This is a genomic window from Anaerorhabdus furcosa (assembly GCF_900167375.1).
Lineage (GTDB): Bacteria > Bacillota_I > Bacilli_A > Erysipelotrichales > Erysipelotrichaceae > Anaerorhabdus > Anaerorhabdus furcosa.
Genome location: NZ_FUWY01000008.1, coordinates 1 through 95663 on the forward strand (window position 1 = coordinate 1; position 95663 = coordinate 95663).

Sequence of the window (95663 nt, forward strand, 5' to 3'; positions counted from 1 at the left end):
CTTAAAGAAAATGGAATCCAACAATCGATGTCTAGAAGAGGTAATTGTTGGGATAATGCACCACAAGAATCATTCTTTGCGATATTAAAAACAGAAATGGATTTAAAGAAGTATAGGACTTATGAGGAAATGGCTTTTGCGATAACTGATTATATCAATTACTATAATTACGATCGACCACAGAAACGACTTCATAAGAAGACTCCTTATGAAGTTGATCAGTATCTGACAGATAAAACATTGGTGAAATATCTGCCTGTGATTGTTCCTCAATCAATCATTTATTTATAGTAAAAGCAGATGATTTTTATTCACCTGCTTCATATCTTTTATTCTTGTGTCCTTTACAAGGGGTATAGTTTACTTATCATCTTTTTTTATTTCTTGTAGAATCGCATCAATTTTACGACTCTTAGTTAGTGTTTCATCAAGTTTAAATAGTAGTTCAGGAACTTTGCGAATTGTAAGTTTCTTTGCAAGTTCAGAGCGTATAAAACCTTTACCATGATTTAATGCTTTAATTCCTGCTTCATTTCTTTCTTGTTTACCAAGGAACGAAACATAGATTGTTGCATAAGAGTAATCATTTGTAACTTGAACATCCGTGATTGTAACAAATCCAATATTTGGATCTTTAAGAGAGAACTGAATAATTTCAGAGACTTCCTTAAAAATAATTTGGTTTAAGCGTTCTTGTTTAATACTCATTAGACTTGTTTAACTTCTTGGTCTTGATATGCTTCTACAATATCTCCTTCTTTAATATCATTAAAGTTTTCGATTGTAATACCACATTCGTATCCACTTGATACTTCTTTCGCATCATTTTGGAAACGTTTCAATGAACCAAGTACTCCTGTATAAACAACAATACCATCACGAATTAAACGAACACCACAGTCACGAACAATCTTACCATCGTTTACCATACATCCGGCAATCGTTCCTACTTTAGAAACTTTGAATGTTTGACGTACAACAGCTTGACCAACAATAACTTCTTCAAATACTGGAGCAAGCATACCCTTCATTGCAAGTTCCATTTCTTCTACTGCTTTGTAAATAATATTATGAAGACGGATTTGAACACCTTCATCTTCCGCTTTCTTTCTTACATTAGCATCTGGTCTAACATTGAATCCATAAATTACTGCTTTTGATGCACTCGCAAGCATAACATCAGATTCAGAAATAGCACCTGCTTGAGATCGAATTACGTTTACACGTATTCCAGATACTTCGATTTTTTCTAACGATGCTTTTACAGCTTCGGCAGTACCTTGAACATCTGATTTAACAATAACAGGAATTTCTTGAACATCTCCAGCTTCAATTTGAGCAGCCAAATCATCAAGTGACATTGCTGAAGATGATTTACGTTCTTGTTCAATTTTAACTTGAGAACGACGTTCTGCCACAGCACGTGCACCTTTTTCAGTCGCAAATGCTTTAAACATATCTCCTGCAACTGGTACATCATTCAAACCAATAATTTCAACTGGAGTTGATGGAGCAGCTTCTTTAATTTCACGTCCACGATCATCAGTCATTTTACGTACACGTCCAAAACATGCACCTACAACAATTGGATCTCCTGCTTTAAGTGTACCGTTTTGTACTAGTAGTGTTGTAACTGGACCTCTACCTTTATCAAGTTTAGCTTCAATTACTGTACCTGTAGCTAAACGCTTTGGATTTGCTTTAAAATCTCTTACTTCAGAGACAACCAAGATTGTTTCTAAAATATCCTTAATACCTTCTCCTGCTTTAGCGCTACACTTAACAAAAATTGTTTCGCCACCCCATTCTTCAGGCATTAATCCAAGTTCTGACATTTCATTCATTACTCGATCTGGATTAGCATCTGGCTTATCCATTTTATTTACTGCAACAATGATTGGTACATCCGCAGCTTTCGCATGGTCTACTGCTTCTCTAGTTTGAGGCATTACACCATCATCTGCAGCCACAACAATAATACATAAATCAGTTACTTTTGCTCCACGAGCTCTCATCGCAGTGAAAGCTTCATGTCCTGGAGTATCCAAGAATGTTAATTTCTTATTGTGTACAACAACTTGATAAGCACCAATATGTTGTGTTATTCCACCAAACTCACCTTCAACAACACGTGTTTTACGGATTGAATCAAGTAATGTTGTTTTACCATGGTCAACATGTCCCATAATCGTAATGATTGGTGGTCTTTCTTCAAGAAGTTTTGGATCATCAACTTCATTATCTTCAAGACTATCTTCATCAACGATTTCTTCTTTCGTACATTCTATTCCAAATTCTATACAGATTAATTGTACAGTTTCATCATCTAGAGAAGAATTAATTGTTACCATCTTTGAAAGCATAAATAATAATTTAATAAGTTCACTTGCTGATTTATTAATTTTTTGTGCTAATTCTCCAACAGTAATTCCTTCTGTATATGAAATTTCTGTAATAACCACATCATTCTTCGGAATAAATGTTTTTGGTTGTTTGTTGTTATTTGTATTTCTTCTTTTATTTCTAGTTACTTGTTTAGCCATCATTCCACCTCATTTCAAACAATTCAGTATTGCTTTAGCAAATCCATCATCACAAATGGCAACAAATGAAATCTCTGCTCTACCAATTGCGTAGGCTAGATCTATGCTACGCATACTTCTAACTACCTCAACTTGATAAAAATTACATTTATCAAGGACTTTCTTTTGTGTATTCAATGAACAATCATCAGCTAACAAGACCAATTTTGCATCTTTCTTTTGAATTGCTTTAATCGCAGAATCACCTATGACTACTTTTCTTGCTCGATTAGCAAGACCCAAGTAACCTGCAATTTTACTATCCACGTACTACCTCCATGATTTTTTCATAGACTTCATCTGGAATCGTGCATTCAAGTGCTTTAGCAAGTGAACCCTTTTTCTTGGCTAACTCAACAGCAGCTTCATCTTTTTTAAGATATGCGCCTCTTCCATTTAATTTACCAGTAGTATCGACCTCAATCGTTCCCTCTGGCGTACGTACGATTCTCAACAATTCTTTTTTAGGACATTGTTCTTGCGTTGCTACACATTTTCTCATTGGAATCTTTTTCATAACTCACCAAATGATATTAATCTTCATCGTAGTATTCTTCAAATTCATCGTAATCAATTTCGTTATTGTAAGCTTCAAGTGCTTCTTTTTCCTCACGCATACGAATTTCTTCCAATTCCTCTTCTGAATATACTGGTTTAATATCATAATCTTTATCTTTCTTAATATCAATTGAACGTAATTTACGTTCTTCTTCATCTTTTTTCTTACGTTTCTTAAAGTCAGGTTTTTCAACTTTAGGTTTTGAAGTATCAGCAAGTTTTTCAAATACGCTGACATAATCTGTTCTAACCTTAGGTTCTTTCTTAACTTTTTTCACTACTTTTTCAACTGGTGCTTCTGGTTTTGGTTCAACCTTCTTCACTTCTTGTACAGGCTCAACGGTTTCTGTAACAACTACTGTTTCCACAACTGCCTCTTCAATTTCTTCAGTTGTTTCAACAATAACTTCAGTTTCTTCTTCATGTAATTCTTCTTTTTCTTCAATTGCTTCAATTTCGAATTCTTCTTCCATTTCAGCAATCGCTTTAGAAGCTAGTTCACGTTTAATCTTTTCTTGTTCAACTTCATAATCAAACATTAACTTATCAAAATCAACACCTTGTTCAATTAATTCTTCTTTTGTCTTGATATCAATTTTCATATTTGTCAGTTTAACAGCAAGTCTTGCATTCTTACCTTTTTTACCAATAGCCAATGATAATTGACTATTATCTACGATTACCATTAATGAACGTTTTTCATCAGTAGGTACCACTGCAATAACTTCTGCTGGAGCAAGTGCATTCTTTACAAGTTCCGTTGTATTTTCACTCCATTCAAAGATATCAATTTTTTCTCCATTTAGTTCATCACTAATTTCTTGAACACGTTGTCCACGAGGTCCAATACATGCTCCACGAGGATCAACATCTGGATTCTTAGAATAAACAGCCATCTTCGTTCTTTCACCAGCTTCTCTGGCAATACCACGAATTTCAACAATTCCTTGATAAATTTCAGGTACTTCTTTCTCAAACAAACGTTTTACAAGTTTTGCATCAGCACGTGATACTAAGACTTGTGAACCTTTTGTATCTTTATTGCATTCTGTAATAACTACACGAATCTTTTGTCCCTCTTGGTAACGTTCACCAGGGATTTGAGCACCTTTAGGCATTAACGCAATTGTTTTACCTAAATTTACAAGAATAAACTTTTCTTCAACTGATTCAATGATACCCAATACCATTTCATCTAATAGATCAATATATTCATCATACACTGCTTGTTTTTCAGCTTCTCTAATTTTTTGTTTCATTACGTTCTTTGCAAGTAATGCAGCAGCACGTCCTAACTCATTAATTGATACTTCTTTTTCAATAAACCCACCTAATTCAATTTCAGGATTAAGTTCTTTTGCATCAACTAATGAAATTTCTAATTCTTCATCTTCTACATCTGTTACAACTAGGTATTGTTGATAAACTGTGATTTTTCCTGTTGCATCACTAATATCAACACGTACTAAGATATCTGGGATATCCACATGTTTACGATACGCTTTAGCTAAAGCTTCTTTTAAAGCATCTTTAACTACTTCTTTTGAGATTTTACGATCATCTTCAATTAATTGCATCGCTTTTAATAAATCCTTAAAATTCATTTTTTCTTTCTCCTTACTTGAATTTTATAATTTAACCGCTAAGCGGCAGAATTCTATTTCATCTTGTTCAAAAGTTACTTCGCGAGTTAGTGCTTTATCACGATAATTCATCGTAATAATGCCCTCATCGACCTTCAATAAATCACCTGTAATTTCCAACATTTTCTTTACTGGATGTTTTACACGCACATAAATGTGCTGTCCAATTAAGCTACTTAATTCACTTAAATCTTTAACTTCTCTTTCTGCTCCTGGTGAGCATACTTCCAAGAAGTATTCATCCATGTTAGGAAATGCTTCATCCATCACGCTTGATAGTTTTTCAGAAACATTGGCACAAGTATCAATGTCCATTGTTCCATCACTCTTCATAATCGCAATTTGTAAAATACGCATTTTCTTTTCATTAAGCCATTTCACATCATACAATTTGACATCAAATAAACTTAATTCTGGTAAAATTAGTTCTTTAATTTTGTCGATTTGATCCATAAATTCTCCTTTAAACAACAATGAAGGAGTGGTTCTTCACCACTCCTCTAGTTCTTTTACGTATTTATCATACCATTTTTCAATCAAATTGCAAGGAATTTCCTTCCATTATACCGTTAAAACAAAGACATTTGATTCTTATCTTGCAATCCATCTATCGCACCAAGTACTTCAAGTTTACGAAGAAGTGTTGTCGATAACTGTGTTCTAGAGATTAAATCTTCTTTCGAAATAAATTCTCCTTTTTGTCTTGCTAAAACAATAGATTTCGCCACGTTTTCACCAAGTCCATCAATCGTGGTAAATGGTGGAAGTATCGTTTTAACATCACCAGGCTCAACCGTAAATTCAGTCGCAAGCGATTTGTATAAATCAATCTTACCAATCTTATACCCTCTTGCATAAAGTTCTAAACAAACTTCTAATGTATTGTAGATGTCGTTTTCTTTTTTCGTTACTAATTTTGCAGTTTCATAGTCATTACGACGATTTCTGATTTCTTCAAGTCGAGACTTAATTGCCGCAATACCCTTTGTCATTGTTTCAATTTCATACGCATCGCAACGCAATGAGAAATAAGAAATATAGTACCAATGTGGATAATGAACCTTAAACCATGCAATACGAACAGCCATAATAACATAGGCTACAGCATGCGCTTTAGGGAACATATATTTAATTTTTTTACAACTATCAATGTACCAAGCTGGTACATCGTGCTCTTCCATAGCTTTAACCCATTCATCGGTTAATCCTTTACCTTTACGAACACTTTCCATAATTGTAAATGCTGTCTTAGGTTCGAGTTTCTTATGCAACAAATATGTCATAATATCATCACGACATCCAATAACTTCTTGCAAAGTAATTCCTGAATCAACTAAATCAGCAGCATTGTTTAACCAAACATCAGTACCATGAGATAGTCCTGAAATAATAATCAAGTCACTGAAGTTCTTTGGTTTCGTTGCTTCCAACATACCACGAACAAAACTAGTGCCAAACTCAGGTAACCCCATTGCTCCTGTTTTTTCACTGAATTCTCTTATATCCGCTTTAAGTGCATCTGCACTTGAGAATAAACTCATTGTTTCTGGATCATTCATTGGGATTGTTCTTGGATCGATTCCCGAAATATTTTGAAGTAGTCGCATCGCTGTTGGATCAACATGTCCCAATATATCAAATTTTAATACATTATCATGAATATCATGGAAATCGAAGTGTGTTGTCTTCCATGTTGAGTTTGGATCATTTGCAGGAAATTGTACTGGTGTAAAATCAGTGACATCCATATCGTGAGGAATAACAATAATTCCTCCCGGGTGCTGTCCGGTAGTACGCTTAACACCTGTACACCCTATCGCAAGTCTTTCCTTTTGAACCTTGCGCATATTTTCAATACCCATTTCTTCACTATATCCTGTAACATAACCAAACGCTGTTTTATCAGCTACTGTACCAATCGTCCCTGCACGGAATACATGATCTTCTCCAAATACTTCTTTAGTAAATAAGTGCGCCTTTTCTTGATATTCTCCTGAGAAGTTTAAATCAATATCGGGAACTTTATCTCCTTCAAAGCCAAGGAAAGTTTCAAAAGGTATGTTTTGTCCATTGCCTCGCATCATCTCACCACAATGTGGACATGGTTTATCTGGTAAGTCAAATCCACTTGCAACACTATCATCTTCTACAAATTCAGAATACTGACATTTTGTACATATATAATGGGGAGCTAATGGATTAACCTCTGTTATTCCACTCATCGTTGCAACAAATGATGAACCTACTGATCCTCGAGATCCAACTAAATAACCATCATCATTACTTCTTTTTACGAGTAAATGTGAAATGTAATAAATCACACCGAAACCATTACCTATGATACTGTCTAACTCTCGTTCTAATCGCTTCTCAACAATCTCTGGTAACACTTCTCCATACATTTTGTGCGCAGTATCAAAACAAATTTCTCTTAATTTAGTATCACTACCTTCAATTGTAGGTGTAAATAAACCATCTGGAACAGGTTGTGTTTTTTCAATCATATCCGCAATTCTATTTGTATTCTCAACAACAATTTCACTTACCAAACTTGGATTCTCTAACCATTCAAAAGATTCCAGCATTTCCGAAGTCGTTCTAAAATGTTGTTCTGGATTAATGGTATTACGACGAATTTTTTCATTGTAAATAAACAATGGATGTCGAACACCACCAATACCTTGCGTTTGAATATAAATATCACGATAAATCTTTTCTTCAGGATCACAATAATGCACATCTCCTGTAACAACAACGAGTTTATTTAATTTCTTCGCTGTTTCAATAATTCTTTTTACAATCTCTTTCAAGCGATTCATATTTGGAACTGAGTGCATCGCAAGTAAATGAGAATAGTTAGCTAAAGGTTGTATTTCAATGTAATCATAAAAAGAAATTGCTTTCTCTAAATCTTCTTGACTCTTATTGCTAGCACATTCAAAAACCTCTCCATTAAGACAAGCTGAACCAATTAAAATATTCTCTCTTAATTCATTGATTCTATTTCTAAAAATACGTGGTTCTGCTAAGAATTCACTACCATTAGATTTACTATTTGCATTACCAAACACTGCAATTGTTTCCGTATTCGATATCGTAACCAATTGATAAATTGTTTTAATTCCTTTTTGATTCTTCGCAAGCACACAAATATGACTATTTCTTACTTTTGCAAATGATTGTGGACTTTGTAACGCTTGTAATCCAGCAACTGTTGTAGCGCCTAATTCTTTAGCTTGATGCATCATTGCTAAAAATACATCTGCTAAAACATTAGCATCATAATCTGCACGGTGTGCTACTTCTTCATCATAAGATATACGATAAGCTCTAGCAATATTACCTAAACGATAAGTTCTTCTTTCACTTAATATTGCACGAGCAAAATCCAACGTATCAATGATTGGATTGGTAAGCGGTTCCCTACCTATACGTTTTAATTCTTCATTCATAAATCCAATATCAAAGGTTGCATTATGGGCAACTAAAACACGATCTTTAATCCAATCCAATATCTCATCAACCGCTTCTTCAAATGTCTTTGCATCTTTAACCATTTCATCCGTAATATTTGTTTTCTCTTGAATAAATGGTGGTATGGATACAGGCGGCTTGATAAACAACTGTTTATGTTCCACCACAGTTTGGTTTTTAATTAATACACCCCCAAACTCAATGACATGATCAAAAAACGAAGATAGTCCCGTTGTTTCTAAGTCAAAACATATGTATTCACTTTGCAATAAATCTATGTCTTGTGGATTCTTTACAATCTTTAGTTCAGGTTCTACAAGATTCATTTCAACACCATAGATCATCTTGAACTTTGCATCTGGATTCTTTTTTAATATTTTCGAAACAGCTGCTTGCGCTTTCGGGAACGCTTGTACAGCCATGTGATCTGTGATTGCAATTGCATTATGTCCCCATTTGTATGCTTGATTTACATACTCTGCAATCTCACATACACCATCCATTTCAGACATGATGGTATGCGTATGCAATTCAACACGTTTCTCTGTTGCATTATCACTACGTGAAGGTTTCTCAATCTTTTCAATTTCATTGGGTTTACATACTAATTCTTTTTCATATGAATCATAAATAATTGACCCATATACTCTTACTGTATCCCATTCATTAATTTCTTTCATTTTTTCAAGCGGTAATCGATTGTTCTCGAATCGTTTGATTACAATTGCATCAGTTTCATCACTTAGATAAATGGTTTGAATTGTATTGCCAGTTCGTGTTGTTTGATACACAACTTTAAACACAGTTGCATCAAATTGAATGTTGTCACATTCGTTAACAGCATCTTTCAATTTGATCACAATATAATTCTCTTTTTTAACACGCTTTGTTGCATATTTTTGTGGTTCACTTTTCTTTTGAATTTCATTTGTAGGTGATGCATTGCTTAAAGGAACAACAACATCTTCAATCTTAACAACCAATTCTCTTGATGATAATGTAATCAACTCTTCTTTAAAACCTACCGTATTTAAGAAATTAACTAAGTTCACTTCTTGTAAGGTTGCTTTTTCTACATCATCTTCTGTTGCAAAAAGTATTTGTATACCATCATCAGTATAAGATGGCATCCCTTCTTTAAAGATTGCATTGGCTTGTGAAAATGTAGCAAAATACCAAACATATTTTTGAAGTTCCTGAATATTTTGTTCATATGTTGTGACTTCTACATGAATCGTGCATTTTTTGCACATCGTAGCACAAAAATATTGATTCAATGCTTTATATAAATCAAAAGGTAAAATATGATTCAATTGAATTGTAATGAATAAATGCTCAGTTTTACGATAAAATTTAACATTCAAAACCACAGCTTCTTCAAAATAAGATTTTAGCTTTGGATTTATATCAATATTATGGATTAGTTCGCATAATTGTATTTGTTTCATGACTCCACTCCTAACTGGTATATCATACCATTTTTTTAACTATTTTATAAGCCAAAGAAGAACAATATTTCAGAGCATTTTAAGCACAATAAAACCTAGTTGTAACTAGGTTTATTATAAATCTCTTCCAAACAAGTAACTTCCACCACCTGCTTTTTTTACTTTATACATTGCTTGATCTGCTTTTAATAATAATTCTTCTGCCGTTTTTCCATCAGTAGGATAGCAAGCAATTCCTACACTTACATTGCATTTTGCTTCAACAGTTTTTAGTTTCCACGGTTTATCAAATTTCTCATGAATTTTACCAATCATTACGCATAACTCATCTTCAGAGATATTTCCATCAATAATTGCAACAAACTCATCACCGCCATTACGATAGATTGCATTTTTAAGTACGTCTATACTTTTGAAAAAATCCCCTAAGCTGATTAAGAATTCATCTCCAATATCATGACCATAGGTATCATTAATCATTTTGAACCCATCAATATCAAAGAAAAGTAGATAGCCTGTTATAGCAGTATTTACTTGATTAATTCTTCGGTCACACTCGGTAACAAGCATCCTACGGTTAGGAAGTCCTGTAAGAGAGTCATAGTTTGCAAGATATTCAATGAGTGCTTCATTTTTCTTATTATCCGTAATATCTGCACTACTTACAACATGGGCAAGTCGTCCATCAATCCAACGAAACGCTGCACTAAAGACTCTAAACCATGATCCATCTAATTCTCTTTGATAATCCCAAGTATATACTTTTGTCGGATCACCATTTTCATCAATTAGATTCTTTTGTGGGCAAAATTCACATTGGCCACTTTTACTTGGAAATAGTACTTCCCAACATTTTCTATTCTCAAATTTATCTTGACCACCATAAGGTTTAGCCATTGATTGATTCACGTACAAAATTTCATGTGTATAGAAATCATTCACATAGATATCAATACCTGTGTTATCAATTATACTTTCCAGTGCTTTTCTAGAATTTATTAATTGATTGTCATACATTCTTGGCATGATATATTTTAATAACATCGATCCACAAAGACCAAGAATTTGTCTATCCTCTACAGGTTCATCCCCTTCAACAAATAGCACTAGTTCTCCAATTCGTTTATCGATGATATGAGGCACAAAAAACAATTTTGATGTTTTAAATATTCCAAGTAATTCATCTTGATTTTCATCATCTAATTTACTAACGGTATAGATTATTGATGATTCATGATGAATTTTTTCTTCAAACAAGTGAAGTGATAGTTTCTTTTCTACATTATCCCATGGCGAAATAAATTCTTTTAATTCCAAGAACCCATACCGGTTTGTTTCATAGACATACGCTTGCTTAAACGCAAAGGTTTTAGCAATTAAATCCAAAGCATTCTGGACTGTTGTTGTCGCTGCGTTAGTATCAACTAATAAGTTTGATAATAACATGACTAAATTATAGTTATCAACATTCATCACAATCTTCTCCCCAACAATTAAATTTAATGAATTTAAAATCAAAGCTCAATTCTATTATTTAACAAAGTTACCAAATATTCCTCTTACAAATGTTCTAACCACTTCTCCACCTACAACATTTATTGTAGTATCTTTTACACGATCTGCAGTACTTTTCTTTCTTGAATAAGATGATCGAGGTAATGCTGCTTTCGCTATTCGAACCAATCCACTTTCTAGTTCGCGTTCAAGTTTTGTATTCGTTTTCTTTGACGATTTACTTTCTTTTGTTGATTCTTTTGATTCCAACTGTTTTTTCAATTTCTCATTTTCTTCTTTTAAAGCTTCTGCTTCATTTTCTTTTGCTAACGCCTCTGCTTTACCAACAAGAACTTCATATGCTGACTCACGATCTATCATCGTTTCATACTTTGCATTCATTTCACACTTTGCAAGTACAGCTTGCCACTCCTCATCACTTGCAGCTCCCATAAAACTTTGAGGAGGTAAGATAAATGTTCTCTCTACAGGTGTTGGTCTACCTGCCTCATCCAAGAATGAGACAAGTGCTTCTCCTGTTCCAAGTTCAAGTAGTGCACTTTTTGTATCCACCTCTGGATTAGCACAAAAACTATCTGCAACAGCTTTAATAGCTTTTTGTTCTTTCGGTGTATACGCATGCAAGCCATGTTGAATTCGATTTCCCAATTGTGCTAATACATCTTCACTAATGTCTGTTGGTTTTTGTGTAACAAAAAATACACCAACACCCTTAGATCGAATCAAGCGCACAATTTGCTCTACTTTTTGTAATAATTCTTTTGAGGCATTATCAAACAAAAGATGTGCTTCATCAAAATAGAAAATCATCTTTGGCTTATCAACATCTCCAATTTCCGGCAATATTTCATATAATTCAGACAATAGCCAAAGTAAAAATGTTGTATATAAAGCAGGGTTTTGAAATAGTTTAACACTATTTAAGATATTAATATACCCTTTTCCTGTTTTATCTATTCGCATCCAGTCTTTTAAATCAAGGGCAGGTTCTCCAAAAAATAAATCTCCTCCTTGTTGTTCAAGTTGGATAACACCACGAGTAATAGCCCCAACAGTCGATGATGCAATATTACCATATTCAGTTCTTAATTCAGATGCATGTTCAGCCACATAATTAAGTATTGCTTTTAAGTCTTTCAAATCAAGTAATAATAACTTTTCATCATCTGCTACTTTAAAGATGACTTCCAATACTCCAGTTTGCGTATCATTCAAATTCATGGCATGTGCCAACAAAAGAGGTCCCATCTCTGAAACCGTAGTACGTACAGGTGTGCCTTTTTCTCCATAGATATCCCAAAAAGTTGTTGGATAACCAGCATAAGAATAATTCGTATTATTTAACCCAAATTTTTTGATTCTCTTTTGCATTGATTCGCTATCAACACCTGGAATACACATTCCCGTCAAATCACCTTTTACATCAGCCATGAAGACAGGAACACCCATATCACTAAATGATTCCGCCATAACTTTTAAAGTAATTGTTTTTCCTGTACCTGTTGCTCCCGCAATCAGACCATGACGATTTGCCATTATAGGTAGCAAATACTGTCTATTCTGATTCATCGACATCCAAATTTTTTCCTCAAAATACATATTATCTCTCCCTTTATGCTACTAATTACCCCTATTATACCCTCAAAACAAGATAAAAAGAACATGATTTCTCATGTTCTAGCCTAATAATTCTTTACAAATGCTCTCTGCCGCTTTTTTACCTGCACCCATAGCTAAAATAACGGTTGCTGCACCACTTACAGCATCTCCACCTGCATAAACCGATTGTACGGATGTCATTTGATCTTCATTAACAACAAAGCAACCTCTACGATTTACTTCTAACGACTTCTCAGCGTCCTTTAAAAGTGGATTACTTGATGTTCCTATTGCCATAATCACATAATCACAATCAAGATTAAATTCACTTCCCTCAATTACACTGACTCCACGTCTTCCCTTATCATCAGGTTCACCCAGTTCCATCTGAACACATGTCATTCCACTAACTTGACCTAAGTCATCCTTTATCATAGCGATTGGATTTGTTAAGAGTTTAAATTCAATTCCCTCTTCCATGGCATGTTCAATTTCTTCATGTCTTGCTGGCATTTCTTCTAAACTACGACGATAAACAAGTGTTACTCGATCACCCAAGCGACGTGCACAGCGTGCAGCGTCCATTGCTACATTTCCACCACCAACAACAACTGTATGTTTTGGTTTTGCAATTGGTGTATCATATTTTTCATCATACGCTTTCATTAAGTTACAACGAGTTAAATATTCATTAGCACTTACTACACCTACTGCATTTTCATTTGGAATATTCATAAAATTCGGCAAACCTGCACCAGTTCCAATAAACAGTGCTTTGAAGCCTTCATTCCACAAATCATCAAATGTAATCGTTCTACCCACTATCATATTTGTTTCAATTTTCACACGATAATCTTTGAGAGATTCAATTTCTTTTTGAACTATTGACTTAGGTAATCTAAATTCTGGAATACCATATGACAACACACCACCTGTTTGATGAAGTGCTTCAAATATTGTGACATCAAATCCAGCTTTAGCACAATCATTAGCACAAGATAATCCAGCTGGACCACTTCCAATAACGCCTACTTTGATTCCATTGGACTTAACCTCTTCTTTTGCTACTTTACCTTGTTCTGCAACATAGCGTTCTAGACGACCAATCGCAACTGCTTCTCCTTTTATACCACGTACACATTTTGCTTCACATTGACTCTCTTGTGGGCAAACACGTCCGCAAATACTTGGAAAATTATTTGTAATTTTAATTTCTCTTAATGCTTCATCTACTTGATCATTAACTAAGTATTGAATAAACTCTGGAATATGTACTCCCACAGGGCAACCTTCCATACATGGTTTATGTTTACAATTCAAACATCTTTGTGCTTCGTTAATTGCCATTTCATGGGTATAACCTAAAGCTACTTCTTCAAAGTTTTTGCTACGAAGGGTTGGATCTTGAAAAGGCATAGGTGTCTTTTCATTTTGCATATTTGCCATACTATTTCCCCTCCTTGCTTAAGCGACATTGATGTCCCTCTTCTTCTTTATACATACGATTTCTTTCTACTAAATTATTAAAATCGACAAGATGTCCATCAAAGTCTGGACCATCTACACAAGCAAATTTTGTTTTTCCATCAACCGTTACTCGACATCCACCACACATACCAGTACCATCTATCATGATTGGATTCAAGCTTACAATTGTTTTGATTTGCTTAGGACGAGTACACTCACAAATAGCTCTCATCATTGGAATTGGACCAATTGCGATAACAAGATCATATTTATTTTCTTCCATCATTTTATTTAAAGCGTCCGTTACAAATCCCTTGTTACCATTTGAACCATCATCTGTCATAATCATGCAATGATTTGCGATGACTTTCATCTCATTTTCTAAAATAATCATGTCTGTATTTCTAAAACCCGCAATCATATCTACTTTTACATGATTTTGTGATAAAAACTTTGCACTTGGATAAGCAATTGCTGTTCCAACACCACCACCTACAACACAAACATGTTTTGCATCTTCAAATTCAGTCGCTTTTCCCAAAGGTCCTACAATATCTTGAATGAAGTCACCTTCATTTAAATGACTAAGTTTAATTGTGCTAGCACCGATGGCTTGAACAATAATGGTTACACTTCCTTTATCTGCATTATAGTCAGCAATTGTCAAAGGAAGACGTTCACCAAATTCATCTACTCTTAAAATAATAAATTGTCCTGGTTGAACTTTTTTACTAATAGCCTTTGCTTCAATTTCATATAAATATACATCTGGATTCAATTGTTTTTTTGTTAATATTTTATACATAATTATACCCTCGCATTTCATAATTATACATGAAAGCGTTCTACTATCCAAGTAGCAATCTTGTTTTCTATATTACATTGTATAATATTAAGAAATAGTTCAATACCTCTCATTTTAAGTAGGAATGAACTCTTTTTCATGATAAAATAAGTTAGGTGATGAAATTGAAAGTACTTTGTGAAAAATGTAATAAAGATATGAATAAAGCGGTTGCTGAAGCTTTTGAAACTTACCAAGTAGGAAAAGTGAAATGCAAGACTTGTTCAAAAAGAAACACACGCTATATTAGTGAAAGTGATTTACTCATTTATTTTGCCTGCAGTTGCATACTCTATACTTTAGCTGTAATTGCGATTTACTTCTTATTTAACTTAATGACAACAATCTCTCCATTTATAGTTTATGGCATCATCATTCTTCTTTTTATTGGTATGTATTTTCTAACAAAAATGATATGTTACTACATCTATGAGAAAGCTCCTTTTAAATCTCAATGGAAAACCTTTGAATTCAAAGAAGATGTTGAAGGAATTAAGAAACGTCTTAAATGGCAATTTATTCTATTTCTTCTAGTTGCTCTAATGTTTGGTTCACAACCTGATTTAATTAATTACGCATTTTTATTGCTTATTACATTTACAATTTTAATTATAATAAAAGTTTATCTAAGTCTTAGAAATGAACGAAACACAGTTGAATCCAAGAAAAAAATATCTGCAGAGTAGATATTTTTTTATACTTCCATTTCTTTTTTTAAACTGTTTCTTGCCCAAAGAAAACTCAAGCAACACAAAATAATGAGCATACCCATTGTAAAGAAGATATCTTGTAAAACAATTTCTTGATGAAGCATGACAGAGCGAACTAAGTCAATGCTGTGTGTAAATGGATTCCATTGAACAATTACTCCAAGGATCCCTTTGATTTTATCAACTGGAAATAACGCTGAGCTTAAAAAGAAAATAGGCAAAACAATTGCATTCATCATTGTTTGATAAACCATGTCGTTGGGTAATTTTAAACTTAAGCTATAACCTAAACTAGCGATTAAAAAACTAGATAGAAACAAAACCAAAACGATCATCATAAAACTAGCAATCGTAAATGAAATCTTAACCCCTAAAAACAAACTTATAAAAGTGATTAGTACAACTTCAAAAAACGAACATAAAATTGCTTCAGTGACCTGTGCTAAAATCATTGTATCTCTAGAAACAGGAGCAATGAGCAAACGATTAAAACTCCCCTCTTGTTTCATTATATAATTCATAATGCCACAACTACAGGATGATGCAAAGCATACAAGGAACATTAATCCTGGTAAAATAAAAGATGTGTAATTAATACTCAAAGTTGATTTCATGGTACTTGATGCAACTGTGCTATATAAAATCAGCCAAAGAATGGGTTGTACGATTGTAAACAGAATCGTTAACCAATTGTGTACTCGCCATTTGATATTACGATAGAGCATTGAGAAAAATATCATATGTTAGCCTCCTCTAAAACTTGAATGAAGATGTCTTCTAATGAAGGTTTTACATATCCGATTGATTCAAATTGAATCTTCTCTTGTAATAAAACTTTTAAAAGTAAATCCATTATATCTTTATCATTTTGTATATAAATTGAAGAATCCTTTAAAATCAGTTTCCATTTTGGAAATTTATTGCACAGGTATTTTTCGATTTTTTTTATATTTATGTTTAATAAACACAACTCTATATAATTGATATCCAGTAATTTTGTCAATTTTTGCCTACTACCCCAAACAATATTTTTACCCTTCTTCATAATACATATGGAATCACTTAAAACTTCTGCTTCTTCTAAGTAATGTGTTGTAAGAAAAATAGTTGTTCCCAATTCACTTCTTATTTTCCTTACCATATCCCACATTGCATTGCGTGACTGAACATCCATGCCTACAGTAGGTTCATCTAAAAATAAAATCTTTGGATTCGACATTAAATTAAGTGCAATATCCAGTCTTCTTTTTACACCTCCCGAATAGGATGAAACAGGCAAGTTACGATACGATGATAAACCAAAAACAGTTATTAAACTTTCCATTCGTTTTATTGCTTCATCATTGGGAATAGAATAAAGTTTCCCTTGAAACAACATATTTTCTTCTAAAGACAAAAAGGTATCAATTGATGTTTGTTGAAAGACACACGCTATTTGCTTTCTTATTTTGTCCGCTTCTTTATTTAAATCTAATCCAAGCATCTTCACCGTACCACTTGTACTTTTTAAGTATGTCGTTAATATCTTTATTAGTGTAGATTTACCTGCACCATTTTCTCCTAAAAGTGTAAAAATATCTCCCTCTTTTACACATAAATCAAAACCATCCAATGCTTGAACACCATTTTTATATACCTTAGATAATTGATTAATTTCTATTGCGTACATAGATATCCTCAACCAAGAAGAAATTGAATTTCTGTTATGTATTTGGAAGGATTGCCTGGCAAGATCATTCCTGGTCCTTTTAGATAAATCTCTTTTGCTACACCCGTAACATTAACTTGGTTTTCTTTTACATATGCCATCAATTCCTCATATCCCTTTGATAAATTTGTATAAGGACCTACATATGTTGTCGCAATAACTTTTTCTCTTGGTAAGATTTTTACTTCTACTCCAGGTATACTTGGGTTCTCATCACTGGGTACACATATTTCCATTTCTACTTCTTCACTGTTAGCTATTTCTTTTAAATAATAGAAAATAGGTGCTCCACAGGATTTCCCTTTTATTGATTTAAATACTGTTGCTAAATGTTTGCTCGCCTTTTGTGGTAATCCTTTGTACTTCATGTAAACAACTCTTGTTCCTTCTACTTCTTTGATTTCAAACTTCATTTGTTATTCCTCCTGAACAAAAGAATACGACAATTATTTTTATTATTCCTCTTCTTTTTGGAATTATATAAAGAACTTATACCAAAATAAAAATAGACTCTTTAATAAAGTCTATTTCATGACAAAGTTATTAACAATAATGAACATACATTCTTGAAACTTCAAGTTCTCCATCACCTTGTACTCTACATAGAAATTTCCATTCATATCTTTCATAAAAAGAGGAATGATCTGTTACTAAATATAATGCTTCTATTTTTCTCTCCTTCATATCATTACAAACAAAATTCAATAATTTACCTGCGATACCCAGCCCACGATATTCAGTTTCAACATATAAAGCACATAAATTAGGTGTTAAGTCTTTCCTATTATGAAAGTCATTTTCAATTACTCCACAACCTGCAATAATTCGATTATTATGTTGCACAAAATACCATTGAGGAATCATGCTTTGTTTCGACAAACATAGCTCCATACTTTCTAAATAAGTCAAACAAGGTATATTCCATTTTTCATGAAACCAAGCAGCTAATTCTTCCTTGGTATTTGGATGATCAAGAAGTCTAAATATTTCTATTTTTTCAATCATTACTTAATTACTTTTTATTGGAAAAAGCATATAGTTTTTCCCACTCTTTGGATCAGTAAAGTCTTGTACAGCACCAACTAAGGTCAAACTATGTTGACTTAAGTATTCTATCATTTTAACAAATGTATCTTTTTCTTCACATTCAACCATTAAATATTCAAAGCTAGGAATAATCCATTTTGTCCATCCCTCTGGTGCGATTGCATCATCGACACATTCTACACCCGCAAGATAATATCCTTTTGAAAAATTCTCTTGCCAAGGCTGAAAGGACAAAGAAAAATCAGACATATTACCCCATACACCTACAAGATTCCCAAATTCATCTTTTTTCGCTAGATGTTGAACTTCATTAAAATGCGAATTTGCATCTTTCCATAAGTTTTGCACAAAACTTAGACCATCCAAAGTTGAACCTTGTTTTCCAATCGTTACGAAAGAATCTTTTTTATATTCATAAATTTTCATTCTTCATCTCCCTTATTTAATTTTAACCATAGTGCTGGGCGAACTCCACCACGACATCTGCCTTCATCCAGATTACCTTTAAAAATATTATTACCTTGAATTCCAATGTTACCATCAGTTCCAAATATATAAACTGCTTTAACTCCCACACGACCAGGTGTTCGAAGCCAATACCACCAACCCCAGTCTGTATGAATTAACTTTGCAAGACGCTTACTATTGTTCATGTCTTTTCTTTCAAACCAATATCTTTGATTCTTCCCTGGATTGAACAATTTAGAACTACTGTCCCCAAAGTATTTACAAGTTGCTTCTTCAAGACTCAATAAAAAAATATAGTCTTCAGTATCAACTCCACCTTTTGTTTTATACCAGTGATTGTCATCATTTTTATTAATAACAGGAATAATTCTCATTTTTTCTTCATTACTAAAACGATGGTAGAATTCAGTATTAAGATAATTTCTAAGTGAACAATCTGCCCATGTAATATCGATGTATTGATTATGATACGGTCTTTCTTCAATAACATCTTCTGTTATGATCAATGCTTTATCTTCTTGAAGTTCAAGTATTCGCCAGACATATTGACCAAATGAAACTTTCTCTCCTACATTCATTACAGATACTCTCATTATTTTATCTCACATTGATTTACCAAATCTAATTTATATTGTGTTGCACCATGATCTCTAAAAATATATGCTTGCGTAATATGCAAAGCTAAAATTACACAGTCCTGACTAGGTTCATAATTTGCTTGGTCATACCAATCTTTGAATGCTTCTCGTACCCTCAGTCTTATCTCAGCATTTTTAGGATCGAGTACCCACCCCAAATTTTCGCCATATCCAATTCCAGTAATTCCTTCAAATGCAACCGAAAAAGATATATTTTTATTTTGCTGAATTTGGATTATCTTATTTGATAAACCATATGTGGTAATATAAAAACACCTTTTTCATAATATGCATCTACCTCGCGCACACATGGACATGGTAATCCTTCGCCACTAAGAGTAGTCGAGATAGTCGCTACAGAAATTACATTATCTTTCCCATTACCACAACTTTTATTTATTAACTCTAATCCTTCATCATATCGATTCATCTTCTTATCCTCTTTCTAAATAAAATATAATCATCGTATCCACTGCATAACATATTCTTTTTCATTTGTATCATAATCAGTCAATTCATTTATCATAGTAAAATTCTGGTATTTGTAAAATTGGATTGCCTTTTCATTCTTTTGATATACATTCAGTACCAATTCATTTCTTATCATTTTTGAGTAATCTAACAATTGCTTGCCAAAACCTTTTGACTGCATTGTTGTTTCTACAAATATTCCTAATACATAGTTTTTATCTAAACCAATAAATCCACAAATCTTATTTTCTTCTTGTATCACAAAAACTTCAGCATTATAGAGAGCTTGTTGCACCTCGTCAAGTTTACTATACCAATAATTAGAAGATATAAAATTATGTGCAGTTATGTTTGTATCTAACCAGATTCGTGCAACTTCATCGATATCACTTATTTCTATTCTTCTAATCATTTGCTTGATCCTACACTATCCCTTTGTAAATCAAGTTGAACGAATTCAACCTTTTTCATGATGTTATCATTCTTTCTACCTGAGTAATTTCTAATAAATTAACTGTTTGAAATTTACCCTCATAAAACACAGCATAATTATTAAAGACACAAGGTACATTTTTTGCTTTCTTCAATGAATTTATATAGTTCAAAGAAAGTGGAATACGATTTTTTTGACAATAATCTTGAAGATTTTCAATTTTTTGTTTTATGAAAGGACATTGATCATCATAATAAATAGTTAATGCTTTATCCTTTATAATTTCTTTCTTTGCCTTAGCAGTAAATTTTGGTTTTGATTCATCAAACGATAGTGCCAATAACTCATAACCTGAATTAGTTGAATCAACAACCTCAAAGCCATATCGTTTTGCAAATTCTTGATTGGTAAGCCAGTGTTTTTGTTTTTTAGCACCTAGCAAACAAATACCAGATTTCTTTTTCTTCCTAGCATCCTTTATACAGTAATCCATTAAAGCTTTTCCATACCCATGTCCTTTGAATTCACCATCAACCCACAAACAATAAATATATAAATAATTATCTCCCTCAATTGGCACCCAAGCAGTTTCTAATGGTGCATATTCAATGAATGCTGTTGCTTTGGTATCTAGTTTTCTAAACACATGACCTTCTTGAATTCTTTGCTTTAACCATTTTCTTTTTGTTTCAACTCCTGGATGAGCTATCTTACTTCGAATAATGCAACAAAGATGTTGTTCATCAATATTCTCAGCTGTTAGATTAATGAAATTATCCATTATCATTTTCTCCTTCCCCTACACTTCATTTTAATTCTTTGCTAAATTTCTTCAAATCACTTTTCATATTCTCTGGTAAATTATGATATTCAATATCATCAATAGCTCCTTGTAGTGTATATAAATGAACTAAACAGATATTGCTATATTTCATTCTTAAATGAATAAAGGCATCTTTACTACCTATACATTTTAGTTTTTCTACTGAATCAATCCCAACTGACTCTAGTTTTTTTTTCATTTCCTTGCCTATATTTTTCATTGAAGTCAATGCTGTCATAGTCTCTTCTTTCTCAATACAATAGTAATTTATTTGATTATATCATTTATTATACAAAAGAAACATGACATCTCCTGTCATGTTTCTTTCAAATATTTTATTTCTAGAAGTCAAATAAATCAATAATGTGCGAATAACCATATTTTTCTAAGATTGCGATTAAATCATCCTTTAGTTTATTTCTTGTTAGGCCAATAGATATCAATTCTTTATCCGAGTAATTATTTAATTCATTAAAGAAGATCAAGCAAAGCTTAAGTTTACACTCATCTAACATGAATTCATTAATAAGTTGATTATATTGATTGCATTGAACTCGTTTTACAATCAAGTTTAATTCATCATTATGTACTTCATCTTCTTTTATTTCAGTTTCAATTTCTTTAATATCCTTATTGAACATAATACTCGCTAACATAGAACTTATTTGTTCAATCATTTTTAATAGATAATCATCTTTTAACATAGCATACTCTTTTCTATATCATTTAGTATACCAAGAATATAGTCTTCAACAAATAATTATGAAATCATTATTTGAAAAATATACCATAAATAACAATAAATGAGAAAAATGTGAGTACCCCTAGCCCAAGAATGATACAAGTCTTGATTACATTTTTACCTTTATTCACATCATCATAGATGGAATTGATTATATCATTGCTTATATTTTTCTCTCTTACATCCTGTACATCTACATCTTTTACAAGTTCATCCAAGGTAAGTCCAAAATAATCGCTTAATAAAACTAATCGTTGAAAGTCTGGATAGGATTGACTTAGCTCCCATTTCGATATTGTTTGTCTTGATACATTTAGTTTTGCACCCAATTCATCTTGAGATAAGCCTTTGGTTTTTCTTAAAGTAATTAATTTCTCGTTAAAATTCATTTTTAACATCCTCTCTTTTCTATGCTTTGCAATTGCATCCAAAGTATAGCAATTACTTTAAAATAGTCTCAACCAACACTAGTTGGCAATTTGTCCACAAAGCTTAACAATTCAAGATTTTGGCTTCCTTCTTAGCTTAAATTTGATGTTTTTCTCTATTTCTTTGTTCTTAAACATATGATAAACATATTCGCATTGCTCATCTACACATAGATCATCAAATTCTTTATTTAATGAAATAAGTTGAAATATTTCATTTAGATCATTCAAATCTAATAAATTGACTGCGATACAATAGAAATTTTTCTTTTTTCCATTGTTAAATCGATTTAATAAAAGTTGAAGCATCTTCACTTTTTCTACTTGTTCCTTATTGTATCGTTCTACACCTATTGATTTTGCCCTACACAGATTATTAAGTTGATTTTCATGTGTAATAAATGAATCATAGTGATTAATTTCATTGTATTTATCACAAGGATATTTATCGCATTGAAAACAATATTCAACATGTTGTTCCATACTGCATTTGGCAATTCTGCAGGATTGATTTCCTTTTCCACATCCACCGCAATGATTACCCAACTTCATTGGACATAAACCACAATTTAAACCACACAATGATAAGAGCTGGTTACTTCTAACAAAATTTTTCATAATTTATTTTTCCTATTTAAGAAATTATAGCATCAATAAAGCACAGAAAAAACATGACATTCCTGTCATGTTTACTTAGATAACTCATAAATTTAAAATTACTTTATCTCACCTGTTGCTATTTTATCCAATTGTTCATAGCTAGGTACAAAGAATAAATTACCACTCACCGTACTAAAATAATCAAGAATACTATCATGAGAATCTGAATCTTTTCCTTCAAACATATGTTGTAACATTTGAAGTGTAATTGAAAAATCTTTTGAATATCCTAGAAAATAACTTCCAAAGATATTTTTTGATGGCTCTGCAAATGCAATATTAGCACGCATAATCTTAACTTCTTCGCCCATACGATCATGAGCTTTCGATATTTCTGTATGAGCGTTGCTTGGTTTTTTATCATCTGATAGTTCTAAATCATATTCTTTTGTACGCCCTACTACCAATTCTTGTTGCTCTATTGTTAATGTTTCCCATAAATCTAAATCAAATGTATATTTTTGAGCTAATACATAAGTACCATCTTGATAGGGATCGTTTTCATCATCGATGTAAACAACGTCTTGTGCCTCTTCAATATCAGGATTTTCAGTACCATCAACAAATCCAAAGATAGCTCTTCCATCACGAAAACGGAAGCCATGTGTTTCATCAACAGGATCAATGACATCTTTTAAAAGTTTATGAATGATTAACATCATTTCGTAACATACATCCATTTTATCTGCACGTATGTGAAAAAATAAATCCCCTTCTGTACTCACTGCAGTTTTTTCTTTACCTTTAATTTCACTAAAGCGTGCTAGTTCTTTTGGTTTTTCAGATAATGGAAATAATCTCTCCCATGCATCAGCTCCAATTCCCATTGCGAATTTAAAATTATCATAAGGAAACCTTATTTTCATACTATTCATTGTTGGATGAAGTCTCTCACAAAAATCTCGAAATGTATCTACAATAACACTTGTGTCTACATCTTTTTTAAAATTTACAGTGCACAAAATTGTACTTTGTGCTTGCTCAGGTATTACATCTTGATATCTCATATTCATTCCTCCATTTAATCTTATTATTGTCCTATTTTCCATTACTTTCAATCAATGTGCTTAGTAAAATGAGTTAAGTATACTAAATAAATCATATTAAATGATGCTGATTCCATTATAATTCTGGCATTCATACAGTTCAAAAAATAAAAAAAGATACCACTCAAAGTGATATCTTCTATGATAGTTTTAAATTATTTCTTAGCAGTGTACTTGCGAATATCAAGTGCAACTGCAACGATAATTACTAAACCTTGGGCAATGAATTGATATGAAGTATCTACACCTAAGTATTGTAGTGATGTTTTCATTAACTCGAATACCAATACCCCAAGCAAGATTCCTTGAACTTTACCAATACCTCCGGTAGTTGATACACCACCAATTGTACAAGCAGCAATTGCTTCAAGTTCATAACCAAGTCCTAAGTTAACTGAAGCTCCTCCTGATTTAGCAGCTAATAAGAAACCTGCAAAACCATACATAACACCAGCTAGTGTATAAATGCGAACTTTTGTAGCAGTTGTATTAACACCTGATACTTCAGCAGCATTTTCATTACCACCAATTGCATACATATATTTACCATGACGAGTTTTATTGTATAGGAACCAGAATACAAGTCCCATAACAATTGCAATAATCAATAACCATTTCAGTTTAAAGTCACCTATATCAAACCAACTACCCGATGCAATTGCAGTATAATCTTTTCTAAGTCCTCCAACTGGATCAGCTCCTGAATAAACTAAGTTGATACCATAAACGATTGTTTGCAGACCTAAAGTTGCTAGGAATGGTGGTACTTTTAAATAAGAAACAACTAATCCATTTACTAAACCAAACAAACCTGTTACCAAAATAACAATTACAAATACAAGTAATATATTCAATTGAGGTAAATTTTCAAAGAATTTATCTGTATAGTCTGCACGTTGTAACAATGTACAAGCCAATACACCACCTAGCCCTACTAAACGTCCTGCAGATAAGTCAGTTCCTTTAGTAATTAAACATCCACTAACTCCAAGTGCAATAATGAAACGAGGAGCTGTGTTTGATGCGATGTTGTTAAAGTTATTCCATGAGAAGAACCCTTTTTGAGTAAATCCAACAAAGAGTACTAAAAGAAATAATAATATTACAATCGCATTATTACTTAAATAATTTTTTATTTTTTTTGCGTCCATAGTTTTCCCTCTACTTCCCTTACATGTATTTCGTAGCAAGAGCCATAACTTTTTCTTGCGTTGCTTCAGTACTATCTAAGATACCTGTTACTTTACCTTCACACATTACCATAACACGATCACTCATGCCTAATAACTCTGGCATTTCAGATGAAATCATAATAATTGATTTACCTTGTTTTGCTAAATCTGTGATGATTGTATAGATTTCATATTTAGCACCAACATCAATACCACGAGTTGGTTCATCAAGAATCAAGATATCAGGATCATTAGCAAGCCAACGTCCAATAATAACTTTTTGTTGATTACCACCAGATAATGATTGAATTTGTGTTTTAGTCGATGGTGTTTTAATACTCATCTTACGAATGTTTTCATTAACCAAAGCATCTAATTTACGATTATTTAATACAAATCCAAAATCAAGATATTTACTTAATGAAGCAACCCCTACATTATCTGAAATAGATAATACGCCAAAGATTCCTGTCGCACGTCTATCTTCTGTTAATAAGGCAATACCTCTTTTAATCGCATCGCGAGGTCTTTTGATTTTTAATATTTCATTTTTATAAGTAACTGTTCCACTTATTGTATGACGTACCCCAAAGATTGCTTCCATTAGTTCTGTACGTTGAGCACCAACTAATCCTCCAATACCTAAAATTTCACCTTTTTTAAGTTCGAAAGAAACATCTTTAAATGATTTGGGACTAATTGATGTAAAGTTTTCTACCTTCAATACTACTTCTCCAGGAATGTTTTCTCTAGGAGGGAAACGGTTAGTAAGTTCACGACCAACCATTCGTTTAATAATAAGATCAGTAGTTAATTCACTTGATGGCCATGTTCCAACATAAGTACCATCACGCATAATTGTAACTTCATCTGAAATCTTTAAAATTTCTTCCATTTTATGAGAAATATAAATAATCGATACTCCGTTTGATCTTAAACGATTGATAATATCGAATAATCCTTCAACCTCATTTTCAGTTAAAGAAGATGTAGGTTCATCCATAATAACTACTTTCGCATTGACAGAAACAGCTTTAGCAATTTCAACAGATTGCATATTTGAAACTGATAATTCAGAAAGTTTCATTTTAGGATTAAAGTTCATATTTACTTCTTTTAATAGTGCTTCTGTTTCAGCATACATCCTAGTATGATCAATTATTTTTATTGGTCCAAAATTCTTTGTTGGAAAACGTCCACAAAAAATATTTTCAGCAATACTTCGATCAAGTATCGGTTGTTGCTCTTGTTGCACCATTGCAATACCACGTCCTAAAGCATCATGTGTATTCTTTATATCTACCTTTTCACCATTGAAATATACTTCTCCACCATCTTTATTATAGATACCAAATAAGCATTTCATAAGTGTTGATTTACCAGCACCATTTTCACCCATTAATGCGTGAACTGTTCCTGGTCTGATATTTAAAGATACATTGTCGAGTGCTTTAACACCTGGGAAGCTTTTACTTATATTTTTCATTTCTAAAATATAATCACTCATATATATTCCTCCCTAGTAGGTTTTTCTTGAAAAATTACGTGTGCGCTAAGGCACACGTAATTTAAGTTCGTAACTAATTATTATTTAATTATTTGAATTCTGCAGCGTTAGCAGGAGTAACTTTAACATAGTCTACCCAGTAGTATGTATCAAGTTCTTCACCTTTTGAAGCTTTAACAGCAGCATCAACAGCTTTGTGAGATTGGTTGATATGGTCATTTAATACTGTACCAGTCATTCCACCTGTAGATACAAGTTCAACAGCTTCAGCAAGAGCATCAACACCTACTAAGTAAATGTCTTCTCCAACTTTACGTCCAGCAGCTTCAATTGCTTGTGCAGCACCTAAAGCCATAGCATCATTGTTACAGAATACAACTTCAACTTCATCACCATATTTAGTTAAAGCGTTAGCAACGATTTCTTGACCTTTAGCTTGGTCCCAGTCACCACGTTGAGCATCTAATTCTTTTACTTTTAATCCAGATGCAGTTTGGTATTCTTCAATTGAGAATTGAGTACGGTATTGAGCATCAACGTTTTCAGGATCTCCAATAACCATTACATAGTTAAGAGTACCATCACCATTTAAGTCACCTTTGTTTTCAAGATCAGCAATTAATTGACCTTGGAATTTACCAGATTGACGAGCATCAGCTCCAACATATGTATACATTGTTGCATATGGATCAGCTGGTGTTCCATCTTCATTTTCATACATTGTCATATCTTCTGCAGATGGTTCACGGTTAATAAAGATACAAGGTTTGTTAGCTTCTTTACATTTTTCGATAACTGTTGCAGCAGATGTAGATTGTACTAAGTTAATGATAAGTACATCATAATCTTGAGTAATAAAGTTGTCGATTTGGTTAGTTTGTTCAGCTTGGTCACCTTTTCCATCTTGGATAGTAACTTCGTACTTAACGTCACTAGTTTTGTTTAATTCATCAACATAGTTTTGAATTTCGTTACGGTAAAGAGTCATGAAGTTGTCATCAAATTTGTAAATTGATACACCAATCTTTACAGTTTCACCTGTTCCAGTTGCTCCGCCTTCAGCTGGTGTTGCTGATGGAGTAGCTGGTGTGCTAGAACATCCTACTAAACCTAGTAGCATAGCTCCAGCAGCTAATAAAGCTAATAATTTCTTTTTCATTTTTTCCTCCCGTATACTTTAGTTATTGTATACGCTTACATGATAAAACATTTCTTTGAACATAGTCAACTGACATTCGATTTTTTTGTGTGAACAATGTGTTGTTTAGTAAAACAATGTCATTTTATTTTGTTTTTTCTAGAAAAGATACCAATTTGTGCATACTTGTGAATAGTTTACTAATCTGTACATAACGTCTTTTTACTAAACAATTTGACTTTTAAGTTTTTTTAAGATAAATTGTCTACGTCAGGGAGGTTTTCTGTATGGTTACGATTCGAGATGTCGCAAAAGCTGCAAATGTATCTATTTCTACAGTTTCTAGAGTACTCAATTACGACCCTTCTCTCAATGTACCTGAGGCTACAAAGAAAAGAGTTTTCGAGACAGTTGAAAAGATGGGTTACAGTAAAAAAGAAATCAAAATGAAGAATAATTACTCTAGAAATCGAGTAGGAATTGTTCAATGGTATACAAATGAAAAAGAATTAAATGACCCTTTTTACCACTCAATTCGAGTTGGTGTTGAATCAACACTCCACAATAACAACATTGAGATTGTGCGCTCATTCAAAGATGATGAAGATTACTTTACAAAATTAGATGGATTGGACGGCTTAATTTGCATAGGCAAATTTAGTAAGACTGAAATTGCAGAATTTCGAAAGATAACAGACAAGATTATTTTTATCGACATGTTTATGGAAAAAATCTACGTTAATACCATTGTCATGGATGTTCAAAATGCATTAAAAGATGCTATTGAATATTTGATTTCTCTAGGTCATCGTAGAATTGGATTCCTTGGAGGAATTGAATTTACAACAGATGGATTACGCTATAGAGATCAAAGAAAAAATTTCTTCGAAAAATATTGTTCATCATACAATATCGAATATTTAAAATACATACGAGAAGATCAATTTACTTCTCAATCCGGTTATGAAATGATGAAGTCAATTCTTTCATTGCCTAAACTTCCTACTGCGATATTTTGTGCTAATGACCCAATTGCCTTTGGTGCATTGAGTGCAATTAGTGAAGCTGGTTTAAGTGTACCCGATGATATCTCTATCATTGGATTTAATAACGATCCTACCTCTGCCTACGCTAATCCTCCACTAACTACCATCAATGTTCCTTCAGAAAAAATGGGTGAATTTAGTGCTCAATTCTTATCCATGTTTCTAAAGCAAAAAAAGATTTACCCTATGATGTCTATGGTTCCATGTGAACTCATCATTAGACAATCTTGTAGTAAACCAAAACAAACAAATAATTGGATATAAAAATGACATTTCAAACGAAATGTCATTTTTCATTAACCTTGTTTTTTCAAATATGGTTTTCCATTTGCAGCTGGTGCCTTTGATTTACCAAATGAGAATGCAAGAACAAGCAAGCAAACAACATAAGGTATTGCTGAAAGGATTGTTGGTGATAATCCTGTCATGTTTGTAGCTTGAAGTTGTAGTTGTATTGCATCAAATACACTAAAGAATAAACAAGCCGCAATTACACCTAGTGGTTTCCATCTTCCTAAGATTACTGCAGCAAGTGCTAAGTAACCACGACCTGCTGACATGTTTTCTTGGAAAAGATTCATTTGACCAAGTGATAAGTAAGCTCCACCTAGTCCTGCTAACATACCACTTACAATTACACACCAATAACGAATACGCCAAACATTGATACCTAAGGTTTCTGCTACTTTGGGATTTTCTCCAACTGTATGAATGCGCAAACCAAGTGGTGTGTGTCTAAATAAATACCATATCCCTACACCGACAATAATTGCCAAATAAAGTAATGGTGAAAAATTAGCCATGTATTTACCAATGACTGGTATATCTCTAAATATTTCTGTTGTTGGCAAATAAGCTACTGGATCAGAATTACCTGCACGGTTAAAAATTAAACGTAATCCAAATGAAGTAATACCCACAGAGAACAACGTAATTCCTGTTGCACTAACAGCTTGTGGTCCACCACATGAGATTGAAATAAATGCATGGATTAATGCAAGTAGTCCACCACCAACTGCAGCAGCAATAACTCCAAGTACTGGATTTTTGGTAAAATATGAAACAGCCATACCACAGAATGCACCAAATAAAATCATTCCTTCAATACCAATATTAGTAACTCCTGAACGCTCAGATAAAACACCACCAAGACTTGCGAATACAAGCGGTACTGCAGTAGAAATTGTCATTAGAATAATCGCTTCTATCGAAATCATTGTGCGCCCTCCAACTTCTTTTCTTCAATCATCTTTGTGCGATTCAAGCGTGCTTTCTTATATATCGTAAAAATATATTCAGCAGCAATGAATAAAATAATTACACCTTGCATAGCATCAACAATTGTTCTTGATACACCTACTGATGTTTGCATTGTTACAGCACCTGTTCGAAGCACACTGAATAATAATGCAGTAAGAATAACACCTACTGGATTTCCTTTTGCAAGTAATGCAATTGGTATACCATCAAAACCATAACCTGGATTATAGCCATCATATAACTTTCCAGAATTTCCTAAAATATCCATTGCTCCTGCAAGACCTGCAAGACCACCCGATATAATTAATGAAATTAAAATATTTTTCTTTGAACTAATTCCATTTGAATTGGATGCATTTTGATTTCCACCTACTGCTTTAATTTCATAACCCAATACTGTTTTTTGAAGCAGTATTCTAAGTATGATTGCTGCAATAATTGCGAATATGATACCAATACAAATTCTTAATCCACCATTTTGAATAAATGGAATCCTTGCTGTTGTCTCCACCCAATTCATCGCAACGAAATCGCTTTTGTCTGCTTTGAAATAAGTATTAATTAAAAATGAAACAACAGAGAATGCAACATAGTTCATCATGATTGTACTTATAACTGTATTAACATCTTTTTTAATTTTTAATAATCCTGGAATTACTGCCCACAGTCCACCAAAAATAAACCCTGCAAGAATCGCTAATGGCAAATGAACTAACATAGGTAATCCCTTAAGATATACACCCACAAGTGATGCACCAAATGCACCAAAAACTAATTGTCCTTCACCACCAATGTTAAGTGATTTACATTGATAAGCAATGGATACAGATAGCCCTGTAAAAATAAGTGGAATAGCTTTGTTAAGTGTTTGTGATATGGCTGCAGGTGATCCAAATGCTCCTCTAAACAACGCTGAGTAAGCTTCAATTGGATTCTTTCCTGTTGATAAAATTAGCAAACTTCCAAACACAAATGCGAATGCAATTGCGATTAAAGGCATTTTTAATTCGCTACATGTCTTTTTAATTTTATCCATTCGCTTTCGCCTCCCTTAATCCCAACATCATTTTTCCTATTTCTTCAACATCAAATTCTTCTTTCTTTAATTCCCCTACAACTTTGCCCATATGGAATACATACAAGCGATCGCATAATGCTAAAATTTCATCTAACTCAAAAGACACAAGTAAAATCCCTTGTTCGTTATTTCTAGCTTCTACAAGTGTATTATGAACAAACTCAATTGCACCTACATCCAAACCACGAGTAGGTTGTGAAGCTAAAATAAACTTAGGTTTATTGCATGTTTCTCTTGCTAGTATTATTTTTTGTTGATTACCACCTGATAAAGTAGATGCTAAACTATCTTTTGACATCGTACGGATATCAAAGTCCTTAATATTTTGTTCTGCAAAATCATTAATTGCATTGAATTTTAAGAAATAGTTTTTTGCAAATGGTTCATGGTAATGCTGTCCCAAAATCATATTCTCAGCAACAGAATAATCCAAGACTAAACCATCACGATGGCGATCCTCTGGAATATAACCTAATCCATCTGCTCTTACTTTTCTTACATTTTTTCGCTTGATGTTTTCACCATTTACTTCTACTTCACCCGTGTAATGTTTTAATAAGCCACTGACAATTTCAATTAATTCAGATTGCCCATTACCATCAATTCCAGCAATACCCACAATCTCACCTGATTTAACATCAATATTAATTTCATCAAGTGCTTTGTGATGTCCTTTAGTTAACGAAAGATTTTCAATTTTCAAAACTTCATCTTTTTTGATTGTTTCTTTTCTTTCTCTTCCACCAAGAACAACATCTCTACCCACCATCATTTGTGTTAGCTTTGACTCATCTACTTCATTGGTATTTACTGTTCCAATCAACTTACCTAATCTTAAAACAGAAATACGATTACTAATCTCTAGTACTTCATTAAGCTTATGGGTAATGATAATTACTGTTTTCCCTTTTGATACAAGCAAACGAATATTTTCAAATAACTCTTCAATTTCTTGTGGTGCTAAAACAGCAGTTGGCTCATCGAGAATCAATAAATCAACTCCTCGATAAAGAGCTTTTAATATTTCTACCCTTTGTTGCATCCCTACAGTTATTTCATCAACTCTTGCTTTTGGATCTACATGTAAGTTGTATTTTTCACATAACTCTTCAACTTCTTTAATTGCTTTTTTACGATCTAAGAATAATTTTGTACCTGTTTCTTGCCCCAGTACAATATTTTCTGCAATCGTTAAATTTTGAATGAGCATGAAATGTTGATGCACCATTCCAATTCCTCTTTCAATTGCATCCTTTGGATTTTTTAAAGATACATCTTCTTCATTAATTCGAATATGTCCTGCGGTTGGTAAATATAAACCATAAAGGACATTCATTAAAGTCGATTTACCTGCTCCATTCTCACCACAAATCGCATGTACTGTTCCTTTTTCAACATGAATTGTAATATCATCATTCGCTTTTAAGTTTCCAAAGTATTTGCATACATTAATCGCTTCTATTGCGTATGTCATTGATTCTCCTTTCTAAAAAGTTGTGAGTTTCCCCACAACTACTTTTTATTTATTAAATGCTGCTAAATCTTCTTTTGTTAATGGAACCTTAATTTCTCCATTGATAACTTGTGTTCTAATTGCATCAACTTGAGCTAAGATTTCATCACTTGCTACAGTGTTTACTAATTCAGTATTTGGGTTGTACATAATATCAACGCCACCTTCATTAATACCACGAGTTGTAATACCTGCTGATGATTTTCCACTAATAAATTCGCTTAATGCGTTGTATACTGATAAATCTACAGTTTTAACTTGAGAAGCAATAATTTTTTCTGGATTCTTATCAAATTGACCTAAAGCTGCTCCTAGTGCATATTTTCCTTCACCTGCATCTGTTGCAGCTTGGAAAACACCTAAGTTACATGCACCAGCAAATGATGCTACATAATCTGCTCCTTGAGTATATAAAGTGTTTGCGATTTCTTTACCCTTACCTACATCATTGTAAGTACCAGCATATATACCAATTACTTTCCCTGTAGGATTTGTTGTCATAAATCCAGCTTCAAATCCATTTTTTGCACGTTCTTGTAATGGTGATTCAACACCTGCGATATAACCAACTGTTCCCGTTTTTGTTACTAGACCTGCAAATGCACCAAGTACAAATGCTGCCTCTTCTTCTTTAAACATTGATGATACAACATTTGCAACTCCATCAACTTCAGCATCAAATGCTAAGATTGTTTTGTCTGGATATTCATTTGCAACTTGAACAACTGCATCTGCGAATGATGCTCCTGCACAAATTGCTACGTCTGCACCGTCATTAAATACAGCACGTAAGTTGTTTGCGTAGTCACCAATTTCTTTTGACTCTACCATTTTTACTTCAAATCCTAATTCTTCTGATGCTTTTGTAATTCCTGAGTAAACTGCATCGTTATACCCTTGATCACCAAGACCTCCTGTGTCAGTAACAAACCCAACAACAATTTTCTTGTCGCCACCTGTTTGCCCTCCGTCAGTTTTTGGTGCCTCACTAGAACATGCTACAAGCGATGTTACTAATAATGCTGATAATAAGATTGTTAAAATTTTCTTCATTCCTTTTCCCCTTTCTTAACAAACCATATCTGAATCATTTGTTTTTACTTGCCATTTTCTTAGGCGTTCTAACAAATCATGCTTGATATCTGAATAATTAATATCCTCTGCTAAATTGTTTAATTCAAATGGATCATTTTCTAAGTTGTATAATTCATCGATTTGATTTTCAAACTTAACTAGTTTGTATTTACCATGAACAATCATACGCCCATTGATTCGTTCAACATAACCATGGCCTGCTGTTTCACACATCAAATCATCACGCCACTCATCCGTATTGTGTGTTACTAGTGGTAATACACTCTCACCATGAGTTTCTTGTTTAAATTTAAGTCCTACCGCATCCATAATAGTTACAGGTATATCCATGTTACTTACAAGCTGATCAAATTTTTGATTTGGTTCTATTACACCTGGCCATTTCATCGCCATTGGAATTCGCATAACTTCCTGTGACATATATGAGCACTTATCAAAATGTCCACCATGACTTGCTAATGCATCACCATGATCAGTTGCCCAAACAATAACAGTATTCTTATCTAATCCTAATTCTTTAACTTTATCTAGAATCTTACCCGCTGCTGCATCCAACATAGTGTTGTGTGCATAAGCATGAGCAAGTATTTCTTGCCAAGTTTCCCAAGGAACAGGATTTGGATAAATAATCTTTTGATTGTCATCACCAATAAAACGATTGTCTTCTGTACGATGAACATCTGCACGATTTGCAAGATCATCTCTAAAGTTTCCATATTCTTTAATATCTTTTGGATTATACATGTCATAGAATTCTTTGGTTGGGAAGAATGGTTGATGAGGTCCCCAAAAGTCAACACGCATGTTGAATGGTTCCTCGTTTCCAGACTTAGCTAATTCTTCTAATTTTTCACATGCTAGATTTGCCAAAAAGAATGATTCATGAGTTTCTTTTGGTGTAACCGTTATACCCATCGCATGTTCCCCAGCCCAGCTTGATTCACATTTATAATTTTCTCCTACTTTAATTTTAGGAAAATGCCCTTCATCAAACAAACGGTCTGAACAACAGTGCCATTCAATGAAATGTTCTGCTTCTGGTAAGTTGTATCTTTTTAAGTATTCTTTGTATGTATCCGAAGTATAAGGATTACCATATCCATCACAGCTAAATCCTTCACAATGCTGATTTTCAACAGTTGTTGCATTACCAGCACCTGCATGCCATTTACCAAAGTAGTAATTCTTATAGCCTTCTTTATATAAAGCTTCTAAGTATGTTTCCTCATCATATGGTGCAGCTGAAGTATTGTAGTAATTCTTATGCTTATGTGCAAATTGACCATTCAACATTGTGCGTCGTACTGGTGCACATAACGGAGTTGCACAATAGGCATTTGTAAATTCTGCCCCTTCGCTCGCAAATTTTTCAAAATTTGGACGAATTGGCTTTACTCCTCCATCCCAGCCATGACGATAAAATGCTTGATGATCATTTAAAATAAAAATGACATTTGGTTTATTCACAATCTTATCCCTCTTTTCATGCAAATTATAACAAACGACGACTTTCGTGTATAATATGAATATAGATAATTTATCATAAGATTTTTGTTATGTATAGGAGGTATTATGAATCATAGAAATTTAAAGATATTTTTAGAAGTATGTAAAACAAAAAATATTACAAAAGCTTCTAGTAATCTCTACCTTGCCCAACCTGCTGTTTCATTGGCAATTAAAGAATTAGAAGACGAATACGCAACTACACTTTTCTTACGCAATACAAAATCCTTAACAATTACTGATAGTGGTATGAAATTAATGCACTATGCAACAGAAATCATGAAAATATACAACGAGATAGAAACTACATTTACATCAGGTAATAATGAAATATTGAACTTAGGTTCTTCCATTACAATTGCTGAACATTTTCTACCTCAGTATATTAAAGCATACAAACAGACACAAAATCCATCAACAATTCGCGTTACGATAGAAACTCCTGATATTATAATAAGAAAAATATTATCTAGAGAGATTGATTTTGCTTTTATTGATGCGGATCATCCAGATGATAAACTTGAGTGTACACCTTATTTTACTGATCATTTTGTCGCAATTTCTTCAAAGAAGCATCACCTTACTCGAAAAGCAGAGGTTACGTTTGATGAATTTCTAAAATATGATTTATTGCTTCGTGAACAAGGTAGCGGTGAGCGTGAATTAATCGAAACTATTTTCAAGAAAAGAGGTATTCATAAATTACCTCTTTGGGAAAGTAGTAGTACAAAAGTATTAATTAATGGTGTTACTGAAAATTTAGGGGTTACTATTCTCCCTCTAGAACTGATTCGAGATCGTTTGTATATTGATGATATCCAATGTATCAATATCACTGATGTCAATCTTAAACGCTATTTCTATTTGATTAAACATAAGGATGCCATATTAAGCTCAACAATGAAAGAATTCATTGATATAGCAACAAATCTTTACAAATAAGGAGGATACGATGAATTTAAATCACTTGAAAGTATTTATGTATGTTTGTAAACATAACAGTATCACCCAAGCTGCAAAAGAATTAAATATGAAACAACCACAAGTATCCTATGCGATTAAAGAATTAGAACATGAATTAAATACTTGTTTATTTTTTCGCGTCTCTCGTCATTTAGAAATCACTGACAATGGAAATCGATTACTTAGTTTAGCCATGCGATTATTTGAATTGTGTTCTGAGATGGATCTTGCAATGAAATCTAAGAATGAAGAAACTTCCATTACAGTAGGTGCATCCATTACCTTAGGAAAGCATTTTTTGCCTATTTATATTAGTAAGTTCAATAAAATTTATCCAAATGTTCATGTTAATCTTATTACTGATACAAACGAAAATATTGTAAGCTTCATCCTTACGGGAAAAATAACACTCGCTTTTATTGACGCAAACATTGATGAGCCAAAACTCAATGTACAACAATATCACAAAGATAAAATTGTAGCTGTTTGTCACAAGGATCATCCTCTTGCAAAGAAAACATCTGTATCACTAAAAGACCTCTACAAAGAAGAATTACTCTTAAGAACTAATGGTAATGGTGATCGAGAAGCTATTAATCATGCTTTTCAAACTCTTGGCATAACCTACAACCCTGTTCTTGAAAACGATATTGGTGTTCTTCTATTAAATGCTACAGCCAACAATTTAGGTATTTCATTGTTACCTAAAAACATCGCATTTGACTATGCAAATACTGATGAGACAAAAATACTTGAGGTTGAGGAATTATTACTTGATCGCTACTTTAGTTCTATTCATCTAAAAGATGTAAAATTAAGTGATATTCTTGAAAACTTCAACAAAGTCAGTATTGATCAAGACAACTGGATGTATATTAAGAAACATGATTAATTGATACTAAAAAGCCCTTCACAAATTTGAAGGACTTTTTTCTTAGATAATTTTATATCCACCTACAGGACGAATCGATAAGACAAAACATGATCCATCACCATAAATTTCATTCATTTGATTCTTATATTCTTCTAACATCGTTTTTGGTACAAATGCTTGAATTGTACCTGCTAAACCACCACCATGAACACGGTATGCACCTGAATTTTGAAGAAGTTGTTCAGATATCGCAAGAGCCAAGGATAAGTTTTGATTTTCAATATCTTTTGTTGTATACACATTTTGTAGATACATATATGAAGAATATCCAGATTCAATAATTAATTTTTTGAATGTTTCTAAGTCATTGTTTTTAAGTGCGTTAACTTGATCAATTACACGATCAGTTTCATTAAAGAAGTGAATTGCACGAAGAAGTGCACGATCGCTACATTGTTCACGAATTTTCTTGATATTTTTTAAGAACTCTTCTTTTGTACATTGAGAAAGAACTTCTTTACCTAAGACTTTTGCAACATCTTTCATCTCTTTTGGCATCAATCCATATTCATCAGATAAATCAGCATGCGAACCCTTTGTATCCACAAGGCACAATGCATAATCAGAATGTGCAAAATCAAATTTAACTTGTTCTACAATTGGATTTTGTTTATCTTTGAAATCAATAGTAACAAAACCACCTACAGAACATGCCATTTGATCAAGTAATCCACATGGTTTCATAAAATAATTGTTTTCTGCATATTGACCAATTTTTGCAATTTCTACATGATCAATTTTACCATCATTATAAATTTCAGAAAGAATAGTTCCAAGCAATACCTCGAAAGCAGCACTTGATGATATACCAGAACCTTGTAAAACATTACTATGACTAATAGCTTTAAAACCACCAATGTGATAACCAAGTTCTTTAAAACGTGCTAAGGTGCCACGAATTAATGATTCAGAAGTAAATTTTTCTTCTTCTTTAATTGCTAAATCGTCAACACTTACAGGTTTTACTTCAAATCCTTCAGCGTAGTATTCACATGCATTTGCGCATGGCACAACGACTGTTGCAATATCCATGTTTACACTTGCTGCAAGTACTCGACCTTGCTGATGATCGGTATGGTTTCCCCCTACTTCAGTTCTTCCTGGAGCACAAATCAAATGAGCTTCATCATCACCAAATTTAGCCAATGCTTGATCTAATAATTTTGCGTAACGATCTTTTTCATTTTCAATGTCATCACGACAATTAATCATTTTTAATTGTTCATCAAATTTTCCTGCAAGTAGGTTTTGTTTAATTTCTGTAATTTTCATAGCTTCTCTCCTAATTAAATATGAATTGTGTTTTATGATGCCAAACTTCACCTTTTCTTATAATCGGTTGAATTTGGTTTTTAGTTTGAATTGCGTTGGGATAAAATTGTGTTTCAAAACAAATTGAACTTCGCCTTGGAAATTCACCATTTTCTTTTGTATCGGTATAATTGCCTTCTAAGAAATTACTGGTATACATATGAAATCCAGGTAAATCAGAGAGGACCGTCATTTCAATCTCTTTTCCTTTGCATCTTGCGAATTCTCTAAAGCCTTCACCATCAACAAGGAAATGATGGTCATAACCATTACCATTTAGAAGTTGCTCTTCTTGATTGTTTATATCTTTTCCAATTGGTTTAAACGAAGTAAAATCAAATGCTGTTTTCTTCACATCATAAACATCTTCATGTGTGCAACCATCAGCATCAACTCCTGCAAATTGAGTAGCATTGATTTTTACCTCATGTTCCATTGCAGTCTTACTGGTTGGACCATCCAAATTAAAGAATGAATGATTTGTAACATTCAATAATGTATCTTCATCACTTTGCGCATCAACAATATAATTAAATCCATTCTCGATTAATTCATAGGTTACCTTTACACGAACATTTCCTGGATAGCCTTCTTCCATGTGAGGGCTTACATATTCAAATGCAATTGAGTCTTCTCCTCCATGTGCTTTCCACATCTTCGTATCAAACCCAAATTCACCCCCATGCAAAGAATTTCCATTATTGTTAATTGGTACATGATAGGTTTTTCCATTTAATTCAAATTCACCTTTACCAATACGATTGCATACACGACCAATTGTTTGTCCCATGTATTTTACTTGCGACTGGTACCCTTGAACATTTGTAAATCCTTGAACAACATCAATTCCTTTATCCTTAATCACTAAAGATACTAAAGTTGCTCCATAATCTGTAACTGACATTTGAATCGTGTCATTTTCAATTGTATAAAGTGTTGCTTCCTGATTGAAGCTAGTAAGTCCAAATGATTTCATTTCCATTATTTCACCATCTTTTCAAAAGCATCTTTTGCTGCCATTTGTTCTGCTTTCTTTTTACTATTTCCAATTCCTTTTCCCAGTACAATATCATCCAATTTAACTTGGATTTCAAATCGCGGATTATTACTTGGTCCAGTCATTTTAATTACTTCATAGGTAACTGTTTTTCTCGTATCAGACTGAACAAATTCTTGTAGTTTTGTTTTATAATCCATAACGATAACTTGATTTGGATCTTGTAAGCGCGAAGTAATTACTTCATTTAGAATATTATCAATAGGGTCCATTCCACCATCCATGAATAAAGCACCCAAAAAAGCTTCAAACATGTCGGATACAATTGAATCTCTTTGTCTACCACCAGACTTTTCTTCTCCCGAACCTAGTAGTAAAAAATCATTTAATTTTAATTCTTTTGCATAAATAGATAATGCTTTCTCACAGACTAACTGAGCACGTAGTGTCGTCATATGCCCCTCGTCTAACGGTGGTTCAATTCTAAATATCTTATCAGAAATCCACAATTGAAGAACCGCATCTCCCATAAACTCAAGTCGTTCATTATCATTTTTGCTACGGTGTTCATTTACATAAGAAGAATGCATAAATGCTTGCATAATCAGAGGTTCATTATGTATTTCAATCCCTCTATTTTTTAACCATGATGTGATATTCATATGTCATCTCCTTTATTAATCCATGGTAGAAAGAGCGTTTTCATTGATTAAAAGCACTTTCTTAATTAATCGTTCATTTTCAATATTCGTACTTTCATCCAAAATCTCTTGGACATCTTTTCTTGTTGTTTCAATGATTTTCGTGTCTTCTACTAAATTGCCCAATAAAAAGGCAGGTAAACCACTTTGTCTTGTCCCTAGTATATCACCAGGACCCCTTAAACGTAAGTCTTCAAAGGAAATTTCAAAACCATTGTTTGATTTTACTAAAACATTTAATCGTTCCAAACTCTCTTGTTCTTTACTATCTGTAAGTAAATAACATATCCCTTGGTGTGATCCTCTTTGTACTCTACCACGCAATTGATGCAATTGACTTAGTCCAAAGCGATGGGCATCATAGATGATCATACATGTTGCATTGACTACATTAATTCCTACTTCAATTACAGTTGTAGAAACAAGAATTTGAATTTTATTTTTCTTAAAATCTTGCATCACTTGTTCCTTTTCATCACTACTCATTTTGCCATGAAGAATACCCACTGTGGCAATCCCTTTAAATTGCTTTTGTAAGTTTTCATAAATATCCACAACATTTCGTGCTGAAAAGTTTTCACTTTCTTCAATTGCACTACAAACTACATAAATTTGTCGTCCTTCTTGAAGTATTTCTTTTACATCACTTAAGACACTTCGAAAGCTATTCTCTTCAATAAGAACTGTCTTTACTTCTTTTCTCCCGCTTGGCATCGTTTCAATCGTAGTGACATCCATATCACCATATAATGTATTAGCTAATGTTCTTGGAATGGGTGTTGCACTCATCAAAAGAAAATCTACTTTATCCCCTTTATCCAATAATTTCCTTCTTTGTTCAACACCAAATCGATGTTGCTCATCTGCGACAACAAATCCCAAATCTTTAAATACTACATCTGCTTGAATTAATGAATGCGTCCCTACTAAAATATCAATTTTACCTTCTTTTAAATTTTCTAGAATTTCTTTTTTCTTGATGGTTGGTAGCGCTGAGTATAGAACTTCAATTTTTAAATCCGTTGAACGTAACAAATCTTTCAAAGATAGATAATGTTGTTTTGCAAGGATTTCAGTTGGAGCAAGTAATGCAGCTTGTTTTTTGGAATATGAACAAGCTACCATACCTAGTGCTGCAACAACTGTTTTACCACAACCTACATCACCTTGTATTAAGCGATACATAACATGATCACTTTGTAAGTCTTCTAAAACATCATTTACTGCTTTCACTTGGTCTTTTGTAAGAGGAAATGGCAAATGATTCGCAAGTACAAAAACATCATCAAAATTAAAGTTTTTTCCTTGTTTGTGTTCAACCTTTTCATTTTGTTTCCTTATGAGTTGAATAGCTAAATGAAACTTTAAAAACTCTTCATATTTCAAGGTACGAATCGCTAAGCTAACATCAGTTGCATTCTCAGGAAAATGTATTTTTTCATAGGCATCTTTTTTATCTAATAAACGATATCGCTCTCTATACTTTGAAGGAACATCATTTTCAATTGTGGCTTTGCTATTATCAAAACAACGTCGCAGTACATCTTGCATGTTTTTTTGTGTTAAACCATATTTCAAAGGATAAACTGGTTGAATACCCAATTGTTCATTGAGTGGCCTAAAATTATATTGAATTGCTGTTACTTTACGATTACCTTCATATTTACCAATAATTGTAATAACTTGCCCCAATTCCATTTTATTAATCCATGGACGATTAAATAAAGTAATATCAAAAACATCATCTTCATTCTCTACTTGGAATTTTGTCATTGTACGAGATCCTTTAAATCGAATACTTTTTGGATACGTAATAACGCGTGCCTCAAAGACAACTTTATCTTTTATTTGCCAATGATCATATTCTTTTAATTCAAGTTGTTCATAACGAAAAGGATAGTACGATAGTAAATCTTCTGCATCATATAGACTCATTTGATTTAATATTTCAATTTTTTTAGGTGGTATCTTACACGCTTTCAATGAGAGTACCATAGCCATTACCTCCTTACTTTGTTAAATCATATCTTATTTTCAATTTTTTATCTTTAACTTCAACTTTTGCAAACCCACCATTTACAAATGGCATCGTTGGTGCAACATGTCCTACTTGCACTTGATAAATCACAGGTATCTTTACATTTAAGTCATTGATTACATCTTCTAAAGATAAACCCAATACTTCTTCATCATATCTCATTTTACCAATAAGAATCGCTTGTACGTTATCAAAATACCCTAATTGGTTTAGTTGCCATAGACAGCGCTTTAATCCAGCAACCGTATAATCAAATGCTTCCAAGTACCAAATAATCTTTGATTCCTTTTTCATGAACTGTTTGATGTTATCATATTCTGTACCCAGTAAATTCATGATGATATCCAAATTACCACCCATCATTCTACCTTCAACATTGATTTTATGTTTCTTATTTGTACAAACAAACTCATCAGCATACTGCGCAAATTCAGTTTTCTCATTCAACAATAAATTCAGTAAGTCATAAGATGCTTCCTCTGTTTGCTGACTAAAGCATTCCAACATATTCATCGCATGGATTGATGCAAGATTACTTTTAGTCGCAAGAGGTTGAATCATACTCGTATTGTCAGAGAACCCTACAAACCATTTTGCCTTACTTTTTTTTAGTAAATCAAAATCTATATAAGGAAGAATTTCAATCATTCTCTCTCCACCACTCACAACCCAAAGAAAATCAATCGAATCATCCAAGTAGAATTTCATAAATTCTTTCGCTCTATTTTTTGGTGTATCACTTTGCGCCTTTATAAGCTCATCTATTTTTTTGCTTTCTACTATTTTAAAACCTAAATGTTCCAATTGTGCTTTACTTATCAAGTAATCATTTAAGTACTTCTCACTACCCACTCCACATGATGGTGCGATAACTCCAATTGTTGCATTTTCATTAATTGGTTTTGGTATCCTCATTTTCTACACCTCTACTGTATTATTGTAACTTACACTTATAAGAAAAACCATCACTAGATGGTTTCCTGCTTAACATTATTAATTACTCGATAATTCCTCTAAGCACTTCAAATCATGGATATCTGATTCTCTTAATTCATAACCACTGTGAAATACTTTTTGTCCCTCAATACTAATACATGGTATTTTTCTTCCTTCAAAGATAGTTTGTCCAAAATACTTTGCATCAATGTTATAAAAACCACCCTCTAAATCTGATTGTTTACATGATCCATCTTCCTCAATAATAAATGGATGAATGTCCAAGTAACCTAATTCTGGATGATATAATTCCGCTCTAACTGGCATCCAATCTGTTTCGACTTGATACCCTACTTTTATTAGCGTATCGAGTAATCGTTCTGTTTCATTCGCATCATAATTGATGTCTATATCCCGATGATGACGAGTTTGTTTACCTACTAAAGCATCCACACCCCAGCCACCATCTAACCAATATGTAATTTGTATTTCTTCAAAAAGATCGATTACTTTCAATAAATCTTCTTTTGTTACGATTTCTTTTTTCATCTTTGATTACCTCTTATAATTTTATACGGGTATAGTATTCTTTATCATCTTCATGATGAATGGTTGCTCCATTATTAAGTTGCGCTTTAATACTCCCTTGATTATCTTTGTTCACTGATAAATAAGCTTCATCAATTCCCATTTTCTTAGCTTCATTTAAAACTAGTCGCAATCCTTTTGTTGCATAACCTTTTTGTCGATAATTTGGTGATATACCATAACCAATATGCCCCGCACCATTGATTAAAAACTCATTTAAATAATGTCTCAAATTAAATATTCCTACATAATTTTCTTCATCATCTACCAAGACAAATACGGTATCTGGAACATAGCCTTCTGCTAAATCAATACCGAGAGATGATTTTTCTCTTTTCTTAACATATTCTTTAAATTCATCCAATGTAAATCCATAAGCAATATTCATAAATCCATTTTCATCCTTTTCAAATGAACTTTGAAGTGCATATGCTTTTTCAAGGTTAGCTTCCCATAATTTTATTAATTTCATTTTCTTCCCTCATTTTCTAATCATTCGAACAAATGTACCAATACCTACATACGTTTCTTGTATTATTTCATCACCATCAATTTCAAACCCTACTTTTTTATAACAATGAATGGCTCGTTTATTCCAATTTCTGACTTCTAAATACAGTGGTTTATTGGGATATAATTCATTGGCTTGCAGTATTGCCATTTTCATAAGTTCTTGTCCATACCCCTTATTACAAAGAGTTGGATTGACTCCAATTCCCATAAAAACCTCAGTGTCTTCTTCACAAATATTAGTAAAGCCAACTAAGCCCTCCTCATTACGATAAGTCCTATACTTACTTCGTAAATTTGGGTTAAAGAATATTTTCTGTTCTTTTTTCATTTCTTCATAAGAGGGAAAATTATACATTGCATATTCACCCTCATATTTCCAATTACATATTTCTATTTTATCTTGATCGCTCAAGTTTGTTACTTTCAACATGTGTTATCTCCTTTTCATCTATACAAAAATGATTTTTAATTTATAAAAAACAAGTTAACCTTTATATCTTTTTCATTATGTCACATACTCAATATCTCTATTTAGATGCTATAAAAACTATTTTCTTAATTTCATCTCATTATTCAAAAGTTCAAAACCTAAACGCTGATATAAAGAGATTGCTTTTTCCTCTGCAGTTAAATATAAATTTGTAACACCCTTACTTTCTGATAACCTTATTAACCCTTCAATTAGCTCTTTCATGATTCCTTGCCCACGAAATTCAGGAATCGTATAAATGCTATAAAGTTTACCTAATCGCCCTGTTGGACAAAATTCATCAGGTAATACTTCAAAAACACAAATTAAGCCCTTGGCAATAATCTTACCTTCTATTTCTGCAACTAAACCAAAACAGCTACCATCATAAAAGTGTTTTTTAAAATAAGCATCAATATTTATCCTTATATCACTTGGTAGTGGCGTAACCGCAATTTCTGTCAAAAAATCAATTCTTAAATCTATTATTTGATTTAAATCTTTAGCCGTTATTTCCCTTAATGTATACTTCATGAAAATCACCTCCACCATTTATTTTTAAATTTTTTTATTGAATTCTACTGTTTTATTTTTCATTGAAATTTTCCCAACTTCATATCCATAATCTACTAATTCTTTCTTCGCATTGAGAAAGGCATGATCAATTGGAAATGATAAAATGTTTTGAATATCATCAAAGCTCAAAACTAATTTTTCATTGCAATTTTCTTTTATATAGTTCCACAACTCATTATATTTTCCCATGTTATCACCTCTAATTATCTTTCTTTAATCTATTAGAAAAATTGTATCATGTTTTAAAGTGATAGAATATTAAATTTTAGAAAAGAAAAACCTTAGCAAATTTTGCTAAGGCTCTATTCAACACCAATAATGAAACTATAAACTGGTTGATTTCCTTTTTGAGTATCTACTTCAACATCAAATGTTGATGCAATATAATCTTCTACTTGACTTACTTCATCATCGCTCACATCTTCACCAACTAGTAATGTGATAATCTCACTATCACCATCAATCATTTTATCAAGTAATCTAAATGTAGATTCAAGTTTATCTTTTGTTGCGATAACAATATCCTTTTCAAAGATTCCCATGTAATCTCCTTCAGAAATTGCTAATCCTTCAAATGTTGTATCCTTAATTGCATAGGTAACTTGACCTGTTTTCACATGAGCAATTGCAGCTTCCATTTCAGCAAGATTGTCTTCAATTTCTGTTTCAGGATTGAACATAATACATGCAGATAATCCTTGAGGAATTGATTTTGTAGCAAGTACATGAATATTTTCATTTTCTAACACATCTTTTGCTTGTTGTGCTGCTAAGATAATATTTGAGTTATTTGGTAAGATGAAAATATGTTCTGCATTCAATTCTCTAATTGCGGCAACAAAATCTTCTGTTGAAGGATTCATTGTTTGTCCACCAGAAATTACTTTATCAACACGATATTCTTCAAATAGTGCTTTTAATCCATCACCTGCAGCAACTGCAATAATTGCATATTTCTTCTTTTCATTAGAAACTGGAGCTTTTGCTGGTGACTCAGCACCTTGTGTAATTGTGTTGTGTTGTTCTTGCATATTTTCAATTTTCAACTTAACAAATTCACCATAACGTTGTGCTAAATTCAATGCATCTCCTGGTGTTAATGTATGCACATGAACTTTAACAATTTCTTCATCTTGAACAACCACAATTGACTCACCAAGTTGTGCTAATGATTTTCTTAATTTTTCTTCTTTAAATGTTTTTAAACTTTCATTATTTAAACGAACAATAAATTCCGTGCAATAGCCAAAACCTTCGTTTTCCATTTCCATTGCAGCTGTATTTTGAACAGTACCTGTTTCTTCACTTGCAGCAATTGGATTACCTTCTAGTGCTGCTTTAAAACCTTCAAGTACAAGCAATAATCCTGCTCCACCACTATCAACAACACCCACCTCTTTTAATACAGGTAATAATTCTGGTGTTGAATCCAATGATTTTTTAGCTTCATTGCATAAAACAGTTAAGTATTCTAGAGGAGTACTTTCTGGATTCTCGTTTGCATATATTTGAGCCATTTCACTACTTTCGCGAATAACAGTTAAAATTGTACCTTCAACTGGACGCATAACCGCTTTATATGCAACACGACTTCCATTCATAAATGCTTCTGCAAGATCAATTGCAGTTACTTCTTGTTTAGAATCAATTCCTTGATAGAAACCTCTAAAGATTTGAGATAAGATTACCCCCGAGTTACCACGAGCACCCATTAATAATCCCTTTGATAGTGTTTTAGCGACAACTGATAAATCATCATTACCAGCTTGCATTACCTCTTTTACCCCATTAGTAAAGGTCATCGACATGTTTGTTCCAGTATCTCCATCAGGTACAGGAAATACATTCAGCGCATCAATTTCAGCGTGCTTATTGTTTAAATTGTTGGCTCCACTTTGAAGCATGTCTTTCAACATTATTCCGTTAATTGTATTCATGCTGTCCTCCGTTAGCCTATTACACGTACACCTTGAACATAGACATTTACAGCACTTAGCTCTAATTGAAGTGTCTTTTCAAGAACATATTTCACTTTCTTTTGTACTTCAGACACGACTTCCGATATTTTAACACCGTATCCTAATATTACATATACATCTAATTCCAATCCATTGTCCGTCTTACGCACAACGATTCCCTTAGAGAAATTTTCAATCTTTAATAATTCAGCCCAACCATCACGTAGGAACTTTCTCGAAGCCATTCCAACGACTCCATAACATTCCGTAACAACTCCACCTGTTAGTGAAGCAATTGCTTCTTCAGAAATATTAATATTCCCAAGATTTGTTACCTTTTCAATAGACATAGTATCTCCTCCTAGCCTTACAATATTATACCAAAAACCTACTAATTATCAAATTTTACGCTAGTTTTTTGTATATTTTTCGCTACTTTTTGACTATTTAACATATTTTATACAAATTTAATTCTTTTCTAACATCTAGTTATAAGTAATATTTCACTTTTTATTTGCTTCTTTGATTTCTTTCATAATCTGTTTTGTTACTTCAATTACATATTTTGTGTCTTTATTTACAAAGACATAAATATAGGCAAACAGGATTGCGATAACCAATACAATTTCAAGAATACACATAAAAATACCCAGTGAATTCAACCTATTTAAATATGTTGTAAAAATTACAATTACCCCAACTGCACCAATTGAATTCATAATCAAAAAGAAAATCATGAATGTTTTATAACCTGTACTTAGAGCTAAAATTGCAAGTGTTCGCATTAATATCGAATACATTAATTGCAAGCTCATTGGAATTTTACCTAATATTATTGATAAACCATAAAATAGTACTAAAATGATTAATAACCCTATTTGTATGTGTTTAATCACCTTTAATCCTTTTTGAAATAAAACATCATCTTTAATCTCTGGTTTTACCTTTGCAAGTGAATTAAACATTGATAATTTCCTCCTCTTTTCTAATTTCATAGATAGATAATTTTGAAATATCAAAGTGTTTTAATGGATCCATAAATCGAAAGAATTTCTTTATTAAAATTTCTATTCCTAAACAAATGAAGTATAGAATATACAAGGCTATTACACCCGTAAATCCATATGTCATTGCTTCAGATAATGGTGTTAACACAACAATTATTGCAACGATAATTAAGCAAAACAAAATCATAATCACTCTTTTAAATAATTTGGTTTGCGGTGACTTTAAAAAATAAATTATGTTTGCAACAGCTACTCCAACTAGAATAATTGCTGAAAATGGATTCATCGATAATGCATAAAAGAAACACGGAATATAGAGTAACGATATAATAATCAAAGAAATTGGATATTTTGGCATACTTATTCTATTTGCATCTCTTTTTGTATACTCAATCGTTTTATCTATATAAGACACATCACGATGAATTAGTAAAAAGAAACATAGCAAACAATAAAATGCCATCAAAATTATTTCATAAATATATATTTGATAAAATGGTGTTCCTTTTACTGCATTATAAATATCATAATACTGAAAATTTAATACAAAAATAATAACATTAAAAACAAGAACACCCACCATTACACTTCTTTTTCCTGTAAATAAAAGCGCAATGTATATCAAGCGTAAAGCTAAAGAAGTATAGGTTGTATACAAAACAAATATATTTAAGTACTTGGAAAGATAAACACAATATCCGATTGTTAATAACAGTAAAATAATTTGTACTAAATAGATTGTTTTCTTACCTCTTTGATATTGCTGATCTGTCAGCAAAACTGGATAGTTCTTGATTAGTTTATTCATACTTATTCCCCACTATTATTAAGATAAGCTTCATAATCATCTTCTTGTCCCATTGGAATTAAAATCTTGTTTCCATTACCATCGAGAATGAACTCTCCTTGGTCATTTGTAAAATATTTCTTTTCTACTGGATCTCCATATTGATTTACAACGATATTTCCTAATTCATCAATCCAGTATTCTTTTTCTTCTGCAACTAGATTCCATGGACAAGTCGATGTAAATGCAACCTTTAAACTATCATCAGAATAAATGCATAATCCACTCTCTGTAAAATCTGATGCGATTTCATTATAAGAATTCACTGTTGATAAAGAGTAATAACTTGCGAAGAAATTATTACCATCCCTCATAAATAATCTTAATGTATTTTCATCATATGACATCGGATATTGTGATACTTCTGATATTGATTCAATGATACTTCGATCAACTTTTTGGAATGCCTTAGCAATTCGTTCTAACTGTTCTTCTGTTTCAAAGCCATCAATATAAGGAACCTTTGCAATGATATCCAAGTATTCACTTTTTAATTCAACTGCTTTTCCTGATGTTAATAAGATTTCACCTACATCCAAATAGCGATATCCAAAAGGTGTTTCCTCTTCAATTGTGATTTCAATTACTCCTTGATCTTTATGTTTAACAGTCGCATTTTTAATTAGTTCCGATTCTTCGAGTTTCTTTTCTACAAAGTAATCAATAACCAAGTAATAGCGATTTTCTAACGTTAATCCTGATAATTCTTTAATATAATCTTTATCTAAATAATAATTATTCTTAATTGAAATTGATTTTACTTTTGATACTGGAGAAAAATAATAACCTACTGCAATAACGATAAGACCTAAACATACAGCCAGTATAAAAAGAAGAGGTTGAGCTTTTCTAAAACTAAAATCAGCTTTTATTCTCTTCCGACGATCAAAGACTTCATCAACAGCACTTTTTTCTTCTTTGATAGGTTCAATTTTTTGTTTCCTTTTTAATCCCAATTAAATTTCTCCACTTCCATGATTAATTCGCGACCAAGTTTTTCTTTTGCTTCTTTTTTGATTTCACAAACTAATTCGTAAAATTCAGTTGCTGTTGCATGATCAGCATTCACAATAAAATTAGCATGTTTATCTGATACAAACGCACCACCCTTTTTCTTACCACGATATCCTAATTCTTCTATAATTTGCCACGCAAACTTATCTTCTGGATTTTTAAAAATACTTCCTGCAGATGGGTATTCTAATGGTTGTGTTTGTAGACGTCTTTCTCTACGATTATCCATTAACTCCCGAATCTCATCTTCATTACCTTTTTTAAGACGCATTTTAACCGCAACAATAATCCAATCTGGATGACTATGGAAAATAGAATGACGATATTCAAATTTGCATTCTTCTTTACTTAACCATTCAAACTTATCATCACGAAATACAAAAACTTCTTCAATGATATTTGACATATTGCTTTTGTAGGCACCCGCATTCATAAAGGTAACACCACCTACTGATCCTGGTATTCCACTTGCGAATTCTAGACCCGATAAACCATGTTTCATCGCATCATAAGCAATTGAAATAATTGAAGCTCCTGCTTGTGCAGTACATACTTCATCATCAAAATAGAAATCATCAAAAGTACGATCTAAACGAATGATAATTCCTTCAAATGTTTTATCTGAACAAAGAATATTGCTTCCCTTCCCTAATACTTTATAAGGAATATTAAATTCTTTAATTGTTCTCATTAATTCATTTAATTCTAAGCTTGTTCTTGGATAAACCACATATTTTGCAATTCCTCCAAGACGCAGTGTTGTCATTGTAGATAGTGGTATATCACATTCTACATCACAATATTTAACTAATTCATCAATTAATTCATTACTCATTACGATCACCTACTAAATCTTTTATCCATTCCATCATATCATGACTTGCATTAGGTTTCCCTAGCTCTTTTGCATGAAGTGACATTTCCTTTTGTAAAGCTTCATTTGATAAAATTTCATCAATTTTTTCCACTAAATTTTCTGCCGTTAAATCTTTTTCCTCAATCATGATTGCTGCATTTTTATTTTGTAATGCCAACGCATTCATAACTTGATGATTATTTGGAACATATGGACTAGGAATAATAATTGATGGTAATCCTAGTGCAGTAATTTCTGCAGAGGTTGTTGCTCCACCACGAACTACAACAAGACTGGCAAGACACATCACCTCAATACCTTCAATGTAAGGTACAATATGAACATGCCCAGTACTCTTGCATGATTCAATAAACTCATCATATCCTTTTTTGCCTGTAACAACTAAGGCTTGATAATTTTTACCATCCATTCGTTTGCTAGCTTGTTTTAATACTTTGTTGACGCTCTCAGAGCCTAAAGACCCCATAACAATCACGACCAAAGGAAGATTATCTACCAATCCATATTTTTTAAGAATGGTTTTATCTTGAATCATCTTTGCTGCTTCACTTGCTCTAGGGTTTCCTAAAATTCTTGTCTTTTGACTTGGAAATTGACTTAAGTTTTCTTCATAGCATCCTACAACTGCATCGGCAGATTTCGCAAGCATTTTATTTGCTTTACCCGCATATGAATTTTGCTCATGCAACATAACAGGTATACCCAATGATTTTGCAGCCCAACATACAGGAACACTAATATAATTACCAAAACCAATTACAATATCTGGTTTAGCTGTTTCTAGAATTGTTTTACATTTTTTCTCAGCTTTTTTTAATAAATAAAAAGCCTTTATTTTAGAAAGTATTGAGCCATTCATGCCAATGACATCAATTCCTTGATACTTATATCCAGCATTAGGAATTTCTGTAGCTTCCATTCGATTTGTAGAACCAATGAACAGAAACTCAGCAGAAGGATCTTCTTCTTTTATTGCCTTCGCTAAAGATAAAGCAGGATAAATATGACCTCCTGTACCTCCAGTTGCAATTACGATACGCACAAATAACCAACTCCTTCAACCTATTATAGCATGCTCACTCTGTCTATTGAAGAAAAAAAGTCCGTTTTCACTAACCATAGATTAGTTCAAACTAGACTTATCTTTTACGATTTTAGGATAATATTTATTGGATAAAATCCATGTAATGGGCGGATTTACAATAATTAATAGGAAAATTGTAAGTATTGGCAAAACTGCTCCTTTTATTTGTAATAGCGTGAATGCAAAACTAAATAGTGCATTTTCTAAAACAAATAGAAGTAAATAGATAAAAAAGCAAGTAAAAAAGAAGATAATTTTTTGTTTCATTAATATTTAATCTTATTGTGAATCAATTTACCTATAATCTTGATTCCCTTTTCTTCAATTTCTTCCTTTGAAAATACCATTGGCTTATAATCATCATTCTCCGGTTGAAGAATCATTTCATCTTTTTTAAAGAAAACACGTTTCAATGTAACTTCGTTATTCTCCAATAAAACTACTGCAATTTCACCATTTTCTACACTGTCTTGTCGACGAATGTATACGCAATCTCCCTCCATGATACGAACATTCTTCATGGAATCCCCTACTACATTCAAATAAAAATATTCACGTAGTTCATCATTTCCTGCAACATACTCATACCCAGAAATATTTTCTTCTGCAAATAAACCCAATCCTGTCTTAACAGTACCCAACACAGGTACAGGTTGCAATTCAACAATATCTCGCGATAAGTTTTTATTAATCATGTCTTCAATTGGCAATTCAAAAAAATTAGCTAATTTTTGAATCACTGGCATTGGTGGAATTGATGTTCCATCCTCCCATTTTTGAATGGTTGTAAATGACTTATAACCTAAAAATTTCGCAAGCTCATCTTGAGATGTTTTATAAATTCGACGTAATGCTCTTAAGTTCTCTCTAAAATACATATTTATCACCATCTTCATTTTATAAGACAATTTCAACTTTTTCAATGTTTATTTGAAAAATATTCAAGTTTCACTTGAACTTGATTAATTTTCAAGTAAAATGTAGGTGGAGGTGATGATGTGGAACGAATTATCCTACATTCTGACTTAAATTGTTTCTATGCCGCTGTTGAAATGTTATACAATCCTGAATACAGAACTGTACCTATTGCTGTATGTGGTGACATTGAAGAAAGACATGGTATTATCCTTACTAAAAATGCTTTAGCCAAAGAATGCAACATCAAAACTGGTGAAGCTATCTGGCAAGCCAAACAAAAATGTCCTAATTTAATCTGTGTAAAAGCAAACTTTTCTCTTTATTTACGTTACGCAATGAAAGTAAAGAAAATATACCTCGATTATACCGATTATGTAGAATCTTTTGGTATTGATGAATCCTGGCTAGATATCAGTGATTGTCATCATCTATACCCCTCTGCAATAGAATTAGCTAACACCATCAAAAATCGAATCAAATTCGAACTTGGTTTAACTGTATCCATTGGCATTAGTTACAACAAAGTCTATTCAAAATTAGCATCTGACGCAGCTGAAGTAGATAGCATTTATACTATCTACAAAGAAGAACGTGAACAAAAAGTATTTCCCCTATCAATTAGAGATTTGCTTTTTATTGGACATTCAAACGCTAAGAAATTAAAGATGTATGGTATTTACACTATTGGTGATCTTGCAATGACATCTGTATCTACTTTAGAACACATCTTTGGTAAAGTTGGTCTTACCTTACATGCTTTCGCAAATGGTTATGAGACCTCTCTAGTAGCTCATCATACCACTAGTGGTTCCTTGAAGTCTATTGGAAATAGTACTACCTGCCCTAAAGATCTAACTACCCTTGAAGAAGTGAAAATTATTTTTACGATTCTATCAGAAAGTGTTTGTGCTAGAGCCCGTGAGCAAGGTTTTTATGGCAAAACAGTTACAATATCAATTCGTGATCATCAACTTGTAACAGTAACTCGCCAAATGCAATGTGAAATACCTACTGATTGTACTGATATTGTCGTAAAACATGCACTTTGTCTTTTTGAAAAACACTATTCATTTTCTAATCCAATAAGAAGTCTTGGTGTCCGTTTGTCCAACTTTACAAAAACTGCCCCTACCAAACAAATTTCTTTCTTTGATAAGAAAAAAGATTTAACTGTTAAACAATTAGAACTCGCTTTTGATGAAATACGAAATCGCTTTGGTCATTTCAAAATCCAACGAGGTTGTGTTCTACAAGATGCTGATCTCAACCGACTAGATCCAAAATCAGATCATGTTATCTTTCCAGAAAGTTATTTTAAATAAAAGGAGACCCGCTTATGAACCGCTGTTATGTTGAAGTTCTTTGTAGGCATACCCTACAAGGAGAAATTCGACCTGTATCCATTATTTGGAATAATGGAGTCGAATATAAAATTGATCGCATATTGCAATGTTGCCCCGCTGCATCCTTAAAATCCGGAGGTGCTGGAATGCGTTATACTTGTTTATTTAACCAAGAATGTAGATACTTATTTCATGATCATGATAAATGGTTTATAGAAAAGAGGTAGCCCTATGTGTGGACGTTATTTATTCTCAGATGGAAAAAATCCAACACTACTAAAAATCAAAAAATATTATCAAGAAAAACTCTCCTTTGATTTATACAATCAAATTAGTTTTGAAGAAGTATTCCCTAGTCAAAAAACAGTAGTATTCCTCATGGATGATGAAAACAAACTTCATCCAACAATTATGAAATGGGGAATCACATTAAATAAAAAACAAGTAATTAATCTTAGAGATGAAAATAAAATCGCTTCCCGATACAAACCTTGTATCATTTTAGCGAGTGGATATTATGAATGGCAAAAAAGCACAAAACAAAAGCATTTCTTCACTACCAGTACTGGTATGATTTGTTTAGCTGGTTGTTATAATGATGAAAATGAATTTGCGATTATTACAGAAGAAGCAAATGATGACTTATCTAAAATTCATTCCCGAGTACCCTTTACCTTATCACAAGAAGATTTCAATGATTACTTCAAACGTGATATTGTCTATTCAAATCAATACAAGATTATTGATAAAACCAATTAGCTATTATAATCCATCACAAATAGAAAAAGTAAAGCGTTGACTAATCTCAACGCTTTACCTATATATTGGACAAAATCTATCCTGGATAGATTTTTGGGTACAAATTGAATAATACTTTCATTTATGTTTATTTAATTAATTTCAAACTATTATTTTGATAATATGAATTACTAATAAAGCCATAGAAATTTATATCAGAAATTCGATATTTAAAATATATTTCATCTTTATTTTGTTTATAATTTATTTTCAATTTTTCATCTTCCATTAAATCCACTAAACTATTAAAATCATATTCTAAGAAAATTGCTTCTTTCTTAGATATTTCTATCGCATACATAAGACTTCCATCAAAAATTGGAAATAATGCACTTTTATTCATTTCCATCATAGATGTATACATCCACGCATTTTCTATACTATCAATTTCTTCAAAATCTTCGAATCTTTGATTAAACAAATCGATTGTTTGCTGTTTTGGATTATCTAGTAAAAACACAGCGACACCACATAGGATTAACTTAAAAACTAAATACTTATCATTTTTTATAGATAGTAAATAATTCGCGAAAACAATACACATCATGAACATCATAAACCAAAACAAGAAATTCAGAGTGAAATTATAAAACTTAATTTGCATCATAATGTTAGTTGTATAGATAAATAGGAACCCTAATAATAAAGAATAAATGTTTTTTTTCATTTTTGATTACATTGCTCCTGATTGGTACGGATAACTAGTAGTTAATGCTCTACAAGCTGCAGGATAACCATAATTACTTGGATCGCCTACCCAAAAATATGATTTTTTTGTAATTGTGGAACCAGTTTGTGTTCCTTTGCTCCAAGAACTTCCATCATATATGGCTTTAAATAATTTAATATCAGTTTTACTTGTCAAAATTGAACATTGGGAGTACGTAGCCATGCTATAGGATATATATACATATTGCGGCGAGTTAAGTGAATCAACTATCAACGATCCCCAAGAAGTTATTAATCCTGGCCACACCCCTATTGCAGAAGCAGCTAGTGCTACTGCTGTCGCAGGGCTATTGGTATAGTTCAAATTAACTAAAACCGGTAACAGTTGTGTATAGGAACTCCATGTAGATCTAGGTTGAATAAGTTCTCTTTCTATTTCTCGAGTATCAATTTTATTAATTATAATTAAGTCCCCATTAACTTTTTCATAAATATAGTCATTATATTTATAGAATTCATTAATCCCCTCTTTTCCTTCCACCGTAAATAACAACCCCTCTTCAACATTAAGATAATATATAAGTATCTCTTCTCCAATTTGAATTACTTCTTTGGTTTTTTTCTCTTTTCCCACTATTTTTTCTTGTCCTTGTTCTGCAAGTAAATTTAATGGCATAATAAAACTAGCAATAAGCATTGATGATAAAACTAAGCAGATAATTTTTTTCATATTAGCTTCCTCCTCATTTTTATTAAATTTAATCGCTAAATCTTTCTATTGATTAAATACATAAAGAATTTTTTACTTTCGAATCAAGTGGCTCTTGCAGTATTAGATTTTGTGTAACTTCAATCAATCATAAACCATACTTTATTGTCTCTCATATAATCAAAAACTTCTGTATAATTATTATTTAAATATTCATCTTTTGTATTTAAACAAAATTGTTCTGTAATGATATTATTGTCACCATCATAAATTATATAGTTTTCATAATTATCGCCATAAAACTCTGATCATTTACAATCGTATTATTATCTAATATTAAAATTAGTTTTTTCCTTTGCAAACGTTTTAAATACAGACAGTAGCCCAAAATAGAATTCTAAAATACTCACTATTGATATTTACCAATGATAATACAAGTACTAATATTCCAACAATTGCATTAAAATTATACTCTATCGATGTCTTCTTCACAAAGAAATTTTTTGTGTTTTTCACACTATCTTTCAGAGCTAGTTTAAAATATTAAAATCATATACTTTGCGAATTCTAGTTAAAAATTTTCTATTGTTACACAATTCTACTAGGTAAGGTTCTCTTTTTTTATAACTGAATTCCTAACTGCTTGTGTTTACACATAATATTCATACTATATCTTTCTTCTCAATAAATTTAATAGAAGTCAATATAGTAATAATTCCTAAAACAATGAGAAATACCAATAATATATCATAAATGAAAAGTGATGTTTCCTTAAAAAATAAATCGAATTCACTTTTGAATGTAATTGAATTTACAGATATACCAGAAACATAAATCGCTACACCGATTAGTGTTCTCATTGATACTTGGATTAAAATGGCGATTGTTGATATACATATTCCCATTTTAAATAATTCTATATTTTTTATTTTCATTTATTAACTAAAATCTAATTACCATTAGTAATTGTATTTAACATCCTGCGTAAGACCGACAAGAACCTTTGCCGTTCCGGAATCTTCATATGTTCCAAAAAGATGTCTATCATACGAATAATTTTGATATTTAGAGAAATATGTAATTGTACATGATCTAACTGTTTTATTTGCGTAAGTTTTTGAATAAGTTATAGATGAACTAGTAGATAGACCAATTGTAGTGTTAATGTTTTTCGCTACTTCATAAGACCAACCTACGGTCATTGTACTCTCATCTGTTCTACTTACATAAAATCGCTTGGATCCACCTGCTGCAACATCATCGCTCGATACAACAATATTATAGTCCGTAAATTGTGAAGTAGCTTTTATGTTTTTATTAGAATCTTCCGCATATGTAACTGTTGGAGTTAGAATTCTAGTAAATAAAAGTGTAGATAGTATAATTCTTGTAATCTTTTTCATTAAAATTTCCTCCTTTTAATGAAAATTTTTTTTGATTCTATTAGAATATTATAATGGCTAAGATTAATTTTTATAATCTGAATGTTTTACATATATGTTAATAAAACTGGGTTACCAATGAAATAAAATTACAATAGGCTATGCTCTTTTTTATTTTCATTCTTTTAAGAATTAATTGGATACTGTAAATAACTATTTAAATCAACATTTTATTCATATAACAACAAAGCATGATTCGCAATAATATAAGAAATCTATACGCTATTGAACTATTAGCTTGTAAACATCGTATTGCTAAATACATCCAAAATGCATTGCATAGTGCAAATAACCAAGTCATCTATAGTTCCTCATCAATCAAAGTTAATTGTAAATAACTTACATACAACAAATTCAAAGTTCTACGATTATCGATAATCTCAAAATCTACTTTTTACAGAACTGCTCATAAGATCAGCTAGGTTTGTGGGAACATATTCAGAGTTCTTATCTTGGAAGACAATAGAATTATTTTTTGTCTGCAAGAAATTCAATATTTTTTGTGCTACATCATTATCTAGTACAGGAATCAAGATTTCTTGGAGATTTGATTTAATATAAATCTTGTGGTTTCCCTTATATCCTGGACGTGTAATTTCAAACACATTTGAGTCATGTCTTGCAATTACAATATCTTTGTATTCAATAGCAACATACTTCTTAAAGCTATATGCTAAAACTACATTTTCAAAGAACAATGCATTCTCAAATGTTTTGTAACTATCATCGACTAAATTACTTACACTCATCATAAATTTATTTAATCTATTCAATTTAATAAGGAATAATATAACAATAATAAGTTCAAAACAAATAGTAGCCCAAAATAGAATTTTGAAATACTCACTATTGATATTTGCCAATGATAATACAAGTACTAATATTCCAACAATTGCACTAAAACTATATTCTATTGCTGACTTTTTTACAAAGAAATTTTTTATGTTTTTCATACTATCCTCCGCAGTTAGTTTAAAATATTAAAAACCTATACCTATTGCATTAACACCACTAGATAATACAGATAGAGTGGCATTCCCACTACTTGATGGAGTAACCTTTAATTGAAGATATGCTGAATAACTATACGCATCTTTATTAGCTGTATAACTATAAAATCCATAAGCACTAGAAGTTTTATTATTTCTAATACTAGAGGTTTTATCAATTCCTCCCCAACCTCCAGTAAATTCTGCTTTTACAGAAGATATTACAAATTTAGAATCATCCATACTCCAAGAAATTGTATTATCACAAGTTATCACGGTTCCGTGTCCTGTTGCAGAATATGAATATGATAACCTCTTTGTATAAGTTGTTGCTCTAGTCATACTTGAATTTTCAATTTCAATTGTACCAACTATATTTGCTTTTGGGTCATACCCTTGTGCATATAATTGAGTACGCAATTCACCTGCAAATTCTGGAAATTCATTAGGAACAAGTTCGAGAACAAATGCTGGATCCCATAATAAGTTTCCCTTTTCAAATTCATTCATTTTTTCAACTATTTGATTTCTTACTATCGCTTTTATCTCTTTATAAGTTAAGTTTGAAATATCCGATTGAGTTTTTATATTTGTTTCATTATCATTCAATTCAGAATACATACCATATGACAGTAATTTTTGTTTCAATACATCTTCATTATCTTCAGCAAAAACATTAGGTGTGATAAAAGTAAAAATTAACAATATGCTTAGTAACAACTTTATTTTTTTCATTTTTCTTCTCCTTTTTCATATTTCTTAGTAACAATTCTAGATATTTTAATATATTTACTTAATATTTTTCTGGTTGATACCAACCAAATGCTGACATAGTTCCATTTCCTACAACTGCAACAAACATCAACACAGTACCAAGAAAGTTTAAAATTTTCTTTTTCATACTCTGCCTCCTTTCTATTTTCTTCATCATTATCATATATAAATAAATCAAAGATACGCAATGGGTTTGGTTCGAATAGGCAAATTCTTGGTTTGAATAGATATATATAAGTTTAGTTAATCAAAAAAAAAAAAAAAAAAAAACTAAACCATACTCACCTTTTATAATCTAAATATATTGAAGCAGGATAAAATACTCTTAGATAAGGCAAAGAATCTAATATCTAAGAGTATCGATTGTTCAATAGACTATCATTTACTATGCTTCACTTTTACTTTTATTTCATGTGCGCAAGATATTGAGTTCTTTTAATCATTAATAATATTTTTACATGAAGAATAATTTTTTTGTTTAATAGTATTTATCTTTACCACTTAATCGAAGATAATGCTGTATAATAGATAATTACTTCACGTGACTATTAGCAACTTATAAAGTTTGGTTGAGAATGAGATTTTTGAATTGCTTGCATTCATTATAAAGTTTTTGATAATCTCCTTTCATAATGATTCTACCTTCTGAAAACAATATAATTTCATCAAATTGCATCATGACTTCCTTATCAATTCTATGAGTTACAATAACTATCGTTTTATCCAGTTTTAGAATACGTTGTTCTATCATACTAGATGAAATTCTATCTAACGCTGAAGTTGGTTCATCCATAATGATAACATTAGAATCTCTAAGTATAGCTCTCGCTAATAAAATACGTTGTTTTTCTCCACCAGACAACTTATTAGAATCAATGTGTGAAGTTAAAGACAATTTTCTTTTTTTCATAATATCAAGAAAACCCGTTATATCAAGGACTTTTTCAACATCAACCCAATTATATTCATCACTCAACAATGTAACATTATCAAAGATGCTTCCTTCAAATATAAAATCACTTTGAAGAACAAAACTTACTTGATTTCTAAATGAACTTAGATTAATATTTTTGGAATTAATCGTTGAAATAGTATAATCACCTTTGCAATCTTCACAAGGATTCAAAAGCAAATGCAAAGTTGTAGATTTTCCAGAACCACTTTCTCCAACAATGGCATATTTTTTATTTTTATATATTTCTAGATTTACATCCTTAATCGAGAACTCAGAATTTTCTTTGTGAAATGATACATTTTTCAAACTAAATACTGATTCGTTAAGCGATGTAACTAAAACTTCATTATTTTTAAAATCTATGTTAATTAAGTAATTAAGTCTTTCTCTTATTTTCTTCGTTGATATAATTTTATTAATATCTTTAGCTATATTTGTAATAGGAAAAACAATATTATTAGACAATTGAATTGATGCAATAAGGATTCCAATTGTCAAATATCCATTTAATGTCATATATGTACCAATGATAAATAGTGATATAAACACAGAGTTACTGAATAACGATGATAACGCAGAATACTTGCTTAAAAAATTATTATAATCAATGTTTTGCTTTTCAGAATTATTGACTTTTTCCTCAGCTTTTTTATAAAACTGCTTATGAGCATTATATCCTCTTATAGTAAGCAATCCAGAGATAACATTTTTTATAAAATTCAATTCATTGATTTTTGTATTTGAAACATCCATTTTCATTTTTGAATTTCTTGTAGATATTATCTTTGTTATAATCAAAGGCATACTCGAAAGTATTACTGTGATTAGGAAAATAATTATTGAATAATTCATTAAAATGACAATAGACGATATGCTCACAATTAATCCTCTAGCAATATTTATAATGCTTTTTAAGTAATCATTTTCATAACTGATCATGTCATTCGTTAATATTGATAAATAGCTATCACTGCTATTATTATCTTCTCCATAAATTAAATTTTGAAGAATCTTACATTTCATGTCTTTAATACTTCTAAATATATATTCATTCTGGAGTAATTCAGCAATGTACTGTGATATAGAAAACCATACCAATAATATTATCGAGATAATTACAATTGATTTATATAATTCTAAATTTTTATATACTACACTATCAATTATTTTTTGTTGAATCACAGCAAAAAGCACCATATTAAATGAATCAAACATTGCGAATATAATAGTAATCACAAATAGTATTTTATTTTTCATATTTACCTCCAGATAATAGTTTAAATATATAAATAAGAATAAACTTCTAATTTGAAAACTATATAAATTAAAGATACTTAAAGTTTTCAGCCTTATTTATTTTGGACTGCTATTCTTATGTTTTTCTTGAAATCTTTCAAGTCTTCTCCTTTAATTAGGCACAATTTTTCGATAATTCTATTAAATAGTATTTTTTCAGTATAACATCTACTATCGATTGGTATATTAATGGAATCATTATTAAGGAAATTTAATCCTTTGCACCAAACACCACAAAAATTCCTTACAGTGCACTCTTTACAGGTATCAACATTGGTACGATATGCATTAAAATCACTAAATAAAGACGATTCTCCACAATTCACTTTAAAACTATCTATATGCATTCTATAGTTTGTATCGTTAACAAACATTTGGCAAGGATAAATATATCCATCATTTGAAATAGTTATAGATCTACCTGACCCACAATCTTTTTGATATATTTTATTAATAATACCGTACACCATTTTTAATATTTTAAGATTCAAATAACTTTTCCCATGAATGATGTCATCAAAAAATATATCAACAAACTCTTCAAATAAATTCTTAATTTTTTTTAATTCCTTAGAATTATATTTTATTGATTTATCTACTACTAAAAATGTCGCATATCCATTGATTTCAAATCTTTCAAATATTTTCAACCATTTTTCAGCGCAACCTTTACTGTAATGTTTTATATGCTCATCTGTTATCGTCATCTCAATAGTCGGCTTAATTCCAATGAAATTGAGTTCATCAATAAAGTGACTAACAATATCAAAAGTCCCATGATTATTTGAATCTATACGATTTATATCATTAATATCCTTTGGACCATCTAAACTTACAGTAATTTTAAACTTTTGTTTTTTTAACATTTCAAATATCTCTGGATTCGTTATTGTTCCATTTGTAACGATTGAATATTCATGATACTTTTGTTGTTCATATAGATTATCTATGAATTTTTTAATTTCTATAAAATTTAATAATGGTTCTCCTCCAAAAAAGGAAATAGTTTTTATTCCACCACTATATTTTCTTGAAATTTCATTATAATATTTTAAATATTTATTGTAGTCAAAAAATTTATTTACTAATTGACTATTATATGTACCTTCATTAGCATAACAATATTTGCATTTCATATTACAACACTCTGATGACATAAACTGCAATGATGCTAATGTATTAGTAACCTTTAATTGATTTTTACTTATGTCGCAAGATTTGTCTATATATTCATTAATCTCATCATTAATAATTTCAATAGAGTTTTTGGTAAGTTTAAAATCTTCTCTAGATAGGTTCATGAAAATTCCTGTAGATATGTGATATAGAAAATTTTCATCTTCACCAATCAACATATACTCATCATTTTTAAATTTTTTCGCCATATATTTCTTGATCCTTTCACCTATAATTCATAAAATGGGAGAATTTATTAGATTCTCCCTGTTTTTTAATTTTATCCACAGCAACAAACTGCAATTCCAGCTGCGAAATAATCATCAAGTTCTACATCTGCTTCTATACTAAAATCAACTATTTTTTCCATTATGTCACCTCCTCTCAAATTAAGTCATTCATCTATTTACTAGTACTTAAATACTGCTTTATTGAATTAATACGGGCTAAACGATGATTTATTTCTATTTCATAAGAAGGAATAAATATTATTTCTATTCCAAATAAAACAAAAGTTCTTTCTTTCATTTAATTGATTTTTTATCCTAAACTTTAAATACATCATAGTTATTTAATCTGTTCAAAACAAGGTTCAATGCTCGAATAGTCATTATTTTGGTTCGAATAGTCATTATTTCAAATCACACAGTGATTTAATCATGATAAAATTAAATTATATACTTGGGAGGAAATTTAAAATGATAAAAATCGCAATAATTGATGATGACAATTTATTTATTTCTCTTTGTGAAGAGTATTTTAAAAATACAGATAAATACATCATCATTCCATACTCTGATTCTAAGTTATTTTGCGAAGAATACTTTTCTAATAGCTTTGATGTAATATTTTTGGACATAGAAATGCCTTTTTTTAGTGGATTAGAGGTTCATGAATTTTTGAAAAATAACAATTCTACATGCTTAATTATTTTTGTATCAAATCAAGACAAATACATATTAAACTGCTTTGATATCAATGTAATTGGGTTCATTCAAAAATCGAAAATTCATTTACAATTACCTACTGCTTTAAATAAAATCGAAAATATTTTCATGCATTCAACTTTTACTTTTCAAACAAAAAATGAGTTTATTAATCTCTCGAAAAATGAGATATGTGTTATTGAAGTTGTTAATCGTAAAATTGAATTGCATACAAATAATCAAATTCATATACTAAAAAATGGAAAAATAAGTACAATATATTGTCTTTTAAATGATGATTTTTTCTTGATTAATCGATCAACAATTATAAACATGCATAAAATTATATCTATTACAGGAAATCAAATTTTTATCAAAAACATAAAAAAAGCTTTCCTACTAAGCAAATATAGAAAAAAAGATTTTTACTCCAAATATTTCAGTTTAATAAAAGCGAGGAATTTGTAATGATTATATTGAATTTTATTTATTGTTTTGTCGAGCTAAATACATTGTTTATCTTATGCAATATTTTCATTGATAAAAAATACGGTGATTTGATTAATGGTTTTACCATATCTTTATTTTCTATTATTAACTTTTTGATAACTCAAATATATCCAAATACTTTAGGAACAATTTTTCTTGTATTATTTGCAACTATTATGTGTTTTATACTATTTCAATACAAAATCAAAGAAATTATTTTCCTATCCTTTATATTTTTTATAGTTGTTGGAATAATTTCCACCATTACAATTAATATTATTTCATTAACATCTGGTTTATCATCACATGAATTACTAAATAATTCATTAATTTATTTATTTGGTGGCATATTTAATAAACTAATCCCCCTAGTTCTTGTATTTTCAATTAGAAAATATAGAAAGAATAATGAAATTATTGAAATACAGAATATCATAATCTTTTTTTCATTAATCATTTTTCTCTTTATCATAATTGTCGCACAATATTCTCTCGTATTGACTATTCGAGATGAAAAATCAAGAATTTTATCTCTATTAATTTCATTACTATTAATAATTATTTTTACTATTATAGTAGTTATTTTATCCAAGTATAATAACTTACAAAAAAATAGCTTAACTTCACAATACAATAATAATATCCTAGCACTCTACAAAGACTACGAAATTAACTTAATTAGAAATAGAGAGGAGCTTATTATGATAAAACACGACTTAAAACACCATGATCAATTATTTAAAACACTAATTCTTGAGAAACACTATGATAAAGCAATTAGCTCTATTAATCAATTGATCGAAAAAACAAATTCTATATCATCAACGGTATTTAGTAATAATATTGTATTAGATAGTATTATTAATAATTTTATTACTGAATATTTAAACATCAAATTTACAATAAATATAAATACTTCTTTATCTTTGCTAGATGAGTTGGACACTTGCATTTTATTTTCAAATTTGCTAAGTAATGCAGCACATAGTGCACTAAAATCAGATAAAAAAATTATTGAACTTATAGTATTGGAAAATGAAAACTTCTATGTAATTGAAGTAATAAATTCAATGGAATTTGAATTTATTGACATTAATATCACTTCAAAAAGAAAAAATAGCAATCACGGATATGGTCTAAAAAATATTTACTCCATTATCCACAAATTTAAAGGAAATTATCATATTGATCAAACTAATCATCTATTTAGCTTTAAAATATTATTTCCTAAAGGAAGTATTCAAAATGAAAAAAATTAGCGAGAAAATTGCAATTTACATCAATGATAATGTTAATCAGTCATTTCCATTAAATAAATTAAGATATGGTATCGAATTATTTCTTAGTCAATCCATATTAATAATAAGCATGGTCTTGATTTCCTTGATGATAAACAAATTAAATTCTGTAATGCAATTTATGATTCCATTAATATTCATTAGAACTTTTTGTGGTGGATATCATACAAAAACATTTTTTGAATGCTTCATAATCACAAATAGTATTTGTTTTTTCAGTGTATTCTTTGCAGAGTATTATATAAATCCTATCTTCTATCTATTCCTATCGATTATTTCCTTAATTATTATTTTCATATTTACTCCTCTTATTAATCACGATACAAATCTACCGCGGAAAAAGATAAATTGTTTCATTGCGTATATAATCTCAAGTTTTTTCTCATTATTTGTATTACTTCCTATTGATATCTTAAATATAAATAAAAACATTATCTCACTGGTTTTAGTAGCTGTTGCAATTTCGTTATTAATTCAATATTTTATAAAAAAAAATAGAACATTCTATCTTTTGCAATTATTTAGTTAACACTTTAGTATTTTTACTTTTATTTATACTATTGCAAATTAAAAAATAATTCTATGAAATTCATTTTCAGAGAAAAAAATAACTATTCAATTTCTTCTTGAATTTTAAAAATATCTCTTAACACTTTTCATATACTGGATGTATTCCTCTTTAAATTGGTCCTTACACCATTTCTCCTCAGATAGGATAATCCAATGTGAAGATATTTGAAAAATGAGTACAATAATAAGCAATAGAATGGATTCTGTTAAGAGTGCACATCCCACAAAGATGAAGAAGTAAGAAACATACATTGGATTCCTTGAATATCGGTATATTCCATTTCTATTTATACCTGTTGAAGATGGTTTTGCAAAGTCATGAATTGTTAGTGTACATAGGATTAAGCCTAAACAATAGATTATAACTCCACTAAAAAAAAGCCAGCTAGTATAATTATCAATTTTCAAAAATATTAGATAGAGGCACAATCCTATCGTTGAAAATTGATAAATATAGTAAGCAATGACTTCATATCCTTGCATATTTGGAAAATGTGCTGCACGCTTTATTGCATGCTTGTTTAATTTTGATAAATAAACAAATCGAATAAGTAAAAATGGCACAAGTAACCAGAATCCATTCATAATAGAAATCCTCTTTTTATTTATTTTAACACATTACAATCTGATTTCTCATATTTGTTGTGTCCTTGAAGACTTTTCTTATATCTCCAACATTTTATTGCATCTTCTAAAGATTTGCCTTTATTGTCTTGAAAGAAAGCTCGAATATAGGTATTGTATTCAAATTGTTTATCAATGGCTGCACCTTGTTTCTTTTTGATATTCAATAGAATTGGATAGGCATCTATTGCATCTTGAAATGTTTTACCTGAATTTTCTTTTAACCATCTTTGAAAAGGAACATTGAATGAAAATGTTGGACCTAGATATTGTTTAAAGAAAGCTCTATGCTTTTCAGAGTATCTCATATGAGGTAAAATCACAGTCGCTAATGAGAAAGTTTGATTAACTTCAATAGTTCTTTGTTTCTTATTTGTCTTTAATACAGATCCATCTTTTAAATATTGTTGGATACGGTTAGTTAATTCTATTTTCCCTCCACTTGTAGGAAGATTATAGTCTCTACAAAATTGAATTAATTCTTCTTTAAGATAATAGAATTCAGTGAACAATTGACTATCTAAATTCTTATCCAGGATGGGTCTATTCATCTTGAGATTTACCACCTATTTGATTCGTTGCTTTCATTGTGAGTAGAAGTTTAAGATCCGTCAAATCGTTTAAATTAAGAATACGAAAATGTATCCAACCACCATCACTACATGGATATTTATTTTGAATTAACTCTTGGGTATCTTTAGATACACTATGAAATACATGATCAAATTGTTTATTATCCATTCTTAACATCACTGTAAAAGCATCCTTCTCCGCAAAAATATCACAGATATGTTTATTTTTACTAGCGTATTTCATTCCCCATCCATACTGATTACCATAAGGAAATCTCAAATTCTTCTTCAACTTTAATTCATCTATTAAAAATTGATCAATTTGAATAAAGTATTGTTTTCTTTTGCCACAAGTTTCTATAAACTCTTCAATCGAAGGCATCGTTTGTTTATCTAGCATTCTTTCATACATATTAAATTCCTAATACTTTCTTTGCTATATTAGCATTTAACATTAAATGTGTTTCATATTTTCCTTGATTAAAAACAGCCCAGTTATTAAATAAGCAAGGAATATTTTTTGCTATTTCTAATGTATCTATCACAATTAAATCCAAAGCTACTTTGTTTTCCTTGCACACTGTTTCAACTTCTTTAATACAGTTTTGTGTAAATGGACATTGTGGACTATAATAAATCGTTAATTTCTTACTCTTAATTTTCATTTCTTTTGCAGTATCCATAAAGCTTGGTTTTGTGCCATCAAAGGATAGAGCCATTAATTCGTAATCACCTATTGAATCCACCACTTCAAATCCATAGTGTTGTAAAAACTTCTTTTCAGATAAATAAGGTGTTTTCTTCTTAGACGATAAAATACAAATACCTGATTTCTTCTTTTTCTTTGCATCTTGTATGCAATATTCTAGTAAATTCTTCGCATGTCCTTGTCCTTTAAAAGAGCCAGAAACCCATAGACAATAAATATAAAAATAGTTATTTCCTTGAACAGGTATCCATGCTTTTTCTAGTGGTGCATATTCAATAAACACTTTCCCTTGAGCATTTAATTTTCTAAATACATGGCCCTCTTTCATTCTAGATTTTAGCCATTCTTTTTTTATTTCTACCCCTTGTTGATGTTTTTTATCACTGATTGCACAACATATGTGTTCTTCATTGATATTATCTTTCGTTAGATTAATATATTCATTCATTGTTATTCTCCTTTATTTAAATCTATTATAACGAGATAAACATGACATCAAGTGTCATGTTTAGTTATCTTCTAATAAATATTTTAACATCCTTTCAGGACAGTTTAAAAATTCTTTAGTTAAAATCACATGTTCACAATCCTGATACTCAACATGTCTAATTTCATTATCTTTGATTTCATAGATAAGTGCACCTGGATAGGAAAGTAAAATAGGTGAATGTGTTGCGATAATGAATTGAGAATTCTTTTTAACCAACAGATGGATCTCTGATAAAAGTGTCAATTGCCTTGATGGTGATAAAGCTGCCTCTGGTTCATCTAGAATATACAGACCTTTTCCAAAGAAACGATTTTGTACTAATGCCATAAAACTTTCTCCATGGGATTGATTATGCAATGACTTACCACCATATTGATCAACCAGCATTGAACCACTTGAATCCTCATCCAAATCATCAATATTGGTCGCAACATTATAAAAACTCTCAGCTCGCAAAAAGAAACCATCCTTTGGATAATCATTTCTTGCGATTGTTAAGTAATTGGCTAGGGTTGATGTTGTATTCCTTGTTTCAAATAGAAAATTTCGTGAACCCCCTTCTGCATTGAATCCTGCTTGAATCGCAATTGCTTCGACTAGTGTTGATTTACCTGTGCCATTTTCACCAACTAAGAAAATTACATCGCAATCAAAACTCAAACGTCCTTGATTAAGCAAATCTTTTACAACTGGTAAGTCTTTCACATAGGATTCATCATCAATTTGTTTGATAAGAATACTCTCAATATATCGTTTACTCATCATCAAACTAAATTAGCTTTCTACTCATTAAACTTCGAATCATATTTTTACCATTCATCCTTTGTACAAATGTCCTATAATCTAGTATATTTTCTTGTATTTCAAGTCGTTTTGCCCAGTTGACTAACTCTTCTTGGTGAATAAAATTTCGATTTATCATTATCTCGATGGCATTAATAAACCTTTCATCTTCCTCATGTGTAAAGATTGTCAAAGGATTTGTAAATACAGTGGATGCACTATCTAATATTTCAATGCAATCATTTTTATTTGCATCCAAACTGAGTACGATTTCTTCTATTGCATCTGAGCAATGTGCAATTGCATGAATCCAACCCCACTGTTCACTATAGCCACGATAATCTTTTTCCTTTTTAAAATAGTCGAATACACTTTGTTTCGTAGTTTGAAATTCTTCTCTTGATAAAAATGGATTTAATCGATTTCGATGCAAAATCAAAGCAACTACGAGTACAGAAAATGAACGAGTCAATACTCCTTGATTCTCTGATTGATTCATTCGGTAAAATAAATAGCGATCACTAATTAATTTTTGTAGTAATTCTTTGCACATAGGATTAGATATTTCTTTTCGTTCTACAATGAGTGTATAAAATGTCTTATAAATAAGTTTATCTCTTAATTTTGGATCTTCATCTCCAATATAAAATAACATGTTATTTAATAATTCATCTTCATTGATTGTTACTATCTTTTCTTCTAGTATTTCTTTCAATATTTTTGAAAGCTCTACTCTTGAATAAACATTTCTTTCTTCCATAAACAGTACCTCTTTTATTTTAGTATAGCGTACAAAATAAAAGAATGAAACTAAAAGCCTCATTCTAAAATAATTGATCATTATATGTAATTTGTAGATGTTCATATGCCTTTGGCGTTGCAACTCTGCCTCGTGCTGTACGATTAATAAATCCAATTTGAATCAGATAAGGTTCATATACATCTTCTAGTGTTAAAGGTTCCTCACCAATTGAACTTGCTAGAGCTTCAAGACCTACAGGACCTCCTCTAAAACGCTCAATTACACCTCTTAAATAATGAATATCCACTTCATCTAAACCCAATGCATCTACTTTTAATTGATCTAATGATGATTTCGCAATTTCAATTGATATGATACCATTGTTTAAAACTTGTGCAAAATCACGAACTCTTCGAAGTAAACGATTTGCGATACGTGGTGTTCCACGAGATCTTTTTGCGATTTCAACTACTGCTTCATCCACAATTTCAACATTTAAGACACGTGCAGTACGTCGTACAATATCACCTAATTGTTCAATTGTATAATAGTCTAATTTAGATACAATACCAAAACGATCACGTAAAGGTGCTGTTAAATCACCTGCTCTTGTTGTTGCACCTACTAGAGTAAATGGTGGTAAATCCAAACGAATGGAGCGAGTTGTTGCGTCTTTTCCAACGACAACATCAATGCAAAAATCTTCCATTGCTGGATAAAGTACTTCTTCTACAACTTTAGGCAAACGATGAATCTCGTCTACAAACAACACATCTCCAGCTTCAATCATTGAAAGAATCGCTGCCAAATCACCTGGCTTTTCAATACTTGGACCACTGCATGTTCTTACTTTACCCTTCATTTCATTACCTAGAATATAAGCAAGTGTTGTCTTACCTAAACCCGGTGGACCATACAACAACACATGGTCCAGTGTTTCATTTCTTCCAAGTGCTGCTTGGATAAAAACTCTTAAATTATTTTTTAGTGAATCTTGACCAACATATTCATCTAGCCATTGAGGACGAAGTGTTTCTTCTTCATCTTCATTTTCTACATTTGCAGATACAAGTCTCTCTTCCATTCTAACCTCCTACTTTCTTTTTCATTAAAAGTTGAAGTCCTAACTTCAAGTATTCATCACTTGATAAGCCTGGTCTTTCACTTAAACTATTCGCAACAGATTGAATTTCTCCTTGTTTATATCCTAAAGATTTTAATCCTTCTAATGCATCTTGTATTTCAGTTGATACAGGTTCATTTTTATTTGCACTAACCAGTTTACCCTTTAAATCAAGTATAATTTGACTTGCAGTTTTATTTCCTACACCAGGCATTCCTTTTAAGAAACTAATATCCCCGTTTTCAATGGATTGAACAATTTGGGTATATGGAAATTTACTACACATTGCCATTGCTGTTCTAGGCCCTAGTCCTTTAACCGAAATCAGTTTAAGAAACAATTCTTGTTCTTCCAAAGATAAAAAACCATATAAACTAAGTTCATCCTCACGTACATGTTGATACGTAAATATTTGAATTTCTTGATTTAATTTTACAGATTCTGGATGACCAAAATTAATACGATAACCAATCCCTTGATTATCCAATATTATCCAATCAATTCCATAAGCAAATACTTTTCCTCGAATAAAAGCTATCATATTTATCACCTTCCTTATTTTACCATAATTTGTATAGTGTAACCAAAGAAAAGAAGAACCTTTGTTCTTCTTTCTAACTTGAAATTATTCTTTACTTTGAATCTCTTCAATAATTTCTATTTCTTCATCATCGATATCATCTGGTTTATCTTCATATTTCAAAGCATTCGCAATATCATTTTCTAATTCATTTGTTTCAACGCATTCTTTGCGTATTGTCGAAACATCATCTTTAACAAGTAAAGCTAAATCATTTTGATTGCTGACCATACGTTTAATTCCTTTAAGTTCTTGCAAACTTTCTTCTTGAATTTCAATAAGTATTGCAAATCCATATAGTGATGCACTTGTCAAAATTGTCATGAATAATGTAGCAACAAATGCTGTTACATTAAATTGAGCTTCTACAAAGTATCGCATCATACCTCTCATTGACATTGTTGATAAACCGATTGATGCAACAATTCCAAATACTAAAAATAAAACTGCTAAAACCTTCAATGTTATAATAATAATTTTTCTCATATTTTCACCTCTTGGACATTCTGGTCTAGTAAATAAGAATGCTTCCTTATCCTAATTTGACTGTAACACCAAGATTTTGAAAATACAATGAAAACGATTATTCAAATTAAGAAACATAGCAGGATAAGAATAGCCCAAGGATTAAGTACAATTAGTGTTAGTGGAACAACATAAATTGCAAGTGAATAATCAATAACCAAGAATAATATTAATCCCATGTAGATAAGGATAACCCACCATTTATATTGAATAACAGAATCTTTAAATTCATATAAATCTTTCTTTCTCATTTGCCAAAGAATTATTGAAACAATAAAAGTAACAAACAATAAAATACAAATAAGATAAAACCACAACCCACCTTGTATTTCAGAAAAGTAAAGCTTTGTTGGTCCAAAATAAACATCATTGAATGCAACAGTTATAAAATATGTATTGAATATTGAAAACAATATAAGCACAAGCAACATTGACTTGAATTTTTTTGATTGCATAAAACCACCTCTTCGCAATGATAACATAATTTAATTCAAATCACGTGTCTAATACCCAAATTAAAACTCACTTGCGTGAGTTTAATCTAAATATTCAAATTGGAAATCATTAATGAAAACAAGGTCTCCTTCAGTAGCACCTGCATCATGCAATGCTTCATCAACACCAATTTTCTTTAATGTTGAAGCGAAACGATAAACTTCTTCCTCTTTTTCAAAATCAATTGAAGCGAATAAACGCTCAACACGTTTTCCTTCAATGCGCCATTGACCATTACCTAGATTATGAACAGTAAAGTCTGGTGCTTTTGGTTTGAATTTGAACAATACACCTTCCTGTTTCTCTTCCTCACCTGTTAATGGGAAGTCTGGTGTAACTGCAAGTAAATCCGCAATACGATATAAGACTTGATCTAAACCTTCATGAATAATTGTCACTGTTGGAAATATTTCTATGTTTGGATATGCTTCTTTAAAACGTTTCAAATTTTCTTCTGCAGCATCCAAATCCATCTTATTTGCGATAACCACTTGTGGTCTTTCAGTTAGTCTTAAATGATATTGTTCAAGTTCTTTATTAATGATGCGATAATCTTCAATTGGATCGCGCCCATCATGACCACCCATATCAATGACATGAACAAGTACACGACAACGTTCAATATGGCGTAAGAATTGGTGTCCCAATCCTTTACCCTCACTTGCACCTTCAATTAATCCTGGTAAATCAGCCATCACAAAACTTCTTCCATCACTTACTTGTACCATCCCCAAATTTGGAGTAATTGTTGTAAAGTGATATTCAGCAATTTCTGGTTTTGCTTTACTTACAACTGAAAGCAAAGTAGATTTTCCAACTGATGGAAATCCAACTAATCCTACATCCGCAAGTAGTTTAAGTTCAACAGTAACTTCCTTACTCTCTCCCTCATCACCAAGTTCGGCATAATCAGGAGCATTGTTTCTTCCTGTTGCAAAGTGCCAGTTACCACGACCACCTTTACCACCTTGAGCAATCACTGCTCTTTGGTCAGGCTTTACAAGGTCTGCAACTAAACCACCTGTTTCAAGATCTTTTACCATTGTTCCTTGTGGAACTTTAATAATGATATCTTCTGCATCTGGACCATGCATTTTATTACCACGTCCATTACCACCAGGTTGAGCTTTGATTAAACGGTTAAAACGAAGATCAAGTAAAGTCGATTTATTCGTATCAACTTCAAAAATGATACTTCCTCCTTTTCCGCCATCTCCTCCTGCAGGTCCTCCTAAAGGTACATATTTTTCACGACGAAATGCGACAAGACCATTGCCCCCATTACCCGCTTTTACTTTTAATTTGACGCGATCAATAAACATGTTTGGTCCTCCTTCTAAAGAAATAAAAATCCCCAAATGTTGGGGATAATTTACTAAGCTTGTGGATAGACAGAAACTTTAGTTTTGTCTTTTCCTAAACGTTCAAATTTAACGATACCATCAACTTTTGCGAACAAAGTATCATCACCACCACGGCCAACATTTGTACCTGGGTGAATTTTTGTACCACGTTGACGATATAAGATAGAACCTGCTGACGCAAATTGTCCATCTGCTTTTTTAGAGCCTAAACGCTTTGAATGAGAGTCACGTCCATTTTTAGTTGAACCTACCCCTTTTTTCGAAGCGAAGAACTGAATATCTAATCTAAACTTCATGGTTTTACACCTCCTGTTTACTTAATTTTATAAAATCACTATAGCTTTCTTGAATAGTTTCTAACTGGATAATTCCAGTTTGTAGAATAATTTGTGTTTGGTCATTGTTCGTATTATTTACAAGAACCGAAATTTTGTTGTCATTCATTGCACAAGCACAATCAGCTTGTAAGATATCTAATGCATTAAGTAGTCCAATCGCAATACTGCTGACACCTGCACACACTATATCTTCACCATACTCTTTGTACTTTGCATGACCACTTATATCCAAACTAATTACTTTATTTTCATGAGTTTGAATACGAATCTTAATCATAATTAAGCCTCGATTTTTTCAACAACCAATTTTGTATATGGTTGTCTATGACCTTGTTTACGATGAGAAGAACCTTTTTTAGCTTTGTATTTGTAAATTACAATTTTCTTAGCTTTACCTTGTTTTTCAACTTTACAAGTTACTTTAGCTCCATCTACATATGGAGTACCAACTTTAATTGAACCGTTAGAATAAGCTACTACCTTGTCAATTACAACTTCAGCTCCAGCCTCAACTTCTAATTTTTCAACGTAAATTGTTTGTCCTTCTTCAACACGTAGTTGTTTACCACCTGTTTCGATCACTGCGTACATTCGTGCACCTCCTACTCTTTTTAATGAATCTCTAGACTCGCCAAGATAAGGGGGCAATTAGCACTTAAATCCCTTTATTGAGCGGTTATAGACCCTAGTGAGGGCATATAACATAGGGAGTATAACACAAACTGAATAACGCAGTCAATAAGATTCTCTTTAAAAGCCCCCTAAATTCAATGAAATTTCGTATTTTTAGCGATAATTAAAATTTGAATTGTGCCTAGTACTACCCCTATTGCTAAAATAAACCATGAATATTCAAACGTAGTTGAGCTAAGTCCTGCTTCATCTTTCAAACACCCTAGAAATAACATCAAACTACAAATTCCTAATCCTGATAAAATGGAAATCGTAATACCCCAACTTTTGATTACTGTTGGAAATTTAAATGTAATATATGTCATTCCAATGATAACTAATAAAAACATAACTTGAGCAAATGTGATTAATTTTGAAACACTCACAAGATTTGCGATTTGATTATATGTACTCATTTCTTATCCCTCTTTATCTATTTTCATTATAAATCAAACAAGACAATCACACAAAGAAATAGTTATGTTACAAACATCCAATATAGTTTTAGTCTGTGTATACAAATCATATAAAAATCCCCAAACACTTTTATGGTGGTTGGGGATTTTATACTACCTACGCTGATTCTTGATAATAAACTATGGATTAATTCATTTATAGTAATCCACGTGTTTTTTTATTTATCAATTTCTTCCAATAAATTGATAAGATCACTTAATTGTTCAATTTTATGAATGGGTGTATCACAATATGCAGTCTTTATATTTGTAATCCAAATAGGAAGACAACCTGCTCGTTTCGCACCAAAGATATCATTTGAAAATGTATCACCTACATAAATAGTTTCGTGGGGTTCTACTTGAAGTTGTTTACATGCTTCATGAAATAAATGTGGATCTGGTTTATGAACACCATAACTTCCACTAACAACAAGACAATCTAAGTAAGGCAATAGTCCTGCTGCTTCAATTTTCTTGGTTTGTCCATCTTGTGGACCATTGGTAATCATACCAATCTTATACTTCATTTTAAGCTTATCTAAGACTTCAATCGCATCATCCGCAAGTTCTGTATACTCCCAAAAATTAGATTCCCAGAATTCATTAAAATCACCCATAGGTAAAACTATCCCATGCTTCTTTAATACTTTTTCTTTTACATAGTTTTTGTTTGTATTTCCATATTGATCCCACACAACCATATCTTGTAAAATAGCTTCAAATTCAAAATCGTTTACTTCTACTTTAACTATGTCTTGAAGAATATGTTTATACATAGCGTAAGCTGCTTTTTTACGATTTCCTAATGTATCATCAAAGTCAAAACATATCGCTTTTATCATATTAACCTAGTATCTCTTTTACAAGATTCATTAATGTTTTTACATCTTCAATGCGAGTATTACCTGATGCTTTATCTATAATCGAACTATAAACATGAGGAATTACTTTTTTAACACCCTGATTTAAACTAATCTCTACAATTTCTTTAAAATTATCTAAATCTATCCCGCCTGTTGGCTCTAATATTAAATCATTAGCGGCACATGCTTTAGCAACTTCAATAAGTTCTTCTTTACAACTTAAACCTTTCATTGGGAAAAATTTCAATGATGTACCACCCATATCAATGCACATCTTTGCCGCAACATCCACAGGGACAATAGCAGGCTCAGTCGCAGTTGAACTAAGTGGACCTGTTGATATCTTCACATACCCTGGTTTTCCTGTTGGTGAAACTAAACAATTGATTAATGATGTGTCATTTCCAACATTTGCACGTGTATAAGCTACTGAAGTAAATACTTGATTAAAGTGATTAGCTTTAATTTCTTTTGCAATATCCCCGACAACTAGACATTGTTTAGGATTCCCTGCACCAAGTCCTACCGATAAGTTACCTTCTAAAATATCCATGTAGTCTTTCATATCATTAACGGCACTTTTTACATTTGGATAATCAATTGACAATACACCAACTAAAACGCATTTCTCTGCCGCTTCATAAATTTCTTTGGCATTTTCTTTTGATCCTGCAAGTACATTTAAGCAAACTTGTTCTTTGTAATAATGTATCATGTTATCCCTCCACAATCTTTCTTAGTTTCTCTACAATCAATTCCTTATCACCCTCAACCATAGGACGAGGATCAAATGAAAGAATTCCTTGCGTTAGTAGATGTGTACGACAATGAATTGATGGATTTCCTTCACATAGAAGTTTATCAATTTCTACTGCTGTTTTACCTACATTTTTTTCATCAATCACAACTTGAGAACGGTAAATTTCTCTACCTGCTTCATCTTGAATTTCTCTTGCTGAACAACCTTTGATTTTACTAATTTCATCATTAAGATAACTTACTATTTCATGTTGTCGTTTGACATAACTCACTAAATCTTTATTGGTATAATTTTCTAAAGCTTGAAGTAAACCCATAATACCTTCTTTACCAATCTTCATTGGTCTTGCAATTCCTTTATATTGTTTCTTACAATATCCAATTAATGTTTTATTTCCTGTGATAAATCCTGAAGTTGTTGCCTCTAGTGCTTTAGCCCCACTATAAATGACAAGGTCAGCATTCATCTTAATATATTTTGTCATATCTTCTTCAGCAGCAGCATCAATAATGAGTGGAAGGTTATGCTTGTGAGCAATCTCAACCATTTTCTCAATGCTAATCATTCCTTTTTGAATGCAATGATGACTCTTAATATAAATTAATGCACAGGTCTTATCGGTAATTGCTTGTTCAACATCTTCAATAGCCACACTATTTGCCATACCCACTTCAACTGGAACACCACCACCTAAACGAATCATCGAAGTAATGGGTGCACCAAATTGCACTACATGTCCTTTTTGAAGAATAACTTCATTACAAAGACCTGTTGAATCAGGTAATCGTTCAATAATTGACTTTTTTCCTTTTGAAATAATACCAGCAACAGAAATTGCAATACCTGCAGATGCACTGCTTGTAACACAACTATCTTCACCACCAGTATATTTCGAAATGATTTCTCCTGCTTTATCAATTAAATCATCAATAACAACATAAGAGCTACCACCCTCAATTGCAGCTTTTGCTACACTTTCATTTAGTGTTGAAACACCAAGTGCAGTCATACGACCACTTGCATTGATTACTCTTTGTAATCCTATTTTTTCATAACAATTCATCTTCTAGCCTCTATCTATAGGAATATAGCACCTAAAATCATTGCTCCAATAATTGCACCACCAGTAATTTCTTTTTCTAATTTGTAGAAAATTGCACTTCCAATTAATGCTCCTAAACCTGCATATACATTGTATTGAGTAGCTGCAATGATAATAAGTGGTCCAAGGTATCTACCAGCTGAGTTTCCAGCACCCATCATGATACTTGTTCCTCCAACCGCAACACCCTTTGGCACAAATTTTCTAATAGCAATAATGATAAGTCCTAACACTAATCCAATTAATGCTCCAGCAATTAAAGCGAATAGAAAGTTATTAAATGGTAATGTAATATTCATTGATAGTAATAATGCTGGAATACCAATCCCTACACCAGTCATTAATGATCCACCAATATCCAAGATACCAACAAGTGGTCCCTCAAGTATACGAGCGATCAAGAAACCTGCAGCAAATCCAGCTGCTGCTGAATAACTACCCCCGTCAATACCTTCTTTTAACATAGCAACAATTGAAACATCATTGAATGCTCCAGTACCAAATTTGATATACATGAATGTTCCTGCAAAAATTGCAGCGGCAGCACCCATAATTAGTAAAATAAATGTTTCATCTTTTAATAAGAATTTGTTTAACTTTTCAGTAAATGTATTTTTCATTTTCTCATTCTCCCTTAAAATCCAAATTGATTGAAGAATCCTCTGAAGTAAGCAATCGCAACAAACATAATAACAACGATAGCAATTAGAATTTGAACAATGCTACTCTTGTAACCATTTTCTTCAGCCGATTTACCAATCAAAATACCTAATACAATTCCAGGAACAGCGTTTCCAGATACAAGTGCAGAAACACCTCCTAAAATAGTTCCCCAAAGTCCAGTTGTTTTTCCAGCATCCATTGCAGCTAACCAGAAAATACCAGGCATTACAGGATTTAATAACCAGTTTGCTGCAGGTGTTAATACATTCCCTGCTATCATCGCAAGTTTTTCTGGAATCATACTTGCAGCTGTATTTAAAACCGTAACAACTACTGCACCTACTCCTGCTCCTGTAAGAAACATTTTTCCAGGATTATATAAAGTTTCATCTACTTTCTTATTTCTAAGTAATAAGATACCTGCAGACCAGTTTGGAATAATACGGTGGAATACGTCACCTGACATAGCCCCTGCTGCTACAGCTGATGCAGCTGCATTAAAGAAAAATCCTAAACCAAATCCAAAGTGCGCAACTGGGTCACCAGCACAAGCATTTAACTCACCAAGAGTTCTAAATGCTCCCATAGCTTGAATCTCTGGAGCATGGAACATACGCGCAGCCCCTGCAGCAATACATCCACCTCCAACAGCACCAATAATTAGTGAATAAATAATGATCTCTATTGACATTCTATACCCTCCTATTCAAGATCAATATATTTAACTATTACATTAATTCTTGCAGTAATAGTAAAATAATCTTTTTTTCTTGGCATAAAAACAAATAAGAATTTTTCAGTCTTTTCTGTTTTTTGCACATCATCAAAATATACTTCTTCGGTATCCATTTGAATCACTGGTTTACCTATTTCCTGAAACACTTCTTTGCGCATACATTGAAATAGTTTTCCAACTGTATCATTGAAGTCATTACCAGAAATAGATACTTTGACTTCCATTTTTTTTGTTTTTAAAACTTGTGTTGATTCCATATTATTCCCCATGAAGTTGCTTATAGGTTTGTACAAGTTGATATCCTAAATCTTCTACATCCATAAAACCAAGACCAACAACTTTGCACCCTTCACGTAATGCTTGACAAGCACCTTCAATTGAGCGAATTTCTGATTTTACTTTCCATCCATATTTGTTTGCTGCAGTGATTGCACCTGCTCCACCACTTCCACAAAAACTAATACCAAATGTTGCATCATTCTCTTTCATAACATCGCCTAACTTCATATCTGCAGCCATACCAGGAATAACAATTGCCTTACCACCAGCTTTTTCAATGCCGCGTGCCACTGCTTCTCCTTTACCCATTCGGTGTCCAATTACTACTAAAATTTCATTTGCCATTTTCATTCTCCTCCTCTTTATTCATTTCGATGTGTGTTGCAATGAGAAAACTTTCTGTTTTATTCATCTCTAAGTTATTTTTACTTAGTACACTCCTGACAATTGAGTCTGCAGTATCACGTGCAAAACTCGATAATTCTTCAATCCCACATAATTCCATTTCTTCAATTAATTCTTTCGATACAATTCTTTTACTTAATACTAAGATGTGATTAAGAAACATCATTTCATGTGTTCCTTCTTTGAATGTCACACCACTTTCTACGCATTGCTTAACTATTTCTTCGTAGATTTCTTTTACTCTAGAAAGTTCGAATCCTTCACTTTCGATTTGACTCAATTGACTATTTATAAATTCCACTTTTTTCACCTCTACTTACAATTAAACATTGGGGTTCAATTTTAGTACGAAGTAAAATCTTATCTCCCATTGAATCTACCACTTCTTCTTCAACATCTTTCATCTTGAAAATAAATATATCTGCATAATACCCTTCTTTTAATTCACCCAACTTCTCTAAATTAAAATGTCTTGCAGGAACAGAAGTTACCTTAGCAATTGCATCGACTAATGGTTCACCACAATTAACCATTTTGCTGACAACATCCATGAGTGTATATACTGGTCCTTCATAGTTTTCACTATGTAAATCAGATGAAATAAGATCACAATCAAAATCAAGTTCTCTTGCTTTTTGATATACTTTTGAGCTAAAACTCGCTGACCCATGACCTATATCAAACAACACACCCCGACTTCTGGCACTTGTTGCTTCTTTGATAATTGATGATTGGTCTTCAGTTAAAATATTCCCAACTTTCCCATGATATGCATGGGTTACAATATCACCTTGTTCTAAGCAATTAAGTACATCTTCTAAATGTGGTGGATAATTGCCTACATGAACCATTAATGGTTTATTTACTGCATGTGCAATTTCAGCTGCTTTGCGTATTGGTAATATATCTAAATCTTGTACTACACTTTGACTTGCTCTTGCTTTTAATCCCACAATCACATTAGGATATTGTTTTATTATTTCAACAATGTTTTTCTCATTAATTTTTGCCATGTCATTTAATTCATGTTTAAATGCCAGTCCTAAACTTGATACATTAAGCAAAGCATACACCCTCGTATTGCATTTCTTAATTGCATGTTCATAGAAATCTTCAAAGTTACCAGCACCTGATGTTCCTGCATCTAAGATTGTACTCGCCCACCGCTTTACACCTAAAACATCTGGATCTAATCCTAAATCACCAATTGGATAGCAATGCGTATGAATATCGATAAATCCTGGTGATACATAACAACCTGTTGCATCAATTACATCATCGACTTCATCTAGAATTTCATCGTCAATTTTGACAATCATATCCCCTTCAATGAGTATGTCTTTTTTTACACATTCTTTATTTGGCAGTATACATGTTCCCTGCTTAATCAATCGTTTCATTGTTTCTCTCCCTCTCACTTAATATGTACATATAAAACGCATATCTTTCTCTTCTTGAAATTGTTATAAGTAAGCTTTTTTCAACAAGTTCGAAGAATTTTTCCATGATCATATAAATATCATTGTGCTCTTTTATAATCCGTTCATATCCTTTTTCAACTTCTTCATCAAATTCTGAATCATCACTCGCAAACCACCTTGGAATTGCCATATTCATGTGAATCACAACACCCAATAAAACCGAAGAATTCAAATGAACTAATTCAGAAACCATGGCTAGGTATTCAAGTAAAGTTAATGTTAATTTACTCATGATGTTTGATACATCATTTAACTCTTTTTTACCTATTCCTACTTTTGTATCCATTAAATTAAATGGATCAAGTTTATTACTTTCGTGGTAGGTTGTTTGCTGTATTGGTACCTTATCAGCAACACTTCCCAAATTAATGAACTCTTGTATTCTTTTAATATCTTCATCAGCCAAAACTATTGAAACTTTAACTACTGGTATTTTGATATTGGGAAGATTTACTGTTGAGATAATAAAGTCAACCTCTTCATCAATTTTTGATAAACCATAAACACTTGTTTGTCCTATAATTTCCAACTGTGGAAATATGTTTTGAATACGTGTAGTTAGTAAATTGGATAATCCCTTTCCCGTTGCACAAGCTACATATACTTTTAGTGCTTTCTTTTTGGTACTGATTAAGTTTTTATAGATGTAAATCGCAACATAACTAATTTCTGTTTCATCCATTTTGATATCAAACTTTTTTTCAAAAAGTACTAACGCTTTTTTTGCAATCATAAAGATTTTTGCATACTTACTTTTAATTTCTGTTAAAACCAAATTATCTTCCAATTGAATATCATATTTTTTCAATTTAAAGTAATGAGATAAATGCAAATGTAAGTCTTGAATTAGTTTATCTTTTTTTAATTCAAGTGAAATTGCATTGCATCTTTTTTCAATATCATCAACAAGTTCAATTACATCGTATTCAATTGCAGAATACACTTCTTTTTCAATGGGTGTAATCACACCATTTCGCAACATACAATCTACTAATAGTTTTATTTCATTTAAATCAATTTCACTTTGATTGTTTACCTTTTTTAGTATTTCACTTGCGTAACTCATATCCTCATCATTTTGTATTGCATCACAACAACTGGGATGATTTTGATTTCTTCTTTTTTGAAAAATACAATAACTCAATAAATTTAGATACCCTATATTTGAAACCCAAACATTGTATTTACCATTCACTTCTTTAATGATTTCACTAGTTGAAATGACCTCATCCTTAGAAATTGTTTGTTTAACTATGATGGGTAAAACATCATAACCCTCTTCAATCGTTGATTCTCGATTTAAATAAGATGAGAGTAAGTAGGATGTTGCTAATCTAATTTCATATTCATTACCTGCTAATTCATATCCCTTTTTCCCTTTTACGATTTTGATTTTGTCATGAGTCAAATTGACTTTATTGATCATCCTTAGTAAAGTTGATGGACTAATTGCTAAATCTTCACTGCAGTCATCTGCTTTCTTATCTTCACTTGCCAAAGCAAAGTACAATAAGATTTCATCTGGTAACTCATCATTATTCCTATAGTTTGCACCTATTTGCTTGTTTTCATGTTTTTTTATGAAATCAATGCATCGCTGTTTCTCAACAACAGGAATGTAATAACCTTGCTTTGATTTAATTCTCAAATTTATATGATGTACTTTAATAAGTTTTCTTAGTTCAATCACATCATAGTGCACTGTTCTTTCACTCTTACCAAATTTCATCATCAACATTTAAGTACTTACAGGTTTCGGTGATGTAACTAGAATTTTTAATAATTCAAGTTGTCTTGGTTTAATATTTTCCATGATGTTCTCTCCCTCTTGTCAAAAGTTTAACATTCTAACTCAAAGTTGAATGTTTACTTGATTGCAAAAAAATCATCTTTTTTTGCAAAATTGCAATTTTTCATAATTATCCCATATTTTCAAGACAAAAAAAGATTAAGCATCAGCTTAACCTTTCTTTGTTTCACAATAGATACAACGATATGTTTGTGTTTCTTCATCTGCAAGATAGAAGATATGATCTAATTCTTGTTCAATTGAAGTAATACATCGTGGATTTTTACATTTGTGAATATTTTTAATTTGTTTAGGTAATGTTAATTTCTTCTTTTCACTTACCTTACCATCTTTAATGATACATACTGAGATATTAGGATCAATGTATCCTAATACATCAAGGTTTACTTCAAAGTCATCATCTATTTTTAAGATGTCTTTGCGCCCCATCTTATTACTTTTAACATTCATAATCATTGCAACTGAGCAATCAAGTTTTGCAAGTTCTAGACTTTCATAAACTTCCATGGCTTTACCTGCAGTAATGTGATCTAAAACGATTCCGTTTTTTATGCTATCTATATTCATCTTATGCTCCTCCTATTTTAATCCCAACATCTTCATAATCAATGCCATACGAATGTATTTACCATATAGCGCTTGTCTAAAGTATGCTGCACGTGGATCATCATCCACTTGTACTGAAATTTCGTTTACACGTGGAAGTGGGTGCATAATTGTTAAATCTTTTTTTGCTTTTTTTAGTTTCTCTAAATCCAAGATATAAGAATCTTTTAAACGAATGTAATCTGCTTCATTAAAGAAACGTTCTTTTTGTACACGAGTCATATAAAGGATATCTAATTTATCCATGACTTCTTCCATTGTACGTGCTTCTTCAAAAGTTACATTTGATTTCTTTAATACATCTTCAATGATGTATTCAGGTACTCTTAATTCCTCTGGTGAGATAAGAATAAAATGAATATTCTTATAACGTGTTAATGCTTTAATCAGTGAATGAACTGTTCTACCAAATTTTAAGTCACCACATAATCCAACTACTAGATTATCAAAGTGTCCTTTTTCTCTATGGATTGTTAATAGGTCAGTTAGGGTTTGTGTTGGATGGTTGTGTCCACCATCACCGGCATTAATAATTGGTACCGTTAACCCTCTAGTCGCAACAAACGGTGCCCCTTCTTTTGGATGACGCATCGCAATGATGTCTGAGTAACACGCAACTGTTCTAGCTGTATCTGTTACACTTTCACCTTTTGCGGCACTACTTGAATCTGCTGATGAAAATCCTAATACATTTCCACCTAGTTCGAGCATCGCTGCTTCGAAGCTTAATCTTGTTCTTGTACTTGGCTCAAAGAAACAGGTTGCTAACGTCTTGTACTTACACACGTCTCTGTACTTCGTTTTGTCTAGGATGATATCATCTGCCAAGACAAGCAGATCGTTGATCTCCTCTACTGTTAAGTCCATTGGATCAATCAAATGCTTCATATTCACTTTTTCCTCCTCATAGTGAACTCTCTTGGATCACTATTGGAATAATTATAGCAGTTAAAACAAGTTTTGTATTCCTAACTTTAAAAGAAAACACAAAATTTTCATTTTGTGTCTTTATCGACTTAAATATCGAGGTTTTTCAATCAAAATCTGATTATTTTTGCCCTTTACTATCTCAAACAAGCTACTTGTAGAATATTCCTTATTGTCATCAAATACTTGTTTCATTCTTTTTATTTTAAACCCATGACGAAGGGCTTCTTCAACAATTTCAGTTAAGCGCATCGAACGATGGACTAAGTAAAATCGGCCATCCTCTTTTAGTAATCTCTTTACTTGGTCAAATAGCTCCGCTAATGTCAACATTTCTTCATGTCTTGCTATCCTTAAGTATTCACTCTCATTTACATTTGAGTTCTCATCTACTTTAAAAAATGGTGGGTTACATACAATAACATCAAAAGCAACATGTTGAAAATCTTGAATTTTACTACAATACAATGTCGCTTCTACTTTATTGTGTATAAAATTTTCTTGTGCTAAATCGATTGCTTCTTGAAAATAATCTACACCGACAAGTTCTTTTGGGTGAAATAAACTAGCATACAAAAGAAGTGCTCCATTGTTACACCCTATATCCAATACGGTTTCATTTTCTTTTACATCAATAAATTTACCTAAAAAATGCGTATCAGAATTCATTTTGAACATATCTTTTCTTTGTTTTATTTCGATTGTAGTTTCTGGTAAATAATCAAAAGACATTTTCTTGTGCTAGTTCAAACCAGAATGTTGAACCTTTTCCTTCCTCACTAACAACACCATATTGTGCTTCATGGTTGTCTAGAATTGCTTTAACAATAGCTAATCCCAACCCTGTTCCAACAGTTGCACGCTTAAATGATTTATCAATTTTATAATAACGATCCCAAATATAAGGAATACTTTCTTCAGGTATTCCTGATCCCTCATCTTCAACTTCTATTCTCACACAATCATCTTTCTTAATGATTCTTACAAATATTTTTCCATAATCATCAGAATGTTTGAATGAATTGGATAAGAAATTATAAATAACTTGGCCAATTTTAATTTCATCTGCATAAAGAATAATACTTTCATCACTTTCAAGTGAAACTTGGAAATGATGCTCATCAATAAGCACTTGAAATAACGTTAGAATGCTTTTTATCTTTTCAACAATATCAAAATTCTTGCGATTTAATTCGTAATTACCTGATTGCATCTTAGATAATTCTTGCATATCTAGTACTAAATGATCTAAATAATCTACTTCTTGGATAATCACATCCAAATGTTCTTCCCTTTTCTTTGGATTATCACCCGAGATATCTCTTATCATTTCGGCATAGGCTTTAATCATAGTTAGCGGTGTCTTGATATCATGTGATACATTTGCAATTAAATCCTTACGTAACTCATCTACTTTTTCTAGTTTGTGGGTTGCTTCATTAAGTGTTGTCGCTAGGTCATTGATTTCTCTAAAATATGAACCCTCAAAATGCGTGTTTTCATAATCTGCTTTTGACAGAGAATCCGCAGATGATTTCATCTTCACAATTGGTTTTGATAAACCATTTGAAATAAAAACTGAAATCAAAATTGAAAATCCAATAATAATTAAAGTATAAAAGAAATATTGTTCTTGGAAAAAACTTATAATCGAGTCTACTGGTTCTAGTGGACTATTAATATACAAATATAAATTACCTAAATTTGATTCTATTTTTTCACCAAACAAAATCATCTCTTGTTTACTTTTTGAATTGATTAATACCTCTGAGAATGAATTGAAATTAGCATCTACATGTTCATTCAACGCTATGCCATCATCAAAAGGAACAATTTCTTGTTCTTGTAATGTTATCTTTTGATTGAAAATGCAACTTTGGCCTAATCCATCTGCACTGTAAACAAGTTTGCCTTGTTCATTGAAGATAGCAGCACATACACTGTTGTTTACAGCTACTTGAAATGCTTTATCTACTAGATATTCACTACTTCCATCATTATCCACAATATACGATTCAAGCTTAGTTGCTACTTCTTGAATTGTCGTAATTTTATTATTGCGGTAATACGGTTTAATTAGTGAAAACTGTAGAATTCCAAGAATAAGTAATATCGCAAGTGCAAATAAGAAGAAATCCAACCAAACATTGAATTTTATTCCTCTTAATCTATGCCTCAAATTTATATCCCATTCCTCTCACCGTAACAATAAAATCACGGTAGTTTCCTAAATTGTGTCTTAGCATCTTCACATGGGTATCGACAGTACGATCATCCCCAAAATAATCATAATCCCATACTTCTTCTAAAAGTTTCATTCTTGACAATGCAATGTTTTTATTTTTAACCATATACAATAACAAATCAATTTCTTTTGGTGTTAAATTAACTTTTGCTCCATCAACCATTACACTTCGACCATCTACATCAATGGTTAAGCCATCAAATTTTAGAATTTGATTTTCTTTATTACGGCCACGTTCTAAAATGACTTTTACACGTGCCATTAACTCTTTAGGTGAAAATGGCTTAATAACATAATCTTCCACACCCAGTTCAAATCCAAACAACTTATCATATTCTTCTTGTCTTGCAGAAAGCATAATCACAGGAATATTTTTAATCTTCTTGATTTGTTTACATGCTGAGAATCCATCTAATTTTGGCATCATGATATCCAAGATAATACAATCAAAATCTTGCACCTCAACAAGTTGAATTGCTTCCAAGCCATCACTTGCTTCAGCTACCTCATAACCATTTAATAATGCATATTCACGAACAACTTCTCTTATTTTTAATTCATCATCTACGATTAATAACTTTGGCATCTTAAAACCTCCTATTTGTCATCCTCTAACAACTGAATTTTATTGACTAAACACGATTCTTTTTCATCTACTTTACCTTCAAAGTAAATATAATTTCCTTTTTGTAACATCACTTGTGCTTTTTGATAGATGTTAGGCATAAAAACTAAATCAAGTTCTCCTGATTCATCATATCCTTGCACAAATGCCATTAAATCACCTTTCTTAGTGCGGTGTTGACGCATTCGTAATATACAACAGAATCCCTTCACAAATCCTTTTGTATGTTTTAATTTTACTAGTGGTTCTAATAAAATGCTATGTTTTTTCTTAATATCGATAATTGGATGTGATCCTAGATAGAAACCTAGAACTGCTTTCTCCCTATCACTTTTCTCAATTGGATCTTCTTTTATCTGATATAGAACTGGTTTTGATACAAGACCTAAATCAATTCGTGATTGTCCATCTGTTTCGATTCTCACCAAATCAGCATAGCGAATTGCATCGTCTAAAGACGCCAACATACTCTTACGATTAATTTTAAATTCATCCAATGCTCCTGCATCAATCAAACATTCAATCACTTTACGATTTACTTTCCTTGTCATAATTCGTGCAATGAAATCATGAAAATCAGTAAATTCAGATTTACTTCTTTCATCAATAATTTCAGTAATTGCACTTCCCCCTACATTTTTAATAGCAAGAAGTGGGAAACGTATTTCATGATTCACTAAATCAAATGTAGTTGTACTGTAATTCACTGATGGCGATAAAATAACAATGTTCTTCTTCCTACACTCATCAATGTATTCAGCAGTTTTACTTTCTGAACCAATAACACTGTTTAAAAGTGCACAATAAAATTCATAGGGATAGTTCGCTTTTAAATAAGCCATTTGATAAGCAATTAGTCCATAGGCTACTGAGTGTGCTTTATTAAATCCATAACCTGCAAATTTTAGAATCAAGTCAAAGAGTTCATGTGCTAACTTTTGATTATACCCATTTCGCAAACACCCTTGAATAAAATCTTCTTCAAGTGATTTTAAATCACTTACTTTTTTCTTAGACATTGCTTTCCTTAAAATATCCGCTTTTCCTAAAGAGAAACCAGCCATGACTTGTGCTACTTGCATTGTCTGTTCTTGATAAATCATTATGCCATAGGTATCTTTTAAAATAGGTTCTAAATTTGGATGCAAATAAGTAATCTCATTGGGTTTCTTTCGTGCTTCTAAATAAAGTGGAATATTCTCCATTGGTCCTGGTCTAAATAACGCGATGGTCGCAACAATATCTTCGAATCGTGTTGGTTCCATTTTTCGTACTAGACTTTTCATTCCATTTGACTCAAGTTGAAATACACCTACAGTATCTACCCTACTTACTAAATCATAAGCAGGTTTGTTATCTAATGGAATTTGCAAGATATTGAAATTGGGTTGTTCTAGTTTAATTTTTTCAACTACTTGATCAATGATTGTTAGATTTCTTAATCCTAAAAAATCCATCTTGATTAAGCCTAATGATTCAAGATGTTCCATTGTATATTGTGTTGATACCATATCTTGTTCAATTTGAATTGTTGGTATAACCTCATTTAACGCTTTACTTGACATGACAATACCTGCAGCATGTGTACTTGCATGACGTGGTAACCCCTCAAGTTTTAGTGCATATTTAAAAAGTTCTGTAAATCTTCTATCTGCATCAATGTATTGTCTTAAAACACTTGATTCATCATAAGCTCTTTTTAAGGTCATTTTAGGTGCAAATGGAACAGCTTTACAAATCATATCAATTTCTCTTAAAGGTATATCTAAAACACGACCAACATCCCGTAATACCTGTTTTGCCGCTAATGTTCCAAAGGTAATAATGTGGGCTATATGTTCTTTTCCATAGGTTTCATATACATACTGGATAACCTCATCACGTCGATCATCTGGAAAATCAGTATCAATATCAGGCATTGATATTCTTTCCGGGTTTAAGAAACGTTCAAAGAGCAAGTTATGTTCAATTGGATCAACATGCGTAATCCCTAAGCAATAAGCAACAAGTGATCCCGCTGCACTACCACGACCGGGTCCAACATAAATCCCCTCTTTTTTAGCAAATCGAATAAAATCATATACGATTAAAAAATAATCCTCAAAATGCATGGAAATAATAATATCCAATTCATATTTCAAACGATCTGCATATATCTTTGATACATGGTTATCCAATCGTTTTTTAAGACCTGCAATACACAATTGCGTTAAGTAATTCTTACCATCAATGTTATTGGGTGTTTTGAATTTAGGAATAGATGTATGAAATTCTTCAAAACTAAAATTGCATCGTTTAGCTATATTCTCTGTTTCTTGTAAATCATCTTGATCATATAACTTTTCCATCTCTTCTTTGCTTCGGATATATCGCCCTTGTATTGATGGCAGTGAATAATCGTTAAGTGTTTTTGCAAGACGAATGCCCGAAACTATTTTATAACAAATTGCATCTTCTTCTGTTTCATAATAAATTTTACTTAATGCTACTGTCTTACCACCACATTCAATCACATGCTTTTTTAACATTTGATTCTTTATCTTCCAATAAGATGCATCATTGAGTGACAATGCAAAAACACAATCATCAAAAGCTTCAAGCATTTCTCTAATTCTTTTTTTACATTCACTTTCATTTTCATTGACGAGTGCTGATTCTACTACACCACCCTCACCATAAACAATGACCACATTATCCACTGCATACTCTTTTAACTGTTCAAATGATAATTGGTTTTGCGAACTTGATACATAACTTGAGCATAAAATACAGTTTCTATATCCATTATTATTTTTAGCAATAAGTAAGAAGTTTACATTCTCCTCATTTAATTCACAAGTAACTTCAAGACCAAAAATAGGCTTTATTTTAGCCTCTTCACAAACTTTATAAAATTCATATGCACCAAACATGACATTATTATCCGTTAAAGCACATGCTGAAAAATTCAACATTTTACTTGTTTTCACAAGTTGTTGAATTGTGAGTGTGCTATTTAGTAATGAATATGAACTTCTAGCGTGTAAATGAATCATAAAATCTCCTTTGCTTTATTTTACCATAGATTCCTTTTATTTCTAGAATATCATTCAAGTTACGAATGAAAACCCTATCATTTTTTTCTACGCTAATTTCGGTGTAACTGATTAGTAAAAGATTGATATTTCACATTTTTTTGATAGTTTTTAAAGGCAAGATAGTTAATTCTGTGATAAAATAGATAGGCACATGTTTGGAGTGATAAAATGGATGACAAAATAAAGGTAACTCAGAGTGATACATTGAATGAGAATCCTAAAACAGAAAAGAAAAAAGCAACAGGAAATAGTAAACCTAAACAAAGTACTTCAAAGAAAAGTACTTCTAAGAAATCCAATGATTTGATAAAGGATGATTCTAAGGAAAAAGCAACCACAAAAAAGACAAATAAAAGTGTGGCTGCCAAAACAACTAAAGCAGCAACTGCAAAGAAAAAGAATGAATCAGTAAGTAATCCCTCTGATTCAATTTTAAGCGTTGATCAACCATCCACTAAACAAAAAACAAGGTCTAAAGTCGATAAGAAATCTACTAAGAAATTCATTGAAGAAGGATTTGCAGATTTTGAATCAAGATTAAAAGATATTTCATTAACAATTAATGAAACTCCTGAGTCCTCTAAAACAAAAGAGGATCAAGAGGATACTGTTTCTATCTTACCTATAAATAAGAAAACCGTTTCTAAGAAAGATAAGTCACTTAACGAAGTTGAAGATCTACCTAAAAATAAAAATGAAGGCATTCTAGAAGAAATACCAATGAAGTCACATGTTGAAGAAAAAAAGGAAGATACTCCTACTCAAGATGATGAAATCATCAATAACGAAACACCTAAACAAACGGATGAACCTATTCATATCTACAAAGATCCTGAACCTGAAATTGATTATATTGATGAGGGTGATGATGATGATAGTTCTTCAAAAGAAGAACACAAATTAAAATTACCTCTTTCTTTACCAACAAAGAAAAGTAAAAAACAAGATCCTTTAGAAGAAACAATACTATTAAAGAAAATCACACCTGATTTTGATGAAGTTCATAAACCTAGTAAAAAATCAAAACCATCCAAGACAAAACAATTCTTTGCTGGATTAATCATTGTGATTCTTTGTATTGGATTAATTGTTGGTGGTGTTGGTTTAGGTATCGTAGGTAAAATATTATCCAATACCCCTGAATTAAACTTAACTGATTTCACTGGAGCTGAATCATCTAAAATTTATGATGCTAATGGTGAATCTGTTGCCGAGTTAGGTGCATACCTTCGTGAGAACATTACTTATGATGATTTACCTGAATCTGTAGTGGATGCATTTGTTGCTATTGAAGATTCACGTTTCTTTACTCACCCTGGTTTTGACTTACCTCGTTTTACAAAAGCATTTATTGAAAACATTAAATCAGGTAGTTTTGCACAAGGTGGCTCAACTTTCACAATGCAACTTGTTAAGAATACTTATTTCAGTATTGATGATATCAACAATTCAACAGTTGCAGAGAAATCAATTGATCGTAAAGTTCAAGAAATTTACTTAGCACTAAAAATTGAAAGAGATTTTAATAAACACGAAATCTTTGAAAAATATTTGAACAAATTAAACTTCGGTGGAAATATCCGTGGTATTCAAAAAGCTTCGCTTTATTACTTTGGTAAAGATATATCAGAAGTTACATTAAGTGAAGCAGCACTACTTGCTGGTATTGTTAACTTACCTAACAAGTATAACCCCTACAATTATTTAGATTTAGCTACTCAAAGAAGAGATAGTGTTATCGATATGATGGCTTATCATGGCTACATCACTAAAGATGAAGCTGATTTAGCTAAAGCTATTAAAGTTGAAGATTTACTTATTGGAGAAGAAAATACTTACAATCGTACTGAGAGTCAATATCAAAGTTATATTGATGCAGTTATCAGTGAAGCACAAACACTGACTGGAAAAGATCCAGCACTTGCTAGTATGAAGATTTACACTTATATGAATAAAGATGTTCAAGAAGTTATTGATTCAATTCAAGACGGTACTGCTGGAATTCCATTCCCTGACGATTTAATCCAAACTGCTATGGTTTGTATGGACAATCGTACTGGTGCTGTCATTGGCGTTGGTGGAGGTAGAAATTATGAAGGTGCTCGTCTATTAAACCGTGCAACATCTGGATTTAGACAACCAGGATCTGCAGTAAAACCTTTCTTATCTTACGCCCTTGCATTTGAAAACTTATATTGGTCAAGCAAACACGTATTAACTGACCGTCCTTATACTTATCGTGGTAGTAGTCTTGTACTTAAAAACTTCGATGGCAAATACCGTGGTGATGTTATTGTCGATCAAGCTGTTGCTCAATCATTAAATATCCCTGCAATTGATACCCTTCAACAAGTTCTAGATGAAATTGGTAAAGAAGAAGTTGTAAAATATTTACAAACAATTGGATTTAGTAAAGTAACTAATGAAAACTTTGATATTAGTTATGCAATTGGTGGTTCATCATTTGAAACAACCGTTTTTGAAATGGCTGGTGCTCATGCAATGATTATTAATGGTGGTGTTTATAACCAACCACATACAATTCAAAAGATTGTTATGCAAGATGGAACTGTGGTTTATCCAGAAAATCAAAACGTGAAAGTCCTAAGTTCTGGTTCTGCTTATTTAGTCGCTGAATTAATGCAATATGCAGTTGATGGTCCTTATTTCAACTACATGCAAGTATTAAAACGTGATTATCCTGTTTATGCTAAAACAGGTACATCGGACTGGGCTAAAGATGGTTTAGTTTATAACATCCCTAAAGGTGCAGCAAAAGATAAATGGATGATTGCATCCTCAACACAATTTACAAATGCAGTATGGGTTGGTTACGATAAAGGTGTTAAAGATAAGGGAACTTACTTTAACGGCTATAAGAGTGGACTCAATCTTACTGGTAAAATAAGTGTTAAACTTATGAATGCTGTTGAAAAAACATCTTCAACAAAACCTACTGCAATTCAACGACCAAACGATATTGAAGATATTACTTATATTCTTGGTTCTTATCCATATGCTTATGCCGATGGAATTCATCAAACAGTTACTGCTGAAATTCGTAAAGGACATCCTGCACTAACTGATGTATCTGAAAGTTATACTGAGAATTCTAATTTAAATCTTGGTGGAATTTCTGCTAGTATTCTTCCAGATGGTAGCTTATCAGTATCGTGGTATGGTGGTGGCGGTTGTTCTAACGGTGTTAAAGATTTAACATTAAACGATGGCAAAAATTATATTCCTGCTTCTGGTGCATGTATCTTTGACCGCTCAGCTTCAGCTGGAGCTAGTTATTACGCAACAGTCTACATCGATGAAGTACCTCTATACAATATATCAAGCGGCTCAAGTTATTATCAAGGATGGCCAGGAGATTTATATGGAAGTATTAAGGTATGTGGTGGTTTCAGTACTGCAAGTGGTTCAAGTAATACACAATGTGCCTATGTTACATATTAAACAAATAAAAAAGTATCTACATTTTAGTAGTAAACTATACCCCTTGTCAAGGACACAAGAATAAAAGATATGAAGCAGGTGAATAAAAATCATCTGCTTTTACTATAAATAAATGATTGATTGAGGAACAATCACAGGCAGATATTTCACCAATGTTTTATCTGTCAGATACTGATCAACTTCATAAGGAGTCTTCTTATGAAGTCGTTTCTGTGGTCGATCGTAATTATAGTAATTGATATAATCAGTTATCGCAAAAGCCATTTCCTCATAAGTCCTATACTTCTTTAAATCCATTTCTGTTTTTAATATCGCAAAGAATGATTCTTGTGGTGCATTATCCCAACAATTACCTCTTCTAGA

General features: G+C 31.7%; 106 protein-coding genes and 1 other annotated feature. Of the genes, 12 read left to right on the top strand and 94 right to left on the bottom strand.

What is annotated here, in order from left to right:
* Positions 1–291: IS3 family transposase (locus B5D14_RS10790; RefSeq protein WP_143254433.1), on the top strand; the 291-nt coding region annotated here is incomplete at its 5' end.
* A gap of 69 nt (positions 292–360) precedes the next feature.
* Here the strand turns inward: B5D14_RS10790 and rbfA are convergent.
* The 11 genes from rbfA to B5D14_RS10845 form a co-directional block, all read right to left on the bottom strand.
* Positions 361–708 carry a 30S ribosome-binding factor RbfA gene (rbfA, locus tag B5D14_RS10795; RefSeq protein ID WP_078712644.1) on the bottom strand — a complete coding sequence of 116 codons (348 nt, stop codon included), beginning with the start codon at positions 706–708 and terminating at the stop codon, positions 361–363.
* A complete protein-coding gene (infB, locus tag B5D14_RS10800) occupies positions 708–2543 on the bottom strand; it encodes a translation initiation factor IF-2 (RefSeq protein WP_078712645.1) in 1836 nt (611 codons plus the stop codon). Before infB ends, rbfA begins: the two co-directional genes overlap by 1 nt.
* Before the next feature lie 9 nt (positions 2544–2552).
* Positions 2553–2849: a L7Ae/L30e/S12e/Gadd45 family ribosomal protein gene (locus B5D14_RS10805; protein WP_078712646.1), complete on the bottom strand. Its 297-nt coding sequence runs from the start codon at positions 2847–2849 to the stop codon at positions 2553–2555.
* Positions 2842–3099 (bottom strand): RNase P modulator RnpM, encoded by a 258-nt coding sequence (gene rnpM, locus B5D14_RS10810; RefSeq protein ID WP_078712647.1) that lies wholly within the window; start codon positions 3097–3099, stop codon positions 2842–2844. The genes B5D14_RS10805 and rnpM overlap by 8 nt, the downstream gene beginning before the upstream one ends.
* Before the next feature lie 16 nt (positions 3100–3115).
* Positions 3116–4744: a transcription termination factor NusA gene (gene nusA / locus B5D14_RS10815; protein WP_078712648.1), complete on the bottom strand. Its 1629-nt coding sequence runs from the start codon at positions 4742–4744 to the stop codon at positions 3116–3118.
* Positions 4745–4768: 24 nt separating this feature from the next.
* Positions 4769–5236, bottom strand: coding sequence for a ribosome maturation factor RimP (locus tag B5D14_RS10820; protein WP_078712649.1), 468 nt, complete (start codon positions 5234–5236; stop codon positions 4769–4771).
* Positions 5237–5352: 116 nt separating this feature from the next.
* The gene (locus B5D14_RS10825; protein WP_078712650.1) at positions 5353–9705 is read right to left on the bottom strand and encodes a PolC-type DNA polymerase III; all 4353 of its coding nucleotides are present in this window, start codon (positions 9703–9705) and stop codon (positions 5353–5355) included.
* 114 nt (positions 9706–9819) lie between these two features.
* Positions 9820–11178, bottom strand: a complete 1359-nt coding sequence (locus tag B5D14_RS10830) for a GGDEF domain-containing protein (RefSeq protein WP_143254434.1) — start codon at positions 11176–11178, stop codon at positions 9820–9822.
* Positions 11179–11235: 57 nt separating this feature from the next.
* The gene (locus B5D14_RS10835; protein WP_078712652.1) at positions 11236–12819 is read right to left on the bottom strand and encodes a helicase HerA-like domain-containing protein; all 1584 of its coding nucleotides are present in this window, start codon (positions 12817–12819) and stop codon (positions 11236–11238) included.
* A 78-nt stretch (positions 12820–12897) separates the two neighbouring features.
* On the bottom strand, positions 12898–14265 hold the full coding sequence (gltA, locus tag B5D14_RS10840; protein ID WP_078712653.1) for an NADPH-dependent glutamate synthase: 1368 nt from the start codon (positions 14263–14265) through the stop codon (positions 12898–12900).
* 1 nt (position 14266) lies between these two features.
* Entirely contained in the window at positions 14267–15091 is an 825-nt protein-coding gene (locus tag B5D14_RS10845; RefSeq protein ID WP_078712654.1) for a sulfide/dihydroorotate dehydrogenase-like FAD/NAD-binding protein, read from the bottom strand.
* 164 nt (positions 15092–15255) lie between these two features.
* Between B5D14_RS10845 and B5D14_RS10850 the strand changes: the two genes are divergently transcribed.
* A complete protein-coding gene (locus B5D14_RS10850) occupies positions 15256–15816 on the top strand; it encodes a hypothetical protein (protein ID WP_078712655.1) in 561 nt (186 codons plus the stop codon).
* A gap of 8 nt (positions 15817–15824) precedes the next feature.
* On the opposite strand, the gene B5D14_RS10855 is transcribed toward B5D14_RS10850, so the two are convergent.
* The 18 genes from B5D14_RS10855 to B5D14_RS10935 form a co-directional block, all read right to left on the bottom strand.
* The gene (locus tag B5D14_RS10855; protein ID WP_078712656.1) at positions 15825–16580 is read right to left on the bottom strand and encodes an ABC transporter permease; all 756 of its coding nucleotides are present in this window, start codon (positions 16578–16580) and stop codon (positions 15825–15827) included.
* Positions 16577–17509, bottom strand: a complete 933-nt coding sequence (locus B5D14_RS10860) for an ABC transporter ATP-binding protein (protein WP_078712657.1) — start codon at positions 17507–17509, stop codon at positions 16577–16579. Before B5D14_RS10860 ends, B5D14_RS10855 begins: the two co-directional genes overlap by 4 nt.
* Before the next feature lie 8 nt (positions 17510–17517).
* Positions 17518–17961: a GyrI-like domain-containing protein gene (locus B5D14_RS10865; protein WP_078712658.1), complete on the bottom strand. Its 444-nt coding sequence runs from the start codon at positions 17959–17961 to the stop codon at positions 17518–17520.
* Between the two features lie 130 nt (positions 17962–18091).
* Positions 18092–18553 carry a GNAT family N-acetyltransferase gene (locus B5D14_RS10870; RefSeq protein ID WP_200804814.1) on the bottom strand — a complete coding sequence of 154 codons (462 nt, stop codon included), beginning with the start codon at positions 18551–18553 and terminating at the stop codon, positions 18092–18094.
* Between the two features lie 3 nt (positions 18554–18556).
* Complete coding sequence (locus B5D14_RS10875) at positions 18557–19021, bottom strand: GyrI-like domain-containing protein (RefSeq protein WP_078712659.1); 465 nt, start codon at positions 19019–19021, stop codon at positions 18557–18559.
* Positions 19018–19656: a DUF6273 domain-containing protein gene (locus B5D14_RS10880; protein ID WP_143254436.1), complete on the bottom strand. Its 639-nt coding sequence runs from the start codon at positions 19654–19656 to the stop codon at positions 19018–19020. The genes B5D14_RS10875 and B5D14_RS10880 overlap by 4 nt, the downstream gene beginning before the upstream one ends.
* Positions 19656–19859 (bottom strand): hypothetical protein, encoded by a 204-nt coding sequence (locus B5D14_RS12270; protein ID WP_200804815.1) that lies wholly within the window; start codon positions 19857–19859, stop codon positions 19656–19658. Before B5D14_RS12270 ends, B5D14_RS10880 begins: the two co-directional genes overlap by 1 nt.
* Before the next feature lie 77 nt (positions 19860–19936).
* Positions 19937–20131 (bottom strand): hypothetical protein, encoded by a 195-nt coding sequence (locus B5D14_RS12275; RefSeq protein ID WP_200804816.1) that lies wholly within the window; start codon positions 20129–20131, stop codon positions 19937–19939.
* Between the two features lie 30 nt (positions 20132–20161).
* The gene (locus B5D14_RS10890; protein WP_078712660.1) at positions 20162–20584 is read right to left on the bottom strand and encodes a GNAT family N-acetyltransferase; all 423 of its coding nucleotides are present in this window, start codon (positions 20582–20584) and stop codon (positions 20162–20164) included.
* 55 nt (positions 20585–20639) lie between these two features.
* Entirely contained in the window at positions 20640–21386 is a 747-nt protein-coding gene (locus tag B5D14_RS10895) for a GNAT family N-acetyltransferase (RefSeq protein ID WP_078712661.1), read from the bottom strand.
* Between the two features lie 25 nt (positions 21387–21411).
* Positions 21412–21666: a TfoX/Sxy family DNA transformation protein gene (locus B5D14_RS10900; RefSeq protein WP_078712662.1), complete on the bottom strand. Its 255-nt coding sequence runs from the start codon at positions 21664–21666 to the stop codon at positions 21412–21414.
* Between the two features lie 103 nt (positions 21667–21769).
* Entirely contained in the window at positions 21770–22132 is a 363-nt protein-coding gene (locus tag B5D14_RS10905; RefSeq protein ID WP_078712663.1) for a DUF6483 family protein, read from the bottom strand.
* Positions 22133–22199: 67 nt separating this feature from the next.
* Positions 22200–22559 carry a helix-turn-helix domain-containing protein gene (locus B5D14_RS10910; protein WP_078712664.1) on the bottom strand — a complete coding sequence of 120 codons (360 nt, stop codon included), beginning with the start codon at positions 22557–22559 and terminating at the stop codon, positions 22200–22202.
* Between the two features lie 111 nt (positions 22560–22670).
* A complete protein-coding gene (locus tag B5D14_RS10915; protein ID WP_078712665.1) occupies positions 22671–23216 on the bottom strand; it encodes a DUF3795 domain-containing protein in 546 nt (181 codons plus the stop codon).
* Between the two features lie 98 nt (positions 23217–23314).
* Positions 23315–24265, bottom strand: coding sequence for a Dyp-type peroxidase (locus B5D14_RS10920; RefSeq protein ID WP_159443793.1), 951 nt, complete (start codon positions 24263–24265; stop codon positions 23315–23317).
* A 194-nt stretch (positions 24266–24459) separates the two neighbouring features.
* Positions 24460–25455 (bottom strand): galactose/methyl galactoside ABC transporter permease MglC, encoded by a 996-nt coding sequence (mglC, locus tag B5D14_RS10925; protein WP_078712667.1) that lies wholly within the window; start codon positions 25453–25455, stop codon positions 24460–24462.
* Between the two features lie 19 nt (positions 25456–25474).
* Positions 25475–26983: a sugar ABC transporter ATP-binding protein gene (locus B5D14_RS10930; RefSeq protein WP_078712668.1), complete on the bottom strand. Its 1509-nt coding sequence runs from the start codon at positions 26981–26983 to the stop codon at positions 25475–25477.
* Between the two features lie 88 nt (positions 26984–27071).
* The gene (locus tag B5D14_RS10935) at positions 27072–28142 is read right to left on the bottom strand and encodes a galactose ABC transporter substrate-binding protein (protein WP_078712669.1); all 1071 of its coding nucleotides are present in this window, start codon (positions 28140–28142) and stop codon (positions 27072–27074) included.
* A gap of 266 nt (positions 28143–28408) precedes the next feature.
* On the opposite strand from B5D14_RS10935, the gene B5D14_RS10940 reads away from it, so the two are divergent.
* A complete protein-coding gene (locus B5D14_RS10940; RefSeq protein WP_078712670.1) occupies positions 28409–29431 on the top strand; it encodes a LacI family DNA-binding transcriptional regulator in 1023 nt (340 codons plus the stop codon).
* Between the two features lie 32 nt (positions 29432–29463).
* Here B5D14_RS10940 and B5D14_RS10945 read toward each other — a convergent pair whose 3' ends face one another.
* The 5 genes from B5D14_RS10945 to B5D14_RS10965 are packed head-to-tail and all read right to left on the bottom strand — an operon-like array spanning position 29464 to position 35580.
* The gene (locus B5D14_RS10945) at positions 29464–30384 is read right to left on the bottom strand and encodes an ABC transporter permease (RefSeq protein WP_078712671.1); all 921 of its coding nucleotides are present in this window, start codon (positions 30382–30384) and stop codon (positions 29464–29466) included.
* A complete protein-coding gene (locus B5D14_RS10950; protein ID WP_078712672.1) occupies positions 30381–31463 on the bottom strand; it encodes an ABC transporter permease in 1083 nt (360 codons plus the stop codon). Before B5D14_RS10950 ends, B5D14_RS10945 begins: the two co-directional genes overlap by 4 nt.
* On the bottom strand, positions 31456–32979 hold the full coding sequence (locus B5D14_RS10955) for an ABC transporter ATP-binding protein (protein ID WP_078712673.1): 1524 nt from the start codon (positions 32977–32979) through the stop codon (positions 31456–31458). Before B5D14_RS10955 ends, B5D14_RS10950 begins: the two co-directional genes overlap by 8 nt.
* A gap of 45 nt (positions 32980–33024) precedes the next feature.
* Positions 33025–34071: a BMP family lipoprotein gene (locus B5D14_RS10960; RefSeq protein ID WP_078712674.1), complete on the bottom strand. Its 1047-nt coding sequence runs from the start codon at positions 34069–34071 to the stop codon at positions 33025–33027.
* Between the two features lie 15 nt (positions 34072–34086).
* Positions 34087–35580, bottom strand: a complete 1494-nt coding sequence (locus B5D14_RS10965) for a sulfatase-like hydrolase/transferase (RefSeq protein WP_078712675.1) — start codon at positions 35578–35580, stop codon at positions 34087–34089.
* 105 nt (positions 35581–35685) lie between these two features.
* Between B5D14_RS10965 and B5D14_RS10970 the strand changes: the two genes are divergently transcribed.
* A complete protein-coding gene (locus B5D14_RS10970) occupies positions 35686–36561 on the top strand; it encodes a LysR family transcriptional regulator (RefSeq protein ID WP_078712676.1) in 876 nt (291 codons plus the stop codon).
* 10 nt (positions 36562–36571) lie between these two features.
* Positions 36572–37474, top strand: coding sequence for a LysR family transcriptional regulator (locus tag B5D14_RS10975; RefSeq protein WP_078712677.1), 903 nt, complete (start codon positions 36572–36574; stop codon positions 37472–37474).
* Positions 37475–37516: 42 nt separating this feature from the next.
* Here the strand turns inward: B5D14_RS10975 and B5D14_RS10980 are convergent, their stop codons facing one another.
* The 18 genes from B5D14_RS10980 to B5D14_RS11065 all read right to left on the bottom strand — a co-directional run bounded on the left by B5D14_RS10980 (position 37517) and on the right by B5D14_RS11065 (position 53310).
* Positions 37517–38788, bottom strand: coding sequence for a galactokinase (locus B5D14_RS10980; RefSeq protein WP_078712678.1), 1272 nt, complete (start codon positions 38786–38788; stop codon positions 37517–37519).
* A 10-nt stretch (positions 38789–38798) separates the two neighbouring features.
* Positions 38799–39809, bottom strand: coding sequence for an aldose epimerase family protein (locus tag B5D14_RS10985; protein ID WP_078712679.1), 1011 nt, complete (start codon positions 39807–39809; stop codon positions 38799–38801).
* Positions 39809–40486: a ribonuclease III gene (gene rnc, locus B5D14_RS10990; protein WP_078712680.1), complete on the bottom strand. Its 678-nt coding sequence runs from the start codon at positions 40484–40486 to the stop codon at positions 39809–39811. Before rnc ends, B5D14_RS10985 begins: the two co-directional genes overlap by 1 nt.
* A 15-nt stretch (positions 40487–40501) precedes the next feature.
* Complete coding sequence (recG, locus tag B5D14_RS10995; protein ID WP_078712681.1) at positions 40502–42520, bottom strand: ATP-dependent DNA helicase RecG; 2019 nt, start codon at positions 42518–42520, stop codon at positions 40502–40504.
* A gap of 13 nt (positions 42521–42533) precedes the next feature.
* Positions 42534–43478, bottom strand: coding sequence for a S66 family peptidase (locus B5D14_RS11000; protein WP_078712682.1), 945 nt, complete (start codon positions 43476–43478; stop codon positions 42534–42536).
* A gap of 78 nt (positions 43479–43556) precedes the next feature.
* Positions 43557–44048, bottom strand: coding sequence for a nucleotidyltransferase domain-containing protein (locus B5D14_RS11005; RefSeq protein ID WP_078712683.1), 492 nt, complete (start codon positions 44046–44048; stop codon positions 43557–43559).
* 13 nt (positions 44049–44061) lie between these two features.
* A complete protein-coding gene (locus B5D14_RS11010) occupies positions 44062–44559 on the bottom strand; it encodes a GNAT family N-acetyltransferase (RefSeq protein WP_078712684.1) in 498 nt (165 codons plus the stop codon).
* Positions 44560–44568: 9 nt separating this feature from the next.
* Positions 44569–45030: a GNAT family N-acetyltransferase gene (locus B5D14_RS11015; RefSeq protein ID WP_078712685.1), complete on the bottom strand. Its 462-nt coding sequence runs from the start codon at positions 45028–45030 to the stop codon at positions 44569–44571.
* Between the two features lie 117 nt (positions 45031–45147).
* Positions 45148–45603, bottom strand: coding sequence for a GNAT family N-acetyltransferase (locus B5D14_RS11020; RefSeq protein WP_159443794.1), 456 nt, complete (start codon positions 45601–45603; stop codon positions 45148–45150).
* A gap of 24 nt (positions 45604–45627) precedes the next feature.
* On the bottom strand, positions 45628–45834 hold the full coding sequence (locus B5D14_RS11025) for a hypothetical protein (RefSeq protein ID WP_078712687.1): 207 nt from the start codon (positions 45832–45834) through the stop codon (positions 45628–45630).
* A gap of 113 nt (positions 45835–45947) precedes the next feature.
* Positions 45948–47582, bottom strand: coding sequence for a DAK2 domain-containing protein (locus B5D14_RS11030; RefSeq protein ID WP_078712688.1), 1635 nt, complete (start codon positions 47580–47582; stop codon positions 45948–45950).
* A gap of 11 nt (positions 47583–47593) precedes the next feature.
* Positions 47594–47953, bottom strand: a complete 360-nt coding sequence (locus B5D14_RS11035) for an Asp23/Gls24 family envelope stress response protein (RefSeq protein WP_078712689.1) — start codon at positions 47951–47953, stop codon at positions 47594–47596.
* Between the two features lie 153 nt (positions 47954–48106).
* The gene (locus tag B5D14_RS11040; protein ID WP_078712690.1) at positions 48107–48568 is read right to left on the bottom strand and encodes a hypothetical protein; all 462 of its coding nucleotides are present in this window, start codon (positions 48566–48568) and stop codon (positions 48107–48109) included.
* The gene (locus tag B5D14_RS11045; RefSeq protein WP_078712691.1) at positions 48561–49418 is read right to left on the bottom strand and encodes a hypothetical protein; all 858 of its coding nucleotides are present in this window, start codon (positions 49416–49418) and stop codon (positions 48561–48563) included. The genes B5D14_RS11040 and B5D14_RS11045 overlap by 8 nt, the downstream gene beginning before the upstream one ends.
* A gap of 2 nt (positions 49419–49420) precedes the next feature.
* The gene (locus tag B5D14_RS11050) at positions 49421–50413 is read right to left on the bottom strand and encodes a cell division protein FtsQ/DivIB (protein ID WP_078712692.1); all 993 of its coding nucleotides are present in this window, start codon (positions 50411–50413) and stop codon (positions 49421–49423) included.
* On the bottom strand, positions 50404–51306 hold the full coding sequence (murB, locus tag B5D14_RS11055) for a UDP-N-acetylmuramate dehydrogenase (RefSeq protein ID WP_078712693.1): 903 nt from the start codon (positions 51304–51306) through the stop codon (positions 50404–50406). Before murB ends, B5D14_RS11050 begins: the two co-directional genes overlap by 10 nt.
* Complete coding sequence (gene murG / locus B5D14_RS11060; RefSeq protein WP_078712694.1) at positions 51299–52390, bottom strand: undecaprenyldiphospho-muramoylpentapeptide beta-N-acetylglucosaminyltransferase; 1092 nt, start codon at positions 52388–52390, stop codon at positions 51299–51301. Before murG ends, murB begins: the two co-directional genes overlap by 8 nt.
* Before the next feature lie 308 nt (positions 52391–52698).
* Positions 52699–53310 carry a LexA family protein gene (locus B5D14_RS11065; protein WP_159443795.1) on the bottom strand — a complete coding sequence of 204 codons (612 nt, stop codon included), beginning with the start codon at positions 53308–53310 and terminating at the stop codon, positions 52699–52701.
* A gap of 120 nt (positions 53311–53430) precedes the next feature.
* On the opposite strand from B5D14_RS11065, the gene B5D14_RS11070 reads away from it, so the two are divergent.
* From B5D14_RS11070 to B5D14_RS11080, 3 genes are read left to right on the top strand one after another with little or no spacing between them, the layout of a single operon-like run.
* A complete protein-coding gene (locus B5D14_RS11070; protein WP_078712696.1) occupies positions 53431–54672 on the top strand; it encodes a DNA polymerase Y family protein in 1242 nt (413 codons plus the stop codon).
* 14 nt (positions 54673–54686) lie between these two features.
* A complete protein-coding gene (locus B5D14_RS11075) occupies positions 54687–54920 on the top strand; it encodes a hypothetical protein (protein ID WP_078712697.1) in 234 nt (77 codons plus the stop codon).
* Positions 54921–54924: 4 nt separating this feature from the next.
* The gene (locus B5D14_RS11080) at positions 54925–55452 is read left to right on the top strand and encodes an SOS response-associated peptidase family protein (RefSeq protein ID WP_078712698.1); all 528 of its coding nucleotides are present in this window, start codon (positions 54925–54927) and stop codon (positions 55450–55452) included.
* A gap of 127 nt (positions 55453–55579) precedes the next feature.
* On the opposite strand, the gene B5D14_RS11085 is transcribed toward B5D14_RS11080, so the two are convergent.
* The 10 genes from B5D14_RS11085 to B5D14_RS11125 form a co-directional block, all read right to left on the bottom strand.
* Positions 55580–56158, bottom strand: coding sequence for a hypothetical protein (locus B5D14_RS11085; RefSeq protein ID WP_078712699.1), 579 nt, complete (start codon positions 56156–56158; stop codon positions 55580–55582).
* A gap of 6 nt (positions 56159–56164) precedes the next feature.
* Complete coding sequence (locus B5D14_RS11090; protein ID WP_078712700.1) at positions 56165–56890, bottom strand: hypothetical protein; 726 nt, start codon at positions 56888–56890, stop codon at positions 56165–56167.
* Between the two features lie 345 nt (positions 56891–57235).
* Positions 57236–57385 carry a hypothetical protein gene (locus B5D14_RS12175; protein ID WP_159443796.1) on the bottom strand — a complete coding sequence of 50 codons (150 nt, stop codon included), beginning with the start codon at positions 57383–57385 and terminating at the stop codon, positions 57236–57238.
* Positions 57386–57531: 146 nt separating this feature from the next.
* The gene (locus tag B5D14_RS11095; protein ID WP_078712701.1) at positions 57532–57804 is read right to left on the bottom strand and encodes a hypothetical protein; all 273 of its coding nucleotides are present in this window, start codon (positions 57802–57804) and stop codon (positions 57532–57534) included.
* A 24-nt stretch (positions 57805–57828) separates the two neighbouring features.
* Positions 57829–58272, bottom strand: a complete 444-nt coding sequence (locus tag B5D14_RS11100) for a hypothetical protein (RefSeq protein ID WP_078712702.1) — start codon at positions 58270–58272, stop codon at positions 57829–57831.
* A gap of 419 nt (positions 58273–58691) precedes the next feature.
* Positions 58692–59264 carry a hypothetical protein gene (locus B5D14_RS11105; RefSeq protein WP_078712703.1) on the bottom strand — a complete coding sequence of 191 codons (573 nt, stop codon included), beginning with the start codon at positions 59262–59264 and terminating at the stop codon, positions 58692–58694.
* A 27-nt stretch (positions 59265–59291) separates the two neighbouring features.
* The gene (locus B5D14_RS11110; protein ID WP_078712704.1) at positions 59292–60035 is read right to left on the bottom strand and encodes a hypothetical protein; all 744 of its coding nucleotides are present in this window, start codon (positions 60033–60035) and stop codon (positions 59292–59294) included.
* A gap of 58 nt (positions 60036–60093) precedes the next feature.
* A complete protein-coding gene (locus B5D14_RS11115; RefSeq protein ID WP_159443797.1) occupies positions 60094–60201 on the bottom strand; it encodes a cyclic lactone autoinducer peptide in 108 nt (35 codons plus the stop codon).
* A 429-nt stretch (positions 60202–60630) separates the two neighbouring features.
* A complete protein-coding gene (locus tag B5D14_RS11120) occupies positions 60631–62286 on the bottom strand; it encodes an ATP-binding cassette domain-containing protein (RefSeq protein ID WP_078712706.1) in 1656 nt (551 codons plus the stop codon).
* A 92-nt stretch (positions 62287–62378) separates the two neighbouring features.
* Positions 62379–63680: a radical SAM/SPASM domain-containing protein gene (locus B5D14_RS11125; protein ID WP_159443798.1), complete on the bottom strand. Its 1302-nt coding sequence runs from the start codon at positions 63678–63680 to the stop codon at positions 62379–62381.
* A 519-nt stretch (positions 63681–64199) separates the two neighbouring features.
* Between B5D14_RS11125 and B5D14_RS11130 the strand changes: the two genes are divergently transcribed.
* The 3 genes from B5D14_RS11130 to B5D14_RS11140 are packed head-to-tail and all read left to right on the top strand — an operon-like array spanning position 64200 to position 66743.
* Positions 64200–64895, top strand: a complete 696-nt coding sequence (locus tag B5D14_RS11130; protein WP_078712708.1) for a LytR/AlgR family response regulator transcription factor — start codon at positions 64200–64202, stop codon at positions 64893–64895.
* A complete protein-coding gene (locus tag B5D14_RS11135; protein WP_078712709.1) occupies positions 64895–66175 on the top strand; it encodes a GHKL domain-containing protein in 1281 nt (426 codons plus the stop codon). The genes B5D14_RS11130 and B5D14_RS11135 overlap by 1 nt, the downstream gene beginning before the upstream one ends.
* On the top strand, positions 66162–66743 hold the full coding sequence (locus B5D14_RS11140; protein WP_078712710.1) for an accessory gene regulator B family protein: 582 nt from the start codon (positions 66162–66164) through the stop codon (positions 66741–66743). The genes B5D14_RS11135 and B5D14_RS11140 overlap by 14 nt, the downstream gene beginning before the upstream one ends.
* 104 nt (positions 66744–66847) lie before the next feature.
* On the opposite strand, the gene B5D14_RS11145 is transcribed toward B5D14_RS11140, so the two are convergent.
* The 31 genes from B5D14_RS11145 to dnaE form a co-directional block, all read right to left on the bottom strand.
* On the bottom strand, positions 66848–67369 hold the full coding sequence (locus B5D14_RS11145) for a methyltransferase family protein (RefSeq protein WP_078712711.1): 522 nt from the start codon (positions 67367–67369) through the stop codon (positions 66848–66850).
* A 20-nt stretch (positions 67370–67389) separates the two neighbouring features.
* The gene (locus B5D14_RS11150) at positions 67390–67959 is read right to left on the bottom strand and encodes a DUF6434 domain-containing protein (RefSeq protein WP_078712712.1); all 570 of its coding nucleotides are present in this window, start codon (positions 67957–67959) and stop codon (positions 67390–67392) included.
* Positions 67952–68392, bottom strand: coding sequence for a DUF3788 family protein (locus tag B5D14_RS11155; RefSeq protein WP_078712713.1), 441 nt, complete (start codon positions 68390–68392; stop codon positions 67952–67954). Before B5D14_RS11155 ends, B5D14_RS11150 begins: the two co-directional genes overlap by 8 nt.
* 1 nt (position 68393) lies before the next feature.
* Positions 68394–69137, bottom strand: coding sequence for a GNAT family N-acetyltransferase (locus B5D14_RS11160; protein ID WP_078712714.1), 744 nt, complete (start codon positions 69135–69137; stop codon positions 68394–68396).
* Positions 69138–69197: 60 nt separating this feature from the next.
* Complete coding sequence (locus B5D14_RS11165; protein ID WP_200804818.1) at positions 69198–69941, bottom strand: AAA family ATPase; 744 nt, start codon at positions 69939–69941, stop codon at positions 69198–69200.
* Positions 69942–69948: 7 nt separating this feature from the next.
* Positions 69949–70722, bottom strand: a complete 774-nt coding sequence (locus B5D14_RS11170; RefSeq protein WP_159443799.1) for a DUF2785 domain-containing protein — start codon at positions 70720–70722, stop codon at positions 69949–69951.
* A gap of 64 nt (positions 70723–70786) precedes the next feature.
* Positions 70787–71788 (bottom strand): Holliday junction branch migration DNA helicase RuvB, encoded by a 1002-nt coding sequence (gene ruvB, locus B5D14_RS11175; protein WP_078712717.1) that lies wholly within the window; start codon positions 71786–71788, stop codon positions 70787–70789.
* 1 nt (position 71789) lies between these two features.
* Positions 71790–72368 carry a Holliday junction branch migration protein RuvA gene (gene ruvA, locus B5D14_RS11180; protein ID WP_078712718.1) on the bottom strand — a complete coding sequence of 193 codons (579 nt, stop codon included), beginning with the start codon at positions 72366–72368 and terminating at the stop codon, positions 71790–71792.
* Between the two features lie 84 nt (positions 72369–72452).
* Entirely contained in the window at positions 72453–72893 is a 441-nt protein-coding gene (locus B5D14_RS11185) for a hypothetical protein (RefSeq protein ID WP_078712719.1), read from the bottom strand.
* A 101-nt stretch (positions 72894–72994) separates the two neighbouring features.
* Positions 72995–73387 carry a hypothetical protein gene (locus tag B5D14_RS11190; RefSeq protein WP_078712720.1) on the bottom strand — a complete coding sequence of 131 codons (393 nt, stop codon included), beginning with the start codon at positions 73385–73387 and terminating at the stop codon, positions 72995–72997.
* An 81-nt stretch (positions 73388–73468) separates the two neighbouring features.
* Positions 73469–74749, bottom strand: coding sequence for a GTPase ObgE (obgE, locus tag B5D14_RS11195; RefSeq protein ID WP_078712721.1), 1281 nt, complete (start codon positions 74747–74749; stop codon positions 73469–73471).
* Positions 74750–74802: 53 nt separating this feature from the next.
* A complete protein-coding gene (gene rpmA, locus B5D14_RS11200; RefSeq protein ID WP_078712722.1) occupies positions 74803–75087 on the bottom strand; it encodes a 50S ribosomal protein L27 in 285 nt (94 codons plus the stop codon).
* Between the two features lie 4 nt (positions 75088–75091).
* Complete coding sequence (locus B5D14_RS11205) at positions 75092–75406, bottom strand: ribosomal-processing cysteine protease Prp (protein WP_078712723.1); 315 nt, start codon at positions 75404–75406, stop codon at positions 75092–75094.
* A 2-nt stretch (positions 75407–75408) separates the two neighbouring features.
* The gene (gene rplU, locus B5D14_RS11210; RefSeq protein WP_078712724.1) at positions 75409–75720 is read right to left on the bottom strand and encodes a 50S ribosomal protein L21; all 312 of its coding nucleotides are present in this window, start codon (positions 75718–75720) and stop codon (positions 75409–75411) included.
* A 23-nt stretch (positions 75721–75743) separates the two neighbouring features.
* Positions 75744–75817 (bottom strand) — a sequence feature (ribosomal protein L21 leader region).
* Positions 75818–75896: 79 nt separating this feature from the next.
* Positions 75897–76217 (bottom strand): hypothetical protein, encoded by a 321-nt coding sequence (locus B5D14_RS11215; protein WP_078712725.1) that lies wholly within the window; start codon positions 76215–76217, stop codon positions 75897–75899.
* 218 nt (positions 76218–76435) lie between these two features.
* Positions 76436–77101 (bottom strand): HAD family hydrolase, encoded by a 666-nt coding sequence (locus B5D14_RS11220; protein WP_078712726.1) that lies wholly within the window; start codon positions 77099–77101, stop codon positions 76436–76438.
* Between the two features lies 1 nt (position 77102).
* Positions 77103–77837 carry a 2-dehydro-3-deoxy-phosphogluconate aldolase gene (gene dagF / locus B5D14_RS11225; protein ID WP_078712727.1) on the bottom strand — a complete coding sequence of 245 codons (735 nt, stop codon included), beginning with the start codon at positions 77835–77837 and terminating at the stop codon, positions 77103–77105.
* Position 77838: 1 nt separating this feature from the next.
* Complete coding sequence (locus B5D14_RS11230) at positions 77839–78945, bottom strand: DgaE family pyridoxal phosphate-dependent ammonia lyase (protein ID WP_078712728.1); 1107 nt, start codon at positions 78943–78945, stop codon at positions 77839–77841.
* Positions 78946–78959: 14 nt separating this feature from the next.
* Positions 78960–79604 carry a DUF4310 family protein gene (locus B5D14_RS11235; RefSeq protein WP_078712729.1) on the bottom strand — a complete coding sequence of 215 codons (645 nt, stop codon included), beginning with the start codon at positions 79602–79604 and terminating at the stop codon, positions 78960–78962.
* Between the two features lie 14 nt (positions 79605–79618).
* Positions 79619–80338, bottom strand: coding sequence for a DUF4311 domain-containing protein (locus B5D14_RS11240; protein WP_078712730.1), 720 nt, complete (start codon positions 80336–80338; stop codon positions 79619–79621).
* Between the two features lie 11 nt (positions 80339–80349).
* Positions 80350–80640, bottom strand: coding sequence for a DUF4312 family protein (locus B5D14_RS11245; RefSeq protein ID WP_078712731.1), 291 nt, complete (start codon positions 80638–80640; stop codon positions 80350–80352).
* 1 nt (position 80641) lies between these two features.
* Complete coding sequence (locus B5D14_RS11250) at positions 80642–81007, bottom strand: SFCGS family glycine-rich protein (RefSeq protein ID WP_078712732.1); 366 nt, start codon at positions 81005–81007, stop codon at positions 80642–80644.
* Positions 80997–81368 (bottom strand): hypothetical protein, encoded by a 372-nt coding sequence (locus B5D14_RS11255; RefSeq protein ID WP_078712733.1) that lies wholly within the window; start codon positions 81366–81368, stop codon positions 80997–80999. The genes B5D14_RS11250 and B5D14_RS11255 overlap by 11 nt, the downstream gene beginning before the upstream one ends.
* Positions 81352–82467, bottom strand: coding sequence for an amidohydrolase family protein (locus B5D14_RS11260; RefSeq protein WP_078712734.1), 1116 nt, complete (start codon positions 82465–82467; stop codon positions 81352–81354). Before B5D14_RS11260 ends, B5D14_RS11255 begins: the two co-directional genes overlap by 17 nt.
* Positions 82451–84286, bottom strand: coding sequence for a BglG family transcription antiterminator (locus B5D14_RS11265; RefSeq protein ID WP_078712735.1), 1836 nt, complete (start codon positions 84284–84286; stop codon positions 82451–82453). Before B5D14_RS11265 ends, B5D14_RS11260 begins: the two co-directional genes overlap by 17 nt.
* A 222-nt stretch (positions 84287–84508) precedes the next feature.
* Complete coding sequence (locus B5D14_RS11270; RefSeq protein ID WP_078712736.1) at positions 84509–84925, bottom strand: aspartate carbamoyltransferase regulatory subunit; 417 nt, start codon at positions 84923–84925, stop codon at positions 84509–84511.
* Positions 84926–84937: 12 nt separating this feature from the next.
* Positions 84938–85852: an aspartate carbamoyltransferase gene (gene pyrB / locus B5D14_RS11275; RefSeq protein ID WP_078712737.1), complete on the bottom strand. Its 915-nt coding sequence runs from the start codon at positions 85850–85852 to the stop codon at positions 84938–84940.
* 120 nt (positions 85853–85972) lie between these two features.
* Positions 85973–86623 (bottom strand): tRNA1(Val) (adenine(37)-N6)-methyltransferase, encoded by a 651-nt coding sequence (locus tag B5D14_RS11280; RefSeq protein WP_078712738.1) that lies wholly within the window; start codon positions 86621–86623, stop codon positions 85973–85975.
* Positions 86613–88070, bottom strand: a complete 1458-nt coding sequence (locus tag B5D14_RS11285) for a sensor histidine kinase (protein WP_143254440.1) — start codon at positions 88068–88070, stop codon at positions 86613–86615. Before B5D14_RS11285 ends, B5D14_RS11280 begins: the two co-directional genes overlap by 11 nt.
* Entirely contained in the window at positions 88060–88722 is a 663-nt protein-coding gene (locus B5D14_RS11290; RefSeq protein ID WP_078712740.1) for a response regulator transcription factor, read from the bottom strand. The genes B5D14_RS11285 and B5D14_RS11290 overlap by 11 nt, the downstream gene beginning before the upstream one ends.
* 11 nt (positions 88723–88733) lie before the next feature.
* Positions 88734–91796 (bottom strand): DNA polymerase III subunit alpha, encoded by a 3063-nt coding sequence (gene dnaE / locus B5D14_RS11295; protein WP_078712741.1) that lies wholly within the window; start codon positions 91794–91796, stop codon positions 88734–88736.
* A gap of 210 nt (positions 91797–92006) precedes the next feature.
* Between dnaE and B5D14_RS11300 the strand changes: the two genes are divergently transcribed.
* Complete coding sequence (locus tag B5D14_RS11300; RefSeq protein ID WP_078712742.1) at positions 92007–95300, top strand: transglycosylase domain-containing protein; 3294 nt, start codon at positions 92007–92009, stop codon at positions 95298–95300.
* Between the two features lie 102 nt (positions 95301–95402).
* On the opposite strand, the gene B5D14_RS11305 is transcribed toward B5D14_RS11300, so the two are convergent.
* Positions 95403–95663, bottom strand: a 261-nt coding sequence (locus B5D14_RS11305; RefSeq protein ID WP_143254441.1) for an IS3 family transposase, incomplete at its 5' end; no start/stop codon positions are given.

Excerpts from the sequence above, each read along its gene's own strand:
- rbfA (WP_078712644.1), bottom strand. The coding sequence starts at position 708 with ATGAGTATTAAACAAGAACGCTTAAACCAAATTATTTTTAAGGAAGTC.
- infB (WP_078712645.1), bottom strand. The coding sequence starts at position 2,543 with ATGGCTAAACAAGTAACTAGAAATAAAAGAAGAAATACAAATAACAAC.
- rnpM (WP_078712647.1), bottom strand. The coding sequence starts at position 3,099 with ATGAAAAAGATTCCAATGAGAAAATGTGTAGCAACGCAAGAACAATGT.
- nusA (WP_078712648.1), bottom strand. The coding sequence starts at position 4,744 with ATGAATTTTAAGGATTTATTAAAAGCGATGCAATTAATTGAAGATGAT.
- B5D14_RS10820 (WP_078712649.1), bottom strand. The coding sequence starts at position 5,236 with ATGGATCAAATCGACAAAATTAAAGAACTAATTTTACCAGAATTAAGT.
- B5D14_RS10825 (WP_078712650.1), bottom strand. The coding sequence starts at position 9,705 with ATGAAACAAATACAATTATGCGAACTAATCCATAATATTGATATAAAT.
- B5D14_RS10830 (WP_143254434.1), bottom strand. The coding sequence starts at position 11,178 with ATGAATGTTGATAACTATAATTTAGTCATGTTATTATCAAACTTATTA.
- B5D14_RS10835 (WP_078712652.1), bottom strand. The coding sequence starts at position 12,819 with ATGTATTTTGAGGAAAAAATTTGGATGTCGATGAATCAGAATAGACAG.
- gltA (WP_078712653.1), bottom strand. The coding sequence starts at position 14,265 with ATGGCAAATATGCAAAATGAAAAGACACCTATGCCTTTTCAAGATCCA.
- B5D14_RS10845 (WP_078712654.1), bottom strand. The coding sequence starts at position 15,091 with ATGTATAAAATATTAACAAAAAAACAATTGAATCCAGATGTATATTTA.
- B5D14_RS10855 (WP_078712656.1), bottom strand. The coding sequence starts at position 16,580 with ATGATATTTTTCTCAATGCTCTATCGTAATATCAAATGGCGAGTACAC.
- B5D14_RS10860 (WP_078712657.1), bottom strand. The coding sequence starts at position 17,509 with ATGTACGCAATAGAAATTAATCAATTATCTAAGGTATATAAAAATGGT.
- B5D14_RS10865 (WP_078712658.1), bottom strand. The coding sequence starts at position 17,961 with ATGAAGTTTGAAATCAAAGAAGTAGAAGGAACAAGAGTTGTTTACATG.
- B5D14_RS10870 (WP_200804814.1), bottom strand. The coding sequence starts at position 18,553 with ATGATTGAAAAAATAGAAATATTTAGACTTCTTGATCATCCAAATACC.
- B5D14_RS10875 (WP_078712659.1), bottom strand. The coding sequence starts at position 19,021 with ATGAAAATTTATGAATATAAAAAAGATTCTTTCGTAACGATTGGAAAA.
- B5D14_RS10880 (WP_143254436.1), bottom strand. The coding sequence starts at position 19,656 with ATGAGAGTATCTGTAATGAATGTAGGAGAGAAAGTTTCATTTGGTCAA.
- B5D14_RS12275 (WP_200804816.1), bottom strand. The coding sequence starts at position 20,131 with ATGAATCGATATGATGAAGGATTAGAGTTAATAAATAAAAGTTGTGGT.
- B5D14_RS10890 (WP_078712660.1), bottom strand. The coding sequence starts at position 20,584 with ATGATTAGAAGAATAGAAATAAGTGATATCGATGAAGTTGCACGAATC.
- B5D14_RS10895 (WP_078712661.1), bottom strand. The coding sequence starts at position 21,386 with ATGGATAATTTCATTAATCTAACAGCTGAGAATATTGATGAACAACAT.
- B5D14_RS10900 (WP_078712662.1), bottom strand. The coding sequence starts at position 21,666 with ATGACAGCATTGACTTCAATGAAAAATATAGGCAAGGAAATGAAAAAA.
- B5D14_RS10905 (WP_078712663.1), bottom strand. The coding sequence starts at position 22,132 with ATGTTAAAAGATGATTATCTATTAAAAATGATTGAACAAATAAGTTCT.
- B5D14_RS10910 (WP_078712664.1), bottom strand. The coding sequence starts at position 22,559 with ATGAATTTTAACGAGAAATTAATTACTTTAAGAAAAACCAAAGGCTTA.
- B5D14_RS10915 (WP_078712665.1), bottom strand. The coding sequence starts at position 23,216 with ATGAAAAATTTTGTTAGAAGTAACCAGCTCTTATCATTGTGTGGTTTA.
- B5D14_RS10920 (WP_159443793.1), bottom strand. The coding sequence starts at position 24,265 with ATGAGATATCAAGATGTAATACCTGAGCAAGCACAAAGTACAATTTTG.
- mglC (WP_078712667.1), bottom strand. The coding sequence starts at position 25,455 with ATGGACGCAAAAAAAATAAAAAATTATTTAAGTAATAATGCGATTGTA.
- B5D14_RS10930 (WP_078712668.1), bottom strand. The coding sequence starts at position 26,983 with ATGAGTGATTATATTTTAGAAATGAAAAATATAAGTAAAAGCTTCCCA.
- B5D14_RS10935 (WP_078712669.1), bottom strand. The coding sequence starts at position 28,142 with ATGAAAAAGAAATTATTAGCTTTATTAGCTGCTGGAGCTATGCTACTA.
- B5D14_RS10940 (WP_078712670.1), top strand. The coding sequence starts at position 28,409 with ATGGTTACGATTCGAGATGTCGCAAAAGCTGCAAATGTATCTATTTCT.
- B5D14_RS10945 (WP_078712671.1), bottom strand. The coding sequence starts at position 30,384 with ATGATTTCGATAGAAGCGATTATTCTAATGACAATTTCTACTGCAGTA.
- B5D14_RS10950 (WP_078712672.1), bottom strand. The coding sequence starts at position 31,463 with ATGGATAAAATTAAAAAGACATGTAGCGAATTAAAAATGCCTTTAATC.
- B5D14_RS10955 (WP_078712673.1), bottom strand. The coding sequence starts at position 32,979 with ATGACATACGCAATAGAAGCGATTAATGTATGCAAATACTTTGGAAAC.
- B5D14_RS10960 (WP_078712674.1), bottom strand. The coding sequence starts at position 34,071 with ATGAAGAAAATTTTAACAATCTTATTATCAGCATTATTAGTAACATCG.
- B5D14_RS10970 (WP_078712676.1), top strand. The coding sequence starts at position 35,686 with ATGAATCATAGAAATTTAAAGATATTTTTAGAAGTATGTAAAACAAAA.
- B5D14_RS10975 (WP_078712677.1), top strand. The coding sequence starts at position 36,572 with ATGAATTTAAATCACTTGAAAGTATTTATGTATGTTTGTAAACATAAC.
- B5D14_RS10980 (WP_078712678.1), bottom strand. The coding sequence starts at position 38,788 with ATGAAAATTACAGAAATTAAACAAAACCTACTTGCAGGAAAATTTGAT.
- B5D14_RS10985 (WP_078712679.1), bottom strand. The coding sequence starts at position 39,809 with ATGGAAATGAAATCATTTGGACTTACTAGCTTCAATCAGGAAGCAACA.
- rnc (WP_078712680.1), bottom strand. The coding sequence starts at position 40,486 with ATGAATATCACATCATGGTTAAAAAATAGAGGGATTGAAATACATAAT.
- recG (WP_078712681.1), bottom strand. The coding sequence starts at position 42,520 with ATGGTACTCTCATTGAAAGCGTGTAAGATACCACCTAAAAAAATTGAA.
- B5D14_RS11000 (WP_078712682.1), bottom strand. The coding sequence starts at position 43,478 with ATGAGGATACCAAAACCAATTAATGAAAATGCAACAATTGGAGTTATC.
- B5D14_RS11005 (WP_078712683.1), bottom strand. The coding sequence starts at position 44,048 with ATGAAAAAAGAAATCGTAACAAAAGAAGATTTATTGAAAGTAATCGAT.
- B5D14_RS11010 (WP_078712684.1), bottom strand. The coding sequence starts at position 44,559 with ATGAAATTAATAAAATTATGGGAAGCTAACCTTGAAAAAGCATATGCA.
- B5D14_RS11015 (WP_078712685.1), bottom strand. The coding sequence starts at position 45,030 with ATGTTGAAAGTAACAAACTTGAGCGATCAAGATAAAATAGAAATATGT.
- B5D14_RS11020 (WP_159443794.1), bottom strand. The coding sequence starts at position 45,603 with ATGAAGTATACATTAAGGGAAATAACGGCTAAAGATTTAAATCAAATA.
- B5D14_RS11025 (WP_078712687.1), bottom strand. The coding sequence starts at position 45,834 with ATGGGAAAATATAATGAGTTGTGGAACTATATAAAAGAAAATTGCAAT.
- B5D14_RS11030 (WP_078712688.1), bottom strand. The coding sequence starts at position 47,582 with ATGAATACAATTAACGGAATAATGTTGAAAGACATGCTTCAAAGTGGA.
- B5D14_RS11035 (WP_078712689.1), bottom strand. The coding sequence starts at position 47,953 with ATGTCTATTGAAAAGGTAACAAATCTTGGGAATATTAATATTTCTGAA.
- B5D14_RS11040 (WP_078712690.1), bottom strand. The coding sequence starts at position 48,568 with ATGTTTAATTCACTTGCAAAGGTAAAACCAGAGATTAAAGATGATGTT.
- B5D14_RS11045 (WP_078712691.1), bottom strand. The coding sequence starts at position 49,418 with ATGAATAAACTAATCAAGAACTATCCAGTTTTGCTGACAGATCAGCAA.
- murB (WP_078712693.1), bottom strand. The coding sequence starts at position 51,306 with ATGAGTAATGAATTAATTGATGAATTAGTTAAATATTGTGATGTAGAA.
- B5D14_RS11065 (WP_159443795.1), bottom strand. The coding sequence starts at position 53,310 with ATGTATTTTAGAGAGAACTTAAGAGCATTACGTCGAATTTATAAAACA.
- B5D14_RS11075 (WP_078712697.1), top strand. The coding sequence starts at position 54,687 with ATGAACCGCTGTTATGTTGAAGTTCTTTGTAGGCATACCCTACAAGGA.
- B5D14_RS11080 (WP_078712698.1), top strand. The coding sequence starts at position 54,925 with ATGTGTGGACGTTATTTATTCTCAGATGGAAAAAATCCAACACTACTA.
- B5D14_RS11085 (WP_078712699.1), bottom strand. The coding sequence starts at position 56,158 with ATGAAAAAAAACATTTATTCTTTATTATTAGGGTTCCTATTTATCTAT.
- B5D14_RS11090 (WP_078712700.1), bottom strand. The coding sequence starts at position 56,890 with ATGAAAAAAATTATCTGCTTAGTTTTATCATCAATGCTTATTGCTAGT.
- B5D14_RS11095 (WP_078712701.1), bottom strand. The coding sequence starts at position 57,804 with ATGAAAATAAAAAATATAGAATTATTTAAAATGGGAATATGTATATCA.
- B5D14_RS11100 (WP_078712702.1), bottom strand. The coding sequence starts at position 58,272 with ATGAAAAAGATTACAAGAATTATACTATCTACACTTTTATTTACTAGA.
- B5D14_RS11105 (WP_078712703.1), bottom strand. The coding sequence starts at position 59,264 with ATGAAAAACATAAAAAATTTCTTTGTAAAAAAGTCAGCAATAGAATAT.
- B5D14_RS11110 (WP_078712704.1), bottom strand. The coding sequence starts at position 60,035 with ATGAAAAAAATAAAGTTGTTACTAAGCATATTGTTAATTTTTACTTTT.
- B5D14_RS11115 (WP_159443797.1), bottom strand. The coding sequence starts at position 60,201 with ATGAAAAAGAAAATTTTAAACTTTCTTGGTACTGTGTTGATGTTTGTT.
- B5D14_RS11120 (WP_078712706.1), bottom strand. The coding sequence starts at position 62,286 with ATGAAAAATAAAATACTATTTGTGATTACTATTATATTCGCAATGTTT.
- B5D14_RS11125 (WP_159443798.1), bottom strand. The coding sequence starts at position 63,680 with ATGTTGATTGGTGAAGATGAAAATTTTCTATATCACATATCTACAGGA.
- B5D14_RS11130 (WP_078712708.1), top strand. The coding sequence starts at position 64,200 with ATGATAAAAATCGCAATAATTGATGATGACAATTTATTTATTTCTCTT.
- B5D14_RS11135 (WP_078712709.1), top strand. The coding sequence starts at position 64,895 with ATGATTATATTGAATTTTATTTATTGTTTTGTCGAGCTAAATACATTG.
- B5D14_RS11140 (WP_078712710.1), top strand. The coding sequence starts at position 66,162 with ATGAAAAAAATTAGCGAGAAAATTGCAATTTACATCAATGATAATGTT.
- B5D14_RS11145 (WP_078712711.1), bottom strand. The coding sequence starts at position 67,369 with ATGAATGGATTCTGGTTACTTGTGCCATTTTTACTTATTCGATTTGTT.
- B5D14_RS11150 (WP_078712712.1), bottom strand. The coding sequence starts at position 67,959 with ATGAATAGACCCATCCTGGATAAGAATTTAGATAGTCAATTGTTCACT.
- B5D14_RS11155 (WP_078712713.1), bottom strand. The coding sequence starts at position 68,392 with ATGTATGAAAGAATGCTAGATAAACAAACGATGCCTTCGATTGAAGAG.
- B5D14_RS11160 (WP_078712714.1), bottom strand. The coding sequence starts at position 69,137 with ATGAATGAATATATTAATCTAACGAAAGATAATATCAATGAAGAACAC.
- B5D14_RS11165 (WP_200804818.1), bottom strand. The coding sequence starts at position 69,941 with ATGAGTAAACGATATATTGAGAGTATTCTTATCAAACAAATTGATGAT.
- B5D14_RS11170 (WP_159443799.1), bottom strand. The coding sequence starts at position 70,722 with ATGGAAGAAAGAAATGTTTATTCAAGAGTAGAGCTTTCAAAAATATTG.
- ruvB (WP_078712717.1), bottom strand. The coding sequence starts at position 71,788 with ATGGAAGAGAGACTTGTATCTGCAAATGTAGAAAATGAAGATGAAGAA.
- ruvA (WP_078712718.1), bottom strand. The coding sequence starts at position 72,368 with ATGATAGCTTTTATTCGAGGAAAAGTATTTGCTTATGGAATTGATTGG.
- B5D14_RS11185 (WP_078712719.1), bottom strand. The coding sequence starts at position 72,893 with ATGAGAAAAATTATTATTATAACATTGAAGGTTTTAGCAGTTTTATTT.
- B5D14_RS11190 (WP_078712720.1), bottom strand. The coding sequence starts at position 73,387 with ATGCAATCAAAAAAATTCAAGTCAATGTTGCTTGTGCTTATATTGTTT.
- obgE (WP_078712721.1), bottom strand. The coding sequence starts at position 74,749 with ATGTTTATTGATCGCGTCAAATTAAAAGTAAAAGCGGGTAATGGGGGC.
- rpmA (WP_078712722.1), bottom strand. The coding sequence starts at position 75,087 with ATGAAGTTTAGATTAGATATTCAGTTCTTCGCTTCGAAAAAAGGGGTA.
- B5D14_RS11205 (WP_078712723.1), bottom strand. The coding sequence starts at position 75,406 with ATGATTAAGATTCGTATTCAAACTCATGAAAATAAAGTAATTAGTTTG.
- rplU (WP_078712724.1), bottom strand. The coding sequence starts at position 75,720 with ATGTACGCAGTGATCGAAACAGGTGGTAAACAACTACGTGTTGAAGAA.
- B5D14_RS11215 (WP_078712725.1), bottom strand. The coding sequence starts at position 76,217 with ATGAGTACATATAATCAAATCGCAAATCTTGTGAGTGTTTCAAAATTA.
- B5D14_RS11220 (WP_078712726.1), bottom strand. The coding sequence starts at position 77,101 with ATGATAAAAGCGATATGTTTTGACTTTGATGATACATTAGGAAATCGT.
- dagF (WP_078712727.1), bottom strand. The coding sequence starts at position 77,837 with ATGATACATTATTACAAAGAACAAGTTTGCTTAAATGTACTTGCAGGA.
- B5D14_RS11230 (WP_078712728.1), bottom strand. The coding sequence starts at position 78,945 with ATGAATTGTTATGAAAAAATAGGATTACAAAGAGTAATCAATGCAAGT.
- B5D14_RS11235 (WP_078712729.1), bottom strand. The coding sequence starts at position 79,604 with ATGAAAAATACATTTACTGAAAAGTTAAACAAATTCTTATTAAAAGAT.
- B5D14_RS11240 (WP_078712730.1), bottom strand. The coding sequence starts at position 80,338 with ATGTCAATAGAGATCATTATTTATTCACTAATTATTGGTGCTGTTGGA.
- B5D14_RS11245 (WP_078712731.1), bottom strand. The coding sequence starts at position 80,640 with ATGGAATCAACACAAGTTTTAAAAACAAAAAAAATGGAAGTCAAAGTA.
- B5D14_RS11250 (WP_078712732.1), bottom strand. The coding sequence starts at position 81,007 with ATGGCAAATGAAATTTTAGTAGTAATTGGACACCGAATGGGTAAAGGA.
- B5D14_RS11260 (WP_078712734.1), bottom strand. The coding sequence starts at position 82,467 with ATGAAACGATTGATTAAGCAGGGAACATGTATACTGCCAAATAAAGAA.
- B5D14_RS11265 (WP_078712735.1), bottom strand. The coding sequence starts at position 84,286 with ATGTTGATGATGAAATTTGGTAAGAGTGAAAGAACAGTGCACTATGAT.
- B5D14_RS11270 (WP_078712736.1), bottom strand. The coding sequence starts at position 84,925 with ATGAATATAGATAGCATAAAAAACGGAATCGTTTTAGATCACATTACT.
- pyrB (WP_078712737.1), bottom strand. The coding sequence starts at position 85,852 with ATGAAGCATTTGATTGATCCAATGGACTTAACAGTAGAGGAGATCAAC.
- B5D14_RS11280 (WP_078712738.1), bottom strand. The coding sequence starts at position 86,623 with ATGTCTTTTGATTATTTACCAGAAACTACAATCGAAATAAAACAAAGA.
- B5D14_RS11290 (WP_078712740.1), bottom strand. The coding sequence starts at position 88,722 with ATGCCAAAGTTATTAATCGTAGATGATGAATTAAAAATAAGAGAAGTT.
- dnaE (WP_078712741.1), bottom strand. The coding sequence starts at position 91,796 with ATGATTCATTTACACGCTAGAAGTTCATATTCATTACTAAATAGCACA.
- B5D14_RS11300 (WP_078712742.1), top strand. The coding sequence starts at position 92,007 with ATGGATGACAAAATAAAGGTAACTCAGAGTGATACATTGAATGAGAAT.